The sequence below is a fragment of the Lentisphaera marina genome (assembly GCF_028745505.1).
Taxonomy (GTDB): domain Bacteria; phylum Verrucomicrobiota; class Lentisphaeria; order Lentisphaerales; family Lentisphaeraceae; genus Lentisphaera; species Lentisphaera marina.
In genome coordinates, this window is record NZ_JAQZZL010000002.1 from 519,045 (window position 1) to 634,387 (window position 115,343).

The 115,343-nt window shown below is 39.6% G+C and carries 93 protein-coding genes and 1 pseudogene (2 of these 94 cut by a window edge); 68 read left to right on the top strand and 26 right to left on the bottom strand.

Going from position 1 to position 115,343, the window contains the following annotated elements; all coding sequences use genetic code 11:
- The 3 genes in view from gmk to PQO01_RS13385 are tightly spaced (at most 3 nt apart) and all read left to right on the top strand, a layout consistent with a single transcriptional unit that may run on beyond the window.
- Positions 1-517: the 3' portion of a guanylate kinase gene (gmk, locus tag PQO01_RS13375; protein WP_274314572.1), read on the top strand. Its footprint begins 107 nt before the window's first position; the window shows 517 of its 624 coding nt (coding positions 108-624); its start codon lies off the left edge, out of view; it ends in the stop codon at positions 515-517.
- Positions 510-1,037: a gamma carbonic anhydrase family protein gene (locus PQO01_RS13380; protein ID WP_274314573.1), complete on the top strand. Its 528-nt coding sequence runs from the start codon at positions 510-512 to the stop codon at positions 1,035-1,037. Before gmk ends, PQO01_RS13380 begins: the two co-directional genes overlap by 8 nt.
- A 3-nt stretch (positions 1,038-1,040) precedes the next feature.
- Positions 1,041-1,883, top strand: coding sequence for a glutamate--tRNA ligase family protein (locus tag PQO01_RS13385; protein WP_274314574.1), 843 nt, complete (start codon positions 1,041-1,043; stop codon positions 1,881-1,883).
- Positions 1,884-1,917: 34 nt separating this feature from the next.
- Here the strand turns inward: PQO01_RS13385 and PQO01_RS13390 are convergent, their stop codons facing one another.
- Entirely contained in the window at positions 1,918-2,340 is a 423-nt protein-coding gene (locus tag PQO01_RS13390; RefSeq protein WP_274314575.1) for a hypothetical protein, read from the bottom strand.
- A 175-nt stretch (positions 2,341-2,515) separates the two neighbouring features.
- On the opposite strand from PQO01_RS13390, the gene PQO01_RS13395 reads away from it, so the two are divergent.
- The 14 genes from PQO01_RS13395 (at position 2,516) to PQO01_RS13460 (ending at position 14,321) form a co-directional block, all read left to right on the top strand.
- The gene (locus tag PQO01_RS13395; protein WP_274314577.1) at positions 2,516-2,860 is read left to right on the top strand and encodes a HopJ type III effector protein; all 345 of its coding nucleotides are present in this window, start codon (positions 2,516-2,518) and stop codon (positions 2,858-2,860) included.
- 153 nt (positions 2,861-3,013) lie between these two features.
- Entirely contained in the window at positions 3,014-3,439 is a 426-nt protein-coding gene (gene rplM / locus PQO01_RS13400; protein ID WP_274314579.1) for a 50S ribosomal protein L13, read from the top strand.
- A gap of 12 nt (positions 3,440-3,451) precedes the next feature.
- On the top strand, positions 3,452-3,844 hold the full coding sequence (gene rpsI, locus PQO01_RS13405; protein ID WP_274314581.1) for a 30S ribosomal protein S9: 393 nt from the start codon (positions 3,452-3,454) through the stop codon (positions 3,842-3,844).
- 87 nt (positions 3,845-3,931) lie between these two features.
- Positions 3,932-4,975 carry an N-acetyl-gamma-glutamyl-phosphate reductase gene (gene argC / locus PQO01_RS13410; RefSeq protein ID WP_274314582.1) on the top strand — a complete coding sequence of 348 codons (1,044 nt, stop codon included), beginning with the start codon at positions 3,932-3,934 and terminating at the stop codon, positions 4,973-4,975.
- 10 nt (positions 4,976-4,985) lie between these two features.
- On the top strand, positions 4,986-5,861 hold the full coding sequence (argB, locus tag PQO01_RS13415; protein WP_274314583.1) for an acetylglutamate kinase: 876 nt from the start codon (positions 4,986-4,988) through the stop codon (positions 5,859-5,861).
- Between the two features lie 9 nt (positions 5,862-5,870).
- Positions 5,871-7,049: an aspartate aminotransferase family protein gene (locus PQO01_RS13420; RefSeq protein WP_274314584.1), complete on the top strand. Its 1,179-nt coding sequence runs from the start codon at positions 5,871-5,873 to the stop codon at positions 7,047-7,049.
- Positions 7,042-7,941, top strand: coding sequence for an ornithine carbamoyltransferase (argF, locus tag PQO01_RS13425; RefSeq protein ID WP_274314585.1), 900 nt, complete (start codon positions 7,042-7,044; stop codon positions 7,939-7,941). Before PQO01_RS13420 ends, argF begins: the two co-directional genes overlap by 8 nt.
- A 37-nt stretch (positions 7,942-7,978) precedes the next feature.
- The gene (gene rfbB / locus PQO01_RS13430) at positions 7,979-9,058 is read left to right on the top strand and encodes a dTDP-glucose 4,6-dehydratase (protein WP_274314586.1); all 1,080 of its coding nucleotides are present in this window, start codon (positions 7,979-7,981) and stop codon (positions 9,056-9,058) included.
- Between the two features lie 188 nt (positions 9,059-9,246).
- A complete protein-coding gene (gene rfbA, locus PQO01_RS13435; RefSeq protein WP_274314587.1) occupies positions 9,247-10,122 on the top strand; it encodes a glucose-1-phosphate thymidylyltransferase RfbA in 876 nt (291 codons plus the stop codon).
- Positions 10,115-11,224, top strand: a complete 1,110-nt coding sequence (locus PQO01_RS13440; RefSeq protein WP_274314588.1) for a DegT/DnrJ/EryC1/StrS family aminotransferase — start codon at positions 10,115-10,117, stop codon at positions 11,222-11,224. The genes rfbA and PQO01_RS13440 overlap by 8 nt, the downstream gene beginning before the upstream one ends.
- Positions 11,221-12,117, top strand: coding sequence for a glycosyltransferase family 2 protein (locus tag PQO01_RS13445; RefSeq protein ID WP_274314590.1), 897 nt, complete (start codon positions 11,221-11,223; stop codon positions 12,115-12,117). The genes PQO01_RS13440 and PQO01_RS13445 overlap by 4 nt, the downstream gene beginning before the upstream one ends.
- Position 12,118: 1 nt before the next feature.
- Complete coding sequence (locus PQO01_RS13450; RefSeq protein ID WP_274314591.1) at positions 12,119-12,832, top strand: WbqC family protein; 714 nt, start codon at positions 12,119-12,121, stop codon at positions 12,830-12,832.
- Positions 12,829-13,638, top strand: a complete 810-nt coding sequence (locus tag PQO01_RS13455; RefSeq protein WP_274314592.1) for a sulfotransferase family protein — start codon at positions 12,829-12,831, stop codon at positions 13,636-13,638. The genes PQO01_RS13450 and PQO01_RS13455 overlap by 4 nt, the downstream gene beginning before the upstream one ends.
- A 14-nt stretch (positions 13,639-13,652) precedes the next feature.
- Positions 13,653-14,321 (top strand): sulfotransferase family protein, encoded by a 669-nt coding sequence (locus PQO01_RS13460; protein WP_274314593.1) that lies wholly within the window; start codon positions 13,653-13,655, stop codon positions 14,319-14,321.
- Here the strand turns inward: PQO01_RS13460 and PQO01_RS13465 are convergent.
- The gene (locus PQO01_RS13465; RefSeq protein WP_274314594.1) at positions 14,318-15,058 is read right to left on the bottom strand and encodes a sulfotransferase; all 741 of its coding nucleotides are present in this window, start codon (positions 15,056-15,058) and stop codon (positions 14,318-14,320) included. The genes PQO01_RS13460 and PQO01_RS13465 overlap by 4 nt on opposite strands.
- Positions 15,059-16,043: 985 nt before the next feature.
- On the opposite strand from PQO01_RS13465, the gene PQO01_RS13470 reads away from it, so the two are divergent.
- The 3 genes from PQO01_RS13470 to PQO01_RS13480 all read left to right on the top strand — a co-directional run bounded on the left by PQO01_RS13470 (position 16,044) and on the right by PQO01_RS13480 (position 18,341).
- Positions 16,044-16,187, top strand: coding sequence for a hypothetical protein (locus PQO01_RS13470; RefSeq protein ID WP_274312490.1), 144 nt, complete (start codon positions 16,044-16,046; stop codon positions 16,185-16,187).
- Positions 16,136-17,260 (top strand): ISL3 family transposase, encoded by a 1,125-nt coding sequence (locus tag PQO01_RS13475; protein WP_274312489.1) that lies wholly within the window; start codon positions 16,136-16,138, stop codon positions 17,258-17,260. The genes PQO01_RS13470 and PQO01_RS13475 overlap by 52 nt, the downstream gene beginning before the upstream one ends.
- A 100-nt stretch (positions 17,261-17,360) precedes the next feature.
- Positions 17,361-18,341: a hypothetical protein gene (locus tag PQO01_RS13480; protein ID WP_274314595.1), complete on the top strand. Its 981-nt coding sequence runs from the start codon at positions 17,361-17,363 to the stop codon at positions 18,339-18,341.
- 50 nt (positions 18,342-18,391) lie between these two features.
- On the opposite strand, the pseudogene PQO01_RS13485 reads toward PQO01_RS13480, so the two are convergent.
- Positions 18,392-18,952 (bottom strand): annotated as a pseudogene (locus tag PQO01_RS13485) (DUF1670 domain-containing protein); the annotation flags it as partial.
- Positions 18,953-19,008: 56 nt separating this feature from the next.
- Between PQO01_RS13485 and PQO01_RS13490 the strand changes: the two are divergent.
- From PQO01_RS13490 to PQO01_RS13500, 3 genes are all read left to right on the top strand, one after another.
- Positions 19,009-19,410 (top strand): hypothetical protein, encoded by a 402-nt coding sequence (locus PQO01_RS13490; RefSeq protein ID WP_274314597.1) that lies wholly within the window; start codon positions 19,009-19,011, stop codon positions 19,408-19,410.
- A 126-nt stretch (positions 19,411-19,536) separates the two neighbouring features.
- Positions 19,537-20,202 (top strand): Fe2+-dependent dioxygenase, encoded by a 666-nt coding sequence (locus tag PQO01_RS13495; protein WP_274314599.1) that lies wholly within the window; start codon positions 19,537-19,539, stop codon positions 20,200-20,202.
- Positions 20,202-21,218, top strand: a complete 1,017-nt coding sequence (locus PQO01_RS13500) for an ATP-grasp domain-containing protein (RefSeq protein ID WP_274314600.1) — start codon at positions 20,202-20,204, stop codon at positions 21,216-21,218. The genes PQO01_RS13495 and PQO01_RS13500 overlap by 1 nt, the downstream gene beginning before the upstream one ends.
- Before the next feature lie 232 nt (positions 21,219-21,450).
- On the opposite strand, the gene PQO01_RS13505 is transcribed toward PQO01_RS13500, so the two are convergent.
- Positions 21,451-22,482, bottom strand: coding sequence for a TIGR03032 family protein (locus tag PQO01_RS13505; RefSeq protein WP_274316146.1), 1,032 nt, complete (start codon positions 22,480-22,482; stop codon positions 21,451-21,453).
- On the opposite strand from PQO01_RS13505, the gene PQO01_RS13510 reads away from it, so the two are divergent.
- From PQO01_RS13510 to PQO01_RS13555, 10 genes are all read left to right on the top strand, one after another.
- Complete coding sequence (locus tag PQO01_RS13510; protein WP_274314601.1) at positions 22,481-22,858, top strand: hypothetical protein; 378 nt, start codon at positions 22,481-22,483, stop codon at positions 22,856-22,858. The genes PQO01_RS13505 and PQO01_RS13510 overlap by 2 nt on opposite strands.
- A 1,013-nt stretch (positions 22,859-23,871) precedes the next feature.
- A complete protein-coding gene (locus PQO01_RS13515; protein WP_274314603.1) occupies positions 23,872-38,982 on the top strand; it encodes a hypothetical protein in 15,111 nt (5,036 codons plus the stop codon).
- Positions 38,983-39,000: 18 nt separating this feature from the next.
- Positions 39,001-40,554 (top strand): hypothetical protein, encoded by a 1,554-nt coding sequence (locus PQO01_RS13520; protein WP_274314604.1) that lies wholly within the window; start codon positions 39,001-39,003, stop codon positions 40,552-40,554.
- A 568-nt stretch (positions 40,555-41,122) separates the two neighbouring features.
- A complete protein-coding gene (gene tnpB, locus PQO01_RS13525) occupies positions 41,123-41,434 on the top strand; it encodes an IS66 family insertion sequence element accessory protein TnpB (protein WP_274314605.1) in 312 nt (103 codons plus the stop codon).
- Positions 41,435-41,480: 46 nt separating this feature from the next.
- Positions 41,481-42,968 (top strand): IS66 family transposase, encoded by a 1,488-nt coding sequence (gene tnpC / locus PQO01_RS13530; RefSeq protein WP_274314606.1) that lies wholly within the window; start codon positions 41,481-41,483, stop codon positions 42,966-42,968.
- 24 nt (positions 42,969-42,992) lie between these two features.
- Positions 42,993-44,426, top strand: coding sequence for an IS5 family transposase (locus tag PQO01_RS13535; RefSeq protein WP_274314608.1), 1,434 nt, complete (start codon positions 42,993-42,995; stop codon positions 44,424-44,426).
- A gap of 92 nt (positions 44,427-44,518) precedes the next feature.
- Positions 44,519-46,609: a type I secretion system permease/ATPase gene (locus PQO01_RS13540; protein WP_274314609.1), complete on the top strand. Its 2,091-nt coding sequence runs from the start codon at positions 44,519-44,521 to the stop codon at positions 46,607-46,609.
- Entirely contained in the window at positions 46,609-48,120 is a 1,512-nt protein-coding gene (locus PQO01_RS13545) for an HlyD family type I secretion periplasmic adaptor subunit (protein ID WP_274314610.1), read from the top strand. The genes PQO01_RS13540 and PQO01_RS13545 overlap by 1 nt, the downstream gene beginning before the upstream one ends.
- A 2-nt stretch (positions 48,121-48,122) precedes the next feature.
- A complete protein-coding gene (locus PQO01_RS13550) occupies positions 48,123-49,475 on the top strand; it encodes a TolC family protein (RefSeq protein ID WP_274314611.1) in 1,353 nt (450 codons plus the stop codon).
- A 15-nt stretch (positions 49,476-49,490) separates the two neighbouring features.
- Positions 49,491-49,760: a hypothetical protein gene (locus tag PQO01_RS13555; protein WP_274314612.1), complete on the top strand. Its 270-nt coding sequence runs from the start codon at positions 49,491-49,493 to the stop codon at positions 49,758-49,760.
- Positions 49,761-49,820: 60 nt separating this feature from the next.
- Here the strand turns inward: PQO01_RS13555 and PQO01_RS13560 are convergent, their stop codons facing one another.
- Positions 49,821-51,008 carry a serine hydrolase domain-containing protein gene (locus PQO01_RS13560; protein ID WP_274314614.1) on the bottom strand — a complete coding sequence of 396 codons (1,188 nt, stop codon included), beginning with the start codon at positions 51,006-51,008 and terminating at the stop codon, positions 49,821-49,823.
- 175 nt (positions 51,009-51,183) lie between these two features.
- Here PQO01_RS13560 and PQO01_RS13565 point away from each other — a divergent pair, with 175 nt between their 5' ends.
- Positions 51,184-54,060 carry an FAD-binding and (Fe-S)-binding domain-containing protein gene (locus PQO01_RS13565; RefSeq protein ID WP_274314615.1) on the top strand — a complete coding sequence of 959 codons (2,877 nt, stop codon included), beginning with the start codon at positions 51,184-51,186 and terminating at the stop codon, positions 54,058-54,060.
- Between the two features lie 55 nt (positions 54,061-54,115).
- Here the strand turns inward: PQO01_RS13565 and tsaA are convergent, their stop codons facing one another.
- The 8 genes from tsaA to bcp all read right to left on the bottom strand — a co-directional run bounded on the left by tsaA (position 54,116) and on the right by bcp (position 61,426).
- Complete coding sequence (gene tsaA / locus PQO01_RS13570; RefSeq protein ID WP_274314616.1) at positions 54,116-54,883, bottom strand: tRNA (N6-threonylcarbamoyladenosine(37)-N6)-methyltransferase TrmO; 768 nt, start codon at positions 54,881-54,883, stop codon at positions 54,116-54,118.
- Positions 54,880-56,655, bottom strand: a complete 1,776-nt coding sequence (locus PQO01_RS13575; RefSeq protein WP_274314617.1) for a hypothetical protein — start codon at positions 56,653-56,655, stop codon at positions 54,880-54,882. Before PQO01_RS13575 ends, tsaA begins: the two co-directional genes overlap by 4 nt.
- Positions 56,652-58,238 carry an ABC transporter permease gene (locus PQO01_RS13580; RefSeq protein WP_274314619.1) on the bottom strand — a complete coding sequence of 529 codons (1,587 nt, stop codon included), beginning with the start codon at positions 58,236-58,238 and terminating at the stop codon, positions 56,652-56,654. The genes PQO01_RS13575 and PQO01_RS13580 overlap by 4 nt, the downstream gene beginning before the upstream one ends.
- Positions 58,239-58,351: 113 nt before the next feature.
- A complete protein-coding gene (locus PQO01_RS13585) occupies positions 58,352-58,789 on the bottom strand; it encodes a hypothetical protein (protein WP_274314621.1) in 438 nt (145 codons plus the stop codon).
- Positions 58,790-59,680, bottom strand: a complete 891-nt coding sequence (locus PQO01_RS13590; protein WP_274314623.1) for a TIGR01777 family oxidoreductase — start codon at positions 59,678-59,680, stop codon at positions 58,790-58,792. It lies immediately after the preceding gene.
- Positions 59,677-60,525, bottom strand: coding sequence for a peptide chain release factor N(5)-glutamine methyltransferase (gene prmC / locus PQO01_RS13595; RefSeq protein WP_274314624.1), 849 nt, complete (start codon positions 60,523-60,525; stop codon positions 59,677-59,679). The genes PQO01_RS13590 and prmC overlap by 4 nt, the downstream gene beginning before the upstream one ends.
- A complete protein-coding gene (gene queF, locus PQO01_RS13600) occupies positions 60,522-60,941 on the bottom strand; it encodes a preQ(1) synthase (RefSeq protein ID WP_274314625.1) in 420 nt (139 codons plus the stop codon). Before queF ends, prmC begins: the two co-directional genes overlap by 4 nt.
- Positions 60,942-60,955: 14 nt before the next feature.
- Complete coding sequence (gene bcp / locus PQO01_RS13605) at positions 60,956-61,426, bottom strand: thioredoxin-dependent thiol peroxidase (RefSeq protein WP_274314627.1); 471 nt, start codon at positions 61,424-61,426, stop codon at positions 60,956-60,958.
- Between the two features lie 87 nt (positions 61,427-61,513).
- Here bcp and PQO01_RS13610 point away from each other — a divergent pair, with 87 nt between their 5' ends.
- From PQO01_RS13610 to PQO01_RS13645, 8 genes are all read left to right on the top strand, one after another.
- Positions 61,514-62,011 (top strand): NUDIX hydrolase, encoded by a 498-nt coding sequence (locus PQO01_RS13610; protein ID WP_274314629.1) that lies wholly within the window; start codon positions 61,514-61,516, stop codon positions 62,009-62,011.
- A gap of 66 nt (positions 62,012-62,077) precedes the next feature.
- Positions 62,078-62,824 (top strand): metallophosphoesterase family protein, encoded by a 747-nt coding sequence (locus PQO01_RS13615; RefSeq protein WP_274314631.1) that lies wholly within the window; start codon positions 62,078-62,080, stop codon positions 62,822-62,824.
- Between the two features lie 18 nt (positions 62,825-62,842).
- A complete protein-coding gene (locus PQO01_RS13620; protein WP_274314632.1) occupies positions 62,843-63,988 on the top strand; it encodes a hypothetical protein in 1,146 nt (381 codons plus the stop codon).
- A 4-nt stretch (positions 63,989-63,992) separates the two neighbouring features.
- Entirely contained in the window at positions 63,993-65,195 is a 1,203-nt protein-coding gene (locus PQO01_RS13625; protein WP_274314633.1) for a serine/threonine protein kinase, read from the top strand.
- Entirely contained in the window at positions 65,195-65,989 is a 795-nt protein-coding gene (locus PQO01_RS13630; RefSeq protein ID WP_274314635.1) for a metallophosphoesterase family protein, read from the top strand. The genes PQO01_RS13625 and PQO01_RS13630 overlap by 1 nt, the downstream gene beginning before the upstream one ends.
- Positions 65,974-67,518, top strand: coding sequence for an anthranilate synthase component I (gene trpE / locus PQO01_RS13635; protein ID WP_274314636.1), 1,545 nt, complete (start codon positions 65,974-65,976; stop codon positions 67,516-67,518). The genes PQO01_RS13630 and trpE overlap by 16 nt, the downstream gene beginning before the upstream one ends.
- A gap of 11 nt (positions 67,519-67,529) precedes the next feature.
- Positions 67,530-68,543 carry a branched-chain amino acid aminotransferase gene (locus PQO01_RS13640; protein ID WP_274314637.1) on the top strand — a complete coding sequence of 338 codons (1,014 nt, stop codon included), beginning with the start codon at positions 67,530-67,532 and terminating at the stop codon, positions 68,541-68,543.
- Entirely contained in the window at positions 68,530-69,318 is a 789-nt protein-coding gene (locus tag PQO01_RS13645; protein WP_274314638.1) for a lysophospholipid acyltransferase family protein, read from the top strand. The genes PQO01_RS13640 and PQO01_RS13645 overlap by 14 nt, the downstream gene beginning before the upstream one ends.
- On the opposite strand, the gene PQO01_RS13650 is transcribed toward PQO01_RS13645, so the two are convergent.
- From PQO01_RS13650 to PQO01_RS13685, 8 genes are all read right to left on the bottom strand, one after another.
- Positions 69,319-69,591 carry an HPr family phosphocarrier protein gene (locus tag PQO01_RS13650; RefSeq protein WP_274314640.1) on the bottom strand — a complete coding sequence of 91 codons (273 nt, stop codon included), beginning with the start codon at positions 69,589-69,591 and terminating at the stop codon, positions 69,319-69,321.
- Positions 69,592-69,654: 63 nt separating this feature from the next.
- A complete protein-coding gene (locus PQO01_RS13655; protein WP_274314642.1) occupies positions 69,655-70,290 on the bottom strand; it encodes a redox-sensing transcriptional repressor Rex in 636 nt (211 codons plus the stop codon).
- Positions 70,291-70,295: 5 nt separating this feature from the next.
- Entirely contained in the window at positions 70,296-72,599 is a 2,304-nt protein-coding gene (locus tag PQO01_RS13660; protein ID WP_274314643.1) for a peptidylprolyl isomerase, read from the bottom strand.
- Between the two features lie 136 nt (positions 72,600-72,735).
- Positions 72,736-73,632 carry a DUF58 domain-containing protein gene (locus PQO01_RS13665; RefSeq protein WP_274314644.1) on the bottom strand — a complete coding sequence of 299 codons (897 nt, stop codon included), beginning with the start codon at positions 73,630-73,632 and terminating at the stop codon, positions 72,736-72,738.
- 55 nt (positions 73,633-73,687) lie between these two features.
- Positions 73,688-74,515, bottom strand: coding sequence for a hypothetical protein (locus tag PQO01_RS13670; protein WP_274314645.1), 828 nt, complete (start codon positions 74,513-74,515; stop codon positions 73,688-73,690).
- The gene (gene panD, locus PQO01_RS13675) at positions 74,515-74,874 is read right to left on the bottom strand and encodes an aspartate 1-decarboxylase (RefSeq protein ID WP_274314646.1); all 360 of its coding nucleotides are present in this window, start codon (positions 74,872-74,874) and stop codon (positions 74,515-74,517) included. The genes PQO01_RS13670 and panD overlap by 1 nt, the downstream gene beginning before the upstream one ends.
- A gap of 58 nt (positions 74,875-74,932) precedes the next feature.
- Positions 74,933-75,934, bottom strand: a complete 1,002-nt coding sequence (gene trpS / locus PQO01_RS13680) for a tryptophan--tRNA ligase (RefSeq protein WP_274314647.1) — start codon at positions 75,932-75,934, stop codon at positions 74,933-74,935.
- A gap of 82 nt (positions 75,935-76,016) precedes the next feature.
- Positions 76,017-76,499, bottom strand: coding sequence for an acyl-CoA thioesterase (locus PQO01_RS13685; RefSeq protein ID WP_274314648.1), 483 nt, complete (start codon positions 76,497-76,499; stop codon positions 76,017-76,019).
- 298 nt (positions 76,500-76,797) lie between these two features.
- On the opposite strand from PQO01_RS13685, the gene PQO01_RS13690 reads away from it, so the two are divergent.
- Positions 76,798-77,592, top strand: a complete 795-nt coding sequence (locus tag PQO01_RS13690; RefSeq protein WP_274314649.1) for a ThuA domain-containing protein — start codon at positions 76,798-76,800, stop codon at positions 77,590-77,592.
- Positions 77,593-77,676: 84 nt separating this feature from the next.
- Here the strand turns inward: PQO01_RS13690 and PQO01_RS13695 are convergent, their stop codons facing one another.
- Positions 77,677-80,382: a DUF5695 domain-containing protein gene (locus PQO01_RS13695; RefSeq protein ID WP_274314650.1), complete on the bottom strand. Its 2,706-nt coding sequence runs from the start codon at positions 80,380-80,382 to the stop codon at positions 77,677-77,679.
- Between the two features lie 189 nt (positions 80,383-80,571).
- Here PQO01_RS13695 and PQO01_RS13700 point away from each other — a divergent pair, with 189 nt between their 5' ends.
- The 6 genes from PQO01_RS13700 (at position 80,572) to PQO01_RS13725 (ending at position 87,814) form a co-directional block, all read left to right on the top strand.
- On the top strand, positions 80,572-81,480 hold the full coding sequence (locus PQO01_RS13700; protein ID WP_274314651.1) for a carboxylesterase family protein: 909 nt from the start codon (positions 80,572-80,574) through the stop codon (positions 81,478-81,480).
- Positions 81,481-81,562: 82 nt separating this feature from the next.
- Positions 81,563-83,140, top strand: coding sequence for a sulfatase family protein (locus PQO01_RS13705; RefSeq protein ID WP_274316147.1), 1,578 nt, complete (start codon positions 81,563-81,565; stop codon positions 83,138-83,140).
- Positions 83,141-83,409: 269 nt separating this feature from the next.
- Positions 83,410-84,879 (top strand): MFS transporter, encoded by a 1,470-nt coding sequence (locus PQO01_RS13710; protein WP_274314652.1) that lies wholly within the window; start codon positions 83,410-83,412, stop codon positions 84,877-84,879.
- Between the two features lie 134 nt (positions 84,880-85,013).
- The gene (locus PQO01_RS13715) at positions 85,014-86,120 is read left to right on the top strand and encodes a GntR family transcriptional regulator (RefSeq protein WP_274314653.1); all 1,107 of its coding nucleotides are present in this window, start codon (positions 85,014-85,016) and stop codon (positions 86,118-86,120) included.
- Positions 86,121-86,311: 191 nt separating this feature from the next.
- The gene (locus PQO01_RS13720) at positions 86,312-87,031 is read left to right on the top strand and encodes a type II secretion system protein (RefSeq protein WP_274314654.1); all 720 of its coding nucleotides are present in this window, start codon (positions 86,312-86,314) and stop codon (positions 87,029-87,031) included.
- A gap of 108 nt (positions 87,032-87,139) precedes the next feature.
- Positions 87,140-87,814 carry a prepilin-type N-terminal cleavage/methylation domain-containing protein gene (locus PQO01_RS13725; protein WP_274314655.1) on the top strand — a complete coding sequence of 225 codons (675 nt, stop codon included), beginning with the start codon at positions 87,140-87,142 and terminating at the stop codon, positions 87,812-87,814.
- 23 nt (positions 87,815-87,837) lie between these two features.
- Here the strand turns inward: PQO01_RS13725 and PQO01_RS13730 are convergent, their stop codons facing one another.
- Positions 87,838-88,419, bottom strand: coding sequence for a sigma-70 family RNA polymerase sigma factor (locus PQO01_RS13730; RefSeq protein WP_274314656.1), 582 nt, complete (start codon positions 88,417-88,419; stop codon positions 87,838-87,840).
- A gap of 103 nt (positions 88,420-88,522) precedes the next feature.
- On the opposite strand from PQO01_RS13730, the gene PQO01_RS13735 reads away from it, so the two are divergent.
- From PQO01_RS13735 to PQO01_RS13775, 9 genes are all read left to right on the top strand, one after another.
- Positions 88,523-90,529 carry a serine/threonine-protein kinase gene (locus tag PQO01_RS13735; RefSeq protein ID WP_274314657.1) on the top strand — a complete coding sequence of 669 codons (2,007 nt, stop codon included), beginning with the start codon at positions 88,523-88,525 and terminating at the stop codon, positions 90,527-90,529.
- 89 nt (positions 90,530-90,618) lie between these two features.
- On the top strand, positions 90,619-91,281 hold the full coding sequence (locus PQO01_RS13740; RefSeq protein WP_274314658.1) for a type II secretion system protein: 663 nt from the start codon (positions 90,619-90,621) through the stop codon (positions 91,279-91,281).
- A 71-nt stretch (positions 91,282-91,352) separates the two neighbouring features.
- Positions 91,353-92,150 (top strand): alpha/beta hydrolase, encoded by a 798-nt coding sequence (locus PQO01_RS13745; RefSeq protein WP_274314659.1) that lies wholly within the window; start codon positions 91,353-91,355, stop codon positions 92,148-92,150.
- Positions 92,151-92,258: 108 nt separating this feature from the next.
- A complete protein-coding gene (locus PQO01_RS13750; protein ID WP_274314660.1) occupies positions 92,259-92,741 on the top strand; it encodes a hypothetical protein in 483 nt (160 codons plus the stop codon).
- A gap of 10 nt (positions 92,742-92,751) precedes the next feature.
- Positions 92,752-94,431 carry an endo-1,3-alpha-glucanase family glycosylhydrolase gene (locus PQO01_RS13755; protein ID WP_274314661.1) on the top strand — a complete coding sequence of 560 codons (1,680 nt, stop codon included), beginning with the start codon at positions 92,752-92,754 and terminating at the stop codon, positions 94,429-94,431.
- Between the two features lie 171 nt (positions 94,432-94,602).
- Complete coding sequence (locus PQO01_RS13760; RefSeq protein WP_274314662.1) at positions 94,603-96,678, top strand: glycoside hydrolase family 3 N-terminal domain-containing protein; 2,076 nt, start codon at positions 94,603-94,605, stop codon at positions 96,676-96,678.
- Positions 96,678-98,051, top strand: coding sequence for a GH1 family beta-glucosidase (locus tag PQO01_RS13765; RefSeq protein WP_274314663.1), 1,374 nt, complete (start codon positions 96,678-96,680; stop codon positions 98,049-98,051). Before PQO01_RS13760 ends, PQO01_RS13765 begins: the two co-directional genes overlap by 1 nt.
- A gap of 206 nt (positions 98,052-98,257) precedes the next feature.
- Entirely contained in the window at positions 98,258-99,616 is a 1,359-nt protein-coding gene (locus tag PQO01_RS13770; protein ID WP_274314664.1) for a glycoside hydrolase family 2 TIM barrel-domain containing protein, read from the top strand.
- 16 nt (positions 99,617-99,632) lie between these two features.
- Complete coding sequence (locus tag PQO01_RS13775; RefSeq protein WP_274314665.1) at positions 99,633-100,091, top strand: hypothetical protein; 459 nt, start codon at positions 99,633-99,635, stop codon at positions 100,089-100,091.
- Positions 100,092-100,395: 304 nt separating this feature from the next.
- Here the strand turns inward: PQO01_RS13775 and PQO01_RS13780 are convergent, their stop codons facing one another.
- Positions 100,396-101,073, bottom strand: a complete 678-nt coding sequence (locus PQO01_RS13780) for an SOS response-associated peptidase (RefSeq protein WP_274314666.1) — start codon at positions 101,071-101,073, stop codon at positions 100,396-100,398.
- A gap of 336 nt (positions 101,074-101,409) precedes the next feature.
- Positions 101,410-102,138: a type II secretion system protein gene (locus tag PQO01_RS13785; protein ID WP_274314667.1), complete on the bottom strand. Its 729-nt coding sequence runs from the start codon at positions 102,136-102,138 to the stop codon at positions 101,410-101,412.
- A 218-nt stretch (positions 102,139-102,356) separates the two neighbouring features.
- Here PQO01_RS13785 and PQO01_RS13790 point away from each other — a divergent pair, with 218 nt between their 5' ends.
- From PQO01_RS13790 to PQO01_RS13800, 3 genes are all read left to right on the top strand, one after another.
- Positions 102,357-102,776, top strand: a complete 420-nt coding sequence (locus PQO01_RS13790) for a hypothetical protein (RefSeq protein ID WP_274314668.1) — start codon at positions 102,357-102,359, stop codon at positions 102,774-102,776.
- A 101-nt stretch (positions 102,777-102,877) separates the two neighbouring features.
- Positions 102,878-103,483, top strand: a complete 606-nt coding sequence (locus PQO01_RS13795; RefSeq protein ID WP_274314669.1) for an RNA polymerase sigma factor — start codon at positions 102,878-102,880, stop codon at positions 103,481-103,483.
- A 2-nt stretch (positions 103,484-103,485) separates the two neighbouring features.
- On the top strand, positions 103,486-105,564 hold the full coding sequence (locus tag PQO01_RS13800) for a serine/threonine-protein kinase (protein WP_274314670.1): 2,079 nt from the start codon (positions 103,486-103,488) through the stop codon (positions 105,562-105,564).
- 3 nt (positions 105,565-105,567) lie between these two features.
- On the opposite strand, the gene PQO01_RS13805 is transcribed toward PQO01_RS13800, so the two are convergent.
- Positions 105,568-106,944, bottom strand: a complete 1,377-nt coding sequence (locus tag PQO01_RS13805) for a sulfatase family protein (protein ID WP_274314671.1) — start codon at positions 106,942-106,944, stop codon at positions 105,568-105,570.
- Positions 106,945-107,190: 246 nt separating this feature from the next.
- Here PQO01_RS13805 and PQO01_RS13810 point away from each other — a divergent pair, with 246 nt between their 5' ends.
- The 7 genes from PQO01_RS13810 to PQO01_RS13840 form a co-directional block, all read left to right on the top strand.
- Positions 107,191-108,069, top strand: a complete 879-nt coding sequence (locus PQO01_RS13810; protein WP_274314672.1) for a DUF1559 family PulG-like putative transporter — start codon at positions 107,191-107,193, stop codon at positions 108,067-108,069.
- 33 nt (positions 108,070-108,102) lie between these two features.
- Positions 108,103-109,401, top strand: a complete 1,299-nt coding sequence (locus tag PQO01_RS13815) for a glycoside hydrolase family 16 protein (protein WP_274314673.1) — start codon at positions 108,103-108,105, stop codon at positions 109,399-109,401.
- A gap of 92 nt (positions 109,402-109,493) precedes the next feature.
- Entirely contained in the window at positions 109,494-110,096 is a 603-nt protein-coding gene (locus tag PQO01_RS13820) for an RNA polymerase sigma factor (RefSeq protein WP_274314674.1), read from the top strand.
- Between the two features lie 3 nt (positions 110,097-110,099).
- Complete coding sequence (locus tag PQO01_RS13825; RefSeq protein WP_274314675.1) at positions 110,100-112,145, top strand: protein kinase domain-containing protein; 2,046 nt, start codon at positions 110,100-110,102, stop codon at positions 112,143-112,145.
- 83 nt (positions 112,146-112,228) lie between these two features.
- Positions 112,229-113,089: a type II secretion system protein gene (locus PQO01_RS13830; protein ID WP_274314676.1), complete on the top strand. Its 861-nt coding sequence runs from the start codon at positions 112,229-112,231 to the stop codon at positions 113,087-113,089.
- Positions 113,090-113,276: 187 nt separating this feature from the next.
- Positions 113,277-114,095 carry a type II secretion system protein gene (locus PQO01_RS13835; protein ID WP_274314677.1) on the top strand — a complete coding sequence of 273 codons (819 nt, stop codon included), beginning with the start codon at positions 113,277-113,279 and terminating at the stop codon, positions 114,093-114,095.
- Between the two features lie 99 nt (positions 114,096-114,194).
- Positions 114,195-115,343 carry the 5' portion of a glycoside hydrolase family 16 protein gene (locus PQO01_RS13840; RefSeq protein ID WP_274314678.1) on the top strand. The gene runs 279 nt beyond the window's last position, so 1,149 of the gene's 1,428 nt are visible here — the first part of the coding sequence; its start codon is at positions 114,195-114,197; its stop codon lies off the right edge, out of view.

Sequence of the window (115,343 nt, forward strand, 5' to 3'; positions counted from 1 at the left end):
TTGTACGACGCGTCAGCCTCGAGCTGGAGAGCAAGATGGAGTGGATTACCACTTCCTCAGTCGAAAAGAATTTGAGAAACGCATTGCGGAGGGTGATCTTTTAGAATATGCTGAAGTGCACGGGAATTATTACGGAACTTTGAAATCAGCGGTTTTGGATCAAGTTCAGCAAGGAAAATCAGTTTTGATTGATATTGATGTTCAGGGCCAGCGCCTCATTCGCAAAGCTTGTGAAAATGATGCGGATTTAGATTCAGCAAGTGTTTTTGTCTTTTTTGCTCCGCCATCCTACAAGGATTTAGAGAGCCGCTTACGTGGCCGTGGTACGGAGGATGAAGAATCTTTAAATAAACGATTGGCTAATGCTAAGGGCGAATTAGAGGCTTGGTCAGAATATGATTACATGCTTATAAATCATAAGCCCGAGCAGGCGGCTGCCGAGTTGCGAGCAGTGATTGATGCGGAGAAAGTTAAGGTCTCTCGCGTTGATTTAGAACAGGGTTGGCCTTATGTCTAGTATTCGTGAATATCAGGGGATTGTACCCCAAATCGGCAAAGATGTTTTAGTCGATGAGACTGCAGTTATTATTGGTGATGTTGTCATTGGTGATGATGCGAGCATTTGGCCCACGACCGTGATTCGCGGGGATGTGAACTCGATTCGCATTGGGACTGGAACAAATATTCAAGATGCTTCAGTTTTGCATGTAACTCATAAAAATGAAGCCAATCCAAATGGTTATCCATTGATCATAGGTGATAATGTCACTGTGGGGCATCGTGTGACTTTGCATGGTTGTCATGTGGGGGATTTCTGTTTTATCGGTATGGGTGCGATTATCATGGATGGTGCGGTCTTAGAAGAGCGCGTAATGGTAGGGGCAGGTGCGCTAGTTACACAAAATGCTCAGCTAGAATCTGGATATCTTTATTTAGGATCACCAGCGAAGAAAGCGCGTCCTCTCAATGAGGCTGAATTGCAATGGCTAGAAAAGTCAGCAGAAAATTATATTCGCTTTAAAAATACTTATCTCTAAGAGATGAAAGCACGGGGAAGATTAGCACCAACGCCATCAGGGGAATTGCACCTGGGGCATGCGGCTAGTTTTTTGCGAGTTCAGCAAAGTATTCGTGAGAAAAACGGAACACTAATTTTACGTATAGAAGATGTTGATCGTTTACGATGTAAGCAAGAATTCGTTGATTCTTCAATCGAGGCCCTGAAAGCTTTGGGCATCACTTGGGAGGAGGGGCCCGATCTTGGTGGTGATTTTGGACCTTATGTTCAGAGTGAAAAAACAGCAAGATATAAAGAAATAATTCTAAAGCTACGTGATTTAAACTTGGTTTACCCCTGCCCAGTTTCTCGTCGTCAATTACGTGAGCATGGTTTTGATCTAGCTCATGGTGAGGCGCTATTTCCAAAAGAACTACGTGATTCATGTGATCAAATACCTGAAGATCCTTGGTCAATCAATTGGCGCTTTCGCGTTCCCGATGGTTTAAAGCTCAGCTTTTATGATCAAGAGTTGCAAAAAGAAATTACATTTGAGGCAGGTATAGACTTCGGCGATTTTATCGTTTGGCGACGCGATGGCATGGCGAGTTATGAACTTTCAGTCGTTGTCGATGATCACGACATGAAAATTAGCGAGGTGGTGCGCGGTGAGGATTTGCTCCTATCAACCGCACGGCAATTGTTGATCTATCGCAGCTTCGGCTGGGATGAACCCCAATTTGGTCATTGCCCCATTCTCAAAGATGGAGAAGGGGAGAAACTCGCGAAGACTCGAGGTTCGCGATCACTAAAAAGTATTTTTTCTGAGGGGCGCGATTGGAGGCAGATGTTAAAAGATTGCGGCCTCGGCAAAGTCCTCGACTAATTGCTAGTTCCAGCATTCAACATCCAAACCCCAATTAGTTCGAAACTTCTTCAGCGCCTTGGGTGCTAAGGTGAGCGACGAGTTCATTTGCGAGATCCGCAAATAGAGTCCCGCCATTAAAGGCTTGAGCTCCTAAGAGCATAGCTTGAACTTGAGTCGCAACTTGTCCGCATTTGATGGTGACGGTCGGCGTTTTTGTCTGTGGGTCGACACTCCATTTGGATATGTATGAATTGGCGAGCATACGACTAAAGACTGCTCCCCATTGAATAGCGATACTGTTTTCTAGCTCGGGAGGGGTGCCTTCGGGCCATTTTTCTTTGATGGCTTGGTCGCGTGCATCGTCGAGTTGGCAAATTTCTTCTAGGATGAAATTCCACTCTGCGTCGTAGTTAATTTCTTTGCAAAGGCTTAAGAATTTATCACATTCGTTTTTTATGTATTCTTCTGGGCTCATTTTCAGCTTCTCTTGTCAATAAATTATAATATTCAACCATTATAAAATTGAGCTTTCTTTATACAAGCGAAAAAAGTGATCATTTAAGTTGTTTAAAATGAAAGCCTAAGTATTATGAAAAATCTGTTAAATCACAGCTAGTGAAGCTGAGTAAAATGAATATTAAGGAACTAAGATGAAACTTGAAGGGTTTTTAGACAAAGTTAAAAGTCGTCCAAAAAAAATTGAGTTCGCAGAAACGATGAAAGTTATTGAAGGTAACTATGATTTTACTGAGACCACATTCGAAAACGGTGAATTAGTTAATTGTTCTGGTGAAAATAATGGTTCGTGCAAAGTTTTTGCTTTCGCTCAAATGCACGACTTAAGTAAAGATGAAACTTTGGCTCTCTTTGGTATTTATTACCGCGCAGACGTTTTGACTTATCCCGATGGTGAAGATCACCCCAATATCCGCCAATTCATGAAATCGGGTTGGGAAGGTATTAAGTATGCCGGACAAGCTTTAAGTCCCAAGTAAAAAATACTGATTTTATTGGACTCTAAAATAAAAGAGCTTAATTGAGCAAGAAGAGTTGACAAGCAGGGGAATCAAATTATGGTTGTGTTCCCGTTTTTTAGCCTCGCTGAATTACGCTATAAATAATTAAAAAACAACTGGATACAAGATACAATGAAAACTTACCTTCCAAAAGCCTCAGAATTTGAGCGCAAATGGCTTGTGTTTGATGCCGAAGAGCAAGTGCTTGGTAGACTGGCTGTTAGAATCGCTGACGCATTACGCGGCAAAGATCAGCCTACATATACACCTCACATGGATTGTGGTGCTAACGTTATCGTTATCAACGCAGACAAAGTAAAACTTACTGGTAGAAAAGAAACAGAAAAAACTTACATCGGCCACACTGGCTGGGTTGGTGGTCAAACTGTTACGACTCCAGAAGAAGTAAGAGCAAAAGATGCTACTCGTTTAGTTCTTTGGGCTGTTAAAGGCATGTTGGACGACGGTCGTTTAGGTCGTAGTCTTTTCAAGAAGCTTCACGTATACACTGGAGCAGAACACCCACACGAGGCTCAAAAGCCCGTTAAAGCAAACTAAGAGAGTCTAGATATGTCTAAAGAAGAAATTTGGGGCACAGGACGTCGTAAAAGTGCTGTGGCTCGTGTTAAGCTCACAAAAGGCAGTGGCGTTATCACTGTAAATAAGAAAAAGCTCGAAGATTATTTCCCGCAAGAACAATTGCGCAACTACTTATCTCAGCCTATCCAAGTAACGGGTACAGAAGGTCAATTCGACCTCCTTATCAACGTTAATGGTGGTGGTAAAGTAGGTCAAGCCGGTGCATTACGCCACGGTATTGCTCGTGCAATTCTTGCCTATGATGAAGATTCACGTTCAGTACTCAAGCAAAGCGGTCTCTTGACTCGTAATGCTCGTGTTAAAGAACGTCAGAAACCAGGTCAGCCTGGCGCACGTAAACGCTTCCAGTTCTCTAAGCGTTAAGCGAAGTTCATCCTTCATGGAGCCCCGAGCTTTCGCTTTGGGGCTCTTTTTGTTTTTATCAGATAAGTTTAAATTAAGGTTTATAAAATGAGCGATCATCAGGTCGGTAAAATTAAGGCAGCTATTGTAGGTGCCAGCGGATATAGCGGTGAAGAATTATTGAGGTTGCTTTTTAGGCACGCTCAAGTGGATATCGTGTGCGTTACTTCACGCCAATATGCCGGCCGACCAGTGGGAGATGTTTTTCCTCGTTTTACAGGACTCGATTTAAACTTTTCTTCTCCGTCAATTGATGAAATTGCGGAAAGCGCAGATGTGGCCTTTTTAGCCTTGCCACATGGCGTAGCGGCAGAATTTGCCATTCCCTTAGTAGAGAAGGACGTCAAAGTCATCGATATATCAGCTGACTTCCGTCTCAAATCAACCGAAAAGTACCTCGAGTATTACAATGCGGTACATCCGGCTCCCGAATTATTGAAGAAAGCCGTCTATGGTGCTCCTGAGCGCAGAAAAGAAGCGATTAAAAATGCTGATCTCGTCGCTTGCCCAGGTTGTTACCCCACGAGTATTGCACTGCCTTTGATTCCCTTATTAAAAGCCGGTTTGATTTCTAGCGAAGGTATTGTTTGTAGTTCAATGTCTGGCGTCAGTGGTGCTGGCCGCAAAGTTGATTTGCCCTTTATATTTCCCGAATGCAACGAGAGTGTGCGTCCTTATGGAATCGTGGGTCACCGTCACCTCCCCGAAATTGAACAAGAACTTGCGGAAGCCGCAGGTGTTGATGAGGTAGCGATTAATTTTATCCCTCACTTAGTACCAACTAATCGTGGGATTCATTCTTCGATCATTGCTAAGCTTAAGCAAGGTGTGACAGCCGATCAAATCCGTGAAACGTGGAATGAGTATTATGCTGATGCTCCCTTCGTGCGAGTTTTACCTGCAGGACGTTTAGCAGACACTAAGAATGTGACTTTGACCAACTACTGTGAAATTGCCTGTGCGACAGATGCGCATACGGGCAATGTGATTTTGAGTTCCGCGATTGATAACTTAACGAAAGGCGCGGCGGGACAAGCAGTACAAAATATGAATATAGTTTTTGGCTTTGATGAAAAAGCCGGCCTTTTATAGGATAGATCTTATGGAAAAGACAATAGAAAAAGCAGCACTTCTCATGGAGGCGCTCCCTTATATCCAAGAATTTCGCGACGAAATAGTCGTGGTGAAATTCGGCGGTAGTGCCATGGAAAAACCCGAAATTATCGAAGCGGTTTTACGCGACGTTGTGCTCATGGAGTGCATTGGCATGAGACCCGTGATTGTTCATGGTGGAGGTAAAGCGATTTCAGCAAAACTGGAAACCATGGGTTTGGAAGTGAAGCGCACAGGTGGCATGCGCCATACTTGTAGCGTCACTATTGATGTTGTGGATGATGTTTTACATAACGAAGTCAATAGCCACTTACTCGAACTTTTAGCTAAGCATAAAGGCAAAGCGCAGCGTGTTTCAGGCAAAGATATTCTCAAAGCTGAAAAGCTTTTTGTGAAAGACCCTGAATCTGGCGAAGATGTGGATGTAGGTTTTGTGGGCAATGTCAGTGAAGTTGATGCTGAATACATTCACGACATTATTGAAGCGGGTGTGATCCCCGTGATTGCGCCCCTCGCAAAAGATTCCGCAGGTCACACTTATAACATCAATGCCGATATTGCGGCTGCGAAGATCGCAGAATCCATCAAAGCGCGCAAGCTCGTTTATCTTTCCGATGTTCCGGGGCTTTTAAGTGATCCTTCGGATGAAAACACCCTAATCAACACGATTAAAGTGCACGAAGTTGAAGAGTACATTGCCGACGGAACCATTTCTGGTGGCATGTTGCCCAAAATTCTCAGTGCTGTAGAGGCTTTGAAAGTTGGGACCAAAAAAGTCCACATGATTGATGGTCGTATGCAACACTCACTTTTGCTTGAGATTTTTACTGATAGTGGTGTTGGAACAGAGATTTTAGCTGACTAGGAGAAAGTCATGACAATTAGAGAAAAATACGAAGAGTATATCTTGGGGACTTATAAGCCCTCGATTTTATTTGAAAAAGGTGAGGGTTCTTACCTTTGGGACGAGACGGGTAAGAAATACCTAGACTGCTCTTCTGGAATAAGCGTATGTAATGTTGGTCACGCTCACCCAGTAGTAGCTAAAGCTATTGCGGATCAAGCAAATCAACTCTTACACGTGTCGAATATCTTTATGACCGCTAATGCACCTTTACTCGCCGAAAAAATTTCGAAGGCAAGTTTTGGTGGTAAAGTCTTTTTTGCCAATAGTGGTGCAGAAGCTAATGAGGGCATGATTAAGTTTGCCCGTAAATGGGGTTCTGAGAAAGAACGTCATGAAATTATTTGTATGGAAGATTCTTTCCACGGTCGTACCTTAGCAGCCCTTGCTGCGACTGGACGTGCTCAGTATAGAGTAGGCTTTGGTCCCGACCTTCAGGGCTTTCATCACGTTCCTTATGGTGACATTGAAGCAATTAAAGAAAAAGTCACTGATAAGACAGCAGCGATTATGCTTGAAACAGTTTTAGGTGAGGGTGGTGTAAAGCCTGCTGAGCCAGCATTTATCAAAGCAGTTCGTGAGCTTTGTGACCAAGAAGGCATTTTGATGATGTGTGACGAAGTTCAAACGGGGCTTGGTCGTACGGGTAAGATGTTTGGTTACCAAAACTTTGGAGTTGAACCCGATGTTATGTCCATGGCGAAAGCTTTGGGCAATGGTATGCCGATTGGAGCTTTTGAAGTTCAAAAGCAGTATGAAGGCATTCTCGTTCCTGGCACTCACGCTACTACTTTTGGTGGAACACCTCTGGCTTGTGCTGCGGGTTTAGCTGTTTTTGATGTTTTTGAACAAGAAAATGTTTTAGAGAACTGCCAAAAGCAGGGTGCTAAGTTTATGCAGGCCTTCAATGAAATGAAAGATCAGTATGACTTCATTTCTGATGTGCGTGGCTTGGGCTTGATGATTGGTATTGATGTCGAGATTCCAACTGCCGATGTTTTGGCGAAAGCGACTGATAAAGGCCTTGTGCTCTTAACTGCAGGAACAAAAACAGTTCGCCTCTTACCAATGCTCAATATTACTGATGCCGAAGTGGATCAGGCAATTCAAATTATAAGTGAAATTTTCCAGGAGTTGAATCATGGCTAAAGACTTGATGAATTTATTAGACCTCACAAAAGAGGAATTAAGAGAAGTTTTAGATCTAGCACATAAGTATCGTGAAGATCGCACTTTGGATAATACTGCACTCTCTGGTAAAACTATTGGCCTTATCTTTTTGAAAAACTCGACGCGTACACGCGTATCTTTTGAAACGGGTGTGAATCAGCTTGGTGGCTACCCCATGTACATGGATCAAAATAGCCTTCAGCTCGGTCGTGGCGAATCATTTGTGGATACTGCAAAAGTTCTCAGTCGTTATCTCGATGGTATCGTGATTCGCGGTCATGAGCACGAAGATATCAAAGCTTTTGCGGATGCTTGTACAATTCCAGTGATTAATGCCTTGACAGATACTTTTCACCCCTGCCAGCTTTTAGCTGATATGCAGCTAATTGAAGCCACGAGTGGGAAATTAGAAGGCGTCAAAATTGCCTTCATGGGTGACTGCGCCTCTAACATGGCACTTTCATGGATTTATGCGGCTCATTTAACTGGTATGGAACTCACCCTTGGTGGACCAGAGGGCTACTTGCCACCGCAAGAGTTTTTAGATTCCATTGGCAATCCAAGCAATATCAAAGTGACCACGGATGCTAAAGCAGCCGCTAAAGATGTGGATTATATCTACACGGATGTTTGGGTGAGCATGGGTTTCGAAGAAGAAGCCAAAGATCGCCTCGCGAGCTTCGCACCTTATCAAGTCAATATGGATCTACTCTCAGTTGCCAAGTCCGACGTTAAAGTCATGCATTGCCTTCCCGCTTACCGCGATAAAGAAGTTAGCGCCGAAGTCATTGACGGACCTCATTCCATCATTTGGGATCAAGCCGAAAATCGCCTCCACGCCCAAAAAGCAGTCATGAAACTCAAGTTTTAGTAGTGATTTTAAAAGTTTAATATATAGAGGTATAGATATGAAGATTCTTGTTACTGGAGGTGCAGGTTTCATTGGTTCTGCAGTGATTAGGAACTTGATTGAAAATACAGAAGATGAAGTTTTTAACCTCGATAAATTGACTTATGCAGGGAATTTAGAATCATTAGTATCGGTTGAGACCTCTGATCGCTATCACTTCGCTCAAGTTGATATTTGTGATCGCGAAGCAGTAGAGAATGTATTTGAATCATTTCAGCCAGATATAGTCATGCATCTAGCTGCTGAATCACATGTTGATCGCTCCATTGATGGACCGGGTGAATTTATGCAAACTAATATTATTGGTACGTATACACTTCTTGAAGTGTCGCGATCCTACTGGGAATTTTTAAAAAAATCTTCAGATCCAATTATGCAACAGCGTGCGGAAGCTTTCCGCTTCCATCATATCTCAACAGATGAAGTCTATGGTGATTTGGAAGGGCCGGAAGATCTTTTTAGAGAAGATACTCCTTATGCTCCAAGTTCACCTTATTCAGCATCTAAAGCATCTTCAGATCATTTGGTACGTGCTTGGAATCGTACCTATGGCTTGCCAGTAGTTGTCACAAACTGCTCAAATAATTATGGTCCTTACCACTTCCCAGAAAAATTGATTCCATTAGTAACTTTGAATGCTTTAGCAAAAAAAGACTTGCCTGTCTATGGTGATGGGAAGCAAGTCCGCGATTGGCTTTATGTTGATGACCATGCTCGAGCTCTCTGTCTCGTGGCAAAAGAAGGTGCTAAGGGTGAGACTTATAATATTGGTGGTCACAATGAGAAGCAAAATATTGAAGTTGTGAAAACCATTTGCTCTATACTAGACGAGTTGTCCCCTCGTGAAGATGGAGTTGAGTATGAGAGCCAGATCACTTATGTAAAAGATCGTCCAGGTCACGACCTACGTTATGCGATTGACGCAAGTAAAATTGAGTGTGATCTAGGCTGGACTCCAAAAGAAACTTTTGAATCAGGTATTCGCAAGACAGTTGAATGGTACTTAGCCAATAAAGATTCTTGGTGTAAAAATGTTCTAGATGGCTCTTATCAAATGGAGCGTTTGGGTACTAAGTAATTGAGGGTTATATTTTTTCGTGTGAGCTTTTCTTGATTCGAGCGTTTGTTTAGATGTAGCTATTTTTAATCTAAGTATTGTTTCGCATGATGGAAGTGATTTAAAGCCTTCATTCTTAATTTAGTGAATGTAAGATTCAAAGATTGAAGCTATATTTTCATTAATTTATTATTTCAAAAAGGCTTTTTATGAAAGGGATAGTTTTAGCAGGTGGCTCAGGCACCAGATTGCATCCAATTACTAGGGGAGTGTCAAAGCAGCTTTTACCCGTGTATGATAAACCGATGATCTATTATCCTTTGTCAGTTTTGATGTTATCAGGGATTCGTGAGATTTTAATTATTACTACACCTGAAGACCAAGATGCCTTCAAGCGTGTATTAGGTGATGGTGGAGATTATGGGATCAAATTAGAATACGCAATACAAACTAAACCTGAAGGTTTGGCGCAAGCTTTTATTATTGGTGAGGACTTTATTGGAAGTGATTCAGTGGCACTCGTACTGGGAGATAATATATTCTATGGGGCTGATTTCCCTATTAAACTTACTAAGGCTCGAGATAACAAACTCGGCGCAACAGTATTCTCTTATTGGGTTAGAGATGCGCATGCATTTGGTGTAGTTGAAGTCAACGAAGAAGGAAAAGCGATCAGCCTAGAAGAAAAGCCTGAAAAACCAAAGTCTAACTTTGCGGTTACGGGACTTTATTTTTATGATAATGATGTGGTGAGAATAGCAAAAACAATTCAGCCATCAGATCGAGGTGAATTGGAAATCACAACGATCAATCAAGAGTACCTTAAAAAAGGCTTGCTCAATGTAGTGCGTTTAGGTCGTGGTTTTGCGTGGTTAGATACAGGGACGCACGATAGCTTATTGGATGCAGGTCAGTTTATTCAGACTATAGAGCATCGTCAGGGTTTGAAAGTTTGTTGCTTGGAAGAGATAGCTTACCGTAAAGGTTGGTTAAGTGCTGAAGAAGTTTTAGTGACAGCTCAAAAGTTAGAAAAAACGAGTTACGGGGATTATTTGAAAGCTCTTATTGGTGGATGGAATGAGTAATACTACTTTTGTAACTCAGCCGTACTTACCGCCTTTGAAGGACTTTTTACCCTACTTGGAAGAGATATGGGAAAATAAATGGTTGACCAATAATGGACCTATGCACCAGAAACTTGAGGGTGAGTTAGCGCAATATTTAAAAGTTCCTTATGTAAGTTTATTTTGCAACGGAATGGCAGCATTACAGACATCTTTAAATTGTCTTTGTATAAAAGGAGAAGTGATCACAACACCTTTTACCTTTGTTGCTACAGCGCATGCAATTAGTCTGCATGGTTGTACTCCAGTCTTTTGTGATATAGACAGTAAGACGCTTAATATTGATGTGGGCAAAATTGAAGAGCTTATAACTGATAAAACGACCGCAATAATGCCTGTTCATGTGTATGGTCACCCTTGCGATACAGAAGCTATAGAGAGAATTGCAAAAAAGTATAAGCTACGTGTTATATATGATGCGGCCCATGCTTTCGCAGTCAAAAAAGATGGTAAGTCAATTTTACTGGAGGGGGATTTGTCCATGTTGAGTTTTCATGCAACAAAAGTCTTTAGTACACTGGAGGGTGGAGCTATTGTTTCCCATGACCTAGAAACGAAAACTCGCGTTGATCAGCTGAAGAATTTTGGTATTCAAAATGAAGAAAGTACTCCTAACATAGCCGGTAATGGTAAGATGAACGAAGTCCAGGCGGCCTTTGGTTTGATGCAGTTAGAAAAAGTCGATAAACAAATTAATCATAGAAAATCTATAGCTGAAAGGTACAGAGGCCTATTGTCACAAGTTAATGGTTTAAGAGTTTTTACCGAAATGGAAGGCGTAGAAAGTAATTATGGGTATTTTCCTGTGCTTGTTGAACATGACTTCTCAATGACTAGAGATGGCTTGTATGATCTTTTAAAAGTAAATCAAATTCATGCGAGAAAATATTTTTATCCATTAATTAGTAGCTTCCCTCCTTACAAAAATCTTCCTTCTTCACACAAAGACTTACTTCCAATGGCCAATAAATATGCTCAGCAAATATTGTGTTTGCCAATCTTTCCTGACTTGGAATTGGCAATAGTAGAGAAGATTGTTGATATAATTAAGAGGCTAGGATGAGTCAAATAGATGTCACAATTGGTGTGATTGTTTATAATGCAGAGTTGTTTATTCAGGAAGCACTCAATAGTTGTTTGGAGCAACTAGATGATTCAATAAACATTGAGCTTTTTATTTCTAATGATTGTTCAACAGATAGAACATCCGAACTTATTGAAGTTTGGCTTGCAGAACATGAGAGTAAATTTACGTCGTGTACATTTGTAGATCAGGAAAAAAACCTAGGTGCAAAAAATAATTCAAATTTTGTATTAAATAGCTCTAAAGGAAAGTATTTAAGAACACTTGAGGGAGATGATATTTTGGTTGCGGGAGCCATTAAAAAACTTTATGACTTTGCCGAATCTTTCGAGGAGATTAAATTTGTTTTTACTAATCGCTTATGTTTTTATGATAATGTTACTGAAGCATTTCCTGGACGAAGCACTAGTCGAAAATTTGCTGAAGCAAATGCAGATCTTCAATATCAAATGATGTTGACAGGTATGGAGGCTAATGGACCTACAACTTTTTTTCATCGAGAAACTATCATAAAAGCAGGAGGAAGAGTTGGTGCTCGTAATGCGGGAGATTTGACGACCCTAATTAACTTAACACGCCAGGGAATTAAACTTTACCTATATGAGGAGTCTTTGCTGTATTACCGTGAGCATCCTTCGAGCATTAGCCATTCAAAAGGAGAATCTTGGTGGAAAACAAAGTATGAACTTAAACAATATCGCAATAATAAGTTAATGCGTAAGGATTTAAATTGGAAAATTAAACTCTATTGCTATCAGGACCTCTTAAGGGCAAAGAGAAAATGTGCAAGTTTAAGTTGGATTGAAAAGTTTTCCTTAGTTTTAATTAGGCCAATAGCCAAAATGATGAAAAAAGCTGGAGTTTTATACTAAGATGAAAAAACTTGCAGTAATGCAGCCATATCTGTTCCCGTATATGGGGTATTTTCAGCTTATAAACAGCGTAGATGAGTTTGTGTTGTTTGATAATGTAAACTTTATCAAACGTGGATGGATTAATAGAAATAATATCTTGAGCGGTGGCAAAGCGCATTTGTTTTCCTTGCCGCTGCACAAAGTCAGTCAGAATGACCTTATATATGAGGTTAATATATCTGAAACTAAAGATCAATGGCTGAAAAAATTTATTAAGACATTGGAGCTGTCTTATAAATCAGCCCCAAATTATAAAGATGTGATTGATTTAGTGACCGATATTATAGGAAATGATGAAAAAAATATGAGCTTGTTTTTAGGTGAGGGTTTAAAAAATATTTGTCGATACCTAGGTGTAAACACTAAGTTTTCATATGCTTCTGAACTTCAAAATGATCAAGGCTTACGTGGTCAACAAAAAATCCTTGACCTTTGTATTAAGAGTAAAGCTGATGTTTATGTTAATGCTTCCGGAGGAAAAGAGTTATATAATCGTGAAGTTTTTCTGGCGCAGGGTGTAGATCTTAGATTTATAAAAACCATGCCTTATGAATATTGTCAAGGACAAAGTGGATTTGTGCCTAACCTGTCTATTATTGACGTGTTAATGTTTTGCAACAATGCAAAAGTCAGTGAGATGTTAAAACAAATAGACTTAGAGGTTGGGCAGTGAAAAATAATAAAATCGCTATACACGGTGTGCCTCGTTCAGGTACAACGTGGTTGGGTGAGATTTTTAATAGTTCTCCTAATGTAAAATACCTTTATCAGCCTCTATTCTCATATGCTCATAAGGCGTATTTGAATGAGAACTCCACAGTTGAGCAGATTAATGATTTTTTTAATCGTTTAAGGTTTTGTACGGACTCCTTTACGAATCAGCTTGATACGAGGAAAGATAGTAAACTTCCGAACTTTGAGAAAAGTCAGTTAAATCATATCGTTTATAAGGAAGTCCGTTATCATAATATTATAGAGCACCTTTTAAATACTGATCCTGAACTTCAAGTTTGTTTAATTATACGGAATCCTTTGGCCGTAATAAGTTCTTGGCTTAAAGCTCCTAGAGAATTTAGAGGTGATTTAGGTTGGAAAATTGACGAGGAATGGAGGGCGGCAGCTAAAAAAAATCTAGGTTTAGCAGAAGAGTACCATGGTTATTATAAATGGAAAGAAGCCGCTTTTCTATTTATAAAGCTTAAAAAGATGTTTTCAGATCGTGTATATCTATTGAAATATTCGGATCTTGTAAGAGACACAGAGGTAAGTGTTTCTCAGTTGTTTGATTTTTTCCATATAAAATTATATGAGCAAACGCTAGACTTTATAGAAAACTCTAAAAATAAAAGTAATGAGGATGCTTATTCTGTTTATCGAACAAAAAGCTCAGATGATAATTGGAAAAGTGGTTTGCCTGGTGAAATCATAAATGAAGTTGTAGATGATCTTAAAGGTAGCCCTTTAGAAAAATATTTATAGTGGGAGAATACTAAGTGAATAAGCTTATAAATTTAAAAAAGTATCGAAAAATCAGAAGAGCAAAGCCAAAAATATTATCTATTGAGCGGTTAGAACTAGCCTTTATTGAAATACCTAAAGTCGCATCTCGATCATTGAATAGAGCTATGTTAAGTGTTTACACCAATCAGGACTCGACAATTTTTGATAAGCCCAAAGTAAACTTACTTACAGATGAGATATCAGAGCACTTGTCTTTAAAGAAGATTCAGCAGAAGTATAGAGACTTTTACATATTTTCTTTTGTTAGGGATCCTTATGCTAGGATTATCTCATGTTACAAAAACAAAGTTAAAAACAAGCCTGATGATGATGACTATTTTGGTTATTGTGGTATTAAAAGTACTGATGATTTTGAAACTTTTTTAAACAAAGTGGTGGATATTCCAGATCATGAAGCAGATAGGCATTTTAGGTCTCAGTCATGGTTTCTCTGTGATCAGGATAAACCAACTCCTGACTTTATTGGGAAGCTCGAGAATTTGAATAATGACTGGTCTATCCTGCAGGATCGTTTTTCTTTACCGGATATTCCGCACTTCAATCCAACTGGTAAGCAAGCTTTTGAGTTAAGTAGTGAAATGAAAAAGTTGATTTACAAAAGGTATGAGAAGGATTTTGAAAATTTCTCATATCGATCCTAGTTACTGTTTTTTTTGAATCCCTGCCGTCTTTTTGAAGTTGCAGTCACATTTTTCACGGCTTGGTAGTTATCTGCTATGTCAAAACCTAAAAAGTCACCCATTTTCTTCCATACGCCCGAGTCTTCAAGTTGGCCATGAAATAGTTTTATCGGTTCATTTTTGAAGTACTCGATTACTCCCTGTATATGGTCTAAGTAGCATTGGATATAATGTTGCCGGTGAGAATCCTCCACTTTCATAGCCTTGTCACCATCTATGCGATATTCGTCTTCTTTAGAAATTAAACCTTGTTTTTTGAGTTTTGTAAATTCATCTTCCCTACGATAAGCCTTTGAATGAATAGCCATGGCTCCTGGAGTGTTACCTGCTGAGTGGCTTTTCATTGAATTGAACCATTTGTCGGCATCTCTTTCCAGTAATATGAAACGTGATTGGGGGAACTCCTTGTCAAGGACTTTATAGAATTCGGGTAGCCACCAAGGAGAGTCTTCGTAGGCATTTGCTGTACGAAAATCAATAGAGTTGAAAATTTCTTGATAGTTATTTTTATACCAAGATCGCGACCATTTGTTATCTCTGTCACCACCCCAGCCTATACATCTCATTCCATTGTCACGAAAGAATTGACCTGTTGAAGTAGTTCCAGTTCTTTGCATGGAAATACAAAAAACCTTTGGCTCGTTTTCGAGTTTTTTGATTTGGCTTAGTTGAAATAGTTTTTTGATTTTTTTTCGCATGTGTTGATCCATTTTATTAGTCACAAATCAATCTAGTGTTTATTTTGTTGTTGCCTAATGGCTTAGCTAAAGAATTTAGTTTTAAGCTTGGCTTCTTTGATCTCCGATTATAATAAGAACTTCTGCTTAGTTGTAAGACATTCACAATGTAGAGCAGCCCTGTAGTAATGGCGAAGGCTCTTAATGAATTGACATTTCATTACTAACCTGATCCAGAGAAGTAGCACAGCCTTTTTTTAAGATTTATCGCTCATTGCTAGCTCGTTCTAGTTGTCGTTTTAATAAGTGATTTTCTTGTTCCAACGTAATTAATTTGGAGCCTTTAACATATCTCTTTTTCTACGCTCTTAAAGAATGTCGACTTGATCCGAGCGATTCAGAAGCTTCACTAAGTGAAGGATGTCTTACTTCTACAATATAAAACATTGCCTTGAACTCTCTTGAGAAGGTTATTTATTTGTTGCTTGATATCGGTTAATTTGCTTATCGCTAATTTTGTAAGATAAGCGTTTATAGCTTTTGTGGGTAATTTTAAATTCACAGGGCTTTTTAAATGGAAGTTCGACAGAGTTGCTGAAAAGGTAAATCGGAAAATTTACAGAAAAGATGGAGTAGTGGTTACATGTCATTCAAGTGTTTATTTTAAATAGATTTCATCATTTAATTTAAACAGCTACCAATATTAAGAAACAATTAATTATGGCAGTATTTTGACCTTTACTATTGCCTAAAAACCTTATTCTAAATAGAGTGGGGGTTATTATGAATTTTTATGGTTCTTCGTAGAAATCTGTAAAACTACCGCCTTCGTTCAAACCTTTGCTCCGGCATAAAGCCACTCGCAAGCTCGTTATTTATACGGATAAAGATTTGATCTTCAGTTGCTTTACTGGCGTAATGCTTCGCCAGCGGGCAGAAACCAAAGGTTTCAAATACAAAAAACTGCTTGCACATCTCTCTTTAATTACTACAAAAAGGAGAAAACATGTCAAGCAGTCTACATCAACATACACACGGAATTATTGGATACGAGCACAAGCGCTTTGAATACAAAGGCAATGAACTGATTATTCATATATGTCGAAAAAAAAGACCTTTAACTGTTCCAAATGCAACAGTGCCGATGTGACCGCAACTGCCACAGGTATTCGTTTTATAAAATCATTACCCGTGGGCACAAAAAAGACTTTGTTTTGTGTACAAATGCATAGAGTCCGTTGTCATGATTGTGATTCATATTTAATGGAGAAGCTTTCGTTCATTTCAAGTTCTAAAAGTAGAATCACAAAAGTATTAGAAAGGCATATCATAGAGCTACGAGCGCACATGTGTATTCAAAGTTTAGCTAAATATTTCAAGCTAAATTGGCATACAGTTAAAGCGGTTGAAAAAACATATCTGAGTAAGAAATACAGTAAAGTCCCGTTGAAACATATCAGTTCTATTGGTATCGATGAAATCCATATGGGAAAACGAATTGGCGACAAAGGCTATTTGACAATTGTCCGAGATCTAAAAAGTGGGGCTACGTTATTTGTAGGCAAAGGAAAAAAGGGGGAGTGCCTAGATGGTTTTATGAAAAAACTAAAATCCAGTAAAGCGAACATTGAGTTTGTCGCTGTGGATCTAGCTCCATCTTTTACAGCATGGATTAAGGCTAATTTACCTCATTCTATAATTGTTTATGATCACTTTCATGTCATCAAACTTATGAATGAGAGGCTGAATAAAGTTCGAAGAAGAATTTCCAGAGAACTGGAAGATGAAGACAGGGGTGAAATCAAAGGCCTGAGATGGAAGTTTAACAGAAATAATGAAGACCTTGAAGAAACCGCTCAAGCTGAAATAAAACAATGTTGCAGCTTGTTTTCAGAGCTGGGTATTACATACGCTTTAAAAGAAGCGTTGAGAAGGATTTATCGTATCAAAGATTTGGTTTTCGTTGAAAATGCATTGCAATATTGGTGTGAAAAAGCTGACTGCAGTGAAGTTCCTGAACTAATTTCTATGGCAAAAACAATCCGCAAGCATGCCACGGGGATTTTAGCTTTTTGGAAAACAAAAATAACGTCGGCCATTATGGAAGGATTTAATAATAAAATCGGCTGGTTAACAAGGCAGGCATATGGTTACCGAGATGAAGAATATCTCATACTCAAAATATTTGATTTGCCTAATCTAAAAACTCGGCAGATTTTGTGAACTTTTACAGATAAGTGCGAAGAGGCATTTTTATATTATAAAGTAACTAAGGAAGTCTGTTATGCCAAAGGGAAAGTATATTGTAGATACGAATGTAGATGTGGATGTAGAATTAGATGGATACGACTCATCTGCCATTACCGTAGAAGTAGATGGTTACAATAGTAACATTGATGGTTCTCTAGGGAAAGACAGTTTAAAGGTAGAGGGGGGTTCTTTCCAGGGGCAAGTAGATTTAGGCGAAGATAAAAATTCAGTCACAATCGAAGGTCAAGGCGCTGATTTCACATTAGATACAGGTGCCGAAGCAGATAAGCTAACTGTAAAGAGTACTGCGGTTAATACGGAAGTAGACGCTAATCTTGGTGGAGGTTCGAACTCGGTGAAAGTTGACGCCGATACAGTTGATATGGATTTAGTTACAGGTGGTGATGCTGATAAGTTGAGTGTTAAAGGGTCGTCATTTAGTGGGGATATTGATTTAGGAGGTGGAAAGAATAAAATCGATATCAAGGGTGACCTGTCTAGTGCTTCATTGACTACGGGTGCTGGAGAGGATAAGGTTAGTATTAAAGGTGATGGCTTCTCAGGTATAATTAATACTGGTGCCGGCGATGATAAAATCGATATTAAGGGCGATAATTTTGAAGGTGCTGTGGATGCTGGTGCTGGAGAAGATAGAATCAGTGTTAAAGGTGAGTCGTTTGAGGGTGATGTGGATGCCGGGACTGGCGACGACAGAGTTGATGTCAAAGGTACAGATTTTACTGGTGACGTGACAGGTGGTGACGGCGCTGATGAGATAAATGTTAAAGGCAAATTCTTTAACGGTACAGTAGATGGTGGAGCAGGCGAAGATATTATAAATGTTTCCAGTAAAATTGTAGATGGTGGTACAATTGGTGCGAGTGGTTCAGTAACCGGTGGGGCAGGTGATGACACGATTACAGTGAAATCAAAATTCTCGACTATAGAGGTAGTAGGGGGTATTGGTAATGATACTATTATTATCAAAGGAAGAGAATTTTCTGGTTCAATTGATGCATCTGAAGGTGATGATATAGTTAATATTGACAAATAAGGGTCTATACCCTGTAGGGAACATGCCCGTAAAATTAGTTTAGTCTTAAATTAATTTTCTTCTTGTGGTTCTCCATTATTTTTTATCAAATTGATATATTCTTTCACCAAAGAGTGAGATAGTCCTGTGGCAGAAGAAACTTTCATAAAGTCCCAGCCTTCTTTTAGGCAGGTAAGTACCCTCTTGAAATCATTTGTGTATCTAGTTACAGCAGCTACCGAGTGATTTGTTTCCCGAGCTGTCTGCTCAATGGACTTTCCTTCTTGATAATGTTTCACACAAATGATTCTTTTGTGCGTCAATGTTGGTCCGAGATCATGGATATTTCCTCTTCGAGGTACAGCAATTTTATGTTCTTTTTCATGCTCTCTAACGTAAGAAGATATGGTCGAAGCGGATACACCAATCATAGCTCCGACATCAGCGTTTGTGAGAACGCCACCTTGATCATAAGCTTGGTTAAAAAGTCGAACTGTTTTCTTTATATTTCTCTTACGTTTTTTCTCTTTAGCAATGAAAGCGTCTATATCTTGCTGATGAACCAGATCTAAGGTGACTGGAACGAGTTCACAACGTTCAAGGCTTTTGCCATAACCTATCTGATGAAACGGGTGGTGATTTTGCCATTATTCACGCAGATAGTGATGACGTTGATTTTCATCTCGATATGGGTGATGGTGACGATAAAGTGATTGTCGATCTTGATGATGCTGTTGCTGCCTTCCAAGGTACAATAGATGGTGGTGATGGATCTGGCGATGTTATTCAGCTTAACTATGATGTGCTTAGTGGTGTAGCAGAGCTTTCTGGCTTCGAGAAATTTGACCTCGGTAATGGTGGTCTTACAATTGATCTAGATGCAGATGTTATTGGCCAAAGTACTGGCTCAGTTACCATTGATGTTGATGGTGCTATTGGATCGACTCTCGATGCTACTGGCTGGACGCAAGTTGGCGGCGCAGGAATTGATGCCGCGACAGAGATCATTACAAATGGTGCTGGTACTGTGACTCTTGATCTAACAGATGGCGCATGGGATGGTGGTTTCACAACTTACACATTCGCATAGGTCGAAACTAAATAAGAAAGCTAAGCTTTCTTAAATCAATAAGAGCTCCGTTTACGGGGCTCTTATTGTTTAGATGCAAAAGCTTTATTCCTTGAAACTAGAAACCTGAAACCTAATTTTTAAAATATGTCTCAAATCATTAAAAATATATATACGCAAGAGACTTTTGCTGAAATCGCAAAACTTGCCGATGAATTGAAGTATGTCAGTGGTAAAGTGACTGCTACGGGCAAGGTGAAAGATATAAAAAATAACTTGCAGGCAGATTTGAATTGCGAACTCGGCAAAAATATTGTTCGTCTTATCAGAGCGCCACTTTATACTAGTCAAAATTTTAATTTAGCGGCGGCTCCCGCAAAAATTACCGTGCCAATTATTGCACGTTATAGCGAGGGCATGACTTATGGTTTTCATTGCGATGCACCCTTGCTTAATCAAGGGGAGATCATTCGTACAGACCTTTCCTGTACAATTTTTCTCAACGATGATTACGAGGGTGGGGAGCTGGAAATTAAAACTGAATTTGGAAATGTAAAAATCAAGGGCGAAGTGGGCGATGTACTAGTCTATCCATCGGGCACTCTTCACCGCGTTTGCCCTGTTACATCGGGTGTACGTAGAGTGGCAGTTTTATGGATTCAGAGTCGAATCCGCGACTTGAGTCAGAGAAATATTATTCAAGACCTCTCTAGAGCAATTTTACAGATGGATAACGATAATGATGAAAATGGTGCTTACGCGCTAGTGAAAAAATCATACGATAACCTTGTACGTAAATGGACCGATATTTAATGATTAATAAAGTAGGTCCACGTGTACTTTTTATTTCAGGTATAAATGATAGTGGCAAGGTGAAAGTGAACTCTGTCGCAAGAGATGGTTGTACACTTAATTATCAAGTAGAGGGTAGTTGTGGTGTGTATAGTTTACTTGAATCCCCTGATTTTGAGAAGTTGAGATTATTTCTTGATACTAGCTTAAGTCAGCAATTCGAATCTCGTTTTGCGAAGGTTTCGCTAATTTTTAATCAAATTGCCAATGAGGAAACTCATAAAATTAGCTTGCGAAAGCTTGTGAAGTTACAGGAGCTTAAGGGTCTAGCTTGTATTAATAAGCCTCAATCAGTGCTTATCAATACGCGTGAGCATGTCGCGTCTGTTCTTACTGGTTTGTCAGGCTTAATCATTCCTAGGGTCACACGTGTAGCTTTTAATTCACGTATTCAATTGGATGGAGCCATTAAGGATTCAGCTATAACTTTTCCGCTAATTCTACGTCCTGTAGGTATTCACTATAATGAAGATATGATCTTGCTAAAAGATGCGGAAGAACTTGATCAAGTACCTTTAACTTTTTACGATGGCAGCGATTACCATCTTATCGAATTTATAGAGACTCGTTCAGAAGAGGGTTTCTATGAAAAAATACGCCTCATTGTTATTGATGGAGAGGTTTATATTAAACACGTATATTTCTCTAGCACCTGGTGCACAGGAGAGGGGACAAAAGAAGCTGTGTATTTACGGCCAGAATTACAGCAGAAAGAGCAGGGGATAATTGAGTCTTTTGAGGCTGAGGTCAAGCCCAAAATTAGTGAGAGGATCAGAGAAATATCGACTAGGCTAGGCTTAGATGTTTTTGGCATAGATTGTTATCTCTACCCAGACGGAGGCCTCTTGTTGTTTGAGGCAAATGCTTGTATGAATATACTCGCGGAAGAACTTGGGCAGGAGCACGTTTGTTTAAAGCATTTGGAGCTGATAAAAGCTGCTTTACTTCGCTTGATCCAAGAGCGGCTAGAGAAGTAGAAATCACAAGTGGATAATTTATAAGTGCCAAATAAAGCGAGTCTTTTACTCGACTAGTTCCGGTAATTTGCGTGCATCGCAAAAATACACAGCCTAAAAGTAAGCTTTGGAACTATAATGTTATCCTTAGTTACTAGGCTTCCAATTTGACTATTACGCGTAAAGTTAGCGGACTCAGTCCTAGCTTGTGCTTTACGTGTAATTAGTTTTGTGTCAAAGTAAAAATTATTCTTCAAAGCCGTCTATTATTAATAGTGATAGCTCTGTGAACCTCGCCTTCATGGGTGCCGATAACATAAGGTGCGCTACGATTGGGGAGTGCGACGACGTCGTAGAGTTCTGAAATTAATCCACCTATATTGAGTCGGTGAGGCAAGGAGCCATCTCTAAGGTCGATCACTTGAAGACCGCAACGTGCTTGTACTATATGTTCTTTTAATTTATCATCAAGATCCAAGCCCGTAAAGAGTTTATTGTGGCGTGGCTCTGATAATCCAGCCACAGCAAAGTCGCCAACAAAAGTAAGACCCCTAAGGTATCCAGGGCAAAAGCAGAGGGCAACAAATTCTTTTTTCTCGAAATTTACATAGCCAAATTCACCAGTGCCTGAATTGTGAAGGTAAAGCGTATCTCTGTACCAACGTGGGGAATGAGGCATAGATAGGCCTGTGCAAACAACTTCGTTTGTATCTATGTCAATAACCATGCCGCCGTTTCGGCGATGTTCGCGCCAGCCATCATTAATATCAGTATCACTTATACAGGTGACGTATTTAGGTTTGCCATCGCGCATTGCGAGTCCATTTAAGTGGCAACGATCTTCTGGAACTAGACGTGATATAAAAGGTGGTTTCCATAGTGGTTTAAAGCTGTCGCCTTCACTAAGTGTTGCTAAACATCCATAAAGACAGTTGATAAAGTAGAGTTGTCCATCATCACCGAGGTGCATGTCATGAATATCTAAATCACCTGTAGTCCAGCTTTGGCTGGGGCGATAGATGGCGTCGAAACCATCCTTCGTTATTTTGTTTTTAGCAAGAATGTCATCTAGCCGCCAAATCTGCCATAGTGAACTCAAATAAAGTGAATCTTGTTTTTTATTTGCACATAAGCCCATGACTCTACTAAAAAAGCGATGAATAACTTTTAATCGACCATTTTCGCCAGTTCCGACAGTGAAGAGGCGAGCGCCTTGATATGTTGTGAATGCAAAACTGACTTTGTGTTCTTTGAGCCAAGCAGGGAATTGGCGGGAAGCATCAATGCTAAGTTTTGATGTCGAAAAACGTTCTAATCAAGCCTTGATAGTTGTAGTGAAAGACGATCTAGTAGTTGGTTTGTCAACAGTATACATGAGCAAGTATAAAGGCGAGCTATATCATATATTTCGGATGTTTATTCAGCCGTCTGACAGAGGATGGCATTTAGCGCACACAGTATTTACGATGACGTGTAATTTTCTCAAAAAAATATCTCCAAATACCAAGGCTCGAGGGATATTGATTACTACGGAAAATGTAAAACTCAAAGAAGAAGGTATGCATAAATACCTTAAACGTAATAATTGTAAATTACTAGGAAAGAATAAGGCTAATGAAGAAGTCTGGGTTTATCTTTTTTCGGGAAAACAAGCTAATTAATTATACCTTTTACACTTATCTCAGTTAGCACTACGACCCTTGTTTACATATTAAAGTACTTGGCCCACAATATGTTTGTATCCACTGCTTGTCTTGGTAGGGAATATTAGTAGCTTTATTGTTCTTTTATATCTTTATTTAATGAATCGAGGGGGGTTGTCTGAGCGATAGATTAAGTCGACTTATTCACAATAATTTTACCTTCGGCTTGTGCTGTGGACTATCACCCTTGCCTTCAGTTCGGGTGTCCAAGTCACTGCGCCCAAGATCATGATAATCTGATCGTTATGTAGATGTGAAAACTCCTTCAATTTCTTGTTTGTACACCTCCTAAGGTTGTTTTAGGCCTGGGGGGGGTGCGAGTGGTTTATGTATGCAGTATTATAGTTGTGTATACTGTTGAGATGATACGTTCCAACTTTTACTCAGTTTGTTTTAAGTCTTTCGTAAAAAGACTTCTATCCTTAAGCATAACTACAAGTGAAATGTAGATTTGCCCTCGTATGAGTTACATTAGTGTCATGTGCTGTTTTTTGTGTGCTTAAAACACATTGTATAAAATGTGTGTTTTCTGGGTTTGTGTGAAGCTGATAATTGTAAGTTATCTGGCAATCATAAGTATTGCTAATATCTAGTCAAACGGTTTTTTTGTTTCTGTAGGGGAATGACCATAAAAAATGGTAAAAACCACTGTTTTAAACTCTCTTGAGTCTTCATATTTATATATTTATACATATTAGTATATGAAATGATGTGTATTTAAACGACTATTTTAAACTCAAACCGAGGTTTGTTTTAAATAAGAAACAGGTGTTATAAACAAAAGCCGAAATATGTATTAAATTTAGGTTAATTGATAATCCACTGCATGTTTTTGATGAAGAAAGTAATTAATTAGCAAGAAATACCGACTTTTTTATCCTAGTGGCTTTGGTAAAAGAATTGACAAGGGTTTCTAGCTTAGTAATTTAATGTGTTTATAATAATTTAAATTAACTCAGGAATCCTGGCACATGGCTGAAGTAAAAGAAACAATTGAAGATCCAAACCAAAACGTAACAGTAGGCGCTATTGACAATGCGAATCTCACAATCAAAGCAGATTCCTATGTAGGTGACATTGAGACAAGTGACTTAAACGATATTATTAATGTTGAAGCACCCAACTTTTCTGGTTCAATTACAACCAACGGTGGTCGTGATGAGGTTAATGTTTCAGATGAGCAGTTTGCTGGCTTGATTTCAACGGGTGATGGCACGGATACGGTTAATTTGAAAGGGAATAATTTTTCGGGTCAAGTTAATACAGGCAATGGCGGTGATTTTGTTGTTGTCTCTGGTTCAGTTTTCACACAAGATGCAGAGATTAATACGGGTGCGGGTGAAGATTTTGTTCAAATCAAAGGGAATGACTTTAACGGTACTGTTACTACAGGCGAAGACGATGATAGCCTGTTGATTGATGGGGCACGTAGTTACGGCTTTTTTGATACAGGCGAAGGAAGTGATGACGTCGTTGTAAAAGGTGATTTTTTCTCAGGTGTTATTAATACGGGTTCAGGAGATGATAATCTTGATATTTTGACTTCATCAACTTCATTCTTTGGTAAGATTGAAACGAGTGATGGTGATGATGATATTACTATTTGGGGATCGAATTTCAGTGGTGATATCGATGGTGGTGGCGGTTTCGACACTGTAGAAGTTCAGGGCTCTTTAAAGGGTGGCGTACGTATTAATGATGTGGAAAAGGTGGACTTCAATTCTGATAAAATTCAAAATACATTTGATAATTATCAAGAACGAGCGGCTGAGATGTCTAGCGGTGAAGGGGCTGGGACGGTTTATACACCAGAAGAAGCTCAGTTGTTGTTGATGAATGCGCAGTCAGATTATAGTTCTCAGCAAGAGCTTTTGTTGCAAATTGAGGAAGAATTGAGTACAGCAATTGCGCAAAATAATCAAGAAGAACAGCTTGCTAAAGAGACTGAATACAATGCTCAGCTAATTGTTGTTGAGGAGTCCAAGCTTGCTTTGAGTGCTGCTGAGGATATTTATGCTGTTTCTACAAGAGGAATAAATGGTGTTGATGTTCTTTTGAGTATGAATACGGGTGATGTCTTTGGTAGTAAAGGTGATGATGTTTTTCGTTTTGTAGGAGAAGGTGGCCCTGAATCAATTAGCTTAGACTACGGAGATGACTTGTTGATTTTGGCAGGCGGCTTAACTGACAGTGTAGAAATTGATGGCGGTTGGGGTGTGGACTCTGTGCACATAGTGAATGGGGATGTTCTAGGTAATATTTACCTAAGCAATGTTGAAGAGCTTATTCTTGTGGACGAAAATGGGTTTTCTCAAACAATTGATGCAAGCAATTCTGCAGGTGTGCAGATCTATACAGGTTCAGCCGACGATAGTATTACAATTAATGGTCAAGATGTAATAGTTAATACAGGTGATGGTGACGATGTTATTACAGTGTCAGATGATTTTGATGGTGCTGTGTATGGCGGTGAGGGATCAGATACTATTTTTGTAGGCGATAATTTCTCAGGCGTTATCTATGCGGGTGCGGGCGACGATCAGATTGTTGTGGGTGATAATTTCTCTGGGACTATTATTGGTGGAGAAGGTGATAATTCATTGATTCAAGGAGAAAACTTTACTGGAACTCATCAAGGTTTTGATGGTATTAGTGTTGAAGTTGTTGATCAGTCAACAGTTATTGATAATGAAGATGATGTGAATTTTGTAGCGGGTAGTTTTGGCGATCAGAGTATTACCTTTACTTCTGCATTTTCAGGACGTGTTGTCGATATTGAAACAATAATTTTAGCAGACGACACAATTAATGAGTTGAAGTTTTTTGATGAGCATTTAACAAGTATTCAGGGCGGTGCAGGTTCGGAGTTTTTAGAGTTTTCCTATGAATCACTTGATTACTTGCATTCAATAAGTGATCTAGAAGGTATAGGCTTAGCAAAAAATGGAGAGTACTCAATTGTCAATGACGAAGCTTTAGAGAATATTCAAGGCGAATCTGGGGATGAATCTATTGTTCTGACTTCAGCCTTTATAGGTCAAGTTAATGAGCTGGAACAAATTACATTAGGTGCTGATACTGAAAATGAAATACAAGATATTAATGGCGACTTAAGTTTCATTTCTGGTACCGAGGATGGAGAGGAGAGTTTAAAGTTAAGTAGTGACTTTGATGGGCGTATTGAGTTTATTGAAACGCTCTATGTATCTGCTAATACCGTTGTGAGTATTGATAACGACGAACATTTGATAGCTATACATGGTTCTAGTGGAGATGAAACAGTTATCTTAGAAAATGAACCTAATTCAAATATTTATGTAACGAATATCAAGAATTTCCAAATTGCCGATGGCGCTGTCACTAATCGTGATGATGATCTTCCTGATGATACAGGCGACACAGGCGACACAGGTGGTACAGGTGGTACAGGTGGTACAGGTGATACAGGTGATACAGGTGATGAAGTTGATGGTAACCCCGATGTTACAATAGGGGTTGGCGTTGATAGCTTCGAAGGTAATGATGAGAATAATTACATCCACTTGGAATCAGAAGCTCACGCAAGTGTTGAGATGAAAGGTGGTGATGATATTGTTACTGGAGACGATAACATTACTAGTGATATCGATATGGGTGGTGATGATGATAGAGTAATATTGGGTAATGAGTTTAAAGGTTCAGTTGCAGGTAGAGATGGTAACGATATTATTTCCGTAGGCGATAACGCAACTGGTACATTAGAAGGTGGCTTTGGTGATGATACATATATTCTAGGCTCTAACTTTAATGGTACTATTAACGATACTGAAGGTAGTAATACGATTATTGTCGAAGGTGAGTTAGGCTCAAACGCTATAATTAATGGCCAGACTGGGGAGGATATTGATTTAGCTGACTTTGAAAATAGTGTAGTTGCAAATGAAATTATCGTAGGTGCGGGACAGACATTAGTGACACCTGAGATTATCAATCTAGTAAGTAAAATCACAGCAGCAGATGATATAACACAACAAGAAACAGTGGTGTTAACAAATGCCGATCTAGTTGATGATGTGAATGATGCACGTGCTCAAGTGACTGACTTGGAAAATTTAACTCTTGCCGCAGAGTCCGATAATGAATTTGTATCTAGTGGTTTAGAAACCTTGACTCTTGGCGAAAATAGTACGTCTGATGCACTTGTGCACACTTTAAGTACTGTGAATATGGCATCTGGTTCAGATCTGTCTATTACGGATTTTAATGATACGCTAGTAACTATCAACGGGAGTGTTGGGGATGAGATATTAGATCTTACTGGTTCAACGGAAGTTACTGTAGATTTGGGTTCTGGTGATGATACTGTAAGAGTTGATAACGTAATAGATAATGATTTGGATAACGATGGGATCAAAGATGCTGACGATCAAGACAGGGACGGCGATGGCATAGATGATGATGGCTTAGATAAGTTCGGCCAGCCGATAACTTTTGAAGGGGTGATAGTTCCTGCTGATAGTGACTCAGGTTCAGGTGCAGATAACCTAATTCCTGTCACAGAGACAAGTCGTCAATTTTCCGGAGTTCTTCGAGGTGGTGATGGTGAAGATACACTCATTGTTGATGACGCTGGATCACAGTTGAATTTTGATTATACTAATTTTGAAGTCTTCGGCCTATTTGGAACATCTGAAGATGGATTTCGCTTTGATAATTTAGATAGCGTTGTACGAATCTTTGGTTCAGAAGATGGTTTTGAAACCTTTATCCTCAATGATAATTATAATGGTGTATTAGAGGCAATTGATAAGGTTATTTTTGAAGGTAATGAAAGAACTTACACAATCGATCAAGATGAGTTTTTAACAGAAGTTGAGGGTATCGACGGTCGATTCGGCTTGGAAGACGACTTGACTTTAATTAATAACTTTGGTAGTGATGATGTTGATACAGAAGGTGTTGATGTTTGGGGTGAAGTTTCAAATGTTGAATTTGTTAGCTTGCTTGGTGATGAAAATTTCCTCATTCATGATGCTGATGTTGAATATTTAGCAGGCACGGGCTCAAACGAATTAACTCTTAAATACGAGTATGTGGGTGTTATTAAAGATATTGCCACTCTAAATTTAGAAACGAGTGGCTCCTTACTTCGTACTTGGGGTGGAGCAATTTCAGAGATTAATGCAACTTCAGCAGATGATGAGTCTATAGGTCTCTATGATGCATCAGCTCTTGGTGATTCTGGCATGTCTATACGTCTTACAAACCTAGAAAACCTTTATATTGAAGGCGCTTTTTCTATTGATAATGATGAGTTCTTGTCAAATATTGATGCCTTGAGTAATGGCTATGAATTCGGTTTGTCAGATGTGTACGACTATGCTGATTATGATTTTTTTGTAGGTGAGGCATCGGGTGTTACACTCTCTAACGAGTATATTGGTAGTGCAAGTAATATGGGGTCCCTACATCTTGCACAAGGTACTAGCTTAAATATAGTTGAAGTTAATAATGTAACTGAAATCTCTGGTAATGGTGGTTCAGGTGGTGCATCGACTTTTACTGGTGCGACCTTACTTACTGACCATGAAGCTTACCAAGACGACGCGATTTTCTCCGAGATTAACAACTTAGATGTTCTCGCTTTCAGCGAAGTGCTCTTACCGAAATTTGTTTATGATTATTCAAACAACAATGCTGAAGCAGTCATCAATAAAGAGATCCTAGATACAGATGCTTATATCTTAGCTTTAGAAGGACTGGGTGCTGATTTAGACGAAGCTGACCCGCGTTATTTTGATAATGTCCTCTATGAGGAAACTCTTGAAGATATGGTGCAATCTGTATTGGACTCAAATTATGGTTTATTTAATGCAGTAGATAAGCCTTTGCATGTCAACCGCGATGACTTTGCTTCTGATGAAGAGTATTTTTCTGCCTTAGCAGTTCAGTACGGCGATGGAACGACTGGTTTAACAGTTGAAGAATATTGGGATGCTGTAGCTATTGATCCAGCCTTGTCAGTCGATTACAATACAGTTCTTGATTCAACAAGTACAGACTATATTGATTATGATTTATACCTCGATGATATGGAAGACGAAATCACTAATGCAGGTGGTACACTTCCTGGATATGATGATTATATCGATCGCGATGCCTACATAAATGTTTTACAAAGTGAGATCATAGGAAAATTTGGTGTAGCTACGGATAATCTCTACTTAAAATCTGAGTTTGATTTTGCGACACAGGATGACTACATCGCTGAGTTAGAAAATGACTTATTAACATATGGTACTCGTCACGTCTTTAAACATGATGGTTCACTTGAATTTATTCATGGTGATAATCACAATGATTTTGTGGCAATTGATTACGGTGATTCAGAAATTGCGATCAATGAAATTGATCTCATGAATAATAACTTTGATGCTGGCTACCTTGAAAATGACCGTATTGTATTAAAAGCAGGTGGTCTAGATCCGCAGAGTGTTATCAAAAATGCCGAAGATATTTACTTGGATATTGAAGGTGAATTAGATTTTGCCGCCTTCCAACATGACTTTAACACCAATCCTGCGGATTTGACTTATGTCGGTTATAATGAATGGTCAGTCTATGATATTGATTCTGCAGATGTCAATGGAATTATTAAGATTGATGGTGGTGCAGGTTTAGAACTTGATGTGTTTGAGCACGGGTCCGATCTAGATGAATTAGTTAACCTCATAACTGGTGCCTACAATGTCTTTAACGATGGTATTGATGACTTCTTCTACAACGAAGAACACAATGTGATTTTCCAAGTTCAAGATTCTGGTATCGGTGAAGGCTTTACCAATAAAGATGATACTGATAATTACGTCTTTGTTGCCGATGGTAACATCGTGATCGATATGAATAATCCAGATCAATATAATCTCGATACTGATTTTATTAGCGGCGATACAGATTACACTTTCTACAGTTTCGATGATGGACTAGAGAATGACCATGTTGCCAAAGTAATTGGTACAGATAATGATGACACTTTTACAATTGGTGAAGATGGTGAAGGCTTAAATGCCTCTCTATTTGATGTAGAGCAGATTAACCTTGGTGCAGGCTCGTCTAACATTCTATCATTGCGTAACGGTGATCATGACATGGGGAATGATGTCTTCGTTGACTATCAGCTCTCAAACGGGGATGCCCACTTAGCCGAGACAGTAAGACTTCACTTCAATGAAACAGGGCAAAACCTGAATGTTGATTTAGGTGATGGTGCCAATGTCGTCACAGTAGGAGGGGGTGTTAAAGGCTTTGCTACTATAGATACTGGTGAAGATTCAGATACATTTACTATTGCAGAAAATGCTAATGGCTTTATTACTGTTAATGCTGGTGATGGCAATGATACAGTATCTGGCCCTGGTGATAACAAAAGCTTCACAGGGGAAATTAACCTGGGAACAGGTGACGACACATTTAACGGCGAAGCGATGGATAATTCTGATGTCGATATCTATGGTGAAGGAGGCGCTGATACGATTACCGTTGATGATGGTCATCTTGGTGAAATTGATGGTGGTTTAGATAATGACACAATTACTGCTGACGATGATCATGTAGGTATAATCAAAGGTGGTGGTGGTGATGATAGCATTACTGTTGATGATCGTAACTCGGGTGATATTTTTGCAGAGGTTGGAGCAGATACTATTTCTGTTGGTAAAAATAACATGGGCGCCATTGACGCTGGTGAAGGCGACGATACAATTGAAATAGATGCCTTGTTAAACGTAGATGAATTTGGGTTTGCTTCTGGAACTGAACTCATAGTTGATGCGGGAGTTGGCAATGATACTATTACCATTAAAGAAGGTGCCAAAAATGTATCTGTCGAATTAGGTACAGGAAACGATTCTGTTGCTATTACAGGTGACTTCGATGGTACAATTGATGGCAGTGCAGGTAATGATACAATTACAGTTTCTGGTGATCTTACAGCTACGTCAGAAATCACTTTAGGTGAAGGTGCGGATAGCTTTACAGCTGAAAACTTAACTGGCGATATCTCAGCAAGTACTGGAGCGGATACAATTAATGTGGTCGATACGATAGATGGCGACGTTGATTTAGGTGCTGATAATGACAGTCTGACAGCCACAACAATATTGGGTGATGTAGATGCTGGATCAGGTGATGATACAATCTTGATTAAAGGTACATACACAGGTGTTGTTGATGGTGTGTTGGACACAACGGATATAGATCTAGGTGCTGGAGATAATAAACTCGACATTAAAGGTACGAGTGTAGGTACTATTGATGCTGGTGGTGACGTTGATACAGTGACCTTGACATCACACACTGGTGATATAGATCTTGATAATGGTGCCAATGTTCTCACAGCAGATACTATAACAGGTAGCATAAGCCTTGGTAAAGATGCCGATACAGTAACTGTAGATGATATCTTTGATTCTGGTGCTGACATTGACACTATTAGTTTAGGCGCCGGATATAATAAACTCACTGTAGATTCAATAGATATTGACATAAGTGCAGGCGATGGAGCTGACACGATTAATGCTGAAACTATTGACGGGGCAGTTAGCCTTGGAAGTGGGGACAATGTCCTGAATGCCGATACAGTTACTGGTCTAATCAATACGGGTGCTGGTGATGATAAGATAACTATTGATGTACAAGCTGCAGATATTTCTACTGGTGGTGGTACTGATATAGTTTCTATCGATGGCACTTACACTGGATCGGTCGATGGTGGAGCAGCGGGTAAAAACGAAGAAGGAGAAGAGCTCCAAGACGAAATTACCTTTAAAGGCAACATCGATGTTGGTGCAGCAGTGACTGGTTTTGAAAAAGTTACTGTCACTACTGATGACGTCTTTTCTCTAGAGGGTTCTGATATTGAAGAGCTTGTAGGTACCAAAACTGTTGTTCAAACAGCAACTATGGAAAATAATTTTGATGGGTCTGTGTCAAATATCGAAAATCTCGCTCTTCTAGGCACGGTTAATACGGTTGAAGTCGATGGTAATATTGCCGATATCACTACAAATGGTGACCCAGATAAAATCACCCTTTCGGGTTCTTCGAATTCTCTAGAAGTCAATACACTAGAAGGTGATGATACAATTGAAGCAGGCTTGAAATTCAATGGTACAATTGATGGCGGAGACGACTTTGATACGGTGGTACTTACGGATAATTTCGAAAGTGGAAGTATTCTAAATGTTGAAAAAGTTCAATTAGAAGCTGGAGTAGAAGATGCTCAGTTTGCGGCGACTAGTGTTCAAGAAATTGTTGGTAAAGAAGAAAGTGAAGGCGAAGGTGAAGAAGCTAAAGAACTCACAGAATCCGTTATTATTACCGCAGGCAATTTAAATGCTGAACTAGAAGATATTGAAGAGATTACCTTAGCTTCCGGTTCTGATAATAGTTTGCTAATTGATAATGACCTTTTGAAAGTTAACTCTGCTAGTGGAGATGAGAATCTAGCCCTTAGTGGTACGGCTCTAGATGGTTTGGAGATCAACCTAGGCACGGGCTTAGATGTACTGACTGTTGATATAAATAATGCAAATTTAAACACAAAAGGTGTGAACACATTAAATATTGCCGACGGTAATAAAGTAACTATTACAGATGAAGGCGTATTAGCATCGGTTAGTGGTACTGATACGGATTATGAAGAACTGGTGATTAGTGGGAACGACGACTTATCTATCGACGAACTGGAATCACTAACTGTGGCTAATAGTGCTACAATTACAGATGATGTTGCTGATGCCGATTTAGAAGAGATTAATCTTGCTGCAGATATTGATGTAACTGTAGTTAATGCGGGCTCTTTAACAAATGCGGTTGGTCATGCAGGTACTAGTGAATCGCTGATTTTGGAAGGTAATACTGATCTGACTGTTAGTGACATTGAAAGTTTAGAGATTGATACTGCAGCAGAAATTAACGCTGATGAGAATTTACAAACTTTAAGTCTCAATGATATCGCAGCTGGAACGACAATAGTAACAAATGCAAGTGCTTTAAGTACAGTTGTAGGTGGCATCACCAATGAGGTCTTGGAAATCGAGGGCAATACTGCTGATGCAGAAATCTCAATTAGCGATCTATTTGAACTCACAATCGAGAATAGTGCAACATTAAGTGATAATGGTGAGCTAAATACGCTCACAATTGGTCAAGGAAGTAGCGTAATTGTAGAGAATGGCTCTAACCTCCAGGACGTTTCAGGTAACTCTTTTGGAGATGAGTCTTTAACGATTCAAGACCATAATGCTAATATAAGCGTCAATGAGCTTGAATCACTTACTCTACTTGGTGGTAATTATGGCGTGACTAATACAGTAACTGATAACTCAGTACTTAGTACTCTTGAAAACCTTGTCTTGGGTCGTGATGCTCAGATCACACTTTCTAATGCTGGTGCAATTAATACAATTACTGGTGATAGTGGTGTTGGTACTGAAGCCGTTATTTTAGATACGGCAGTTGAAGAAATTGATGTTTCAGAGCTTGAAGAGCTTACAGTAGTTGGTGACGGATCGACAATCTTGACCATCACCGATGAAGAAGGTAATAGCAGACTTGAACGAGTAGCGATTAACGCAACGGTTGCATTGGCGTCTCTGACAATTGATAATACAGGTGATTTGATGAGCATTGAAGGGGACCTCATGGGTCTCGATGGTCACACAGTGGTTTTATCTGGTAATAATGATCAGCAAATTGCACTTACAGATATAGCAGACATAACTCTTGATTCAGAAACTGGTAGCTCTAATATTATCGATAACAGTGTCAATATTTTAACCAATGTCACACTGGCAGACGCCGATGAATCTGTCACAATAAGTGATGCAAGTGCACTTAGTCTTGTGACGGGAGCGGCTGGCTCTGAAGAGTTGACAGTTAATGTTGCGGACTCTGGTATTCTGAATATTGATCAAATTGAAACAGTTAATATTGTAGGAAATAGTATCACTCAGCTTGTTGACGCTAGTGCGGACCTTACAACTATCACTGGTGATGCAGATGTTCAGTCTCTTACCGTTAGTAATAATGCGGTTCTCAATATTTCTGGTGTGGAAGAGCTCACAGTAATGAATGATGGTTCATTAATTGACGATGGAAGTTTGGAAACACTAAATTTTGGCGCAGATGGTTTGGCTATAGAGCTAAGTGCAGCTTCTGCCCTAACAGAAGTTAATGCTTCAGATGGCATCGAGATTGATCATTTAACTGTAGATAGTTCCTTAACTAATGTCGCCATTAATCATTTAGAAAGATTGACTTTATCAGAAAATTCTGTTAATAGCATCACCCTTCAAGATGATAGTGGCACACTCGCTGGTGAGAGTGCCTTGACTGATATTGACACAACTGGTGCCGGTGATGAGGTCTTAACTTTAAATGAATTGGGTGCACTTGTTTACAATACTTTAGATATTGACCTAGGTGATGGTGAGGACACGCTTAACCTTCAGGTAGATAACTACACAGGAACAATTAGTGGCGCAGAGACCATTACCTTTACGGTACAGATGCAGGCTAATGTTCTTAGTGACGCAACGATTAGCGGTGAAATTGGTGGCGTTCTTGATTTAAGTACTTGGACTGAAGACGAAAATAATGATTATGTCGATGGGACAGAACATATTTTCACTCGTGGTGATGTGACTCTTACATTACTCGTAGATCCAAATAGTACGGGTAATTCTTATGATCCATCTGATCAAACTTATACCTTCTCTGTCGGTACGAGTATAACTATGGATGGTGTGATTACAGGTATGACTGTGGTTCAAGATCAACTCGTGATTAGTGACGGTCAGAGAATATCTGTAGAAATGTTCGATGGTGACGATATCATCACAGGTGGTGATGGCATTGCAGATTATGTTGATGGAGATGCCGATACGGATTTGGATGCTGGTGATGGAGATGGTCCAGAAGTAGGCTCTGATCCTCTTAACTTTGTTCCTATTGTTGCAACGGGTATTGACCTTGGCGCCGGTGATGACTCTCTTGAATTGGGTGACGATGTGACTGTGACCATTGCCGGTGGCTCTGGTGAAGATACGATCACGCTTGGACAGAATTATGATGGTGCTCTGGATGCTGGAGATGATGATGATTTGGTGACTTTAGGTACTGGTGTACTAACTGGTCTTATAAATGCAACTACCACTTTAGATGGAGGTGGTGGTGATAACGATATTCTCATCTCAATTGACGATGTTTCTGATTATGTTGATATCGGTGTTGGTGTAGGTATTGAGAATTTTGAAGGTGTTGTGTCTGGAGATGCAATCACCATTATATCTACTGATGCAGATTTTAGTTTAACCGTTCCAGAGGGCTTTGATAGTATTGGTTCAATCGAAGGTACTGGACCTGCCAATGGTGAAGTTATATTTGAAAGTGGCGATGTATTCAGTGTCGCAGGAGCTACAGTGGACGACCTCAATCACCTTGTACTAGCTGAAAATTCTTTCAATCAGTTTACATCCACAAACCTTAAAGAATTAACTATGGGCATCAGTTCAGAAGCTGAAGTTGAATCGATTGACCTCGATACAGTAACACTTGCCAATGGTGCAAACCTTACACTGGTTGATACTGATACAGTCGGTCCAAATTTTATTACCATAAATTCTGCAATTGGTGATGAAACTTTAGATATTACCGGCTTTGATGGTGGCGATATTAACCTTGGTGAAGGCGATGACTCTTTACGGATTGACAATGCTGCCGATGGTGACGAAGATAATGATGGTATACTTGATGCTGTTGATCCAGATTTCATTGGCGGTTTAGAAACTTCAGTGGCTTACACTGGTGATATTAACGGTGGCGCAGGTATAGATACATTGATTGTTGATCAATACGCCTCAATTGACAGTGGCTTAGGTTACGCTACAGGTTTTGCATTTAATAGTTATGTAGGTATTGAGCGTATTGGTCTCTTTGGTGAAGACCTTTGGAATCATGACGGAGATGATACAACTATTACCTACCTCTTCCAAAATGATGATTCTGTGATTGAATTATTCTCTGATGATAATCACCAAACCATTATTTTTGATGATAACTTTACCGGTACATTGTCGGGGATTGAAGCCGTAGAATATGAAAGGATACTCGATAGTACGTATTCATTGGATGCTGATATAGATCTCGTTTCTGTGACGGGCCAAACTGATGGTGTTAATATTGGTTTTGAAGATGACTTGACTCTTATTAATAATTTTGGTAGTAGAGATGAAATCACAGGAGATATTTCTTTTGGTAACTTGACTGATATTGAGATATTAACACTCAATGGAGCTGAAAACTACATTAGCTTCGACGATCAACTCGAGTGGATCTTTGGTTCTGGTGGTTCTTATCTCGAATTTGCCCAACAATACGTCGGTGCCATTCGTGACATCGGAACAGTTAAGTTACAAGATGATTCAGTCTTGACGACTTGGGGTGGTGGCCTAGAGCTTATTGAGGGTTCTGACGCAGAAGACGAAACTGTAAGTCTCTATAATGATCCTAACCTTGCATCTGTTACTGATAGCATCGAAATAAGTAATTTTGAGAACCTCAACATTGATGGTAATTATACAATTACGAATGATGAATTCCTCACTACCATTGTTGGTATTATGCCAGATCTACGTTTTGATGCAGAATTCACAACTGGTCAATACGCAACTAAAGCACTTGACCCCCTCGTGGCTTTAGATAGTAACTTGACCTTAACAAATCAATTTATTGGTTCGATAAGTGATATCACAAATTTAGAACTTGCAGCTAATACAACAAACTTTGTATTCAATGATAATATAACTTCCATCTCTGGCGTAGGAAATGGTGGTGATTCAGCAATAACTAAATTGAGTCTCTTCAATGAATATGAGGGACGCCTAAGTCATTTTGAAAATATCAATTTAGGTACAGGTGTGACTGATGATTTAGGGGAAGTTTGGTCGAAGAAGTTAGATAAATTCACACATGATGACTCAGCTGAGCAAATTAATGGCGATGAAGGCGTTGATTTTGTTTACATTAACTATGATGCAGGTATGACAACTGAAGTGATTGACCTTCGTGGTCAATCTCAGAATACTGAGGATACGTACATTGGTGATGGTATTGACCGTGTAGTTGATACATTTAATAATAATTATACTGATGATGTCTTAGTCATCAATGCTGAGAGTATTTCTCAGACATCACAAATACGTAACGTTGAAAACCTTTATATCGAAGGTACAAATACGATAACTTCTCTTGATCCAATTCAGCATGATGGTGGTACTGACTCAGGATTAGTTGATGCTGATGATGTGGGTGGCGATGGTTTTGTAACTACATTTGCAGATGCATTAACTGCCAGCCTAGCAGGTAACGTAATTATGGATGGTAGTGACCGTGCAGAAGTTGAGGCCTTAGGTTTAGGAGTCGGTACTTCTCCTGAGTATGTATTTATTGCAGGTGGAGAAGGTGATAGATTAGATGTCACCTTTACAGATCGTTCATTAAATATAGATCATTTAGATGCTAATTTAAACGATGGTTTTGATGATATGATTTTTGACGAAGAAACTGGCTTAGTCATGATTCTTCAAGATTCTGGTATTGGCGAAACTATTGACATTAATGGTGCATATGTTTTCCAAGCTGACGGCTGGGAAGTTGTTGACTTTGCTAAAGAAGGCGCAGGAGGCGGTACTATTAGGTGGGATAACGATGGTGTTATCATTAATGGTGGAGCTCTTGATGAAACTGTTAACTTGGCAGGTAATATCATGAACGATGGCTATGATAATGATTATGTCGCAAAAGTTTTTGGTACGGCTGCGGGCGCAGAGACGATGATCTTTGATAATGATCTCCGCGGTGACGTAGATCAAATTGAATTTAATGGTTCAATTTGGGATGTCGAAAACCTATTACTTGACAATAATACCGACAATACTATATCCATTCGTGAATTGAATGGAGGAATTGTTGGTGGTGTTATGGAAATTGACGTTGAGGGTTTAGGTGGTAATGACCCTGCAACAGAAGTCCTTACCTTAAGCACAGTTGAGAACTTAGCAGTGACTTACAATATTGACCTGTCTGGTGGACTGATTGCAGCACTAGATGAAGGAGATACATTAGATGTAGGTGACAATGCTCTGACTAGTGGGACAATTACACTTGGCGGTGGAGATGACATCTTCACTGCAAATGGTGATGGTACGGATCGAACTGATGATGATATAAATGGTCTTGGTATTGACATCAATGCCAATGAAGGTGATGATACTGTTTTTGTTGGCCAAGGATATACTGGTATTGCTGATGGTGGTGAAAATGCCAATGACTTTGATACTATTATCATCGGTGACGGCGGTGCACCGACTATTCAAAACTTTGAGAACGTTCAGCTACTTAGAGATACTGCACTGACAAACCTAACAGCAACAGGTGTTGAGCAAATAGTAGGTACAGCAGCGGGTACTGAGTCTGTGTCTTTCGCCACGGTTGCTGATGATATGCTTATCATTGATATAGAGACCTTAATTCTTGGTGCAAATACAAGCAATAGTTTAACCGTAGATGGTGCGACAACCTCTATACAAGGGGGCGCTCTTGGAGTGGCTACAGCTGAATCACTTGAGCTTTTCGGTGAAATAAGTGAGGATTTAGTCGTTGATTTAGGTGCAGGTGCTGACACAATAAGTATTACTTCAGGTGCTTTTGCAGGCACGATCGACAATACTGAAACAGTTATCTTCCAAGAAGGATCATCACTAACAGGTACAATTACTAATGATGTTACAAGTATTATACTCCAAGATGGTGTTAGTTTGGATGCTGGTAATATTGCAATAGACGGTGCCAATCTCACTATTGATGGTGCAGAAGGTTCTAGTATTGATTTAAGTCTGTGGACTGAAGATGCAGCCAATGATTATAATGACGCAGTCATCGATACTTTCACCCTAGGTACAAGTACAATATCAATTGATCCTGCGACTGATTTCATCAGCTATGCTGGTGGTACATTAACTTTTGCGGCTATAACAGCCTAATTACGGAGAAGATATAAAATGGCTAATAATTATAAAACAAAAATCACAACTTACGATCTTGATGAATTTCAGAGTAAGATTAGTGATCTAGGTCTGTATGAAAATGCAAATGTGTCAGTCTCTATTAAAGATGATATTGTAGGCTCTTTTCAAAAAAGTATTCAGGGTACTCTGGGCGGAGTTGATAAAGTAAAAATCAAAATGCAGAGCTTTGAAGAGTCTATTAATCTCTATGATAATAATGATAGTGTTGCATTGTCTTTACGAGATTTTTCAGGTATTGTTAACACAGGAGCTGGTGATGATAAAATCGCTGTGAAAGGCGAATGGGTTGATGGCACCGTGAATGGTGAGTCGGGTGCTGATAAAATTACCATCAGTTCTAAAGGAGATTTTACTGGGACTGTTAATGGTGGCGATGGTTTAGATAAGATATCTCTTAAAGCTTTAGATGGCTTCGGAGGCGAAGTTAATGGTGGCGAAGGCAATGATCTTATTAAACTTTCTGTAAAAAATCAATATGATGCAACTGTCAACGGTGATGCAGGAGATGACACGATTCAATTAAAAGGTAACCTTTGGGGTACCGTGGATGGTGGCATTGGTGCAGATAATATTAAAATTTCAGCAAAACAGTTTGGTACCGATGCACAGGTGCTAGGTGGTGAAGGCGATGATGTGATTAGTGTTTCTGTCCCCACCTTTACAGGTATGATTGATGCCGGACTTGGCGATGATGTCCTTAAATTAAAAACTAAAGCAGCTCAGGGTAGTATAGATTTAGGTGGAGGTGATGATTACCTTAATCTAAAGGTAACAAGTTTTGAAACTGATCTTGATACAGGTGAAGGCGATGATGAAGTCATTATTAATGTCAAAACGGGTCTAAATACAGCTTCTTTTAATACTGGTGGTGGCAATGATGAAATTACAGCCAAATTATCAAATTATGCTAGTAGTGTCGACTTTGGCGAAGGGGATGATATAGCTCATTTATTATCCTTAAAGGATGTAACGGGTAATATTTCTTTTGGTGATGGAGATAATGACCTCCTGAAAAGTAAAATTTCAAATATGGAAGGTGATATTACATTTGGCTCTGGTTTAGATGAAGTCAACCTTGCAGGTAAATTAATGAGTGGTGATGTTGATCTTGGTTCAGGTGATGATGATTTACTTCTGGCTGTGGCTTCTTTCTCTGGTTCAATTTTTGCAGGTGAGGGGAGTGATGAAATTGAACTTTCCTCTAAGGCAAAGAGTTTTACGGGCCTTGTAGATGGAGGTGGAGATCTTGGTGATAAACTTATCATTATGACATCTCTTTTAGAAGACGCACAAGTTACTGGTTTTGAAAACATAGATCTAGGTAAAAGTGTTAAAGTTGATGCAGATAGTTTTTTATCTGATACATCTATTTTAGGTGTTGCAAAATCTTCTATAGATCTCACTGGATGGACTAATAGTTCAGGTGATATTTGGTCAAAGGATGGCATTGACTTAGATGTTGAAGGTTCAGCTGGTGCTAATCTTTCCTTGACTGAAGGTGTTTACACTTTTACAGGAATTGTATAGAGCAATCACCTTAACTGAAAAGGCAAGTCATGATTTTACGGGCTAGGTTTAATATTTAAACCTAGCTTTGTTATTGTGTGCCTTTATTTAAGTACACTTATCAATCATTTATATGGCTTTTGAGAGTGTTTGAAAGTCCATCGTTTAGATGTGTGAAAGCTATAATTAAGCATTCACATAATAATATATGACCATGAATCGTTAGATGGATGATTCTTTTATTGAAAATATAGTATTTGAAGTGAGTGCTTTAGTTATTGCTCAGCCAGTTTGCGAATAGATCTTTGAGTCAATATAAACGATGTTTAAGGTCATAATTTGTAAGTAAATAGGGCTCACTTATTAAGTCATATATTACTTATAGTCAATGAGATAAGTGGTAATTATGCTATATTACATGCAAACAAAACCCCTCAAAACAATCATTAGGTTTGCATAAGATGTATAAAAATACGGGCACAGAGCCCAAAATGGCCAATCTACCTTATTTTCTAGGTAAGGGGCAATTTGAACCATGTCCCGAGGATCAGTTCTTGAAGTAGGCTCTTGGCTAACCCCAGGAGATACTATGTTAGAATATTTTAAAGACCGTAAGTTAAAACTTCATCCCGAACCCGTGAACCTCCGCAAAGGCTTTAATGGCTTAACTGCGCTAAGTGATCTAGAAAAACTCTTCGCAGGAGATGTCTACCTTTTCGTAAATCGACGCCGTAACTTACTGAAAGGTCTCTACTGGGATGAGGGTGGTTTTTGCATTTTTAATAAACAGTTGGAACGCGGAACTTTTAGCGATATATCCGAAGCTAAAACTGAGCTTAGTTTTCGGGAATTCCTATTAATGATTCACTGCTGCAAAGGAGCCTACTTTAAGCTCAAATAGTAGAGTTTTTCAGTAGTAAAACCATGCTTTTACACTATAGTATTTGATGATAAAAACTGTTGAAAATCTCACCAAAAAAGTTGTTTTTTTAGAAGAAGAAAACGCCTATCTGAAAGCGCAACTTTATGGTCGAAAAAAAGAAACAGTAGTCTTTGATAACTCAGATACTTTTCCTGTACTGGCTGAATACCTTAAGGGGCTTGGAGAGCCAAATTCACCGGTAAGGGATGAACCATCCAAAGTCAATACCATACAAAAGAAGAAAAAACGTAAACCCTTTACTCATTTCAGTTTCCCTGATAATGCTGAACGCGAAATCAAAATCATTGATTTGCCTGATGATGAAAAAACCGATCCCATAACTGGTGTTGAACTAAAGTTCATGGGATTCGATATATCAGAAAAACTTGTTTACGTTCATGGTCGTTATAAAATTATAGAGACTCATATTCGTAAATATAATATCCCAAACAACTCAAAAGCGGGGATCATCTCCGCGCCAGTACCCAGCCATCCCATAAGCGGCTGTCGAGCAGATGTGAGTCTATTATCACATATACTCATCTCGAAATATGCTGACCACCTCCCTCTTTATCGCATAGAAGAACAACTCCAACGCGATGGACTTGTGATTGCCCGGCAGACACTTTCCAAATGGGTTCTTAAGCTAGGAGAGACTCTACAGCCTCTAGGAGATTTGTTGCGAGATCAGATCCTAAACTCATCAAGAGTTTTTACTGATGATAGTCCGGTTAAACTTCAGACCAAGGGCAAAGGAAAACTTCAAGAAGGTCGGATTTGGGTTTATGTTGGTGGCGATGGTCCAGATCCACCTCTAGTTTGGTTCGAGTTTACCAAAGACCGCTCACATTCCCATACTTTAGATCGTATGAAAGACTTCCAAGGAGTTTTTCACGCGGATGCCTTTGCTGCTTACGAAAAAATGGATAAGCTCGACGGTATCGATTGGCAGGCTTGTTGGGCTCATGCTAGACGTAAGTTTTTTGATACACCGAATCCAAATGTATTCTGTAAACAGGTGCTCATTTTGATGGATAAGCTCTTTGCGCTTGAGCAAGATGCATGGACTCTTGATAGCTCGCAACAACGTCAAAAATTCCGCGATGATAAAACAAAATCTTTTGTGAATGATCTCCTAAAACATATCCAAGACCATTACTACAAAGCATGTGAACCTAAAGGTAAACTTAAGACCGCGATGGAGTATATACTCAAACGCCAAGAGGCTTTTAAAACTTTTCTCAAATACCCGGATGCCCGTATTGATAATAATGTGAGTGAACGAGCAATTCGCCCCCTTACGATTGGCAGGAAAAACTGGCTCTTTTTCGGGAGTGAAAAAGGTGGTCAAGCTGCGGCTAATATCATTTCTTTAGTTCAGACTTGCCGCAAGCTTCACCTCAATCCAAAAGAATATTTAGAGGACGCACTCAGACGAATTACTGACCATCCAAAAGATAAACTAAGTGAACTACTCCCACAAAACTGGAAAAAAGAGACTTTTTTAAGCTGACTCCTACCAAATAACTGAGCTTAATTGACGCTTACTTTTCTAGACGGAACACTCAATATCAATAATCGCTGGGTCAAGCTAGCGGCAACAATACCATGGAAAGATGTAGAAGAAATTTATGCACTAAATTTCACCAGCCATACTGGGCCCAAAGCTCTACCTGCAAGAACTGCATTTGGTTCCCTGATCATTCAAGTAAAGCTGAGTTTAACTGATGAAGAAACTGTAGAAATGATTTCTGAAAACCCCTACCTTCAATATTTCTTGGGGTTTGAAAGATATAAGCAGGAATCACCTTTTGATCCGAGTATGATGACTCATTTTCGAAAGCGTTTTGGAGCTCAGGATATTAAAGATATTGATGATTTATTACATAAAACAACACGTCCAAAAGAAGAAGACTCCGATAAGGATTCAGACAATGATCCTCCGTCAAATAAGGGTGCTTTAATTGTTGACGCTAGTTGTGTCCCTGCTGATATTCACTATCCAACAGATCTTGGTTTACTAAACAAAGCCCGCGAAAAAACTGAAGAAATCATCGATATTCTTTGGCGTCATCGCTTTAATACCGAAGATAAGGTCAAGCCTCGGACTTATCGTGAAGACGGCAGAAAAATCTTTTTAAGTGTTGTCCTAAAAAAACGTGTATCGAAAAAGAAAAGGCGTGAAGTGATTAATAGACAACTTCATTGTGTAAGGAGGAACCTCGCTAGTATAAATGAACTCAAAAAGCATGCCGATCTGGGGCTATTGAAACCTAGTTTATACCGCGAACTACTGGTGATCGGGACACTTTATCAACAACAGCAATACATGTATGATAATAAAGTAACAAGTGTTGATGATCGCATTGTAAGTATTCACCAACCACATATTCGTCCCATTGTTCGCGGGAAAGCTGGAGCTCATACAGAGTTCGGAGCTAAAATATCTATCAGTGTCGTCGATGGCTGGACCTTTGTCGATACGATTAGTTTTGATTCTTATAATGAAGGAACCGAACTAATTTCACAAGTTGAAAAATATAAAGAGCGTTTCGGTTATTATCCCGAATCAGCACATGCTGATAAAATCTACCGAACTAAAGAAAATCGAGCGTATTGTAAAAAACACGGAATAAGGATAAGTGGACCCAGTCTTGGAAGACCTCCCAAAGATGCGATTTTACGTGAAGAACAAAAGGAAATACAACGCCAGGATGAAGCTATAAGAAATGAAGTAGAGGGCTGTTTTGGTGTAGCCAAAAGACGCTATAAACTCGATCGAATCTTTACGAAAACCAGGACTTCATCCGAAACACTTATTGCTTTAGTATTCATGGTGATGAACTTGGATAAGGCTTTAGCCTTTTTGTCACTTTTCGGCCAGTATTATAAGCAGCTATTCGCGCACGTTTATTGTTTTATAAGTCTCATTAACGAGAATGAGCATTTCAAAAGGCGAGTAATTCAGTAAGCCCTAAATACTAAGACTTTTTATTGCAGAAAATTGTAAGCCTTTGAGCATATGCTATACTTTGCGCATATTAAATTTATAGAGACAGATTAATGAGTGTTAATGATTTTGATTACCTAGCTTCATGTTTATCCTTGTTGGCGAAACGACGATCTAGATTGTATTCGGAAAATGCCTTAAAAGATGGTCTTCCTTTACAGGATGGCCAGCTTAATATTGTGAGTTTTAAAAGAGCAGCGATAAGAGCAGGTTTTAAATCAGAAGTCGTAAGAAGAGGGCCAGAATCACTTTCGACTTCCTTGTTTCCTTTAATAATTATTTGTAAGGATAAGTCAGCTTTTATTTTAGAAAGCTATGAAAGTGAGCTCTATACGATTTTTGATGTAAAAGATAATTGTGAACGCCAATTAAACGCAAGTGAGCTTACTGAACTTTCTTCAGGTTTTGCTATTCTTGTGCAAGACCTTCAAGAAAGTGAAGCACGAACCGAGAAGGAAAATTGGTTTTTTGCGACCCTATACAAGTATAGAAGCATGTATGCTTGGGCATTAGTGGCATCTGTATTCATTAACTTATTTGCCTTGAATTCATCGATATTTATCATGACGGTCTATGATAGGGTTTTACCAAATAATGCCGAGTCAACTTTGTGGATGCTCAGTGCAGTTGTTATTGGAGCCTTTGTTTTCGACTTTATTTTTAAAACAGTACGTTCTGCAACTCTCGATAGAATTACACAAAGAGTTGAAGTTATTTTGTCTTCTAAAATACATGAAAAACTTATGCGTGTAAATATGACGCACAAGCCACCATCAGCAGGACATTTTGCCAGCGTAGTTAAAGATTTTGAATCTATTCGTGATTTCATGACCTCTATGACTCTGACTGCTTTGATTGATCTTCCTTTTGCTCTGTGTATTTTGTTCTTCATCTATTTGATTGCAGGTAAGTTGACTTTGGTTTTAGTGGCTTGTGCATTAGTGCTTTTAGTAGTCAATGTTCTCGCACAACCCTTGCAAAAAATGCTTGTTGGAAAATCCATGGATGAGGGCTCTCGCCGTCAAGGACGACTCGTTGAAGTTGTTAATAATCTCGATATTATTCGCATGATGAATGCGCAATCAATTTTTCAGTATAAATGGGAACAAGACACTGGGGTGCTTTCCGAAACTTCTAGAAAAAGTAAATTCGCCAGTTCAGTGACATTGTCAATTTCTTCCATTATTCAAAATATGGTTTCCATTTTTGTTGTAATTGGTGGCTTCTATCTTATTCGTGATGAAAACATGACCATGGGTCAATTAGTTGCCGTTGTTATTTTGGGTGGTAGAGCTTTGGGGCCATTAGTGACAGGGATTAACTTACTTGTTCGTTATCAATATGTTCGCAAAGCTTACAAAAATGTAGATAACTTTATGCGCTTGCCTGAAGAACGCGATCCGGACAGCTCACTATTAAGTCGTCCAGATATCAACGGCGAAGTCGTATTAGAGAAAGTCGGTTTTTCTTACCCCAATCAAATTTTCAGAGCTTTGGATAATATAAGCTTTAAAATTAATAAGGGTGAAAAAGTGGGGATAATTGGTAATGTTAGCTCCGGTAAAAGTACACTCTTAAGATTGATCTTGGGCTTATATACAAGTACTGAAGGTAAGATTTTAGTGGATGGCACAGATTGTCGCCAGGTTGATTCAGCGGATTTACGTGAATCTATGTCATGTATTTCACAGGAAGCAAAACTCTTTGACGGTTCGGTAAGAGATAACCTTTTTTATGCTAATCCTCATTTATCCCATGAAGAATTAGATGAAGTCGTTAAAATTTCTGGACTAGATAAATTACTTAATTCTCAGCCTATGGGATTAGATCTCCCAGTAGGTGAAGGCGGTTCACACTTATCAGGTGGTCAGCGTCAATTGGTGGCCATTGCACAGGCCGTAGCAAAGAATCCTCCTATAATCTTAATGGATGAACCGACTTCCTCTTTAGATACTGGCGCAGAAGCAGAATTTTTAACTAAAATGAAAGAGTTCACTAAGGATAAGACATTAATTCTTAGTACCCATAAAATGCGTGAATTGCAATTGGTAGACAGAATCATTGTCTTAGATAAAGGTCTTATGATTGCTGATGGTCCACGAGATAAAGTTCTCGAAGTTTTGCAGAATAAGGGGAAGAAATAATGGATAAGAACGAAATCAATAAATTGCAGTCTGGCGACGAGAAATTCATTTCAGATCTTAATGCTGCGATTATGCATAAAAATAAGAAACTTCCCTATTTGATATTAGGTTCAATGGGTTTGTTCGTGATTTTTATCATTCTTTGGTCGCATTTTTCTGAGATTGAAATTATAACTCGGGGTATGGGTAAAGCCGTTCCTTCTAAAGAAATTCAAGTAATTCAAAACTTGGAAGGAGGAATTATTTCCAAAATGAATGCTAAAGAAGGGCAAGCAGTTAAGCATGGTGAGCTCTTAGTGAAACTCGATAATAGTAAATACCTCTCGGCATTTAAGGAAATGGAAGCAGAGCGTGCTTATATAAAGTCTAACTTAACTCGACTTTATGCAGAATATAATAAGTCGCCAAAAATTACTTTTAGTCCAGAACTTCAAAGTAATAAATTAGTCACGACAACACAAAGTAATTTATTTTATTCTAGGCAACAACAATACCTCTCTCTAAAAGAGGGCTATGAAGTGAAAATAAATCACCTACGAATAGAAGTTTTGGAACAAAGTTTATCTTTGACGCGTTTACGGGCGGAGATGAATCAAGTCAAGCCGGATTATAGTGCTTTTACTAGTGATGCAGATAAAGCTATGGTAGAACTTGAGCAACGCCTCTTTGAAACTCGTCAAGAGATTTATGAGGCTCAAAAGAAATCTATTAAATCAAATCAAGATATTTTACGAAAAGAACTCGAACAAACAAAAGACCTAGAAAAGAATGGTGCTGCGTCCATGGTTGAAGTTTTACGACTAGAAAGACAAGTTATGGACATGGAAGGTGCTTTGCAGTCTTTGGAATCAACTCGCTTACGTGATATCACTATGAGTATAGAGAGTCGTAAACAAAGTAAAGTTAAATTGGAAGGCCTCTTGGTGGATAGTAATTCAGCACTTAGTCAATTTGAGGCTAATTGGTTTAATGAAATTGCTGTAAATATTGCTGATTATGAATCTAGATTGTCAGCACTAAAAGAAAAGATATCATCCTTGGAAGACACTGTTCAACGCACAAGAATTACTTCTCCTGTTGATGGTGTGATTAATGAGGTTTTTCAAAGAAACGAAGGCGGTGTTGTTAGTCCTGGTCAACCCATTTTAGAGATTATCCCAGATGATGATAAACTTATCGTTGAAGGTATGGTATCCCCGCAAGAAGTTGCTTTCTTAAGAACTGGTATGCCCGTTATTATTAAAATTACAGCTTATGATTATTCAGTTTATGGGGGCTTAAACGGTGAATTAGTACACATATCTGCAGATACTCATACCGACGAATCAACGGGTGCTCCTTTCTATAAGGTACTGGTAGAAACTGAAAAAAACTTTTTAATGAATGAAAATAACAAAGTTATTCCAGGGATGACGGCCCAATTAGATATTTTAACAGGAAAACGCTCAGTTTTGAACTATTTTATCTCCCCAATTTATAACGCACAAAGTACGGTATTTACAGAACGATGAAAATGATTCGTCAACAACTATTACTTTTAAGTCTCTCGCCTTTCTTATGGGCTCAAAAACCAAAGCTGGAGGGGGCTTCAGTTTATCAAAAAAACTCTTTGCAGTATGCTTTATATAAAGCCTATTCAACTCATCCGGAGTTGAAAAGTCAAAAGTACTCTGTGGATGCTAGTAGATATTCCTATGAGTCCTCTAAAGGAGCTTGGTTGCCATCTGTAAACGTAAGAGCTAATATTGGACCAGAAAAAAATACTGATAAACTTATGAGTACGGGTACTTCTAAAAGTACCAATCATGAAACTTTAGAACTTTATCAAGCGGATATTCGTCAAGTTCTTTTTGATGGTGGTTTACGCGATAGTGTAATTGATCAAAATCATGAACGTTTTTCTCAGTCTCGTTATAGTTTCGATGAAACTAAAGAAGGTATATTTTTTTCAGTTATTGCCTCATATGTTGAAATTCTAAAACAATCTAAGCTTTTAACACTTTCCGAAGATAATTATAAACGACATAAAGATTTGTATGAAAAGGTTAAAAAGCGTTTTGATTTAAAACGCGAGACAAAAGTATCTTTAGCTCAAGCCCAATCGCGATTGCTTCGAGCAGAAAATGGTATTGTTCAATCTAAAAATCAGTTAAAGCAAGCTAAAGTGGCCTACCGCCAATTAGTAGGTGAAAACCCAGTAGACAATTTATTAGATGTAAGCCTCGATAATTTCACCATCGAAAAGACTCTTTTTGAAGCTTTTAGCATTTCTGAAAAACATCCAGCTTTATTAAGAGCTGATAGCCAAATAACGGAAGCCCGTGCAGGTATACAGGGTGCTAAGTCTAGGTTTGCACCAGAAGTAGCTTTAGAAGGTTCGGCTGCATATGACCGTTATCAAAATGGTCGTGACCTAGAAAGTGAAAACTATAGTTTATTGCTTACAGCTAATTGGAATTTATTTAATGGTTTTCAAGATAAGCGTAATTACCAAGCATCAATTAGTAGACTATATGCTTCAAGTAGTACTAAAGATGCAGTTAGAAGGCAGATTTTTGAAAATGTTGAAGATTCTTGGATAGAATTAGCTAAACTCAAAAGAAATGTTGAAATTTTGGCTGAGCAGAAAGAATTAGCACAATATACCGCAGATGGCTATGTTGAGCAATATGATAAATCTAGTCGAAGCTTATTTGATGTTTTAAACACACAAGCGGATGCATATGGCTCAGAAACAGCCTATATATCTGCATTGTATGAGGAAGTGGTTGCTTTTGCACGCTTAGGCTTTTTTATGGGAGACTTATCTCAACGAGTTATTGGTTATTCCAATGATGACAAAACTAATCTTAACACAAAAAAATAATAAGGAGAATATATTATGAGCGTGAATTATGTAGATGGTATTTCTAATGTCGCTTCTATTTCTGGAAACGTACGTATGGATTTGTTCCGTTACGAGTTAGACAAAGATGCTGAAGGTGGCAAAAAAGCTCAGGAAGTTGAGCAGTTGATTATGTCTCACGAAGGTTTTCTTGATAGTTACAAGAAAATGACTGTCATTTTCAATGCTTTGGCACAGAAGGGTGTTTACAAAGTAAAAGAAGGTGAAGAAGCACCAGAAGAAAAGAAAGAAAAAAAGTCTAAATAGACTTTAATAACTCATTACTTTTCTAAGTCTCTGTAATTTTACAGAGACTTTTTTTTGTATTTATTTAATAAATGAAGGGATGATTCTTTCGGGTGCTGTCGTGAGCATAGTTCCCATGCCCTTGTTATGAGCGGTACTGACAATAATTAAGTCAACTTTTGGGAACATGAGGATGAATTGTCCGCCAGCACCTCGCCCTGAAATGCAGTGGTAGTTTTTCTTGTGAACTTTTGCTTGATGTCCCCACCAAAAATAGCCGTAAGTACGGTGCTCATTTATGTCGATAGGACTAATGGCGACTTCGACAAAGTCTTTCGGTAGATGTTGTTTACCTTGCCACTGCCCCTTTTGCATGATCAGTAAACCCATTTTTAGCATATCTCTTGAGCGCCAACTAGAACCTGCAGCAGATTTTGGTAGGCCACTGACATCATCTTGCCAGCCATAATTGACGATTCCCATGGGAGCGAGAAGTTCTTTTTGAATGAAGTCTTTAGCAGAGCCTGGCACGACGGCTTCTAAAACTTGCATGGCCATAGAAGGATCGGAACCCTGATATTTGAAAGTTTTACTCTCTTTTGTAATTGGTGAACTGAGCTCCATATATGTTTGGATTTGTCCTTGCCCCTTTAGTTTATTGGGCTGATTTTGCACTACTTTTTGTGCTTTTGTTTTATCGACTCGAATACCTGAACGCATGTGCATGGCTTCGTGTAGAGTAATGGTCTCTGTGCCAGCAGTTATCTTGCTTCGATCAATGTCTTTTAGAAAGCTAATGACAGGGCGTTGGAGGTCCGACATTTTGAGGTGGCTGAGTTGGATGGCTCTACCGATTGCCATTGTCGTGTATGATTTTGTGATAGACATTTGATAATGTGGGTAATTGCTGCGACCGCGTTTATAATAGGACTCGAGTAATAATTCGCCCTTATATGCGATGAGTAGGCTATCAGTATTATTGTGCTTGTTGTTTTTGATTTCTTCTATGAAACTTAAAATGTCATCTACGTCTCTGCCGTCGGCGCCGAGTTTGCCAACCTTTATACCATCATCTATGTCCTGTGGCTGTGTGGAGACAAAAGCGTTTTTTAAATAGGGGATTTTCTTTTCCAAGGTATAAGAAATGTCTTTAGCATTGAGATCGGTAACTTCAGGAGCTAAACCATTGCTATTATCTGCTTGTAGTAAAGAGCATCCGATTGAGAATAAGCAGAGTAGGAATTGATAAGTGGCGTGTGGGTACTTCATAGTCGTCCTTTTGGTATCGTTGTTTATTACACTACGATGCTAAAACATAGGATATAACACTCATGGCTTAAATTGGTCATCCATTTATCACATTATTGACTCTTTGAAGGTTTTTAAGTTGTTGTTTGATCGATCTTAGCTATTTTGAAGTGAATTTTATTGAGGTTATTTTTAAGTGTTAGCAAAATTACAAGAATCCTTAAGTGGTGAACTTTTTTGGGATGAAATGCTTAGAACGCTTTATGCAACAGATGCCTCAGCGTATAAAGAGATGCCCTTGGCAGTGAGTTTCCCGAAAACTAAGAGTGATATTCAAAAGCTTATTAGCTTTGCTAAAGAAAATGAACTCAGCTTGATTCCTAGAACAGCAGGCACTTCGCTTGCAGGTCAGGTAGTTGGATCAGGGATTATTGTCGACGTATCGAAATATTTCACGGGTGTTCTGGAAGTCGATACCGATAAGGAGTATGTGCGAGTTCAGCCAGGTGTGGTGCGTAACGAACTCAATAAAGAATTAGCAGAACTGGGCTATCTATTTGGGCCAATAACATCTACTGCCAATCGAGCGATGCTCGGCGGTATGCTAGGGAATAACTCCTGTGGGCAAAACTCACTGCGTTATGGAAGCGTTAGAGATAAATTGATTTCAGTAAAAGGCTTTTTGAGCGATGGCTCCGAAGTCGAATTCTCCGAACTCACAGAAAAAGAATTAGATCAAAAGCTAAAACTTGATGGCTTAGAAGGGGAGATTTACAGAGAGGTTTTTGCTCTTTTGAAAGATAATTCACAGGCAATTATTGAAGCCTATCCTCATCCCGAAATACACAGGCGCAATACGGGTTATTGTTTAGATCTTTTAGCAAATATGAAGCCCTTTAATTCCCAAGGGGAAGTTTTCAATTTGGCTACGTTAATTGCTGGTTCGGAAGGTACGCTATTTTTTGCTACTGAAATACGCTTGAAGATAGAGAAGCTTCCTCCCAAACATCGTGTTTTGCTATGTCCGCATTTTGATTCAATTAATAAGGCTTTGGAAGCCAATGTTTTGACTTTGAAGCATGGACCTATGGCAGTGGAACTCATGGATCGTTATATTCTGGAGTGTACCGATGGAAATCGCTTGTATAAGGGCTTGAGGTTTTTTGTTGAGGGTGATCCCGAAGCCATTCTAATGATAGAACTCGATGCCGACTCACTTGAAGACTTAGAGGCAAAGCAAGAAGCTTTATTGACTGAGTTCGAAGAACTTGGTTTGGCATATCATGTGTCACTTGTCGACCAGGCTGATATAGCCAAGGTCTGGGCTTTGAGAAGTGCAGGCTTAGGGTTACTCTCCAATGTGCCTGGTGATGCCAAGGCAGTACCAGTAATTGAAGATACTTGCGTACGTGTAGAGGATTTGCCCGAATACATAAAAGAGTTCAACGAAGTACTTGATAAGCATGGTTTATACTGTGTTCATTATGCTCATGCGGGCTCGGGGGAATTGCATTTACGGCCGATAATTGATTTGAAAACACAAGAAGGGCACGAGCAGTTTAGGGCAATAGCTGAGGATGTGGTGACTTTGCTGAAAAAATATCGAGGTTCCTTGAGTGGGGAGCATGGAGACGGGCGTTTGCGTGGTGAGTTTATTAAATCCATGCTCGGCCAAGAGGTGTATAGTTTATTAGAAAAAGTGAAGCAGGTTTTTGATCCACAAGGGGTATTTAACCCCAATAAAATAGTGCACACTTCTCCCATGGATGAATCCTTGCGTTTTGAAGCTGGAGTGACAACGCCTGAATTTGATACAGTTTATGACTTTACTCATGAACAAGGCTATGTGCGTGCAGCAGAATTTTGCAATGGTTCTGGAGATTGTCGCAAGTCATCGTCAATGGGTGGTACCATGTGCCCATCCTATATGGCCGAGAAGCAGGAGCAGTTTACCACGCGTGCACGTGCAAATATCTTGCGGGAATATTTGAGGAAGCCATTTAAGGAAAGTGAGTTTGAACACGAAGAAATCAAAGAGGTCTTAGATAGCTGCCTTTCTTGTAAAGCCTGTAAATCTGAGTGTCCATCAAATGTTGACATGGCTAAATTAAAGTCCGAATTTTTGTATCAATACCAAAAAGTTAAAGGCTTAGGCTTACGTTCGCGTTTAATTGCCTATTCCGCAAAACTAGCGAATTTAGGGTCTTATACACCAAGACTGTATAACTTTCTTAGTCAGCAGAAAGTTGTGAAGGATTTATTAGGCTTATCGAACAAGCGACAAATGCCAAGTTTAGCAAGGCAAAGTTTCTCTAAGTGGTTCAGGAATCATGTGCAGCAAGCTTATGGGAGGAAAGTTTATTTATTCCTTGATGAGTTCAGTGCTTTGTATGAAAGTGAGCTCGCAATAAAAGCAGTCAAATTACTGAATAACTTGGGTTATGTCGTGATATGTCCGGATCATGCGGAGAGTGGACGTGCCGCCTTTTCTAAGGGAGTTTTAGACTATGGCCGCCAGTGTGCCGAAAGAAATGTACAGGTTTTTTCTCGTTTGGTGGATGAAAAGACCCCTTTGATTGGTCTGGAGCCATCGACTTTGTTGTGTTTTAGAGATGAGTATATAGATATCCTAAGAGGAGATTTACAGAAAGAGGCTAGAAGCTTGGCTGAAAACACTTATTTAATAGATGAGTTTTTTGCGAAAATCAGTTCGAGTGTTGATCAAAACTTGTTTAATAATAAAGAGCAAAGAATAGATGTGCATGTGCATTGCTTTCAAAAATCTTTAGCTAAATCAGAGAGTTTAGTTAAGGCTTTGAGTATTCCCAAAAACTATAGCGTTAAATTAATTGACTCAGGTTGTTGTGGGATGGCGGGTTCCTTTGCTTATGAAAAAGAACATGAAGAGATGTCTGAAAAAATAGCTAATTTAACTTTACTGCCCCATATTGAGGGTATGCATGCAGATGTAATCTTAGTGGCTTCCGGGACGAGTTGTCGTCACCAAGTTAAAGATTTAAGTAAACGCAAGGCTTTGCATCCAGTTGAAGTTCTTTTTGATGCGCTCAATTGATTTGCAGCTGAATTGAGAATTAATTTGAGGATTTGTTAACTGTCTGCAATAATATTTAAGAGTGATTGAACTTTTTCTCGAATTCACGGTGTTCCCCCATGTCTTGCCAACGTGAATCAATATCGCTCGCTAATGATTCCGCATCGTAACCCGAGTAGATCTTATCGATATGAATAGCTTGGCCCTTTTGCTGAAAACGCAAACGCCAGCTCTTGCAGGCGAGCTCATAGTTTTCTTCATCTAGCTGACTTATTCGATCTCGGCCAAGGCGAACGCCCATGGAGAGGATTTGGCTAGCTAACCGTTTGATTTGCCACTGCGAATTCTGTTCGAGCCAGCTTATTTGTTGCTGAGCAATAGGCTTCCAGATTATATCAAAATGCTGATGGCTTTCGACTTTGTTCAACCAGCCAATGGCGGATTCTTCAAATGAATCAGCGTAAGGGATGTAGGGTTTAATATCAAAAATGGGAGTTTGATCCACGAGATCGTGGCCACTGATCTTAAGTGAGTTGTGCTCAACTTTTAAAAGTTTTACACAAGATAAGCCTAAGGGGTTAGGACGGTGTGGACTACGGGTTGCAAAGACCGAAATTTTTTTATCTCCTCTTGGGGGAAAGACTTTCCTTTTCCAACCTGCGCTTAAATGGAAGTGGAAAATTAACCATAAACGATCAATGCCCTTGAGATCTTGAATGGCTTGAGACATATCTTCATTGAATACAATTTCAGCTTCTAATTCTCTGAGAGAGCCTTGGCTTGGGAGTTCATATAGTTCGTTAGATTGACAATTGATATGAGCAATCGGCTGCAATTCCATCATTTTTGAGAATCAATCATTTTTTGTATTTTGTCTTTATATTGCGGGAAGCGCTGTTCAAAGTTTTTACGGCTCGCAACCAAAATTCGTTTAAAAGTGGGGATCTGTCGACCTTCACTAAACTTTTTCATTTTAATCTGGTAGTTTTCATGAAGCGTTTTTGCCATGTTTAAAAATTGTGTTGAACTCTCTTCAAATTCAGGTCCATAGAGTAGGAGAGTCATGGAGCGTTGCAACAAGTTGTGAATGCCGTAGAGGACCTCGTTTTCATCAGAGCTTTCATATAATTCTAAAAACATCTTACTAACAAAGCTGTCAATATCGGGGGCATTTTTTATGTTTTGGAACTCAACTAATTCTTTTAGGTACTCGGTCGATTTTTTCTTATCGCCTCTCATGTACAAGGCAAGAATAGCTTCTTTTAGGAAGTTGCCATAACCTGATTTGAAGGAACTCGATCTTGTTTTTTCAATGGCCTCTAGATTGAGTCGGCGAACTACATCTGCTAGTTTTAAATTGTTAGTCCAATCAATAGAGAGTTTATCCCCATCACGATATTCTAGCAGTTTACCGCCCTGGAAGGCCGAGTAGAGGCTTTGGACAATCATACGCTCACATTTAACCGAAAGCTCTGTATGGCCGGATTGTTTGCCTCGCCAAGCCCAATAAATGGCATGTGCTTGTGGTAAGTGCCAATCGAGATCAGGACTTATTTCTTTTTCGACTTCTAGGGCAATTTCAGGTATGATGCGGTAGTGCAATTCCGACCAACGACGACGTAGAAAAGTAGTGATCAAATCGAGCGTGATTGAACGTGTTTTGGGCTGCAGGTGATTAAAGGTCTCGGCAAATGCTTTGGGGAGTTTACCTGAGCGGCGATAAAATGCTTCCACTTTACTCCAATCACTCAAGTTTTCGTTGAGCTTCATGAAGTGATCTTTGAAAAGGGTGATGTCTTTGAGGGCAAGCTGAAGGGTGGCGAATTCCAGGGGGGCTTGCTTGGTTGTTTTTGCATATTGAACGAGTATTTCGACTTGCTCTTCAGTAAGAACTTTAGCTAGTTGGGGAGGGAGTTCTTGATCATTTGCGATGTCCGCTAAAAGCTTGGCTAAATCCTGATTTAATAAGTAGCGTGTCGCTTGTTGAACGCCAGCTTTTTCTAGCTTATCGCCCAAAATTAAGGGGTTTATATAGATTGAGTTCATCGCTTGCCAATCGGGTTTTTTTCCATAGATGCGTTGCATTTCTATGGCCCATTGGATTTTGTAATAGCGATTGGCATCATCGAGGTTTTTGTCAATTTTATGACTGAAAAGCCAGCCCAACTCATGATAGAGTTCGGGGTCGTTATTATTGTATTGCATAGCCTCGTCACGAATGAGAGAAATTCCTCGCTGCACCCAATGCCATCTTTCTGCGGGGTCTTCAACGGTAACAGAGATATTATAGGCCATGTTCCAGGCGAGGTGGTTAACAGCAGTGGTGTAGCGTGGCTGTAGTACAGTGATGAGTTTCGCGATCTGATAGGACTCGTGAAAGCGAAGTTCTTCTTGGTTCTTAATGTTTCGGATCCATAGCCAGTTTGCCATGAGTCCACGGAAGCTGCCTAAAGCGACGGTCGTGAAAACGATTTCGGGTGGTGCGTCTTTTAGGATGACTTCATCATTCAGTTTATGTTCTTGGCGAAGATCACTGAGTCGGCTGATGGAGATATGAGCCATGAATAAAGCAAAGGCCATGATTAGCAGGCAGACTGGGTAGGTTTTTTTACTCATTTTCTAGCGACTTTCCCAAATTCTTTTCGTTTAATGCACTGGACAGTGATAAGCAAGAGGGCAGTTATTTTTACAAATACTTCAATACTTAAGACTTTAAAAGCTTCAAAATAGCTGAGGATTTGACCTCTCGCAAGATATTCGCCGCTGTGGAAATCTCCAAAGCCAGCAACTATTTTTGAGATGCCGAGGTGAAAGTAATAAATGATTTGTTCGAAAAGGCTAGGTGGGGCGGCACTTGCAATAAATGAGTTGAGGATAGATCCTAAAATGAAATAAGTTCCAGCTAAGAGGATGGCCATGCTTGATGAAAAGAGGAAGCCAAAGCTACAGCCCACTGCGGTGAAAGTGGCGAGCAATCCGCTATATAGGAGAAAGGTTTGTGTCATCGATTGAATGAAGGAGTATTGGCCCATAACGATGAAGGGGCCTTCGTTTTTTCTAATCAAAACAGCATTGGTCATGTTTTTTCCGCGTTCGGCATTAGTGATCTTTATTTTTGCTGTACCATCTTTGGAAATAAAATCAGATCGTATGGGAAGGTGGTAATAGCGAGCACCACGTCCTTGCCACTGGTAGGGGTCACTCCATATCTTTTTATTGGGTTCCCACATGGAGATGAAAATGTTGATGTTACCAGTTTTACTAAGGCTATTTAAGTCCATGCCATAAAATAACCTCATTTTCAAGAAAATGTTTTTCTGTTGATCCGTGTCTAGACCCGAGAAAGTCCATTCTTTTGAATCGCCTTGATCAATACGTCCTTCAGAGCGCGCTAATTCGTCTCGGATGAGGGGGAGCATGTTGTCGCGCATGTTTTCTTTCGCTAAGCCTTTTGAAAGGCGTCGATTAAAGACTTCTTCTGCAGAGGCTTGCCTAAATGATGGTTTGCCGTCATGGTGAATTCTTGCTGTGAGTAGTTCCGTTTTAAGAGCCACTAATTTCTGCATGTTATTCAGTGCGAAGCTAAGGTTTGTAAATATATTGGCCTTGTTGAGTCCTAGAGTATCGACCTCTTTAAAGTCATCTTTAGTGAGTTGCTCTTTTGGTTCTGCAATCGAGTAGTAGAGGCGGAAGTGTTGCATAGCCATCTCGCCAAGCTGCCTATCTTTGACTTTGCCATCGGGATAGTTTTCATAGAACCAAGCAATGACGCGATCTGAACTTTGGATGTATTCATGTTTGAGTTTGTTGTAATCATTCGAAATATGCCAAGTTATGTAGCAGAAGCTAAGGGCAAGTAAAGAAGCAGATATGCAGAGTGTGCCTAAAAATTTTCCAATCCAAATATGCGATGTTCGCACAGGTCGAGTGAGCATGAGTTGGATTTGGTGTGATTCAACTTCTTGAGAAGATAAATTGTAGGCGCTTAACCAGAGAGTAATGAGGGCACAGAGTAGGACAGCCATATTGATGGAGTACTCGAGGCGAACTAAAAAAGTACTTTTGAGGGTGCCATCTCCAGAAGTGTCAGCAGTGAGGATCCAGATTAAGCAAAGCAAAACGGGGATGATGGTCAGTAGAGCTTTTGAACGTAAATGGGCTCTTAGTGTCTGTTTAGCAATTGTAAATATTTGAAACATTTAAGCCCTGTGAATTCTTCTCATTCCTATTAATAGAATAAGTTTAGATCTTTTATAAAGTCAAGGCAATGGATCTGAGTCGATAAAAGCTTAAAAAATAGGCTTTAAATGACTTAGGACTTGCTAGTAAAGCCGAATGACTCTAAGCAACGCTTGCTTTCTTCAAGGGAGTCCGTAACAATATTGTAGTGTTTGTAGACTTGGTTATTGTCGATATGTGAACTTAAAGAAATTAGTTTGTGTATGGCAAGGCTTAATTGAGAATCTTCATCATAAGCGAGTGAGCAGAAGTTGTATTCGGAGTCGACATCTTTTTCGATTTCAGCTATTTGTAAAATTTCTGCGTGTTGACTCCATAGAATTGCGTCGGGTCCATAAGCTAAATACCACTCAGTCTGTGGATGAAGAATTGACTTAAGAGCCGAGATCATTTTCTTTGGCTCTACTCCATCTTCATTGCATACGTGTAAGACAGGTGAGTGATCTTGAGCAGTGAATTCACCTTCCTGAAATAATTTAACTGGAGCTTTTTCTTTGTGTGTAAATAGCATTTAACTTGGAGCTTTTAATAATGAATTAATATTTGGATGAGTGAATACGAAAGAACTATTGATGAGTTTTTTAGGCTGTACTTTTAAGTCGCATAGGAAGAGGTCGTCCGCCATTTCTTTTGGGAGTAATTTAAAAATCAATGTGGGGACAGGGAAAACACTCGGTCTCTTTAAGTGCTTTGCTAGAGTACGGGTGAATTTTTGATTGGTTATAATCTCTGGCGCAGTCATGTTTACAGCTCCTTGTAGGCTATTGTCTTCAAGGCAATGCGTGATAACTTTTATGCTGTCCGCTAAAGAGATCCAAGGGAAGTGGCGTTGCCCCATGCCGATGTTACCACCTAAGCCCATTTTGAATACGGGCATAGTTTTTGCAAGCATACCTCCACTGGGATCGAGGACAACTCCCGTGCGCAGTAAAACTCGTCTTACGCTCAAGTGGTCAAGCTTTTCGGAGGCTTTTTCCCATTGCTCGCAAACATGAGCCAAGAAGCTCTTCCCGATAGGAGATTTTTCAGTGAGAGTTTCTTGTGACTGAGAGCCATAGTAATTAACTCCCGACGAACAGATAAAAACCTTTGGTTTTGTTTGACATAAAGCAATGGCTTGGCAGAGTGTTTTTGTACTTTCTGTACGACTCTTTAGAATGAGGTCTTTATATTTTTTTGTCCAAATTTTATCGGCAACGCCTGCGCCTCCAAGATGAATGATGGCATCAAAGCCTTCAATCTGTTTGGGGTCGAGTTTTCCCGAAGTAGGATCCCATTGAATTTCTTCTTGAGATTGTGTCGGACGGCGTACAAGACGGGAGACTTGGTGCTCTTGTTTGCTTAGTTCAACTAATAAAGCTTGGCCAATGAAGCCGCTGCTGCCGGCGACAAGAATTTTCATAATGGCCTCTGAGCTTTGAGAATGCGATCTCTTGAGCTGTAGTCTTTTAATATTTCTACATTTCTGTAGTTTAAAGATTTAAATAAATCCAGGCATTTAGGGCCCTGTTGTGCCCCGATCTCCATGAGGATGTGAGCATCAGTATCCATGTATGCTGGAGATTGCTGGGCGATTTCTATAATGATGGCCATGCCGTCGTCGTCGGCGAATAAGGCGCTAGCAGGTTCGTGTTTTAAAACGTCTAATCCCATTTCTTTTCTTTCGTTTTCACTGACGTAGGGTGGATTGGAAGTGATTAGATCAAATTTAATGTCTTTGGGAATGCTAGAAAATAAGTCGCATTCGATTAAATCGATGTTTTGACTTTTGTTATGGTCTATGTTTTTTTCTGCATAGGATAAGGCGGCTTTTTCTATATCACATGCCACAATATTCAGTGTCTGCTTTTTCTGCTCTTGGATAGCAATGGGGATGCAGGCGGAGCCAGTGCAGAGATCTAGGAGTTTTTGTCCTTCGTTTATGAGTTTAACTGCTGTGTCTATTAGGCACTCAGTTTCTGGACGAGGGATTAGAACCCCGGGACCCACAAAGATCTCTAAACCATAAAAACTAGTGCTTCCACAGATGTACTGCACGGGCTCATGTGCGGCGCATCGCTGTAGGCGCTCTCGGACAGCGCTTAATTCCCCTTCATTCAAGGGGCGATCGTGCTGCAGGTATAAATCCAAGCGTTTAATATTGAGTGAATCGGAGATGATCCACTCAGCATTAACTTTCGGAGATGCGATTTTGTGTTTAGCCAAGTAATCCTCGCTTAGAGTGAGGATCTCTCGGATATCTTTCATGACTCTTTTTTGTGTGTAGCTTCAATATCAAGACTAATGCCACCGCGTGGCATGAATTCGCCAAAAACAGTGATTTCGCGAGGGTCGCAAACCTTGACAATGTCTTCTAATATTCTATTAACTACTTCTTCGTGAAAACTATTGTGATTGCGGAAGGCAAAGAGGTACATTTTTAGTGACTTGGATTCGACGCATTTTTTGTCGGCAATATAAGTGATAGTTATTTTACCAAAATCTGGCTGTCCAGTAACGGGGCAGAGTGCTGTGAATTCAGGGCAATTAAAAGTGATTTTGTAATCTCTTCCGGCGTAAAGATTGTCGAAAACTTCGAGGGGAGCATCTTCTGGGGAGTCAAAATAATTTTTTTCGTTTTTACTGAGAAGTGTGAGGTTGTTTAGGCGTTCTTTTTCGCTCATTATAAATCCTTAATTTACTGAGCCTGGAGCTCTTTGAGGGCTTCAAGTACTTTCAGGGGATGATCTTCGGCACCGCGAACAGTCTTCCAGTGTTTGAGTAAGGTTCCGTCAGGGCCAATGATGGCAGTTGAACGAATGATGCCCATGTACTTTTTGCCATAATTATTTTTTTCGCCCCAAGCGCCATAGGCTTGTAGCATTTCTTTCTCTTCATCTACTAGAAGGGGGAAGTTTAAGTTGTGCTTAGCAATGAATTTTTCGTGGCTTGCTGCTGAGTCCGCAGAGACTCCGAGGACTGAACAGTTGGCATTTGTGAACTCATCGATATTATCGCGAAAAGTGCAAGATTCTTTAGTGCAGCCTGGGGTGTTATCTTTTGGGTAAAAGTAGATGACCAAGTATTTGTTGGCGTAATCTGCTAATGTGTGCGATGTGCCGTCTTGATCTTTAAGTGCAAAATTTGGTGCTGGTTTTCCTGTTTCCATTTGGAGTGCTTCCTTGGCTTAGGTTGAATAGTTAATGGCGAGTAATATAATCGCTTTGTTTAATGTAACAAATTTGAGAATGAAAAAATGAAGAAGCGAATTGAGGCAACCTTAATTTATTTGATGGATGGTGAGCAAGTCCTTATGCTCGAGAGAGTGAAAAAAAAAGGTGATATACACGTTGGGAAATGGAATGGTTTAGGGGGTAAAGTTGAGCTTGGGGAATCAATTAAAAGTTGCGCCATTCGCGAGCTTAAAGAAGAGTCTGGTTTGACAGCAGAATATTTTGATTTTGCAGGGCATATAACTTTTCCGGAGTTCGATAAGCAGGGTAATGATTGGTCAGTTTTTATATTTAGGGCTTATGGACCTCAAGGTGACTTGACTGATTGTGATGAAGGGCGACTTGCGTGGAAGAGGAAAGACGAGATCCTGTCCTTGAATTTATGGGAGGGAGATAAATACTTTTTGCCTCATGTATTATCAAATAAGACCTTTTTTGGCGAATTTTGTTATGAATCGGGACAATTATCTTCATATAAACTCGATTTTGCAGACTACTTAAGTGGAAAAGATTTGAACTAAGACTTATGGAGGTCTAGTTTGAGTCTATATTTTAATTAAAACGTTTTAAACTATTAGTAGGTTGTCATGTTATACGGTATTATTTCCGATTTGCACTCAAATTTAGAGGCTGTGCGCGCGGTTGTTGAAGAAGGGAAGAGGTTGGGGATTCAAAAATATATTTGCCTAGGCGATATAGTTGGATACAACGCTAATCCTAAAGAAGTGATTGATATTGTTCGAGACGAGCTTCAACCTATTGCTGTGATTAAGGGTAATCACGATGAATATGTTTCGCAAGAGACTGAACTTATAGGCTTTAATCCACAAGCTGCTCAGGCAGTTCAATGGACTCGCGAGCAATTGACTCTTGATGATCGTCAATGGTTATATTCTTTGCCGATGACTAAGAATTTATGGCAGTTAAAGACGACAATTGTTCATGCGACTCTCGATAGTCCTGAAGCTTGGGGTTACATATTCGATAAATACTACGCAGAGAACTCTTTCTCTTACCAAAGATTGCCTTACTGTTTTATCGGCCACTCACATGTGCCTTTTGCTTACGAGCAAATCGGCGGTGCCAAGGGTGTTATTCAAGCAGGTCGTTATGAACAGATTCGCTTAAATCCAAATCATAAGTACTTGATTAATGTTGGTTCTGTTGGTCAGCCTAGAGATGGCGACAACCGTGCATCTTTCTGTTCTTTTGATACTGATGAAAGAGTCGTGACTCTACATCGCGTTGAGTACGATATTGAAACGACGCAGAAAAAGATTTATGAAGCGGGCTTGCCAGAGCGTTTGGCCTTACGTTTACAGGTTGGACGCTAGGGTCTAGGGGAAAACTTCGTGAATAGGAAGGATAAGGGGACATCAGGTAGTTCTAGAACCAAAATGAAAATGAGTACTAAGGGGGGCTCGGGTACTACTGGTGCTCGTAGTATAAAAGAAAGACCTAAGACAAGTTCTCGTGCAAATAGTCGAGCCAATACTCACTCACCCAAAAAAGTAAAAAAATCAGGTGGTATGCTATCGTATGTGATAGTTACTTTGATTACTTTTGGTGCTATTGTGTCAGACATTACAGGACCTTTTCAAGGTTGGTTACGTCCAAAAAAGTCTATAGAAGCTCCTAAAGAAGAACCAAAAGAAGAAGTGAAGAAGGCTCCCGTTAAAAAAGAGAAGCCAAAGCCAGTTAAAGAAGAAATTAAAAAAGAAGAAGTTAAGCCCAAAGAGGTTTTTCAGGCGACGATTAATGATAATTTGACCGCTGAAGAAGTTGAAGAAGCCGATGAAGAGAAGCTAAAAAATGCTCGATATGAGGAAATTTATACTGAATTAAAGGCGAAAGTCAAGAAGCCTCCCCTCAATAAAAGAGTTCAGATTCGCATGAAAGATGGTCGCAAACTTTATTGTTATGTGACGAAGGTTGGTACAAGTAGCCTGGATTTAGAAAAGATTGAACCATACAATGGTAAAATGTCGGTCAGCGCAAGTAAACTTTCTGATCAGAGTAAAGAAATGTTTTTTGGTGATCAGTTTGCTAAAATCAAAGCACGTAAAATTGTCGCGGCGGAAGAAAGACAAGGTTATTTTAAGAAAGATCCGGCAACTGAGTCTGGCTTTTTTGATCCCACAATAGAAGAGACTCCGGAAAGATTGGTTCATGCAGTGAAAGAAGTTGGTGACTGGTTGAATTTCCAAGCTCGTCGTGGATCGGGCAGTGCGGTTGTTCGTTTAGGAGCAAAGAAAAAAGATTCAGCTCGAATTCTTTATGTTTATTTAGGTAGACCATTTTTTTCTCAGAGTGTGAAAGAAAAAACTCAGTGGTTAGAGGCCGTGCGCCAGTTTTGGGTGCTGCGCTGTAAGAGTAATAGTTTAGCAACAGAAGAAAATGCCCATGTTTGTTTAGTTCTCGACGGCAGGAATTTGATTGTGGGTGGAACAAAAGAAGAAGATTCTAAAAAAATATGGCTGAAAAAAACCAGGAGATAGGACGATGAAGGTACAGTGCGAAAATTGTTTTGGAGTTAATGCCGTAGATGAAGCAGATCTTGGTGAATACCTTCAGTGTGGTCACTGCTCTGAAGCCTTTTTAGTTCCTGCAGAACGTTTTGCTCCGGGTGTAGTGATTGATGACTATATTATTGAGAAAAAAATTGGTCAAGGTGGTATGGGTGTCGTATTTAGAGCCCTTCAAATAAGCTTAGACCGCTATGTTGCGCTCAAAATTTTAGCTTTAGAAAATCAAAGCCAAGATGCAGTTATTGACTTCGTACGCGAAGCTCGTGCATCAGCTAAGCTTCATCATCAAAACATTGTTCAAGCTTATGCAGTCGGTCAAGCCGATGGCGGCGTTTATTACCTAGCGATGGAGTTGGTTAATGGTCAGACACTCAAAGAAATTTTAGATGTGGAAAAGAAGATCACTGTCGATACGGCCTTAAATGTAACTAAGCAGGTCTCTGATGCTCTTGCGTATGCTTGGGCACAGCAGAAATTAGTTCACCGCGATATTAAACCAGATAACATCATGGTTGTTGATGACTTGGCCAAATTGATGGACTTGGGTCTTTCAAGGTTTGCCAATGATAAGCTAGAGTCTACAGATGATGAAGACTCTATCATGGGAACACCGCAGTATATAAGCCCAGAACAATTGATAGGTTCTGAAATGGATTTTCGTGGTGATATATATTCTTTGGGTGCCACGCTTTACCATTTTGTGACGGGTGAATTCGCTTTTGGCGGTGCTTCTGTTACGGAGATCGCTAGGAAGCACTTACAAGAGCCTTTGCGTCCAGCTCATGAAATAGATAGCTCGATTCCTCCCCAAGTCAGTAAGTTACTTGAGCGCATGATGGAGAAACAGCCTGAAGATCGTTTCCAGAGTATGCAGGAGTTGAGTAAAGAAATTGAAAAGACACGCAAAGCAATTAGCACAAATACGAGCTCCACTAAAAAAGGTTTGCATTTAAGAACGAATTCATCTCGCCGTAGAAATGTTGAAGGTGGTGGTCGTGTAGCCCATCGTCCTGTGGCGGGTGAAACGCGTGCCCGTGCTCGTGCAGGAGCAGTGGCTTTGAGTCCAGAAGAATTAAAGTCATACACAGACACGTCAGGTCATGGTAAACTTAAATTTTTATCAATTGCTTGTATGGCTGCAACTTTAATTTTAGCTTTGGTTTTATTAGTTATCTGATGAAGATTATACATTTTTCGGATATACATGAGGGGGCTTTTCCAGCTCCCTCATCTTTTTTTAGCAAACGTCTATTCGGGGGGAGTAATTATGTGTTTCGCCGTAAAAAGACAGTTGACTGGAATCGTCTAGATTTATTGACTGCTTTTGTTAAGCAAGAAAAATTTGATTATGTCATTATTTCGGGTGACTTCACTTCGACTGGTTCAGCTAGAGAATTTGAGATGGTGAAAAAACGTCTTCAGGACTTGCATGATATTGAAGGTGTGAAAATTTTGGCGGTGCCAGGCAATCACGACAATTACATAGATTGTCAAAAATCATCCTCGGCAATGAAAGACTTTATTTCATGGCTCACAAAAGGTGCGGTAAATAATTTTCCTTTGCGCATAGAGGATGGCAATGTCGTTTTTTACTTAAGTAATCATGCAGTACCTAGACCTATTCAGCTGTCAAGTGGATATTTCGATCCCGAAACGCATGAAAAACTACTTGAATGGACTGAGCAAGATAAGCAGAAAATTAAGATTGCCATTGGTCATTACCCGCTTCTAAATGCCGAGGGTGAATCTTTGCCAGAACATAAGCTTCTTGTTGATGGAGAGAAAGTCCATGAGCTATTGCAAAGTGGGGCGATTGACATAAATTTGTGCGGACATATTCATCAAGCTTTTTTACGGGAAGAAATAAGTGGATCCAGAGAGATTTGTGCAGGTTCTTTAACGATGGGTAGAAAAGCAAATATATTAGAAATTGACGGCGAAAAGATAGAGCAGACATGGAAGATTTTTTAGAAGAAAGCCTTTTAGCAAATATTCATCCTACGAAGGATGAACTACAGGATTTAGCAAAGCAGGGAAGTTTGATTCCCGTATACACAGAATTACTTGCTGATTTAGAAACGCCTATATCGGCATTCAGTAAAATTGCCTACGACAAGTCTGGTAAGAAAAAGCCTTATGCCTTTCTATTGGAGAGTGCTGACGGTGGTGAAAGCATCGGCCGTTACTCATTTATGGGGGTTGATCCCATTGCTCTTATTAGTCGTAGTGGTGATTTGATTGAGTTGACTGGTGAAAAAGAAGAGCGTATTGAAACAAAGAAAGATACTTTTCAGTTTTTAGAAGATTACCTCAAGCGATACGATCAGGTGCAATTAGAAGGCTTGGCGCCATTTAGTGGCGGTGCCGTTGGCTATGCATCTTATGAGACAATTCAAGAAATTGAGCCTCGTGTTAATTGTAAAGATAAGGCTGAATTCGGAACGCCAGATGCTTTGTTTGGTATTTACGAAACTATTGTTTCTTTTGATCGCTTAAAGCAAAGAATTCAAGTGATAAGTCATGTCGATTTACGCAAAGATGATTTGCGAGATGGCTACCAAAAAGCTTTAAAAAATATTGCTCAAATCGTAGATAAACTCGGGCAAGAACGCATCGTGAGGCCTCTAGCCTTGAACCTCTCTACAGAGCCCCTCGAAGCTAGTTCAAATATGACCCGTGCAGACTTTTGTGATAAAGTACTAAAAGCCAAAGAATATATTCGCTCCGGAGATGTTATTCAGGTGGTGCTTTCACAGCGCTTTGAGGCGGATGTGGACCCTGAGCCTCTCGATTTGATGAGAACACTACGCATGATTAACCCTTCTCCTTATATGTTTTGTTTGCATTTAGGCGATGATTTCTCACTAGTGGGAGCTAGTCCAGAAGTTCACGCAAAAGCCCAAGATGGCTTAGTGACTGTACGTCCCATTGCAGGGACGCGTAAACGTGGAGCTAATAAAGCAGAAGATGATGCTTTGTCTGCAGATCTACTGGCTGATCCTAAAGAACGAGCCGAACACATTATGTTAGTCGACTTAGCTCGAAATGACGTAGGTAGAATAGTTGAGACGGGGTCGGTAGATATTTCTCAATTAATGATCATTGAAAAGTATAGTCACGTTTTACATATTGTTTCCGAAGTTCAGGGTGAACTACAAAAAGACTTTGGACCTGGTTCGGTTATGAGTTCCACTTTCCCGGCTGGAACAGTGAGTGGAGCACCCAAGATCCGTGCGATGGAAATTATTGCCGAATTAGAGCCTGATCGTCGTGGTGCTTATGCTGGTGCAGTAACATATTTCTCTTTTAATGGCAATGTGGATTCTTGTATTGCCATACGGACTGCGGTTTTGAAAGCAGGTAAAGTTTATGTTCAAGCAGGTGCGGGAGTTGTGGCAGACTCGGATCCCGACTTTGAATACGAAGAAACTCGCAATAAAGCTCGAGCAATGCTTGTCGCGTTGAATACTGCGAGTAAAATGAGTGCAGAGAAAAAATAACAGGATATACAATGAGCACCATCGATTGGAACAATCTCAAATTTTCATACTTTCAGACGAAATGTTACGTTCAATATACTTTTAAAGATGGCCAATGGTCAGATTGTCAATATGTAGAAGAACCCTATCTCAAAATGCATGTAGCGGCCACATGTCTTCATTATGGTCAGGCAGCATTTGAAGGACTTAAAGCTTATCGTGGTGAAGATGGTCAAGTAAGGGTTTTTCGTCCAGAAGAAAATGCTAAACGTCTTCAGCGTTCTGCAGAACGTTTGTGTATGGAGCCAGTTCCTACTGAGATCTTTCTTGATGCGGTAGACAAGGTTCTTCAATCAAATATTGATTTCTTACCTCCCTACGGTCATGGTGCTTCAATGTACATGCGTCCTTTATTGATCGGGACAGGGCCTCGCATGGGTGTTCAGCCTTCTGATGAGTACACTTTTATTTTATTGGTTGTTCCCGTGGGTTCTTATTACAAGGGTGGCTTGCAGTCTGTTCCCGCTTTAGTGATGGAAGATTTTGATCGTGCGGCTCCCATGGGAACTGGCAATGTGAAAGCTGCTGGTAACTATGCGACGGCGATGTTGCCTGGTATTATGGCGAGTGATCAAGGCTATCCTATAAATCTTTACTTAGATGCAAAAGAACATAAATACATCGATGAATTTGGGACTTCAAATTTTATTGGAATTAAAGACAATTCTTACGTGACTCCTAGTTCATCTGCCGTTTTACCAAGTATTACTAATATGTCGCTTATGACCCTAGCGGAAGAGATGGGAATGGCTGTTGAAAAACGCAATGTAGATTTTGATGAGATTACTGACTTTGATGGGATTGCGGCCTGTGGTACAGCTGTGGTGGTAACGCCTATTAGCCATATCGATAAAGCAGGTGTGACTTATAAGCCTGCGAAAGAAGGGATTCACCCTCGCTTTCAAGAACTTTATGCACGTATGCAAGAGATTCAATTAGGTCAATACGAAGATAAATATAACTGGTGTCACATTGTCTCTACCTGAAGAAGCAATTCAGGGTGATTCTTATAAAACTGAAGGATCATCTCGCAAACTTATGGATAAGATCCTTAGGCTTGGGAATCTATATTTTTATAGCAAAGCTTTTAAGCCTATTAACGATTTCTCGAAAATTTGCCAAGCAGGGAAGTATGATTTTGCGGAGCTCGCAAAGCATTGCCAACGCGTACTGAAGGCAGTGGAAGATTGCGGAGGTCGTGTAGAAATTGATGGCCTTGATAACTTGGCGAATGAGCCTCGAGTATATGTGGCTAATCACATGAGTTCATTGGAAACAGTGACTTTGGCCTATGTTATGCAAAAAGCAGGCCCCTCAATTTTTGTTATTAAAGAAAGCTTAATGACTTATCCAGTTTTTGGTCATATCATGCAGGGTATGAGCTGTATTCCGATGACGAGAAATAATCCCATTCAAGACCTTAAAACTCTTTTGAAGCAAGGTGGGGAGATGCTGAAAAATGGAACGAGTGTCATTATCTTCCCGCAGAAGACGCGTGGAGTGGAATTCATCCCCGATGAATTTAATAGCATAGGCTGCAAACTTGCTCGCCGTGCAGGAGTGAAGATTCAGCCGTTTGCATTGGATACTAGTTTCTGGGGACGAGGAAAAATTGTTTCAGACTACGGTCCCATTACTAGATCTTCTACAGTTCGTTTTAGCTTTGGAGAAGGCATGGATATTGATTCGAAGAATCAAAAAGAAGTTCATGAGAACTGTGTCGAGTTTATCGAGAATAAACTCAATCAGTGGAAAAGCTGATTATTTATCTGGGTAATCGTATATTTCTTCAAATAATTCAACGATTTTCTGAGCCGCCGCTTCTTCGTCTGGCCCATCAGCTGAAATACTTACCGTAGCTCCTTGGGGAAGACCAAGAGAGATTAATTCTAGTATATTATTAAGACTAGCGCTCTCACCATTAGCTTCAACCGTGATGCTAGCTTCAAATGACTTGGCGCCTTTTACGATCGCTGAGCTAGGTCGGCAGTGGATACCGTGAATATTATTGACTATGGCATTTGTAGTGTACATATTTGTATATCTCTGTTTGGGCTTTTTTTCAATAAAAAGCCTTAGGGTACATTTACAAGTGATTTACAAAGAGCACTTATAGGAAAGTTGCATAAAAGAACAAATGATTTGTTCGTAGTGTACAGAGACGTTCTCAGGGACTTTGAGGCGTATGCGAGAGTAATTTAAGATACCTTTGACACCTGCATGGATAATTTGATCGCAAGTTTTTTGTGCACGAGCTGCGGGCACGCAGAGTGCCGCCATGGTGATATTTTGTTCTTTAATTATATCCATCATTTTATCTGAGTCGAAAACTTTTACGCCGCCAACTTCTTGGCCAATCACGCTCGGGTCAACATCAAAGGTTGCCGTGAGCTTCATGCCATAACGATCAAAAGGTACATGGGCAGTTATGGCGCGACCTAAGTTGCCCATGCCAATGATGCAAAGTCTTGTTTCGTTCTGAAGGTTGAGGGCAATGCGAATGTCTTTAATTAATTCAGAGCATAAGTAGCCATGGCTCTGGCTACCTTTGTGTTCGATCTGAAAAATGTCGTGGCGAACTTGACTTGAGTTGTTGCCGTAAACAGTAGCCAAGGCGCGACTCGATACAACTTCTTGTTCTTGAACAATAAATTGCTCAAGGATCAAAAGGTATTCACTCAGTCTTTGAATGACGGGAGGTGAGAGTGCGCCACTTGGCTTTTTTTGTGGCATTTTTACTACTTGCTAGTGACTGTAACTGAGTCTTGAATAGATTTAAAGACCTCGTTTACTTTTTCGTAAGCCAAGCGAGATTTTTCAGTTTCCATAAGTGTCTCAAAGCTTTTTTTAACTTTGTCTTCGCTACCAGCTTCAATCTTTTTGATGTATGCCAAAATGCTGTTGTTACCGCTAGCAGTAATGTAGGCGCTGTCTTTTTCAAGAACTTCATCGCTGAGTAGGCCAGTGAATTGAGCTTTGTTTTCAGGGCTAAGAGTTTGTTCAGCATCAAAAGAATTTGATTTAAAGAAGACGGCCATATCTTCGGCTTTCTCGAGTTCTAATTTAAGTGCATCGGCTTTAGCTTTGGCAAGGACTTTACCTTCGGCATTAGCAACTTGAATAGCGATACTTGATTTAGCATTTTCGAATGAGACATAACTTGAAGGTGTTTCTCTTTCTACTAATAGGTATTGGATATCGCCATTTTGCGTAACAGAAGGATCACTTAAAGGGCGAGTTGCAGAGAGAGCTGAAAGCATTTGTCCAACTTGTGCAAAGGCTTCTTGAGAGAATCCGCCTGGAGGAGTGTAGCCTTGTTGAAGGAGTTGCATAGCGAGCTGCATGTTTTGCTGACTTCCAGATTGTGGAGTAAGAGGTCTTAGTTTACGCTCGGTGAATTTTCCTTTTGCAGCTTCCGCAAGGAAGAGGTTGAAGAAGTTTTCATTGGCGCGGTTGCTTGAAATGAATGATTGTAGTTTTTCAGCTGCAAGTCTCGCTTTAGTGCTAGCTTTTGCATGAGTGATGCTAGAGCTGATAGCTTTGCTAGCTTCTGCATAAGGAGTTTCTGCACGTTTGTCATTAACTATTGTGAATGAGAAGACAAGCTCTTTAGCGATAATATCAGTTGATTTACCTTTGTTTAAGGCAAAAAGAGCTTTGTTGTTATCGTCTTCTTTTACCCACTCAGTACTAGAGCTTTTAATGTCAGTATTCTTTTTTAATTCTTCAGCTAAGTTTTTGGCTTGGCTATCAACTAGGACTTTGATCGCTTTTAAAGCAGTTTCTGCAGCAGCAAGTGATTTGTCATCTTTAGCAGTAATGGAGTATTCAGTGCTTTTGATTTGAGCAGCTTTGTATTCAGCAATATTTTTATCGTAATCAGCTTTAATTTCTTCCTCGCTTACAGCGACCTCAGAGTAGAGAGTACTTGGGCTTAAGCTGACAAGGCTGAGTTGAAGGCTGCGTGGAATGAGGAATTGACGTTTGTTGTCTTCGTTATTGTAGAAAGCTTGTAGAGGTTCTGGACCAAAGTAAGCTTCAATAACTTGTTCACGTACTTGTGCGAAAGGCAATACGCCACCTTTAGCAGTGAGAACCGCAACGTAATTGTGCTGGCTTCCTTCGATTACCTGACTAAAAGGTTTTTCTGAGCTAAGCTCAATGATGGCTGTACTGAGAGCAAAGTCATTTTCAATGAGTTGACCAGCGTTGATGTTTGATACGCGAGTTTTTGGGAGTGTGATGACGTCAAGTTTTTTACTTTTTGCGACAGCCGCAAAATTACTTGCTTTTACTTTAGCAACTGCTTGTGCAAAAGCTTCAGCAGCAGTTTTACCTTCGGGACTTTTTGCAAAGCGAACAACTTGAGCGGCTAGGGTGTCGTCGAAAGTGAACTTATCTTGATTCTCTTTGAAGTAAGTGACTAATTTCTCATCCATGGCTTCAGTAGCAGATAAAGTTTTTGCTTGCAATGTGATGGTGCTGTTTTGCTGTTGGGCTTTGGCTTTTACTTGAGCTTCATCAACAGTCACACGATCTTCAAAACTTTCGAAGTAGTTGCGACGAGTAAGAATTGTTTTGATTGCTTCATCAAGTTCTTGACCTCCAACACCAAGACGAGTGCGGACAATTTTGATCATTTCTGGAGTGAGTTTGTTTTCATCAGCAAATTTGCGCATGGCTTCAGTGTCGATTTCTTTAGCAGTATAAGTGCCTGCTGCGATATCCTTTTGGATCTTTCTGTCGATCGCAGTTTGAGATAAGACGGCTTCGATGTGGGCGCTGTTGCTATTGTTCAGTTCAATAATGGCTTTACGCTCTAAACTGATGATGATGCTTTCTTTTTCAGCGAGTTGGTCGTAGGCGTCTCTTTCGATAAGGTCACCATCAATGGCTCCCACGGCACCCGCTCTTGGTCCGCTGCCTAAATCTGTAATACTTACATCACTTAGGGTGAGAATAAAAGAGAGAGTAAGAAGGCCAAAAACGATCACAAAAAGATTTTTGTTTTTGGAGAAAGAGTTGTTGAGTGATGAAAACATAGAGATCCATTAAAATTGAGGTTAAAACTTGAAAGAGCCTAAGATAAAATCACAATAAATAGCGTCAAGTAGTATAGGGCGCTATGCACTATAAAAGCCGTTAAAAAACACATATATTTGGCAGGGGGTGAGGGATTCACATCATTGCGCGACGTTGACCCATGAAATCATGGATGGCAAGGTCAAAAGGATCGGCAGTATTGATGAAGCAGCAAGTGATCTTACTCTCTTGGCATTGCTCTTTAATTTTACTTATAAAATCTTGGATGAGTTTTTGATAAACTTGGCGAATTGAGTCCGGATTGGCGACTACTTGTGAATCGGGATTTTCACTATCATTGAAGCGAGAGAGTTCGCTTTCTTTAAGCTCAATTTCTTCTGGATCAAGAATGTGGAAAAGCATAATATCGTGTTTTCCATAACTCAAAGTTTGGAGGGTTTCTAAAGCTTTATCACTATCACCCAAGAGGTCGCTAAAGCAAACGAGTAAACCTTTGTGGCCGAGCATGGAGGCGGCATTGGGCAGTGCTGTACTGAAATCGCTCGCTTTAGATTCTTCCTGGCTTCCCAATGTGTGGATGATCTGCATGAGTTGTTTTTGACCTGATTTCGGCTTGATGAAATGACGTACATCATCATCAAAGGTAATCAGTCCAGGGCTATCTTGTTGTTGAGTGAGGATTAGGCTTAAAGCCGCGCACAGGCAAGTGGCATATTCGAGTTTGCTCAAGGCGTGGCTTTTGTAGTTCATTGATTCTGAGATATCGACTAGAAAAGTGCATTCAATATTGGTTTCAGCTTCGAACTTTTTGATGTGGTACTTGTCAGATCGTGCATAGACTTTCCAATCAATATCTTTGATGGGGTCGCCTTTTATATAGGGGCGATGCTGACTGAACTGTGTTGAAAAACCATGTTGTGCAGAGCGGTGACGTCCAGTTAAGTAGGCTTCGGCAATACAGCGAGCCTGCAAATCTAGGCGTTCAACGGCATTGACGACTTCGGGGTTGAGGTATTGGCTTAAATCGGACATGGCTTAATCTAGTGCCAGTCAATTTTATTGAAACGTGAAACCTAAAAGCTGAAAGCTAAATATGCTTGTCGCAGTAATCTTGACCATCATCACCGACGCGAAAAATCATATGGGGATCATCGTGTTCCGTCATGCCACAAGTTGTGCATTTATGGAAAGTGGGGCGCCCCTGATTGGGGTCCACGCTTTTTTGAAATTCTTTACGACGTTTGCGTAAGCTTGCATCTCCGTACAAATAGGGGAGAACAAATGAGGCGTAATGAATGAGCGGGATCGCATAAATGAGAGCCACTGCACGAGCAGCAAAGGGGCTTAGTTGTGGAGAATTTAAAGCAGAAAAAGCCATGAAGGCAACAAAGAAACCAGAGATAAAACCAAGGTACTTGATTTTAACTGGGATGATAAACATTAAAGTGATTTCCACATCGGGGAACTTTGTTGCAAAAGCCATAAAAACACCTGCATAGAGTAAGTCTTCTGGAAAAGGTGCTGCTTTTGAGTAGAATCGAATGCCAGTGAAAATGGCGAGATAGAGCAGGGCGTAAAAAAGGATGTAGAGATTATAGCGAAATTTCCCCCAGATTTGCTCAAGGCCTCGGCCTGCCATCAGAAAGATGGAGAGCGCGAAGAAAAGCCAAATAATATTCCATCCCTGCATGGTTTGCACTGGAGGAGTGCAAAGAGCGCCAATGAGGTCGCCGACAATATGAATATTGGCAACTTGGATGCGCTCGAGTGTCGAGGCATAAGTGTTGGGGTTGCCATTAAAAATGAGCTGGATAGATGCAAATACGATAACTTTTAAAATCAAAAGTTTCTTTGTGAGGTCAGCAATAACGAGGTGACCAAATTTAGCTTCCAGCTTATTTAGCAGAGCATTCATTACTTGAGTAATTCAATCTCGTTAACTTCATTCAAAACGGCAACAGTTGGCTTGTGACCCTTTTTGATATCTTCAGCATCAAAATAAGCGAAGTTCATGATGATGATGCGGTCGCCAACAGCACCGAGACGTGCAGCTGAACCATTGAGTAAAAAGGAGCGAGAACCACGTTCAGATGGGATGACATAAGTTTCTAGGCGTTGGCCATTGTTGAGGTTGCTCACCAAGATTTTTTCGTAAGGTAAAAGACCTACTTTATCCATGATGTCTTGGTCGATACCTAAGCTGCCCTCGTAATTGAGATCTGCTTGGGTAACCACGGCTTTGTGGATTTTGCTTTTAAGCACTTCGAGTTTCATAAAATTTCTCTATCTATTTAATTTTCGGGAAGATACACTCAAATGTGTTCTTGTAAAGTTAGCAGGGGAAACCGGCTGCTTTGCGGATGCGTGTCACAGTTGCCGAGGCAATTTCACGAGCTTTTTCAGCACCTTCTTGAAGGATCTTATCTAGAGCTTCACGGTCTTCGATGAGGGCGTCGTACTTTTCGCGCATGGGAGCAAATTTGCGTTCCACAGCTTCGTAGAGTTCCTGTTTAGCGTGACCCCAGCCTAAGCCACCAGCGCGGTAACGAGCTGCCAGGGCATCTTGCTCAGCTTGGTCTGCAAAGAGTTTGTAGAGGGAAAAAACATTGCAGCTCTCGGGATCTTTTTCTTCTTCGATTTCCTGAGAATTGGTCGTGACCTTCATGATTTGCTTGCGCATTTTCTTAGGGTTTTGAAAAAGAGGAATGGTGTTGTTATAACTCTTACTCATTTTACGACCATCCGTACCAGTGATGATGTCACAGCTCTCAGATATAATAGCCTCTGGGATAACCAAAATTTCTTCACCATAATTGTGGTTGATTGATTGTGCGATATCCGCAGTAATCTCAACATGTTGTTTTTGGTCGCGTCCAACAGGGACAATGTTTGTATCGTAAAGTAGAATATCTGCAGCCATTAAAACGGGGTAGGTATACAGTCCCATGTTAACACCTGAATCAGTGTCTTTACCAGCAGCTTGGTTATCTTGAACTTTTGCCTTGTAGGCATGAGCTTTATTCATCATGCCCTTAGCGGTGAAAGCCATGAGAAATGTCGCCAATTCATGTGTTTCTGGAACATCGGATTGACGGTAAATCAAAGCTTGTTCTGGATCAAGTCCGCAGGCGAGCCAAGTCGCGGCAACTTCATAGGTGTGGTCAAGCATCTCTTGAGGGTTCTTTACCGTGTTTAAGGCATGATAATCAGCTATGAAATAACGAGCTTGATATTTTTCTGCCAATTCCAAAGCGGGATTGATAGCGCCGAAGAAGTTTCCAAAGTGAGGAGTTCCGGTCGGTTTGATACCTGTGAGTGAGATTTTTTTGTCCACAAAATTACCTTAGAGCTAAGTTTTTTATCAGCCCTTTATTAGTCCAAAACTAGCTCTTTTCAAGCTTGGCTCGGGGATTTAATTAGCTCTCTTTGCTTTTTATCATCGCATCAACTTTATTCTGAAGCATGCGACGTTCGCGACGTTGTTCAGCTAATTGAAATCGTTCCATTTCTTTGGCAGATTCTGGCTTGAATTTTGGGACTTCCACAGCTTTACTTTTTTCGTCAACGGCAACCATAGTGAAATAACAGGTGTTAGTATGACGAATACTTTGCTGATGAAGATCCTCGGCAATGACCTTAACGCCAATTTCCATGGAGGTGCGGCCGGTGTAATTAACTGAGGCCAGGAAAGTAAGAAGTTCACCTATTTTAATAGATTGTTTAAATGTCACTTGGTCGACGGAAAGTGTGACGGCGTATTTGCCACAGTAACGAGTCGCACAAGTATACGCAACGCGGTCAAGGAGTTTAAGTAGGTCACCACCATGCATGTTGCCATTGAAGTTGGCCATTTCTGGAGTGACGAGTACTGACATTTCAGTTTGAGATTTTTTTAACATTTTTCTACCTGCAATTGTAAAATTATATTTCCAATAATGTTACATAAAAATTATTATTCAAACGATAATGTAAATATTTAATAATTTATTACATAATTGTTATTTTGTGTTCGTGTGGTAAGAAGATAAAAATTATTTATTTAAGTGTTGAGAATTTAATGGGGTGCAATAGTAAACTTTAAAGAGGTCCACAAAGTTTGGGTCACTTAGAATTTTACTGGTGACTTAATCTTAAGTTACAATGAATAAATATTATTGAGCCAAGACTTTTGGTGATATAAAAGATAAGGAAGAAATAATGAAAAGACTACATTTACTAGCTTTAATCTGTTTTGCGACATTCGCAAGTTTTGCAGCTGAACCAAAACCCATCAAAGTTCTTATGATCACCGGTGGTGGTTGGCATGATTACAAAACCCAGGCACCTCTTCTTAAGAAGACAATTGAGAGTCAAGTAAATGCGGAAGTAACAATTAAGTGGACTTCAACGGATGAGCACCCAGTAAAGCCAGCAGAGAATAAATTGCCAGAAGTCTTTAAAGGGGACTTTTGCAAAGGTTATGATGTGGTTTTCCACAATCATTGCCAGGTAAAGTTTGAAGATGATGATGCCATTGACAAAGTTATTGATAATCACATCAAAAATAAAGTTGGTGTTATCATGACTCACGGTTCCTTTCACACTTGGTTTAGAACCAAGCGTCAAGCATGGGACCGAATTTGCGGTGTGAATAGTATTCGTCATTACCACAAATCTCCGATAAAAGTAGAAGTGACAGACAAAAATCACCCTGTGATGAAAGCACTTGGCGTAGATGGTTGGGAAACTAAAGAGGGTGAGCTTTATCAAACAAAATTGAATACAGGAACTCAATCTTTAGCAAAAGGCACTACGCTCAAGGGGAAAACTCAAACTGAGGATTGCGTTTTTTCTCACACAGAAGGTGGTTTAAAAATGTTTGGTACTACACTCGGTCACCATAACTCCACTATGGAGCAGGAAGTCTATAAGAAAATGATGGCTTATGCAGTACTTTGGAGCGCGGGGAAACTCGATAAAGATGGTAAGCCAGCACCTGGTTACAAGAAGTAAGTTTTAAAGTAGGGGGCGTGAACCCTTACTTATAAATAGCCTTATTGTTTTTGGTTTATTACTGATAAAACATTAACACTAGACTTAAGGGGAGATTTTGCGGATTTTGATTTCGGTAAAATCTCCTTCTGCATTTAAGCTCAGAGTGTTTAGAGTGTCTTTACTTGCAGTGAATTTTTGATTTGAGTTTTTGCCGACAAGTAATTCGTACTCACCAGAGTGTAAACCTTGTAGTTCTAATTTAATTTCTTGTGCTTGTTGAGAGCGTTTTTCTATTGTAAAGCTAAGTAGGCTAAGTTCTTTATTCCAAGTGATAAAGGAACCTTTTTTGAAGCCCTCGCTCTTCAGGTTTAGGTGCAAGGCGCTCGTCTGACTAATGTAATGAAATTGCCTGCGAACACCATCGAGTGGTATGGCTTGCAGTTCATTATCTCTTGTTTGGAGATCTCCGCCATAAGCCAAGGGCCCGAAAATAGGGTCGTCAACGGCAATACATGCGGCGGCTTCGACGCCGGCGCACAAACCGTGATCAATTTCACCACAGACCGCCCAAGGACCACGAGACATGTTATCACAAGCCGAGTTCCATTCTGAGCCCTGCATCTGAGGCATGAAGCCCCAAGCGACAGAACCATCGTTGTTTTTTCCACCATACCAATAGCCATAATTACTTTTATCTGTACCACTATTAACTAATCCCCAGGAGCAAAGTAGCGAAGCGTAGCCGAGTTGAATGAGGTCAAACTTATTTTCTTCAAAATAGAGTCCTTGATCCATAATGGCCCAGCCTCCCATTTGCGACATATAACTCATGGTATAATTCGATGTTCCTACGGCACGGAAGTCACTGCCATAATGATAATAAGAGCTCTCCAATACACCACGGCATGCGAGATTGGCCATCAGTTGACGATGAAGGTAATCTTTGTGTTTTTCTTCATCAATAATGGGGTGAGAAAACCATTGCCCAGTATTTTTGTGTTGCCATAGATTATTATCGGCTTCCAGCGTATTTGTCAGGGCATATTTACCGATAGCGTAACTGGATTCATATGCGGTGGAATCGACCGGCATTTCGGAAACAAAGGGGTAGTCATCGTCATAGAGGAAGTACTTGACTTTTTTCTCCCACTCTCCTTCTAAATAATCGGCCTTGTCTGAAAAGCCTTCTTCTCTTAAACTAGTTATAAGGGGCAAGAGGTATTTCTCGTGAAAGTTTCCCAAAGTATAGGCCCAGTCGGTCCAACCTTCATGTGCCCAACCACCGGTCATCATAATGTTATAAGGAACTTCAAAATAGGCTTTTGCGGTACCGTAAGCACGTTCAAGGTAGTCATTAGCACTTAAATATTTAGTGAGTTCCGGGTTCTGTTGAGCAATGAGGTACATATTGTAATAAAGGGCGAAGTAGGTGGTGTAATCAAAGCTACGCCACATGCGACACTGACTACCGCCTTCTTGAGGACGACTCGTGGATTCTTCGATTAAATCATTTTGTGAATTGCGATTATTGATCCAGCTATCGGAACCGTATATGCCGTAGGGGTAGGGGTCTTCTTGATCGCTACGCTGATGCTTCCCCCAAACGAAATTTTTGATAAAGTACTCGAGAGAGGCAATTTCTTGAGCATCTGGATAAGCAACATTCTTTTCGGCTAGGTAGATGCACTTACTATTGGAGGGGTCATCGGAACCACTCACACAATAAGGATGTTGACTACCTGGATTATCTGGTCCCAGTAATTGTTTGCCCACTTCGGCACTGGCGTCCCATAAACTGTATAAGCCATCGTACCATTTATCGGGGGCGATGTGCTGTTGGGAGTTTGTGATAAAAGAGGCACGTTTTTTTATGAGTGTTTCTAGATCTTCGGTGATGAAAAATTCTAAGAGACTCTCTTGATTAGTTCCATATTCGAGGATGAGCTTATTCTCGCCTAGCTTTTCGAATTGAAGTTCATAAATGTCGTAATCACCGCGTTTACTAAGTTTTGTGATCTCAGTATGATCGGTAAATTCGGCAATGATTTGTAAAATATCTTTTTGTGATCGCAAGGCTATTTTGACTTTATTATCTCGTGGAATCACCATTCCTGGTGCAACGCGAATGTCGATGCCTCCACTCTGATAAATTTTTTCACGAATGTCAGCGTAATTATCACACCACTGAAAACGAAAGCTATAGCTGACTGTTTCTTGGGCGGGAATCAGTTTACTCGAGTTTTCTTGTCGCCAAGTTCCTTTTATCTTCTCTGTATGAGTTTTGGAATGAATGAAGGCACTATAGAGCGCTCCACCACTCGCATAGATGCCATTTTTAGCTTCAAAAAACTCGAGATGTGTCTCTTCTTTTGGAGTCATCAGTAGGTGCGAACCAAGGCCGCCCACGGGGAGCCAAAAAATAAATGAATTATGCCCAGCAATTTGACTGTGTTTGAAGACGCGTCCTTCAAATGATTCTTTGGGATTGCGCGTGTACTCTTCGTTGAATTTAAAAGGGGTTTCTAGGGTGCCAATTTCTAAAGTAGAATGACTATTGTTTTTTAAGTGAATATCCCAATCTAAGAAGGGGCCACTCTGTGAAAAGCAACTACTGACATGTAAATCCTGAGTCCCTTTTTCGTCACAATCTATCGAGTTTTCATTTTGTTTGTAGCTTATATTTAATGAACCTAGGCTATTTCCGGGGCGGATAAATTCCGTCTCAAAGGGGTCGTTTTTGCGTTTGAGTGACTTTATCTGTCCTTCGTGTTCATTAATAATAAATTCTCTAGGGGGATTCTGAGTCATGCTACCTCGACACTTTTTATAATTATGTAAAAAATAAGGGGGAGAGTAGGGCGCATCAATGTCCATATATGACAGCTTATTATCCAATCACGACATTGACTTCAGTGTATGAATTAAATGATCTTTAAGCTGTTAGATCTATTAAATTGCTTTCGTATTGTATGTAATCAGCAAAATCAGGAGTTCTAAATGAAATATATTTTATCAATGCTTTTACTAAGTTTATTTTCAGTCAATCTTTATGCCCAGAATTCCGAGAATAAGCGTCAGGAAATTTTAGAGAAATTTGATAAAGATGGTGATGGCCGCTTATCAAAAGGCGAGCATGAAGCCGTGCGAGCGCATTTTGAAGAAGAGCGCAAATCGCGAAAGAAAACTAGCCAAACGGAAAATAAGCGTACACCAAAAGTTAAAGTAGATGAGACTTTCTTGAAGGGAGAAGTGGTGACGATGCCCAGTTCTTTGGATGAAGCGACAAAAACTCTTCGCAATGAATTCGTTTTCTTCAAGCAGCTTAATCAAGAGGGGAAAGGGCCTCTTATAATCTACCTTCATGGTGGAGGCGCTCACAATGGTCCTACAGTAAGACATATGTCTAATCCGACGGCTTCCTTGATAAGCAAAGGGAAATATCCTTTTAATTTACTAATACCTGTATTTCAGAAAGCGGATGGTATCGCCAATGGTTGGAATCCGGATGACCTGACTCAGCTTCTTAAGTTTGTCGTGACTAAGTATAATATTGATGCTAAACGCGTTTTCCTTACGGGTCATAGTATGGGAGGCGCAGGAACCTTCATGTGGGCCAATAAGTACCCCGAATTATTTGCTGGTGTGGTTCCTAGAGCTGCAGGTGGAGCAGAAAGCCCGAAAAGTGAGCTTCCAGTGGAGGCGAAGAATTTTGTGAATGTACCGATATGGGCTTTTCATGGTTCAAAAGATGGCGTTTGCGATTATCGCAAAATTGAAAGCTTGCTCAATGAGATTGAAAGCCTAGGAGCAAAACCAAAATTCACACTACTGGAGGGGATGGGGCACAATATTTCCCCAGCAATAAACTCAGATGATAAGATCTTAAAATGGTTTATGGAGCAATGAAAAAATTCTTTTTGATAAAGTCATCGATAAATTATTTAGCAGTTGAGCAATTGAGGTCATAATGAAACTTAAGTATTGCTTAATGATATCTATCTTGTTGTCGTCTTATGGGTTGTCACGAGACCTAGAACGTCCCAATATTTTGTTTATTCATATGGAAGATATGGGCTGTGAAATTCCCGTATATGGAGATATGACTCAAGCGACCCCAGCCTTAAGTCAACTGGCTTCTCAGGGAATGGTTTTTGAGCGAGTTAATGTTACGGCACCCTCCTGTGCGCCATCTCGAGCAAGTCTTTTTACCGGCTTGTATCCCCACCAAAATGGGATGTGGGCATTTGATCAGACACATGGATTTCACTTTAGAGAAGGAGTGCCAACTTTTATACAAGCGCTTAAAAAAGCAGGTTACGCCACGGGGATAAGTTATAAAACAGGAGTAGAACCTGCTTCGGCTGTTCCTTTTGATCGTCAGTATAAATATAATAAAAATGCTTTAGGTAAAGATCCCGGAAGCTATCAAGTGTCGAATTGCATAGATGGTTTTCAGCACTTTTTGGAAAATTTATCGCCTGGGGAAAAGTTTTATTTTCAAGCACAGACAAATGATACCCACACGCAATGGGCCCCAAAATTCGAACCTATTAGAGGATTTAAAACGCGTTTTGGTTTTCATCCTATAGATGCAGATAAAGTGAAGGCTTTACTCCATTGGGGGAAAGTAAGAATGAATTCAAAAGCGCGACAAAACTTGGCTGAGTATTATGGAGCAATTCAGCGCGTGGATTTTTTTGTAAAAGAAATTCTTGCATTATTAGAAAAATTTGGACATACAGAAAACACCATCGTCATTTTTTCTTCAGATCATGGTCCTTCAGATTTGTTTCGAGGTAAAACCAGTTCTTATGAATTTGGTTTACGAGTTCCCTTTATTGTTAAGTGGCCTAATTATGTAAAGAAAGGCACTCGTAGTAATGCCTTGGTATCTTTTGTAGATCTCATGCCTACTTTTCTCGACTTAGCGAAACTGCCAATAGATGAATATTTACCAGGCAAATCAATTATTCCTATTCTGACTGGTGATCAGCCGATGGGACATAGGAGGTTTCTGTATTCTGCCTATAACTCACATACGACAAGTGAAGACTTATTGTGGCCGGCAAGAACGATTAATGACGGTCGCTATAAATTGATATATAACTTACTGGCAGAGCAGGGGATGAAACGTTTAGGTAAGCATGGAATAAACCATAAAATCAATGATGTTTTTACAAGTACTAAAGAAGCGCAAGATTTGCGTAAAAGAACGACTCAGCCAGGTGTCTATGAGTTGTATGATCTACAGTCAGATCCTGGAGAATTAATTAATTTAGTTAATGATCCAGAAAAAGCAGCTATCTTAAAAAAACTTAAAGAGGAACTTGATGACTGGAGAAGAAATCGAGTTAAAGATCCATTTGTTGAAGAGGAAGTCTTAAAATTATTTACTGAACAATATTTGGCTCACTGCCTCGAATGGAGGACTCAAATGTATCTAGGTGGAAAAGAAAAAGCAGCTCAAAATAAAAAAATACTGACTGCGAAAGGATGGAAATTAAATAAAGAAATCTGGATACCTAAATGGGATCCACAGCCATATAAAACAGAGAAAACACGATAATACTATTTTTTCTGTCGGAGTCTATCTAGTGTACAAAACAATAATGATAATTTGAAGTTTACACATCTTTATATACAAAATTGTTGCCTAATCCTAGCTCGTAAGATATCGTTTATTAAATAAAGCCCTATTTATGAGTGAAAGTGTAAATTAAGCAGTATTGATTTTAGATCTATGTTATATTTATTTCTTAGAGCATAATAAAAAGACCTTGAATAAAAACATACTGGTACTAACCTAGTTTAAAATAAACTATAGGTTTTTATGTTATGGAATGTACAATTGATGAAAATGACAAGAGCGTAAAATCTGTGACTGAGGCAAGCCACTACACAACGAAAGCAGAAGATAGAATTAGTTTAGAAAACAAATTCATTTACAGCAGTGGGATTATAGTCAATAATTTATTGGGTACAGCCATAGGGGCGATGATGATCGTTTTTAACTTAGGCTTGGGTATGGATCCCTTTAAGGCAGGTTTATTAGCCGCTTTGCCACGATTATTTGATGCATTTACTGATCCTTTGATTGGTTTCATTTCCGATAATCATCGTTCAAAGTGGGGCCGTCGCCGTCCCTTTATGTTTATTGGAGCCATTCTAACTGGTTTATTTTTTATGCTTCTTTGGAAGCTTCCTGTAGACAAAGGTCTGGACTATGTCTGGTGGTACTTTTTGATTGGTTCTGTTATTTTTTATGCGGCCTATACTGTTTTTGCGACGCCTTTGGTGGCTCTAGGTTATGAAATGACCCCGGATTACCATGAGCGGACTCGCCTCATGGGCTTTACAAGTGTGGCAGGAAATCTGGTTTACTTTGCAACGCCGTGGTTTTTTGCGTTTATGAAAAATGATCGCTGGTTTGATAGTATGGCGGATGCCGCAGCAAGCCTAGGTTTGATTATTGGTTCAATAACAATTGTATTAGGACTCATTCCAGCAATTTTTCTAAAAGAAAGACAAGTCAAGCTTGAAGTCAAAGAGACTTCGGAGGGAATGCTACAAGTCATGGGAGGCTTTTTTAAAGGCTTTGGAGCGACGCTCAAATTTAAGCCTTTCCTCAAATTATGTATAGCGACTTTCCTTATCTTTAACAGTTTCATGCTAATTAATAGCTTTCAAACTTATATAGCGACTTACTATTTATTTGAAGGCGATATGAAACGTGGGGGCTATTATATGGGCATAGTGGGTATGATAACGACCGCAGCAACCTATGCTATCATTATTTTTGCAACTTATTTATCCACTAAAGTAGGTAAGCGTAAAGCCTTTTTCATCTGCATGGGTTTATCAGCTTTAGGTTATGTTTTACGTTGGTTCTGTTATTCAAAAACGATGCCGTGGCTGATGTTTATTCCAGCACCATTGGTAGCTTTTGGTATGGGGTCTTTATTCACTTTGATCAACTCCATGGTAGCGGATGTTTGCGACTTGGATGAATTGCAATCACATGAACGTCGTGAGGGGATGTTTGGTTCTATATTTTGGTGGGTAATTAAATTAGGTTTAGCGGCGGCATTGGCCCTTTCAGGGTATCTTTTAAACTTAAGTGGCTTTGACATTGAATTGGGCAATAGTCAAAGCTCACAAGCGCTTTTCTTACTACGTGTTTTTGATGTTGGAATTCCCTTATTAGCAACAGTGCTTGCCATCTGGGCTGTGGCTTCATATAAAATCACAGAAGAAAAAGCTCATGAAATTCGCGAAAGTTTGGAAAAGCGTCGGGGACAGTCCTAGTTCTTGGAGACATTTGTCGTCTTTTTCTTAAAAAAGCATACTAGTTGACTTTTTTGTAGGGTACAAATATATACCAGTACTGGAATGATTATTTTACTCATGTAACTTAAAAAAAATCAACATGGGATCAAACGATGAGTAAAGATAATAAGTTGGCGCGTGGGCGCGGGAAAAAAACATTTTTATACAAACAGTTTGCAGATATTATTCGAAAGGAAATTGAAGAAGGTAAATACCTTCCTGGCGAGCGTTTGCCCTCCATGGATGATTTATCGCTGCGCTATAAACTGAATAAGATTACCGTTCGTAGATCTTTACAAGAATTGGCTGATGCTGGCTTATTATATTCTGTACCTGCTCAAGGTACCTTTGTTTCCGAATTTAGCGGCAATTCTAATGTAGTGGAGACTAATGAATCGGGAATAATGAACATTGGCTTAATCTCGAATGTGTTAATTCCGGGTTCAACAGGCCCCTATCACATGTCGGTTTTGGAGGGGATTCGCTCCGAAATTGGACGTCACGATGCCAATTTTATTTTACTCCCAGCTCCCGGAAGTCGTGAACGTAAAGAAATTCTAAAAATGATTCACGGAGCTAATTTGTCTGGGGTCATATACATGGGGCCAGTACCACAGTTATTCCTTGAACAGTTGATAAAAGATGGTCCTCCATCAATTGTAGTCGATTATCATTTTCACGGTCTTAAAGCAGATGTCGTACAAGCAGATAACCGCGAAGGTGGCTTTGTTGCCTTTAATGCTTTGATTGAAAAAGGCTGTAAAAAACTTGCCGTTATTGCAGGTGACAAAGAGCAGTCCACTACAGATGAACGCTTGGATGGAGTTTGGTCCGCATTAAAAGCGCATAATATTCCCCTTGAATCTGTGAGAGTAGAGTACTCAGACTATCAAATTAATGGTGGTTATGAGGCGATGGAACGTTTGTCGGCGGATATGCCAGATGGCGTTTTTTGTATGAATGACGAAATGGCCTTTGGTGCGAGTCGATTCCTCAAAGAAAAGCTTGGTGATGACTTCACAGATAAGGTGTCTTTGGTGGGCTTTGACGATATCAACTGGGCAGCTTTGGTTAATCCTGCACTCAGTACAGTTTCTATTGATAAAGAAGCCATGGGACGCATCATTGCCAAACGTTTGTTCGAGCGCATTGAGAAGCCAGAAATTCCTCGTTGTGTGACCCTGATGCCACCCTCACTTATTTGTCGTGAAACACTGTAAATAGATTTAGAAAATTCAAGCCCCGTAAGTCATAGATTTACGGGGCTTTTTCTTGCCTTTTTAGGCTGACTTATTTATGGGAACCAGGGACTTAAAGATTTTTTAATGTAAATGAGAAGAGAATTGGATTGAATCAATTTAATATACTAGTATAGATATAGATCTAATTTAATAAAAATAGGGTTGTTCTCATGTATAAAGAAAGAAAATTAAGTCAAACTTTTACCTTACTTGAGTTGATGGTAGTGATTGCTGTTATTGGCATTTTGTTATCTCTTTTGATTCCCGTGTTATCGCGAGCCCGGGAATCTGCGCGCGACGCTTCATGTAAAAGTAATTTGAAGCAATGGGGCGTAGGGATAGCGATGTATAGTGCTGATAATCGCTCTTACTTACCAGCTTCTTTTAATAATAGTCGTCAATACTGGTATGCTCAGTTGCATTCTTATATGAATTATGATCAATCCGATGTCTCAGATATCTATGAAAGTGGAATGATAATTAATACTTGTCCTTCGGTTACTCACGAAAGAAAAAAGAGTGGAGCTTTGGATTATGCCTCTAATAATGCAATTTTAAAGCATACTAATTTTTCAGCTGATGAATTTCGCTTAAAGTTGACCAAAGTGACTCATCCCAGTGATAGCTTAACTTTAGCAGATGCTAATGGAGTTTTTAATGGTTCGACGGCAGCATATCCTTTCATCCGAGGCCCAGTAGGAGTGTATCTTGATGGGATGTGGAACTTTTCTTCAGAAGATTTCCTAACACTCTATGACGATACTGAGCCAGAGCTTTTTATTAGATTTAGGCACAATGAAAATAGAAATACCAATATTCTTTGTGTTGACGGTCATGTAGAAGGCAAAAGAATGTCACAAATGAAAGCAAAAAATATTTACAATTATTAGGTAAGACATTTTAAACTAAATCAGTGACTTATATAATGTATATATACTTGACTTCATAAAATAATACTAGTATGGTGTTAGTGGTATTTGAAATTTAGAGCTTAAAAAATGAAACTGAAAAAATTCACTTTAATCGAATTGTTGGTGGTAGTTGCCATCATAGGTATTTTGGTTTCATTATTATTACCTGTTTTAAGTAAAGCACGTGAACATGCGCGTTCAGCATCTTGTAAGAATAATCTTAAGCAATTCGGATTTGCTACAGTTATGTACACAGATGATGAAAAGGATTATTTACCTGCTTCATTTACCACGGATCGTGAATATTGGTACGTGACTTTATATTCCTACATGAATGGAGTTAACAATTCAGCCTACAAGTTATGCCCATCGGTAAGTCACCCCAAAGGTGTTGTTTCTCTTAACTATGCTTCCAATAAAAATATTTTTAAGCATACGGATTTCGTGTCACCTGAATTTCGTTTGAAGATTAATGACTTATCGCAAGCTTCGTCAGCAGTGACTATTGGAGATGCGGGTATGTGGTGGGCACCAACAAATACTTCGTACCCATTTATTGAACAACCTTGGGCTTATGTAACAGAGCAGCATCTCTACGATCCTAACGATATCCTGCAAATGTATGATGATGTGACTGACGTGACCACTGGCTTACGCTTTCGTCATGTTGGGGATAAAAAAGCCAATTTACTTTTCGCAGATGGGCATGTGGCAGCTCAAGAAATGACGCAAATGAAAGCAAAAAATATGTATAATTATTAGAAGTCTATGTGTGTAGAGGAATATCAGCCAATCTGTTCTTCTAGTTCAGCAATTTCTTTGGCAATTTTATTGATGACGCGTTTTTTGTAGACGCAGACGGTATTATAGGGGATGGAAAGTTGATCGGCGACTTCATGCATGTCAATTCCCTTGGAAATTAATTCAAAACATTGGCGTAGAGTATCGTTAATCTGAGGGCTGACATTGGCCCAAGCTTTTTCGGCAATGAATTTTTTCCATTCAACAAGACTAATTTTTTCGATTTCAGCATCGACTTTATGATCTGAATCTTCATTGACAAAGAGGGCGGAATGACGATTGTGAACTCTAAAATAGGAACGAGCCGCATTACTAGTAACCAAGCTTAGCCAGGAACGAAATTTTCCACGCTCGCGATCATAATCAAATTCAGGAAGAGCTTTCCAGGCCTTGATGAGCACATCTTGAACAAGATCACCTTGATCAGCTTGCGGGATCTGCATTTTAATAAGAATGGACCAAATAAAACCTTGGTAAATATTATTAAACTCTTGCCAAGCCTTGTCGTCATGACTATTCTTGAGTTTGAGGAGCAGGGTTTCACGAGTGTTGTAGCGATCAGACACTATCTTTTCCTTGTTTAGAAATAAGTACTCTCATATATTAAACGAAGCTTGCTTAAACTGCAAGTTCTCATTCAAACCGCGACCATTTTAGGAGTGAAGCATCATGGATTTAAATCTTTTAGAAGAGATTTATGAGCAAACGGAACGCGTGATGGATAAAAACCATACTTTGATGGAAGAGCTAGAATCCTGTGGTGATCGTTACAGAAACGCCGAGCAAATTGCTGAGGGAGGGATGAAGTATGTTTATCGCTGCTTGGATAGCCATACTGATCGTGAATTAATCATGGTTAAGCCCAAGTCAGATGATCTCAATGAACTCTTTGTCAGGGAAGGTCGCATTACTTCTTTTCTTCAACACCCAAACATTATGCCGGTATACGATGTGGGCCTAAGTTCTGACGGAATTCCTTTTTTCACCATGAAAGAAGTTCTTGGTGAAGATATGGATAGGGTATTGGAGCGCGATTATGCTCTGGTCAATATGGTGGACGTATTCATCAAAATATGTGAGGGTGTGAATTATGCGCATTCTTTAGGCGTTGTCCACTTAGATTTAAAACCGGCAAATATAAGGATAGGGCATTTTGGTGAGGTCGTTGTTTGCGACTGGGGCATAGCCGAATTAGGTGGTGAACTAGGTCCAGAAGATGAATCTTTCTTAGATAAAGATTTACATAAAGTTCTCAAATACATTCGCAAGGGCAGTGGGGAACAGATAAAAGGAACTCCAGCCTATATTGCACCCGAGAGATTTGAGAAGCAAGCACCACATAGTTCGAATGATATCTACTCTTTAGCAGCAATTTTATATGAAATTTTGACAGGTGAAAAGGCGAGACAACCAAGATCTACCAATGAGCGTCGCGTGACTTGTCCCGATAAATCGGGTTCAACCTTTTTACCGGCAAGTTTAGTGGCTATTTGTAATAAGGGATTGTCTCCTAAGCCCAAAGAGCGCTATCAGACTATGTTGGATTTTCTGGAAGATTTAAAACTTTATATGCGTGGTTATGCAACAGCGGCCGAGAATGCATCTCCCTTGAGGGTTTTAAAGCTACTCTATTTGAGGAATAAGGGATTTGCCCACCTACTCATGAGCTCGCTTACTTTATTTACCATTACGCTTATTATCTTTATTTTTAGCTTAGAAGAAAGCCGTCAGTTGGCGATAAAGGAAAAGGAAAAAGCCTTGGCAGCTCGTGATGAGGTTAATAAACTTAATGTGAACTTACAGGAAAAAGAATTGGCGCGACTGAAGTTGCTAAAATTAGAGTCCAAACGCCAGCTAATGATTGCCTACAATAGTGTGGCACGTAAGGATTTTAAAAGCATGAATAAAGCCTTCAGTGTTGCCAAACAATTCGATCCTGATAATTCTGGAGTCCTCTATTTTCAAGGGCGTCAGAAGCTAGCGGAAATGAAGTGGGAAGAAGCGATTGCGGCCTTCGCAAAAATGAAACATAGCAAGGCGGTGGATTTAGTGAAGTCAATAAAAGATTTAGAAGTCCTGCCTTTATTGGAGTATATGGATGAAATTATTACTCATCTAGATTATCCCTTTAGTGAATACTTTTTACTTAATCTTTTGAATTCTAAATTGAGTTTGGAGGAAAAAGTCCAAGTTTATCGTTGGTGTTTAAAAGTAGAAAATCGCGGATTAGCTCATTTGCCTAAAGTGCAAGTTAAACTTATTGATGGGGGAACAGAAGTCCTTCTTGAAAATGAACGTGGGGTTAAAAACCCAGGCCCAGTACACTTACTAAATCCCATTAAACTAAGTCTTAAAAATAGTGGGATCATTTACCCAGAAAGTTTAAATGAATGTGACAATTTAGAAGAACTCTCTTTAAGCCAAACGGGTATTTTAGGAGCGGGAAACTTAAAGATTAAGAGTCTGAAAAAACTGGATATTAGTTCAACGAGTAGCAATGATTCTTATCAATTTTCCGCAATGCCGAATTTAGAAGAAATTATTATTGCCGACACGCGTATCACGAATATGAAAGGCTTTGGGATTCTAGAAAAACTAAAAGTTTTAGTCATTGATGAGAGTCAAATCCAAGTAGTAGAAAGCACTCTGCCACAAGTGATTTATAAAATAAAATGAAAAAATCCTTAAAATTTGTCAGTTATGATTTTTCCTTGCGTATTAAAAAGTATGAACATATACTTTAATTAAGACTAATGAGGCTAGCCATGAAAAAATTTACTTTAATAGAACTGCTTGTTGTGATAGCAATTATAGGAGTTTTGGCATCTTTCATTCTCCCTGCTTTTGGGAAAGCACGTAAGTCTGCTCAGGCAAGTGTTTGTGTCAATAATATGAAACAAATTGGCATCAGCATGTACATCTATAGTGACGACAATGATAGCTGCGTGGTGACGGCAGCTCTTAATGGGAGTCTGAGTTATTCCAAACAACTCAATGAAGATTATGGGATGAGTGATACTAGCTTCGCATGTATGCAAGATGAAATTGTAAGAAGCAATGATAGAAAGACGCGCAGTTACTCAATGAATACGGGCACATCTATTACATTTGAAGGAAGTTCTACTCCCAAAGACGATAGTGAATGTAATGGCGTCACACGAATGGCAACTTATAATAATATTCGCTATAATGAAATCGCGCCAGATACACTTTTGTTAACTGAACTTTGGGAAAGTATCAATTATGCACACGGCTGGTCACGTTCTGATATGACTTGGGCTTATTGGAATTATATGAGTGATTGGACAGAACGTTTAGATGCTTTTCATTTTGGTCGTCCCAATTATTTATTAATAGATGGAAGTGTCAAAAGTCGCGTTCATACCACGTATAACCAAGGGATGTTTACTCGTTTTGCAAACGACTGATCTAACACTTAAATAATTAAATTTAGCCTGTCTTGTACGGGCTTTTTTGTTTTAATAAAATAGGAAATCGAATGAAAATAATTTTTGTCTTTATAAGCTTGTTATTGAGCCAAGTGAGTGCCACAGAATATGAAAATATAACAAACATACCTTATTACGGGAAATCCGTTTCAGATAGCTACATGAAAAGTCGATGTGTTTTAGATCTATATTACCCCACGAAGAAACAAATGTTTTCAACGGTAGTATGGTTTCATGGTGGGGGCTTAACAGGAGGTAAAAAAAGTATTCCAGAGGGCTTGCTGAAGCAAGGGCTAGCGGTGATTGCAGTGAATTATCGTTTGAGTCCCAAAGTTAAAGTTCGTCAATGTTTAGAGGATGCTGCAGCTGCAGTTGCCTGGAGTTTTAAAAATATCGAAAAGTTTGGCGGTTCAAAACACAAAATATTTCTTTCGGGTCATTCGGCGGGGGGATACTTGGCAAGCATGATTGGAATGGATAAATCTTGGCTAAAAAAGCATCAAGTTGACGCAGACCTAATTGCGGGACTCATGCCTCTGAGTGGTCATACGATTACCCATTTTACAGTGCGCAAAGAAATGGGCATCTCAGGTAAGCAGCCAATAATCGATGAAATGGCACCACTTTTTCACGTACGCAAAGATGCTCCGCCCTTAGTTTTGATTACTGGTGATAGAGAATTAGAGATGTTAGGAAGGTATGAAGAAAATGCTTACATGTATAGAATGATGAAAGTGGTGGGGCACTCTAAGACGAAGATTTTAGAATTGGACGGTTATGGTCATGGGATTGTAGAACCTGCTATTCCTTTAGTTGTAAAAGAGTTGCGTTTACTTAGTAAAAAATGAAACGTTTTTTAAAGTTTTTTGTCAGTTCATGATTTTCTTTGCGTAATCAATATTAATGGGTGAACAAATGGCTTTGTTCATCTGAAGATAAACAAGTAAAGGAACAAAATGAAGTTTTTATTTTTATTAATATTTATGAGTTTAAGTCTCATGGCTGATGTGGATTTAAATCCCTACAAAAAAGCGAAACATACCGTTGTGAAAACTTTGGCAGCAAATAAGCACGTCTACAAGTTGAGTCAGGATCTCGCTATCGAAAAGCACAAAGAAGCTTTGCTTTTATGGGCTGCAGTGGCTGAAAATGACGCAAAATTCAAAATGATCTATGATGAATGGAAAGTACTGAAAAATAAAAAAAGTGCACAGGACCTCAAGCGTTTCTACTTAGTTGATAATGAAATTGAATACTATATGCTGAGCACTATAAAAAACGATTACCGCTATAGAGCCGAATACGATAGTTGGGCTGAGGCGCAATCCAATTTAAATGCTTTTCGCCTCAAACAAATACGTAAAACCGATCGCGAAGTTTTAAATGACGCCTACGAACTCATGGCTAAATTTCGCAATAATAAAGCATTAAATATTTAAAGTTAAGATGATGCGCTACTTATATTTCATTTTAATCCTTCTGATATGCCTTTCTTGTCAGCAGTCACAGAACCCTAAGAATAGTGCGGCGGTGGCGGATGAAACTTTACAGCAAGAAAGAAAACTTCCTGTAAAGCAGCTATCCAAGAAGGACTTATTAGATTTGCCGATGACTAATAAAAAGACTTTGGTAGCGCATTTCATGACGGGTGATGTTGACTATGATTTTGGTGCTCGCCCAGGTGGTTTAAGTCGTAATAAATCTTGGTATTTTGCTGATGGTGAGTTTTCTAAATTTGGAGGCTTAAATCAAGTCGCCCCCATGGATATGTTTTTATATGAACGTGGCGAGCGAAGCTTGCAGGAAGTGGTGCTACAGGATTTGCGAGCTGCGCATGTGGCCGGGCTTGAAGCTTTTCATTTTTATTATCCGGAGGTGAACCATGCAGGCTTCATGAAAAACTATAATAAAGTGATATCTACTTTTTTTGAGATGGGAGCTAAGCATTATCCGAACTTTAAATTCACTTTGTGTTTATCTAATGCCAATCAGGGTAATGAAGATGAACAAATTGCCCGCTGGTCGAAATCAATTAAAGAGCTTTTAAAGACGGTAAATCAATATGATGCATGGCTGAAAACTCCTGATGGTAGAATTATATTCTATCTATGGAATAACGATGCTTTAGCAGATGTGATGCAGGGCAAAGCTTGGTCAATAGATCAATACCCAGAGCGCATTGAAGCCGTGGCTAAAGCGCATGATAAGCTTGCCGATAAACTAGGTGTACAAATCGCCTTTATGTATGACTTGCGTTTTCCCGCTAATTTAGCCTTAACTAAAAAAGCACTGGAATACTTCCCGGGTGTTTGGACTTGGACTGATAGTACAAAGCATTTCGATAATTTTCGTAAAACGGCCGCACTCTGCCGTAGAGAAAAACGTGACTTTTGCCTGACTGTTTACCCCGATTATTACACCAGTAAATTGTATTGGAAGAATCGTTCAAAAGGTCATGGGATGTTGCACTATAATGAGCTAAAATCAGCCTCCCTAAACGAGCTTGAAAGGCATTATCAGAACTGTGGTTTATCAGCTTTGTATAGGCAACTTTTTGATTTTGCGATCGAGCAAGATTTGGACTGGATTAGTTTGGCTACTTGGAATGATTTTCCCGAAGGGCACCATATTGCACCAGAACTTAATCATAATTTTGCCCCCATGGTTTTGATGGAGTACTACCGTAAGCAATGGAGAAAAAATAATAAAAAAATCGAAGAGTCATTATCGGTGTTTTACAAAAAGTATAAGCATGATGTAAAGCCCAAATTCGATATGAAAATTTATACTAAAGAAACTATGGGACCAGAATCATTAGAGGATTACATAGAAGTCGTAAGCATCCTGCAAGAAGCCGGAGACATTTATATTAACGGCAAATTTGCAGCAAGGGTGCAAGCGGGTTTACAAAGTACAAAAATAGCTTCTGAAGTCGGCGAGGTTAGGGTTACTTTAAAACGCCATGAAAAAGTTTGCCTTTCATTGAAGCCTCCGGTCAAAATAAGTGATCAGCCTTACCGAAGTGATCGATTAACCTACATGTATTCAACGCGTTTCAGTGAGTACTTTAGAAAAATATTTGGAGAAGAACATGAAGTTCCTTCTTTGATTGAGCCTATAGTAAATTAGTTATTATTAAGAGTTGTTCTTCAAGAAAAAATTATCTTATCATAGAGTTTTAAAAAATGCTCTCTCCGTAATGGGGAGAGCATTTTTTTTGATAAGCAGATAAATGAACTTGCAATAAATCAATTCATCTATTACTATACTAGTATACTTTAATAATCAACGAGGTCTAGTATGAGTTTTTTGCTGAAGAGCGAATGCGAACTACAAGCTATAATTGCTCAAATGAGCTTGAAAGAGAAAATTGGCCAAATGAATCAGCTCATTGTGAGTCATGAAAATATAGAAGAAAAGATCATGGCTGGGGACGTCGGTTCAGTGATCATCATCAATGACGAAGACATCGAGCGTAGCAGTCAGCAAAAAAAGTTAGCGAGTCAATGCTCAGAGATTCCATTATTAGTCAGTACGGATGTGATTCATGGCTACAAAACAATTTATCCCATTCCCTTGGCCTGTTCTTCAACTTGGAACCCCGAACTAGTAGAGCAAGTTGCCTATCATTCAGCGCAAGAATCTGCAGCCGATTCAACAGATTGGATTTTTGCTCCTATGGTCGATATATCACGCGATTTACGTTGGGGCCGAATTGCGGAATCCGCAGGAGAAGACACTTACCTTAACACAGTGTTTTCTCGTGCATGGGTCGAAGGTATTCAGAAATCGGGTTCAGTAGCTGCCTGTGTAAAACACTTTGCAGCTTATGGAGCCGCAGAAGGGGGGCGCGATTACAATAGTGCTCAGGTATCGGAACGCATGTTGAGAGAGGTCTACCTACCGCCTTTTAAAGAGGCTATTGATGCGGGTTGTAAAACTTTGATGATGGCATTCCAAGATTTAAATGGTATACCTGCTTCAATTCATCCCTTACTCTATAAAATCTTACGTCAAGAATGGGGTTTCGATGGTGTGATTATAAGTGATTATAATGCCATACTTGAACTCGTGGAACACGGCGTGGCAGAGAATTTAAAAGAGGCAGCTTACTTGGCGATTCAAGCGGGGATTGATGTGGATATGATGTCAAATGCCTATAGCCTACATCTCGAAGAATTAGTCCTTGAAGGACGAGTTGATGAGGCTCTAATCAACGCTTCGCTGATGCGTATCCTGCAACTTAAACAAGAACTCATTTCAGAGCAAAATAAAACGGTTAGCAATCGAGATGACGCGAAGCTCGCCTTGCAAACTGCACTCGAATCTGCAGTTTTACTTAAAAATGATAAAAACATTTTGCCACTCAATAAGCAACCCGAGTCGATTGCTCTCTTAGGAGAATTGGCAGCTGATAGAGCTAGCCTTTTGGGAACTTGGAGTTTTTTGGGTGAGCCTGAAAATACCGACTCAATTCAAGAAGCCATTAACCGAAAATTTTCCGGAAGTGCGGTAATCTATAATGATGCTCAAGATAGGGCTAAAGCTCTTGATATTGCAAAGCAATGTGAGAAAGTCGTGATAATTATTGGTGAGCAGGCCTGCATGAGCGGTGAAGCTCATTCTAGAAGTGAACCAGGTATCCCATCGGCTCAATTGGAGCTACTTAAGGCACTGAAAGAATCTGGTAACGAAGTTATTGCGATACTTTTAAGTGGACGTCCATTAATCTTGACTGAAGCTGAACTTTATTGTGATGCAATTTTGTTAGCTTGGCATGGTGGAACTTATGCTGGAGACGCAATTGCCGAAATCTTAGCAGGTGACTTCAATCCTAGTGGTCGTTTGACTTGTACTTTCCCTCGTTCAGTAGGGCAGGTTCCCTTGAATTATAATCATCGAAATACGGGACGACCAGTTTTAGGAGAGGGTATAACACAATTCGCAGAGGCCTATAAATCAAATTATATCGATCAAACAAATGAAGCCTTATACCCCTTTGGTTACGGGCTTAATTATTCACAAGTTGAGTATAAGGATTTAAAGATTCTTGAACCGAATATAAAAATTTCTGAATGCCTCCAAGTCGAAATTACCGTGGAGAATACGGGCTCCCATGACTGCAGTGAAATTGTCCAGCTCTATGTTCGCGATTTAGTCGCTCAAACGGCAAGGCCAGTGAAAGAATTGAAGGCCTTTAAGAAGGTGGATTTGCAGGCGGGAGAGAGTCGTAGTGTTCAGTTCTCTCTTTCAAGTGAGGACTTGGGCTACTACAATTGGGATAATCAATACCAAGTTGATGCGGGTGATTTTGACTTGTGGGTTGGGCCCAATAGTAAATCAAATCTCTATACTCAATTTAGCTTAGAGAAGTAATGATGAGTTTTCCAAAGGATTTTTTGTGGGGAGCTGCGACTGCCGCTTATCAAATTGAGGGTGCTTATAATGAAGATGGCAAAGGCGAATCAATCTGGGATATGTTTTGTCGTAAACCAGGTGCAATAAAAGAAGCCCATGATGGTAAGCGCGCCTGTGATCATTATCACCGTATCGATGAAGATATTCAATTGATGAAAACCATAGGTATCAAAGCCTATCGTCTCTCAATAAGCTGGCCACGAATTTTAGCAGCTGGAACAGGAGAAGTTAATCAGGCTGGTTTGGATTTTTATAGTCACTTGATCGATAAACTCATTGCGGTGGAAATCGAACCTATCATAACGCTCTATCATTGGGATTTGCCCAAAGCACTCTTTATGAAAGGGGGGTGGTTAAATCGTAGTATAGCAGATGATTTTGCGAATTACGCAAAAATCTGTGTCGAGGCTTTTGGCGATCGAGTTGAAAAGTGGATAACGCTCAATGAACCGCAGTGTTTTATCTTCTTAGGTCATTCTGCGGGTGTTCATGCCCCGGGTTTAGAGTTACCACTTAAAGAATGTTTACAAGCGGGTCATCACGCACTTTTAGCACATGGCAAGGCAAGTCTTGCGATGCGAGAAATATCGACTAAAATCAAAATTGCTTGCGCTCCCATGGGGCTCTTCAAGCTACCTGCAAGTGAAAGTGCCGCAGATATAGAGGCCGCTCGTAAGGCCTCGTTTCACGTCGATGGCGATCATGGTTTTTGGACTTCCTGGTGGTATGACCCCATTTATTTAGGGACTTATCCCGAGCAAGCTTGGCAAGATTTTGGCGAAAATATACCTGAAATTGCAGAGGGGGATATGGAAATTATTTCTACAGAGATGGATTTTTTGGCGACCAATTTCTACATGGGCGATGAAGTCAAAGCAGATGGTGACTCTTGGGTTTTATGCCCAGAAGATCCCAATATTCCCAAGACTGCTTTTGATTGGAAAGTAACGCCAGAACTTTTGTACTGGGGACCTCGCTTTTTATATGAGCGTTACGGTAAAGAAATTATGATCACTGAAAATGGTTTTTCACAAAATGATCAAATTAGTGACGATGGTGCAGTTCACGACCTCAATCGCATCGCCTACACCCAAGCATACCTTAGCCATTTACAAAAGGCAATAAAGGATGGCATTCCCGTAAGTGGATATATGCATTGGTCCTTAATGGATAATTTTGAGTGGGGCGAAGGTTATACTCAGCGTTTTGGTTTAACTTATATAGATTACCAAACAGGGAAGAGAATAATAAAAGATTCTGGCTATTGGTACAGTGATTTGATTCATTCCAATGGCGCAATTCTGACCGAAACTGAGCTTGCTTCAGTTTAAGTCATTCCACCCTCTACACTACCCATTACTTATGCGTAAATTAGTATGAGTAATGATGCCTCAGTTCAGCTTTTCAAAGAACTTGAATGAGGCTTAAAATTTCGATTTACTCTAAAGATAGATATATTATAATATTTTCAGGGTAGAATGCTTGAAATACCAGTATAGTACTAGTATGTTTATTTATAATAAAAATTAGGATAGTTATGAAATATAAAGTTTTAGCCTGTGTTCTTATGATTTTTTCTACACTTAGTTCTGCCAACCCACTTCAGTCCATCATTGATCAAGTAGAACTCAAAACTGGTGAGATCCCAAACAAGCCCTCGAAAGTTGAATTAAAGAAAACATCTGAAGGGAATTGGCGCGTTTATATTAATGATGTAGAAACTCCTATTCGTGGTGCTGGCGGTGTTTTACAGCCTGGCATGCTAGAGCAATTTAAACTGGCTGGAGGTAATTTTACCCGTACCTGGGGAATTGGTTCACTTGAAGATAAAGTGGCTGGTGGTGAGCGTTATATTGACCGAGCGTGGCGTTTGGGCATTCACGTAGTTCCTGGTTTGTGGATTGGTCATGAACGTCATCACTTTGATTATAATGATCCAGAGCAGCTCAAAAAACAGCGTGAGCACGTGCGTCAGTCAGTGCGCAAATGGAAAAACCATCCTGCCATTGCCATGTGGGGCTTGGGTAATGAAATGGAAGATCCCGTCAAACAAAATCCCAATCCTGCAGTGATTAAAGAACTGGAAATTTTAGCTCAAATCATTAAAGAGGAAGACCCCCATCATCCAGTCATGACCGTGATTGCGGGCTCAGGTGCAGGGAAAGTAAAAAGCATCATGCAACACTATTCTAGTATAGATGTATTAGGGGTGAATGCTTATGGTTCAGCAGCCGGAACAGGTGAAGCTTTAAAAGCTCATGGTTGGAAGAAGCCTTTTGCAGTCACAGAGTTCGGTGTTATGGGTTTTTGGGAAGTTCCCAAGACGTCTTGGGGGGCACCGATTGAACCCAATAGTACTGAGAAATCAAAAACTTATTATTCATCACATAAACTCGTCTATGATATTAATGAAGGTAAAGAAATGTGCTTGGGAACGTTCGCTTTCCTTTGGGGCTGGAAACAGGAAAAAACTTCTACTTGGTTTGGCATGTGTTTACCGACAATGGAAAAATTACCTCAAGTTGATGCGATGACCAAGGCTTGGACGGGTGAGTGGCCTAAAAATCGTTGTCCGAATATTGTCAAAATTTCGGCTGATTTTGATCAAAAAGTCATTGAGCCTAAGCGCACTTATGTGGCACGTGTCGATGCGATTGATCGCAATGGCGATGAATTGACTTATGACTGGCTAGTTACAGAAGAAAGTAAAGTTCAAAGTGTTGGTGGAGATAAGGAACCAGACCCCACATCTCATCCTGATTTAACACTAGTCAATGGTCAACGTGATGGTGTTTTTCGCAGTCCATCAAAGCCCGGTGCCTATCGTTTGTTCCTCACAATTCGTGATGGCAAAGGTGGCGCGGCGACTGCAAATATCCCATTCAAAGTAAAATAAAAAACAGGAGCATAATATGAAAAAAGTAATGATGACAGTATTGGCGATCTTCGCAACATTTAGCATGGGTTCAGCACAAGATTTTGGTGACCATAGCTCTTCAACTCTCACTTCGAAAGCTTGGGAAGCTCTCAATGCAGGAGATCACGCCATGGTGAAAGCTTATACTGATAAATGTATTGAAATGTATCTCACTAAAGCTAAAGAAATGCAGGCGGGCCTTACTGCACTTCCCACGGGATCACAGGAAGAAGTGTCCAAGTACTGGGCTCTAAATGATGTGGGAACTTGCCTTTTTATTAAAGGCCAAGCACTACAGAAAAAAGGTGATAAAGCAGGCGCTAAAAAAGCTTTTAAAACTCTAGTTGATGACCTGAAGTACGCTCAATGCTGGGATGCAAAAGGTTGGTTTTGGTCCCCTGCGGGAGCCGCAAAGAAAACTCTTGTTGAACTAGAGTTCGAAACTTCTATTTAATAGATCCATCACTACTCTCAAAGGCTCGCTAAGGCGGGCCTTTTTTGGTAAGTAGTTGATTTCCCATATTATTTACTTCCTAATTATCAGAGTGAAGAGATGATCCTAATTAATTAGATAAAGAACAATGAATTTATGTTTCTGAGTGTGATGAAGGTGGGCCTGGCGCACCATCGGGAATCCGTTATCCACATGTAGGTAACTCTTTTACAAATGCGGCATTTGCCGATGGTCATGTAAAATCAGTAAGACCGTATGGTTTAAAAGCGGGTAACTTTACTCTGACCTGGTAAATTTCTTTTCATTAAAATAAATCGACCTGATAGCCCATTGGATTATCTGACGGTTCGATGAGCGAAGGAAAATTATTATCAGGTTTTCCAACTTCTGGGCCAACTTGGTAATACTCAAGTCTATGAATTGATCTTCCAATATAATCTTCACGATCCATGGATCCATTTAACCATGAATCTGCCTTGTCTAACGAATAGATTAGCGGCATGCGGTGATGAATAAAGTCTATATTTTTATCAGCTGGACGAGTGATAATGGCAAAGCTTTCGATTTCAGAACCATTTGCAAGCGTGATATTATTCCAAATCCCTGCCATAAGTAATGTTTCGCCAGGCCTATGTAAATAGAAAGGTATTTTACTTTTACCTTGAGTCAACCATTCGTAGTAGCCACTTGCAGGGATAAGGCAGGGCTGGCGTTTAAGATAGGATTTGAAAGCCGCTTTCTCATGAATTGATTCGACTCGAGCATTAATAAAACCAGGGACTTCATTGGCTTCCCATGGTGGAATTAAGCCCCAGCGCTTTGCTATTAATTTCCAAGAGTAACTATTGCTCGTCATGACAGGCATCCACGATCCCGGACAGGCATTATATACTGGTCCAGTAGGGTTGGGCCGATCCCAAGCAGCTTGAAGTTCTTCTGCTAGTTCCTCAGCAGAGGGAGTGACAGCATAACGACCGCACATGATTTCTCCTTAATTTGCTAAAGTCTACTTAGCTTCATGAATAAAAGCAAATTGGAGAATAATAAAACTTATTAGGCTTTTAAATCTTTTGTAGGAAAATTCCATCACTATAGCTTTCTCTTTTGACATGTTTATAAGTGCTTTCCGAACTCAATTGTGTCCTGTCGAAAACTCGCAATTCGAGAAAATGAGAATGTGTTTAGAGCTATCAACTGCGTAACTATTTAGGATAATGCAAGTGAGTAAAATGCATTCGCTAAACAGGGTTTTTATAGGTTTTAGATTTTTTCAGATAAAAGATATTCTTAGTAAACTGGAGCTAATAAAGCTTTTTGATTAATTGTAATTAGCGGTATTTTTCCCTTGGATACGGTGAACTTCAAAGCCAGCAACGTGACCATCTGTTATGAGGGTATTAGCTTTTTTATCTCCCAAATGTCTAAAGCGTGGACCGGTAAATTGTTCGATGTCGACAAAAGGAGGGTGGTAGTCTTCTGGTCCTACACTTGCCGTATCGGGATCGAGGTTACCCCACATACCGGCCCAAGCCCAACCAGGAGAATCGAGGAAGGGGTAGGAAGTGCCATAATCATTCCAGTTTTTAGCATCGATGAGCATAATAGCATCAGAAGGATGTGATAATTCAGAGTATTTAAGTAAAGACCCATACCAACGATTACCATCACCATCGACTCCACCAGTATCAACTTGATGTTTCATTATCGGTTTGTTAGAGCTGTAGCTGCGTTCATTGCCATTAAATTCGGCAAAAGTTGGACAGTTATTCATACCTGCTGAATAGGTGTCGCTATAATCCCTTTTGAAGACCCCATCCCAAGCAGTCCAAGTATGATCGTATGATGGGGTGATGCCGCCATCATTGTCATCTGAAAAAATGTAAGAGAGAACTCCCCATTGCTTTAAATTGTTCTTACAAGTGGCATCTCGTGCAGATTCACGAGCTCTAGCAAGTGTGGGTAGGAGGAGGGAAGCAAGAATTCCGATAATGGCAATAACCACAAGGACTTCAATTAGGCTGAGGTTTTTTCTTTTCGTATTAATCATTATTAGCGACCTAGTTTAACTATCAATAGTCTATTATAATACTAGTATACTTTTATATCAAGTCCTTTTTTATTTTATTTTATTTTGGAGTGTTTTGTTGAGCATCAAACAGACCCTTGCTTTTATCTGATAGATAATAAAATTATTCACTGTGTTAAGTTCTTGTCAGCCGGCTTGGTTTTATTAATCAACCTTAAAAAAACAACAAAGGATTGATGATGAACAAATATTTTATCTTAACTCTAGCGCTTTTTCTCACACAACTTAATGCAGCTGATTTTAGTAATAAGGCTGACTGGGCACTGACGACAAAAGCTTGGGAAGCTTTTGTAAAGAAAGATCATGCGGAAGTTTTAGCTTACACAAATAAGTGTATTGAATTGTACGCGAAAAAAGCTGATAAGCACCAAGCGGCGATTATAGCGGGTAATTTTGAAAATGAGCAGTCACAAGCGGTTAACTTTGTGGCGACCTGCATGCTTATTCAAGCTCAGTCATGTACTCAGCAAGGCGAAAAAGAGAAGGCAAAGGGACTCTATAAACAAATTATTGAAAAGTACCCTGCAGCAATTGTCAGTGATAAAAACGGCACTTGGAGTGTACACAAAGCAGCGAAAAAGAAAATCGCCGAACTCTAAGAGTTTTAGCCAGGTTTTTTTAGAAAAAGCCTGGCCAAATTTCTGGAGTTTTAAAGTAGGGTGATTTATACTTAAAGATAATCAAGAAGAAGGGCGTGCCTATGTCAGAAGATCGTTACACTACTAGTCAGACATTATTAATGAGAGCCAAAAATCCGGACGACCACCAAGCTTGGGAAGATTTTGTGGAGTTTTATCGGCGCTTTATTTATCATATCCTTCACAAAATGAGTATCAGTTTGAATGATTTTGACGACCTAGTTCAGGTCGTCCTTTTGCGTTTATGGGAGAGCCTTAAAAATTATGAAAAGCAGGACTGCAAGTTCCGTTCTTGGTTGAGCCAAGTCACCCGCAACACGGTTTTGAACTATTTGGATAAGCAACAACGTCAGAACAAGCGCCAAGACCAAATGGGTGAGTACCAGGATATGCAACTTAAGGTTAACTCATACGGTGATGGTGAACTGGAGCGCATGATTGAAAATGAATGGCGAGCTTATGTCAGTACCATGGCTTTAGAAAATATTAAAAAACTTTTTTCAGGTGTGGCAGTAGAGGCTTTTTTGATGAGTCAAAAAGAAGTGCCTGGAGATAAGATTGCGGAAGAACTTGGCATCAAAAAAGAATCAGCCTATGTTCTAATATCGAGAGTAAAATCAAAATTTGTTGCAGAAATGAAACGTTTGATTCACGAAATGGAAATTTAACTTTGCCTAATGAAGAAAAACTTGATTTAGTTTACGGCCTTGAAAGCCTATACGACCTTATGGAAGATGGCGAAGACGACTTGCAAAGTGAGCGACCAGTTTGTGATGAACTCAAACAAGTAGACGTTCAATATGACGGGGATGAGCAGATTGCCGAAGGTGGCATGAAGCGCATCTTTAAAGTTTTTGATAACAAACTTAAGCGCTATGTCGCTCTTGCTCGACTTCAAAAAAATATGCCTCGTGCAGCGCACGATTCTTTTATACGTGAAGCTCGTTTAACGGCCTTGCTTGAACACCCGGGGATTATTTCTGTATATAATATTGGTATCGATGACGAAGATATGCCGTTTTTTACTATGGAACTTAAAGTGGGAAAGAACTTAAGTGAGATTGTCAGTAACACACATCTAGACTCATCAGGTACTTCACTTAATCATTTATTAGAATCCTTTCTCCGTGTTTGTGATGCGATTTCTTATGCCCATGCGAAAAATGTTTTACATCTCGATATCAAACCCGACAATGTTCAAATGGGTCAGTTTGGTGAAGTGAAAGTATGCGATTGGGGATTGGGAAAGGTGATTGGTGAAGAAGATAGTGCTGAATTTGACCAACTCTTATTTAACCCAGACCTACTCAATAATATGACCTTGAGTGGTGAGATAAAGGGTACGCCCGGTTATATGGCGCCCGAACAAATACGAGGAGAGGAAAAAACGAAACAAACAGATATTTTTTCTCTAGGCTGTGTGCTCTACTATATTTTGTGTGGGAAGCCTGCCTTTGCTGGAGGCGTTCAGGATATTCTTAGTAGAACTCTTGTGGGAGATTTTCTTGAGCCTTCCCTACGTAGTGACTTATGGCTGGTTCCAGAAAGTTTAAACGCAGTCGCTTTAAAAGCTATGTCGACTTCAGCTGAAGCACGTTATCAGTCAGTGGAGGAGCTTAAAAATGAAGTGCACAATTATTTGGCAGGTCGTTCGACGCATGCAGAAAAGGCAGGTCCCTTAAAAGAACTGAAATTATTTTGGAAAAGGAACAAGACTTTATGTGCCTTAACGTCTTTGTTTTTATGTATATTAATTATTGGCACGCTCATGTTTACTTTGCAGCTACAGAAGAAAAATACTGAACTAAAAGAAGAAAGTGAACGGGTTGAACAGAGTCGACAAATAGCTGAACGCGAAAAAAAAATAGCTGAACGCGAAAAAAAAATAGCTCAAACAGCTCTAAAACAAACAGAGAATGAACGAAGTTTAGTAAAAGCCTTAGTAGATAAACGTAGTGTCGATGTGGTGAAAATTTATAACCTCACCGATAGAATGGTTTTTCATAATCCAGAAGTTTATTTAAGTCATGCCCAGGAATTATTAGAAAAAATTGAACCTTTGGATAGTGAGTATGCTTGGGCAACAATGCAGTTGGCTTACGTGCATTTCTTGAAGCAGGAATTTCGAGAGGCAAAAGCCTTGTTTGAAATTAGTAACAACGACCCTGAACTTCATGCGTTAGCTTTACGTTATACTCAAGCTAGCCAAGCTGGGGAAATTCTCGAACTTGCAGCTTTACAGGATTTACTTAAAGATGTACTGGACAACAAGTACCGCATGGCCGATGCGCTCAAAATTCTTCTTTATGATTCTGTTAAAAGAAAAGATGCTGATGAACGAGCGGTTTTAGCAAAGTTTATGCTAGAAAAAATTAACCCTGCATGGACTCAGCCACTTATGATCTATAATGAGAAGGAAAAATCTCTAAAGCTTTCCGGCAAAGGCCTTGTTCGATTGGCGGTAGAAAGTAAGCAACTCCATCAAACGGGTCCTTCACCGGATCGCCGTATATTTGTGACTTATGGTTTGAGTTTTCATACCTTAGACTTGAGTAAGAGCTCTTTTAAGAATTTAGACTTGTTAGAAGGTTTGAAATTGAAAGAATTGAATATTTGTCAAAGTGAAGTGCAAGATTTAAGTGCTTTGAAAAACTTTGATAAGTTAGAAGTTTTACGTGTTTCGAAGGGCGCTTTCAGTCAAGAACAACTCAGTGTTGTTCCTGACTCGATAAAAGTCTTTGAACAGTAAGTTTTATCGTTTCCACCAAACTTCTTCAAGAGTTGGAAAGATGCAGTTTTTAAGTTCTTTCTCCCATTTTTCCCATTCCTTAAACATGCTTTCAGCGAGTTCTGGGTGTTTGTTTTTTATGTCTTTATACTCGCCTGGATCTTTGGCTAAGTCGTAGAGTTTATAGCTGTTATCGCGGCGCCCATTATCTAATAGAATCTTATATTTTCCCTGACGCAAACTAAAGCCTTGGTTCGTAAGTTTTCTCCAAAAGAGTTTATCATGTGGAGCAGAGTTCTTTTCCCCTGTTAAATAAGGGATGATATTAACGCCATCAAGGGGGCGTTTTGGGTGAGGCTTAAGATTGTTCAAGGCAGTTATGCTTGCTAGGATATCGAGGGAACTCATTGGCTTTTTATAAATTTGTCCTGCAGGAATTGTGCCTTTCCATTGAACCGCAAAGGGAACGCGTGTTCCGCCTTCATGAAGTGAACCTTTGCCTTTTGAAAAAGGACCATTATCGGTGAAGGGCATGGGGCCTTTTAGCGGTCCACCATTGTCGGAAAGGAAAAAGACTAAAGTATCTTCTTCAATCTTATGTTTTTTAAGACTCTTAATAACACGACCCACGCCATCGTCAACTGCGCTCACCATGGCGGCGTATGTGCGACGCTTAGAATCTTTAATATGTGAAAAACGTTTAAGGTATTTATCTGAAGCTTGCAGGGGAGTGTGTGGGGCATTGTAAGATAGATAGAGCATGAAAGGCTTTTTCTCTACTGCCTTTTTATCGATGAAAGCTACAGCGGCATCTGTTAGAATATCGGTTAAATACCCTTTAGACACTTGAATACGCTCACGATCTCTGATGAGGTGAGTACGGTACCAATCCCAAATGCGTTTGACCTCGCTAAGGTCTTTTAGATTATATTTGGCAGGAAAGTAATCATGGCCTCCACTTAAGAAGCCAAAAAAATGATCGAAGCCTCTGTTGAGTGGGTGGTGTATGGGGTGAGTTCCCATGTGCCACTTACCTATGATAGCACTGGAATATCCTGCTTGCTTGAGGACCTCGGCTATGTTTTTTTCTTCTAGAGGAAGTCCAGCGATTGGGTTTTCTGGGTTCACCGTAGGGTTGGTCGTGAAACCAAAGCGGTCTTGGTAGCGACCCGTAAGTAAACCAGCACGGCTGGGCCCACAGACTGGGTAGGATACATGCGCATCTACACAGTTGACACCATTTTTAGCAATTGAATCAATGTATTGAGTGGGGATGTCCTCGCAGCCATTAAAACCGATATCTTGGTAGCCTTGGTCATCAGTTAAGATAATAATGAGGTTGGGTGAGGCTATAGCACTATTGAGTATTAATAGATACAAAAGGGTAAAGATTTTATTCATTCTTTATTTTCTCCAAATGATATGAGTTTTTAAAGTTAATTCTGTTCACTATTCATAAAAACAAAATCAAAGAGACTTATCCAACACTTTTTGATAAAATAAATTGATTTTTTATTCACCTGAAAAAAAAATCTATTTTTTTTAAAAGAATTTGTTAAGTCAGGTCATTTCAGTTCTGATTTAATAAGTAATTAAACACGCTTGATATGGCGACTAAAATAGATTAAAATAAGATCAGGTTGGCTTATGAATACAATAAAAATAAAGAAAATAACCCTCGTAGAGATTTTAGTGGTAGTTGCGATTATCGCAATTTTAGCCTCTCTGCTTTTACCTGCTTTGAAGAAAGCCCGCGAAACTGCCCGCATAGCTGTTTGCGTCAGCAATCAAAAACAGATCGGTATAGCCATGTATAATTACACAGCTGATAATGATGGCTATCTTATTTATTGTAGTTGGGTGGTGAAGCCGGACGGTAGTGATTATGGAGGTCTTGGTGTGAGTTGGGATGATTTACTGAATCCCTACCTCGGAGGTGATCTCAATTCCTGGGATGATAAACTCCACTACCTTAACCAGTATGATGATGAAAGGGCGATAGACGCTTTTATTTGTCCATCTGACCGTTGGGGTACAGAGCAGGCAGGGACTGCAGCTCAGAGTTATGCAACCAATCAACGAGTTTTGGGGACGACTAATAACCTTTGGGATAAAGCAATTGTTTATCGTTACGAAGCCAGCGGGAATGTCCAAAATGCTGTGGAAGGTCAAGCAAAAATATCTGAGATTGATGGTGCGGCTGGTTGTTTTACTGTGACTGATGCTCCAAATAATCGTGCGAATAACTGTCAACAGGGAAGTACACATGGACGTGCAGAACTTAGGCATTTATGGCGTGATAATGGTGCACTTCAGGCTCAAATGAATATTCCTTATTATGGAGTTAGTGATCAAAGTTCTGGTCACTCATACCCTGATAATGTAGGGGCTTTAGACCTACATTTAAAGAAACTCAATTATTTGTTTGTTGATGGACATGTGCAAACTATGAACCCCTACGCAACAATTGGAACTGGGGACCAAACGAACCCGAAGGGTATTTGGTCTTACGATCCCAACGACTAATTTCAAAATCAAATAAATTATAATGGAGAAAACATGAAAAAACTTCTTGTTTCAGCTATGCTTGCGTTTGTATCGGCAAGTACAATTAGTGCACAAAACATCCCTCAATACGAAGGCTATGATCTCGTTTGGAATGATGAATTTAATCAGGACGGAGACTTAAACCCTAAAAGCTGGACTCATGAAGAAGGCTTTAAACGCAATGAAGAATTGCAGTGGTACCAAGCTGATAATGCCTTTTGCGAAGATGGCAAACTTATTATCGAAGGCCGAAAAGAGACGCGACCCAACCCAACTTATAAAGCGGGAAGTAGTAGCTGGCGCGAAAGTCGCAAAAATATAGACTACACATCGGCTTGTGTAACGACTCAAGACCGCAAAAGCTGGCTTTATGGACGCTTTGAAGTACGTGCAAAGATAAAAACAGAAGAGGGACTCTGGCCGGCAATTTGGTTTTTGGGTACAGAGGGCGAATGGCCAAGCAATGGTGAAATAGATCTCTTGGAATATTATCATGGCAGTATTTTAGCCAATGCTTGTTGGGGAACCAAAAATCGTTGGGCGGCAAAATGGGATGAAAGTAAACGACCTATGTCAGAATTTGGTGGTACTGATTGGGATAATGAATTCCATTACTGGAGAATGGATTGGGATCAGCATAGTATAAAACTCTATATGGATGGACGTTTACTCAATGAAATCAACGTAGATAATACCAATAACGCAACAACAAAATGGGGGCCTAAAAATCCTTTCCGTCAGCCTCAGTATCTATTACTCAACCTTGCCTTAGGTGGCAATCGTGGTGGTGATGTGAGCCAAACGACATTTCCCTCACGCTATGAAATTGATTATGTACGTGTTTATCAGAAAAATGCTCTTGGTTTAGCAAAAGAAAAAAAGCAGCAAGAGCTTCAACAGAAAAAGGCTTTAACTGCTCTTAAGAATATACCTAAAGTATCTGGTGGGAAATCCTATGTACTTGTAGATAAGGCTTGGGCAGCCCAAAATAAAGGTGACTATGCGGAAGCAATCGCTTACAGTGATAAATGTGTGGAAATGTATTTAAAAAGAGCTAAACAAATCCAGTCTCAACTTAGCTCCTTACCTAAAGGTTCACGTAAAGAAGTCAATAAATACGCTATTTTGAATGATGTTGGAGTAAGCCTATTTATCAAGGCAACGACTTTGGAGAAAGTGGGCGATAAAGTCGGCGCTAAAAAAGCTTATGCAACTTTATTTAAGGATGTAAAATATGCCCAATGTTGGGATAATAAAGGCTGGTTTTGGCAACCTTCTAAAGTTGCAGAAAAGAAGTTAGCGGAATTATAATTTCTTTAAAGATTTTTTTTATCAAGTGTTAAAATCACTGGTTATTCACTGAGTAAAGTTTTATACTCTACAAAGTTAAACAGTGATTTTTTATGAGCGAAGATAAATATTTAACAAGACAGACTCTTTTAATCCGGGCACAAAATGATGATGATCATGATGCCTGGGAAGAATTCATTAGTTTTTACAAGGCTTTCATTTATCATATTCTACAGAAAATGAATGTGCGTAGTCGCGATGATATGGATGACCTTGTTCAGGACGTACTTGTTAAATTATGGAAGGGACTAAAAACTTATGATAAATCAAAAAGTAAATTCAGAACTTGGATAAGTTTAATTACCAAAAATACAGTCATTAGCTTTTTTAGGAAAAAATCAGTTAGACCAGACTTAGTTGGTGTCGAATCAGCAGAATTAGAAAATAACTTTACTACTTATTCCGAATCTGAATTGGAAGAGATCTTCGAAAATGAATGGCGCGCATACCTATGTACTATTGCCTATGAAAATATACAAAAGTTATTTACGGGTAATGCCTTGGAGGTTTTTAAGCTGAGTCAGGAAGGTATGAGTTCGGGAGAGATTGCAGAAAAACTGGGGCTGACAAAAGAATCAGTCTATGTATTATCTTCACGAGTTAAATCAAAGTTCACGAGTGAAGTCAAAAAATTGATCAATAACTTGGAGTTTTAGTTTGTGGAGCGGGATGATACGCTAAAATTAACTTATAAATTTAATGATATTTATGCTGAAGTTTTAGAAGATCAGCATGAACTAAATGATCAAAGTACCCGGCCACTTTTTTACGATTTAGCTACAATAGAAAAGCAGTATAGCAGTTTTTATGAAATTGCTCAGGGTGGCATGAAATCAGTTTATAAGGTTTTTGATCGCAAGTTAAATAGATATGTGGCTTATGCGAAATTAAGACCAGACACACCAGAAGAAGTCCATGATCCCTTCATTCGAGAAGCCCGTTTAACTGCACTATTAGAACATCCAAATATCATCAGTGTCTACGATATTGGAGTAGGGGAAGATGATGTTCCCTTTTTTACCATGGAACTCAAGGTAGGTGATAATCTATCAAAATTCATGAAAGACAGACCTAACTGTCACAGACCTGGTACTTCAGAATTTGAGAACTTACTTGAGAGTTTTATAAAAATTTGTGACGCCATTTCTTATGCACATTCTAAAAATGTCATTCACTTAGATTTAAAACCAGATAATATTCAGCTAGGTCAGTTTGGTGAAGTTATTGTATGTGATTGGGGCTTGGGTAAAATTATTGGAGATAAAGATATTGAATACGATCAACTTCTATTTAATCCCGACTTACTCAATAATGTTACTTTAACTGGAAAAGTTGTTGGTACTCCGGGCTACATGGCACCTGAGCAAATTACTCTTGATTACGAAAAGAATTTCCAGACAGATATCTACTCTCTAGGAGCTATTTTATACAAAATAATTACATCCAAAGAGGCTTTCGATGGCGAAATGGAGGATATGCTCAGAATGACTGTACAAGGAAATGTAATTAGACCTAGAGACTTGAATTTGAGTTGGCAGCCGCCTATAAGCTTAGCTGCGGTGGTGATGAAGGCAATGTCTTTAAACCCGATTGATCGCTATTCTTCTGTAGATGATTTAAAGAAGGAGGTACAAAAGTACCTTAGTGGGCGTTCAACAGAGGCTGAACATGCAGGAGTAAGTACAGAAATACGCTTGTTTTACAAAAGAAATAAAAACTTATGTCTTATTTCAGTTAGTTCGGTTTTTCTAATTATTACACTAACTATTTGGTTTATTCTCCAGCAGGAAAAAACCAATAAAAATCTGGCTACTGAAAGAGATAGAGCTGAATTGAATCGACGAATGATGGCTAATGAGCGAGATTCCATGATTATGGAGAAAGATTTGGCCACCGCTTTACTGGGCAAAGATCGGGAAACCATTATGAAAATTTTTGAATTCACCGATTATCATATTTTTAAATCTCCAGTTTCGGCTGTTCGGGATTCAGAAAAATTACTAATGACATTAGAAGGTAATCAACGTGCTGCTGAATGGGCAGATATGCAGAAAAACCATATCCATTTTCTTTCTCAAAATTTTAGAGATTTTGAGAACACCTACATGAAAAGAAGTCGTGATTATGGTCTAGTTGAACTGATTAGCCAATTGAAATATGATCAAAATATTGATTTATTAAAAATTGATAGCCTTCTGACTTTGTTGAAATATTTGATAGAAAAAAATAACAATCTGGCCGATGCGGTAAAAATTCTCAAGTATGACGGAGCTATGCGACCTTCGCAAAAAGATCATTCTTTCGCAGTGAAAACCATTCTAGAAGCTATAAATAAAGATTGGAAGCAAGGCCAGTTTGATTATGATGAGAAATCTCAGGTTTTGAAAATATCAGGGCAGGGCTTTAAGCGATTTGAAGTGGAGCCCTACGAATTGGATCAGCGGGGGACTCTATTATCAAAAGCTGTTTGCGTTATAGATTCATTGATCATTAAAGAATTACATTTAGCCAATTCTTCCGTTTATAATCTTTGGTCAATAGGCGGAACTAATATTGAGTACTTAGATATAAGCAATACTAAAGTAAAAGACTTATCTCCTATAAAAACCATGAAAAAATTAGACACACTGGTTTTAAGCAAAAATGTTTATTCTGAGCAAGATTTTAGATTGCTTCCTGCAGAAATAAAAATAATTATTAAATAAATCAATTTTTTATAATGTTTTGTTAAGAGCGTAAATTCTTTGCGTATATCTGATGTGAATTAGAAATCACAAAGGATATTACGATGAAGAAACGATTTGTAAGTTTAATAGAAATTCTGGTAGCTATTTCTATACTAGCTATTTTGTTGTCATTGCTATTGCCTAATTTGTCAAGAGCTAGAGAAGAAGCAAAACGTGCGCAATGTTTGTCGAACTTAAAAAATCAAGGAATACTGACAGCCGCATATGCAGCTGATCATGGTGGCCGAATACCCTCAAATAACCTTACTTATAATAACGCTCATTGGAAGGGTGAAAAAGTAAATAATAATTGGTTTTGGCACGACTTTATAGGCAGTTATTTAGAAAATGTTACTGGCTCTTTACTGGAAAATGAAGTTTATCATTGTCCTTCTAGAACAATTGCAGATGTAAAAAATGATGGTACACCAATCAACAATCCCTTAACATATTGGGCTAACCCATTTGCATGGAAGCACGACAATCCAGATGCTGTAACCGGTAATTCGCGTTATATTAAGCCATGGTCTGATAATGCCCAAATTAGAGATGTAGGGGCTCCATTTGCAAAAAGAGAGCGTTACACAAAATTCAGTCAACTCTACAACCCAAGTGTATATGCAAGCATATATGATACCGCTCAGTCGAATAATGGTCGTTCGGAAAACTCTGGAGGTGGTAGTTTTATCAGTAAAGCTAATGCTTTCGGCATTTGGGAAAATCCAACTCGTCCTAATTTAAATGCTCATCCTGATGATATGGTAGGCTATAAAGAAATTCCTCAGCAAGATGGGTTACATTATGATCAGAGTGGCATCGACTTTCGTCATCCAGGAGACACGGTAAGCGCAGTTATGTTTGATGGTTCTGCGACTGTTCTTCGCAACGGTGGGATCCGAAATGAAAATATGATTAATCAGTAAGGAACCTAGTATTAGATGATTTAAGCTTGAAGGGGGGGGCTCTGAATAAAAATGTCACCAGATAAAAAATATTTTAAATTTTAGGATTTATCATTTATTTTAAGGAAAAGTTAAACTTTCTGTTAAGTTTGACTTTTTCCTGCGTATTTCTGTATGGATGAACTAGAAACTGCAGAAGGAAGAAATGATGAAGAAAAAAACACGCTATGTTAGTTTGATTGAAATTTTGGTCGTTGTTGCCATCATTGGTATCTTAGCTTCTCTTTTACTTCCAAGTCTAAAAACCGCTCGAAAACAAGCAAAAAGCGCGAGTTGTTTAAATAATTTAAGGCAGTTTGGGGTGTACACCTCCTTACATTTAGACGATCATGATGGCAATATACCAAGTCGCCTTATTACTTACGACGCATCGCACCCTGATCGAAACATGGGCTTTAACAATGCTCGTTGGCATCAGTTTCTAGGAGAATATATGAGCTATAATGGAAACGATCATTTAGTTGCGCCCATTTTTAGCTGCCCAGATCAGACAATTTTTACACATATGACTACTGGTGAAAAAATCACTAAAAGTCTAGCTTATTATGTCAATCCTTACCCCGACTCTTCGGGGCGGTCACCTTGGATAGATAATGTAAATGTAAGTGAAGCGACTGAGGATTACGTCAATATTAGTGAAATACTTAAGCCCGCAGTTTTGGCTTCTATTTACGATACAGCGCAGGGCTGGGAGGGCGTAACTCCACATTCTGGTGCTGGTGGCTTTACTAGCGCCGCGGAGGGCGAAGGGGTTATTGATAATCCATCGCCTCAACCTGCAGCGAACGCAGACCCAGAGCTTTTGATGGGCTACAAAGCTATTCCTGCACAAGGTGGAACTTATTACACACGCGGGGCAATAGATTTTCGTCACCCTAGACAAAGTGCAAATACAGTTCATTTTGATGGTTCAGCCACTCGCCTATTGAATGGAGGAGTCAAAAATAAAAACATGGTTAACCAATAGTTTTTATTTTAGGTTTGTTAAGGTTCTTTTTTGCCTGCGTATATCTTAAATAGATTCAATCTTTTACTCAATTTATTAATTATAATACAAAGGTTTCATATGAATAAGTTTTTGGTCATGGCCATAGCTTCTCTGGCTTTATTTGCGAACGCCGCAGATTCAAAAGTAACAGGGGTTCATTACTTTAGTGAAAAGCCAACAACAATCAATAAGCATTGTGGCAACGAAAAACACAGTGATTCAAGTTGTTTTGCCTGGAAACCAAAAGGTCAATGGAAACAGTCTGCTAAACTTGATATAGTTAATGACGACAAAGTTGAGGGTAAGTACTCTTATAAATTTACTTTGAACCATGGTTGGAGTCGTTGGGTTCTAGAAATGAAGAAGGGTAAATCGGTAGATTACTCAGCGTATGATCGCTTAGTTTTTTATGTGAAATCAGCTGATGCCAAATACTGGGATAGCTTCAAGGTAATTATAGAAAGTTCAAAAAAATGGTATGCTAAAGAGCTCAGTGAACTCGGTTTCAAGCCTAATAACCTTTGGCAGCGCATAGAAATCCCAGTTGCGGACCTCGCAAAAGCAGGTGTTGATACAAAAAATATTACCAAGTTACTTCAGTTTAGCTGGGGTGGCGGTGTAGCCGGAGGACATGAGTTTTACCTAGATAATGTTTGTCTAGAGAAAGGGCCTCGTCAATTGTACGATATCCCTGAGCCTAAGGTTTGGACGCCTGATATGGTGAAATCAAATCCATTTGCTGATATGTCAGGGTACGAACTAGTATGGGCCGATGAGTTTAATGTGGATGGTCCACCTAATCCTGATAATTGGAAGTTTGAAGAGGGTTTCTCGCGTAATAGGGAGCTCCAGTGGTACCAAAAAGACAATGCTGTTTGTAAAGATGGTATGCTTGTGATTGAAGCTCGAAAAGAAGTTAAGCCAAATCCGACTTTTAAAAGAGGTGGTGATTGGAGACAACAGCGTAAAAATATTGAATATACATCAAGTTCCATTGTGACTAATGGTCTACATAGCTGGAAGTATGGACGCTTTGAAATCCGTGCAAAAGTAGATGCAAAGAGCGGAACCTGGCCAGCCATTTGGACAGTTGGTGATATAGGTCAATGGCCAAGCAGTGGCGAAATAGATTTAATGGAATACTACAAAGGCAAAATTCTTGCCAATACAGTATGGGGAACAAGAAAACGCTGGCACGGCGAATGGAATGCTGCCAAAAAGAGTTTA

What these genes read in the sequence shown, in the direction of transcription:
- rfbA (WP_274314587.1), top strand. Translation starts at nt 9,247, where the DNA reads ATGAAAGGGATAGTTTTAGCAGGTGGCTCAGGCACCAGATTGCATCCA.
- PQO01_RS13420 (WP_274314584.1), top strand. Translation starts at nt 5,871, where the DNA reads ATGACAATTAGAGAAAAATACGAAGAGTATATCTTGGGGACTTATAAG.
- PQO01_RS13495 (WP_274314599.1), top strand. Translation starts at nt 19,537, where the DNA reads ATGTCTCAAATCATTAAAAATATATATACGCAAGAGACTTTTGCTGAA.
- PQO01_RS13475 (WP_274312489.1), top strand. Translation starts at nt 16,136, where the DNA reads ATGTCGAAAAAAAAGACCTTTAACTGTTCCAAATGCAACAGTGCCGAT.
- rplM (WP_274314579.1), top strand. Translation starts at nt 3,014, where the DNA reads ATGAAAACTTACCTTCCAAAAGCCTCAGAATTTGAGCGCAAATGGCTT.
- PQO01_RS13465 (WP_274314594.1), bottom strand. Translation starts at nt 15,058, where the DNA reads ATGCGAAAAAAAATCAAAAAACTATTTCAACTAAGCCAAATCAAAAAA.
- PQO01_RS13750 (WP_274314660.1), top strand. Translation starts at nt 92,259, where the DNA reads ATGAAGTTTTTATTTTTATTAATATTTATGAGTTTAAGTCTCATGGCT.
- PQO01_RS13580 (WP_274314619.1), bottom strand. Translation starts at nt 58,238, where the DNA reads ATGTTTCAAATATTTACAATTGCTAAACAGACACTAAGAGCCCATTTA.
- PQO01_RS13760 (WP_274314662.1), top strand. Translation starts at nt 94,603, where the DNA reads ATGAGTTTTTTGCTGAAGAGCGAATGCGAACTACAAGCTATAATTGCT.
- PQO01_RS13780 (WP_274314666.1), bottom strand. Translation starts at nt 101,073, where the DNA reads ATGTGCGGTCGTTATGCTGTCACTCCCTCTGCTGAGGAACTAGCAGAA.
- PQO01_RS13445 (WP_274314590.1), top strand. Translation starts at nt 11,221, where the DNA reads ATGAGTCAAATAGATGTCACAATTGGTGTGATTGTTTATAATGCAGAG.
- PQO01_RS13670 (WP_274314645.1), bottom strand. Translation starts at nt 74,515, where the DNA reads ATGAATGCTCTGCTAAATAAGCTGGAAGCTAAATTTGGTCACCTCGTT.
- PQO01_RS13785 (WP_274314667.1), bottom strand. Translation starts at nt 102,138, where the DNA reads ATGATTAATACGAAAAGAAAAAACCTCAGCCTAATTGAAGTCCTTGTG.
- tsaA (WP_274314616.1), bottom strand. Translation starts at nt 54,883, where the DNA reads ATGATGGAATTGCAGCCGATTGCTCATATCAATTGTCAATCTAACGAA.
- PQO01_RS13770 (WP_274314664.1), top strand. Translation starts at nt 98,258, where the DNA reads ATGAAATATAAAGTTTTAGCCTGTGTTCTTATGATTTTTTCTACACTT.
- tnpB (WP_274314605.1), top strand. Translation starts at nt 41,123, where the DNA reads ATGTTAGAATATTTTAAAGACCGTAAGTTAAAACTTCATCCCGAACCC.
- PQO01_RS13510 (WP_274314601.1), top strand. Translation starts at nt 22,481, where the DNA reads ATGCTAAGTTTTGATGTCGAAAAACGTTCTAATCAAGCCTTGATAGTT.
- PQO01_RS13710 (WP_274314652.1), top strand. Translation starts at nt 83,410, where the DNA reads ATGGAATGTACAATTGATGAAAATGACAAGAGCGTAAAATCTGTGACT.
- PQO01_RS13745 (WP_274314659.1), top strand. Translation starts at nt 91,353, where the DNA reads ATGAAAATAATTTTTGTCTTTATAAGCTTGTTATTGAGCCAAGTGAGT.
- PQO01_RS13700 (WP_274314651.1), top strand. Translation starts at nt 80,572, where the DNA reads ATGAAATATATTTTATCAATGCTTTTACTAAGTTTATTTTCAGTCAAT.
- PQO01_RS13790 (WP_274314668.1), top strand. Translation starts at nt 102,357, where the DNA reads ATGAACAAATATTTTATCTTAACTCTAGCGCTTTTTCTCACACAACTT.
- bcp (WP_274314627.1), bottom strand. Translation starts at nt 61,426, where the DNA reads ATGGAAACAGGAAAACCAGCACCAAATTTTGCACTTAAAGATCAAGAC.
- PQO01_RS13740 (WP_274314658.1), top strand. Translation starts at nt 90,619, where the DNA reads ATGAAAAAATTTACTTTAATAGAACTGCTTGTTGTGATAGCAATTATA.
- PQO01_RS13540 (WP_274314609.1), top strand. Translation starts at nt 44,519, where the DNA reads ATGAGTGTTAATGATTTTGATTACCTAGCTTCATGTTTATCCTTGTTG.
- PQO01_RS13490 (WP_274314597.1), top strand. Translation starts at nt 19,009, where the DNA reads ATGGGTGATGGTGACGATAAAGTGATTGTCGATCTTGATGATGCTGTT.
- PQO01_RS13575 (WP_274314617.1), bottom strand. Translation starts at nt 56,655, where the DNA reads ATGAGTAAAAAAACCTACCCAGTCTGCCTGCTAATCATGGCCTTTGCT.
- PQO01_RS13640 (WP_274314637.1), top strand. Translation starts at nt 67,530, where the DNA reads ATGAGCACCATCGATTGGAACAATCTCAAATTTTCATACTTTCAGACG.
- PQO01_RS13560 (WP_274314614.1), bottom strand. Translation starts at nt 51,008, where the DNA reads ATGAAGTACCCACACGCCACTTATCAATTCCTACTCTGCTTATTCTCA.
- PQO01_RS13515 (WP_274314603.1), top strand. Translation starts at nt 23,872, where the DNA reads ATGGCTGAAGTAAAAGAAACAATTGAAGATCCAAACCAAAACGTAACA.
- PQO01_RS13385 (WP_274314574.1), top strand. Translation starts at nt 1,041, where the DNA reads ATGAAAGCACGGGGAAGATTAGCACCAACGCCATCAGGGGAATTGCAC.
- PQO01_RS13585 (WP_274314621.1), bottom strand. Translation starts at nt 58,789, where the DNA reads ATGCTATTTACACACAAAGAAAAAGCTCCAGTTAAATTATTTCAGGAA.
- PQO01_RS13665 (WP_274314644.1), bottom strand. Translation starts at nt 73,632, where the DNA reads ATGTCCGATTTAAGCCAATACCTCAACCCCGAAGTCGTCAATGCCGTT.
- argB (WP_274314583.1), top strand. Translation starts at nt 4,986, where the DNA reads ATGGAAAAGACAATAGAAAAAGCAGCACTTCTCATGGAGGCGCTCCCT.
- PQO01_RS13395 (WP_274314577.1), top strand. Translation starts at nt 2,516, where the DNA reads ATGAAACTTGAAGGGTTTTTAGACAAAGTTAAAAGTCGTCCAAAAAAA.
- PQO01_RS13815 (WP_274314673.1), top strand. Translation starts at nt 108,103, where the DNA reads ATGAAAAAACTTCTTGTTTCAGCTATGCTTGCGTTTGTATCGGCAAGT.
- PQO01_RS13545 (WP_274314610.1), top strand. Translation starts at nt 46,609, where the DNA reads ATGGATAAGAACGAAATCAATAAATTGCAGTCTGGCGACGAGAAATTC.
- PQO01_RS13725 (WP_274314655.1), top strand. Translation starts at nt 87,140, where the DNA reads ATGAAACTGAAAAAATTCACTTTAATCGAATTGTTGGTGGTAGTTGCC.
- PQO01_RS13685 (WP_274314648.1), bottom strand. Translation starts at nt 76,499, where the DNA reads ATGTTAAAAAAATCTCAAACTGAAATGTCAGTACTCGTCACTCCAGAA.
- PQO01_RS13735 (WP_274314657.1), top strand. Translation starts at nt 88,523, where the DNA reads ATGGATTTAAATCTTTTAGAAGAGATTTATGAGCAAACGGAACGCGTG.
- trpE (WP_274314636.1), top strand. Translation starts at nt 65,974, where the DNA reads ATGGAAGATTTTTTAGAAGAAAGCCTTTTAGCAAATATTCATCCTACG.
- PQO01_RS13380 (WP_274314573.1), top strand. Translation starts at nt 510, where the DNA reads ATGTCTAGTATTCGTGAATATCAGGGGATTGTACCCCAAATCGGCAAA.
- PQO01_RS13500 (WP_274314600.1), top strand. Translation starts at nt 20,202, where the DNA reads ATGATTAATAAAGTAGGTCCACGTGTACTTTTTATTTCAGGTATAAAT.
- PQO01_RS13805 (WP_274314671.1), bottom strand. Translation starts at nt 106,944, where the DNA reads ATGAATAAAATCTTTACCCTTTTGTATCTATTAATACTCAATAGTGCT.
- argC (WP_274314582.1), top strand. Translation starts at nt 3,932, where the DNA reads ATGAGCGATCATCAGGTCGGTAAAATTAAGGCAGCTATTGTAGGTGCC.
- PQO01_RS13835 (WP_274314677.1), top strand. Translation starts at nt 113,277, where the DNA reads ATGAAGAAAAAAACACGCTATGTTAGTTTGATTGAAATTTTGGTCGTT.
- rpsI (WP_274314581.1), top strand. Translation starts at nt 3,452, where the DNA reads ATGTCTAAAGAAGAAATTTGGGGCACAGGACGTCGTAAAAGTGCTGTG.
- PQO01_RS13720 (WP_274314654.1), top strand. Translation starts at nt 86,312, where the DNA reads ATGTATAAAGAAAGAAAATTAAGTCAAACTTTTACCTTACTTGAGTTG.
- rfbB (WP_274314586.1), top strand. Translation starts at nt 7,979, where the DNA reads ATGAAGATTCTTGTTACTGGAGGTGCAGGTTTCATTGGTTCTGCAGTG.
- PQO01_RS13520 (WP_274314604.1), top strand. Translation starts at nt 39,001, where the DNA reads ATGGCTAATAATTATAAAACAAAAATCACAACTTACGATCTTGATGAA.
- PQO01_RS13830 (WP_274314676.1), top strand. Translation starts at nt 112,229, where the DNA reads ATGAAGAAACGATTTGTAAGTTTAATAGAAATTCTGGTAGCTATTTCT.
- PQO01_RS13755 (WP_274314661.1), top strand. Translation starts at nt 92,752, where the DNA reads ATGCGCTACTTATATTTCATTTTAATCCTTCTGATATGCCTTTCTTGT.
- PQO01_RS13690 (WP_274314649.1), top strand. Translation starts at nt 76,798, where the DNA reads ATGAAAAGACTACATTTACTAGCTTTAATCTGTTTTGCGACATTCGCA.
- PQO01_RS13810 (WP_274314672.1), top strand. Translation starts at nt 107,191, where the DNA reads ATGAATACAATAAAAATAAAGAAAATAACCCTCGTAGAGATTTTAGTG.
- PQO01_RS13695 (WP_274314650.1), bottom strand. Translation starts at nt 80,382, where the DNA reads ATGACTCAGAATCCCCCTAGAGAATTTATTATTAATGAACACGAAGGA.
- PQO01_RS13655 (WP_274314642.1), bottom strand. Translation starts at nt 70,290, where the DNA reads ATGCCACAAAAAAAGCCAAGTGGCGCACTCTCACCTCCCGTCATTCAA.
- panD (WP_274314646.1), bottom strand. Translation starts at nt 74,874, where the DNA reads ATGAAACTCGAAGTGCTTAAAAGCAAAATCCACAAAGCCGTGGTTACC.
- PQO01_RS13470 (WP_274312490.1), top strand. Translation starts at nt 16,044, where the DNA reads ATGTCAAGCAGTCTACATCAACATACACACGGAATTATTGGATACGAG.
- PQO01_RS13440 (WP_274314588.1), top strand. Translation starts at nt 10,115, where the DNA reads ATGAGTAATACTACTTTTGTAACTCAGCCGTACTTACCGCCTTTGAAG.
- PQO01_RS13715 (WP_274314653.1), top strand. Translation starts at nt 85,014, where the DNA reads ATGAGTAAAGATAATAAGTTGGCGCGTGGGCGCGGGAAAAAAACATTT.
- PQO01_RS13610 (WP_274314629.1), top strand. Translation starts at nt 61,514, where the DNA reads ATGAAGAAGCGAATTGAGGCAACCTTAATTTATTTGATGGATGGTGAG.
- argF (WP_274314585.1), top strand. Translation starts at nt 7,042, where the DNA reads ATGGCTAAAGACTTGATGAATTTATTAGACCTCACAAAAGAGGAATTA.
- PQO01_RS13555 (WP_274314612.1), top strand. Translation starts at nt 49,491, where the DNA reads ATGAGCGTGAATTATGTAGATGGTATTTCTAATGTCGCTTCTATTTCT.
- PQO01_RS13765 (WP_274314663.1), top strand. Translation starts at nt 96,678, where the DNA reads ATGATGAGTTTTCCAAAGGATTTTTTGTGGGGAGCTGCGACTGCCGCT.
- PQO01_RS13625 (WP_274314633.1), top strand. Translation starts at nt 63,993, where the DNA reads ATGAAGGTACAGTGCGAAAATTGTTTTGGAGTTAATGCCGTAGATGAA.
- PQO01_RS13660 (WP_274314643.1), bottom strand. Translation starts at nt 72,599, where the DNA reads ATGTTTTCATCACTCAACAACTCTTTCTCCAAAAACAAAAATCTTTTT.
- PQO01_RS13615 (WP_274314631.1), top strand. Translation starts at nt 62,078, where the DNA reads ATGTTATACGGTATTATTTCCGATTTGCACTCAAATTTAGAGGCTGTG.
- prmC (WP_274314624.1), bottom strand. Translation starts at nt 60,525, where the DNA reads ATGAAAGATATCCGAGAGATCCTCACTCTAAGCGAGGATTACTTGGCT.
- PQO01_RS13650 (WP_274314640.1), bottom strand. Translation starts at nt 69,591, where the DNA reads ATGTACACTACAAATGCCATAGTCAATAATATTCACGGTATCCACTGC.
- tnpC (WP_274314606.1), top strand. Translation starts at nt 41,481, where the DNA reads ATGATAAAAACTGTTGAAAATCTCACCAAAAAAGTTGTTTTTTTAGAA.
- PQO01_RS13390 (WP_274314575.1), bottom strand. Translation starts at nt 2,340, where the DNA reads ATGAGCCCAGAAGAATACATAAAAAACGAATGTGATAAATTCTTAAGC.
- PQO01_RS13775 (WP_274314665.1), top strand. Translation starts at nt 99,633, where the DNA reads ATGAAAAAAGTAATGATGACAGTATTGGCGATCTTCGCAACATTTAGC.
- PQO01_RS13550 (WP_274314611.1), top strand. Translation starts at nt 48,123, where the DNA reads ATGATTCGTCAACAACTATTACTTTTAAGTCTCTCGCCTTTCTTATGG.
- PQO01_RS13795 (WP_274314669.1), top strand. Translation starts at nt 102,878, where the DNA reads ATGTCAGAAGATCGTTACACTACTAGTCAGACATTATTAATGAGAGCC.
- queF (WP_274314625.1), bottom strand. Translation starts at nt 60,941, where the DNA reads ATGAGCGAAAAAGAACGCCTAAACAACCTCACACTTCTCAGTAAAAAC.
- PQO01_RS13820 (WP_274314674.1), top strand. Translation starts at nt 109,494, where the DNA reads ATGAGCGAAGATAAATATTTAACAAGACAGACTCTTTTAATCCGGGCA.
- PQO01_RS13705 (WP_274316147.1), top strand. Translation starts at nt 81,563, where the DNA reads ATGATATCTATCTTGTTGTCGTCTTATGGGTTGTCACGAGACCTAGAA.
- PQO01_RS13450 (WP_274314591.1), top strand. Translation starts at nt 12,119, where the DNA reads ATGAAAAAACTTGCAGTAATGCAGCCATATCTGTTCCCGTATATGGGG.
- PQO01_RS13630 (WP_274314635.1), top strand. Translation starts at nt 65,195, where the DNA reads ATGAAGATTATACATTTTTCGGATATACATGAGGGGGCTTTTCCAGCT.
- PQO01_RS13590 (WP_274314623.1), bottom strand. Translation starts at nt 59,680, where the DNA reads ATGAAAATTCTTGTCGCCGGCAGCAGCGGCTTCATTGGCCAAGCTTTA.